Raw genomic sequence first — 112,930 nt, forward strand, 5'->3', positions numbered from 1 at the left:
GTGATTTCTCAAATAAAATGAAAAAGATGGGATAAGGCGGGTTTGGGAGGGAAAAGACGGGTTAAGCCAGGAGTGATGCGGGTTTGGACCGCTTTTATTTTTTTCATTTTGGTGTGAGAAAAATTCAGATGATCGGCCCGGTGTTTGCAATCTTATGGCAATATGGTGATTATTACCTGGAAATTTAGTCGTGGTCTGGTGGGTGCGTTACCGGCTATTTATAATCTGTTACTATATCGTTACCGGGCATAGATTTGCGGAGCACCGGTGTTCAAGAATCCAGGAATGATGGGAGTTACAAGGATCGATACAGGGTAACAATGTCGGTGAACGATTGTTTTGAGGAGAAGGTGTTATACGGTGGCTGGGCTTCCGGAGGGTCATTTTTGTGGTTAATTCAGATGGTAAAACTGGCAATTCGTGGGATTGGATTGCGGAACTTGATTGCGGAACCGGTTTTGATTGCGGAACCACTGCTGAGGCCTTGAAAATCAAGGTTTTAGGGCAATGGGTGTGCAGTTGCGGGCGGGTGATTGCGGAACTGGGGAGGGTCCCAAAATATGCATAATTATGCATTAGAATTGTATAATTATGCATATTCAGCGAAAGGCGGAATGTCCTGTAAATACTGGGGAAATTGAAACTGCCGCAGGCCTGGCGCAGTAAGAATGCAGGAAAATCAATTGCTGGCGGATTCCATAAATACTTTAAGGTAACAAAAGTATCATTAAAGAATTCTGGCCGATGTATCTCCAGGACGAGGAGGGCCGACCGGTAAAGTAAATGTGGGGGCCGTCATCAATTTATGGTAAACTAGATATTTAGATGGCGGCAACTGGTAATAAGTGTAAGGTTAGCCAGCGGAGGCCTGCCCCAGGGATTCTTTTTGTTTTTTTTGGGCTTCCCCGATGACATCATCAGGGAAGGCCCGGCGGAATTGAACTTTAATCCAGCCCTTCATATCGTCGTCGGCAGCGGACCAGAGGTCGTAAAGGTCGTTCAGCATCCGGTCCAGGTCGGGGTCACCGGTGTCGGCGCGGTGGGCAGGCCGGCCGGCGGCCACGGCCAGGCCGCGTTCTTTCATTATACTATTGACGGCTTTCAGAAAGTCCTGCTCTCCAAAGCGGGCAAGCAAGTTTTTAAGGGTTTCTTCCGGGGAGATAAACATCTCCCCTTTTCCTGTTTTTAGCCATTCATCTGAGATGCCATATTCATGTTTAATGAGGCTTAGTAACGTCTGAGATGGTTCTCTTAAGCCAAGCTCAAGCGAAGAGACGTAACCCCTATCAATACCAAGAGGCTTGGCAAATTCAGCTTGCGTAAGTTTTAGGGTTTTCCTGGCTTTTCGCAGCCGTTCAGCAAGACTCATAAAATGCACCACAGATAACTTTTGTTATTGACTACTCACCACAGTTACATTATCATTATGTCCAGAGGGTGTTAAAAATTTTCCAAGGGCATGTCTACGGAAAGGAGGCTTCAGTGTTGGCCACAAAAAAGGGCCTGACCGGCCTGGAAATCAGGATCGAGCTGATGAGACGGGGCATCAAGCTCGTGGACATAGCGGCCCGGGCCGGGGTGAAGCCACCTGCAGTCACCAGAATGCTTAGCGGCAAAGACAATTACAAGGGCCGGCGGCTGCGCCCTGTTATCGCCGAGGCCCTGGGCCTGCCGGAAGACGAGATCTGGCCGCCCGAGGTCGAACGCAGAGCGGCGCGCTAAGGGCCGCCGGTCATTTCCACTGGAAACTTGTTTACACCGATTTAATCTTATCAGAACCAAGAGGGGGTGGCAATGGAAAGGAGGCGGTAATTTTTGGACCGGGCACGGTCAATTTTCCGGCGAAAGGCGGGTGTGGTCATGGAAAATGTGCTGCCGGTGCTGGCAGAGCGGAGCGAGGTCCGGATCGTGGAGGTGGACGGCCAGCCGGTGGTGACGGCGCGGGACCTGGCCAGGGCGCTGGGGTACAGCCAGGAGCGTAACCTTCACAATCTTTACTATCGCAATAAGGCTTCGTTCACTGACAGGGATGCGGGTATCGTCAAATTGACGACCCCTTCTGGAGAGCAACCGGTTCTATACTTCACCAAACGCGGCGCTTTGAAAGTTTGTATGAAATCCAACCAGCCGAGGGCGGTGATGGTGCAGGAGATCCTAATCGACCTGTACGAGGCGGTGGAGCGGGGCAACCTGGTACCGGTGCAGCAGCTTTCCCAGTTGATCGTCCAGCAGGGGCAGGTGGTGGCCCAAAGCCTGCAGCTGATGCAGGCGGTACAGAAGGAGATCCGGGGCCAGGGACAGTTGCTTTCAGCCATGCATGGTCAGATGGAGGTGGTGGTGCAGGCGGTGGTCACCCTCCTGCAGCGGGCGGCGGCCTCGCGGTGCACCATACCGGTGCCGGAGGCCGGACCGGGTGAGGACCTGCGGGTGACTCTACAGGTGAAGCGGCAGAAGAGCGCCAAGAGCGGTCGGCGGTCAGTATCCAAGCTAGAGAGGCTGGGTGTGGCAGACCTGGTGACAAGGCTTTTGGGCAAGGGATATAGCTATCAGGAGATCGGGGAGGTCTTGAAGGCCCAGGGGATCAGCGTGGGCAAAAGCTCCATCGCCAGGTTCGCCAAGAACCGCATCCTGGACGGCTTCGGCCCCGGGGTGATTTAACCGAGAAGCCATAAGGAGGGGTTTGAAATGCCGGAGCGCGAGAAAAAGGGAACCGCTTTTGAGATCCCTTTTGAAGATGCGGCCAAGGTGTGCAAGTTAATCCTGGGGTTCACGCCCACCGGCATCATATACGGGCGGGAACAGGCCGGCGACGGGTGTACCGGTTCGTGGAGTTCGTCGACGGCATTTACGGCAGCGTGAAGATGGATTACTACTGGCTGGAGGACCACCTGTGCGAGGTCAGGCAATAGCGGCGTTAGCCCGAGCGGCCAACAGGCGGGGTATACCGGTGAAAAGATAAGGCCCGCGAGGGGCCGGGCTGAAAGGAGTGAGCGGCATGGAGATGCAGGGCAAGGTCGTTTCACATGATGAGGAGAAGATTGGTGAAGCCAGGAAGTGGATAATAGAACAAGGGTTTGCGTTCGTTGCGCGGTACTCAGAGGTCCCACATGTCATGTTAAATCTATTCTGCAATGGTAGGTTGCCGAAACAGGTTGCGCTTAAAGTTGCCTGCAAGGTGCTAAAGCTTAAGGAAGAGCTAGAAGAACTCCTTAAAGATATCTAATAGTTCCGCGGAAAAATATAGTCATCGCTGTTATACCAAAATTCAATGAAAAACCATTTAAAGAGGGTATCTATACCGGCAGGGACTTTGATGGTGGCACTTTTGATTTCTTCAAGCAGTTCCCTTGCTGCGTCATAACGACCTTTAAGGTTAATCTGTATGTGAAGCGGTAATTTTTTAAAATATTGGGCGGCCTTCTCCTGGAGGGTAAAAATACTGGCCAGCTTTTCAATATGTTCATTTACCTCGCTGTCGTAACGGTTATAAATGTTGATATCTTCTCCGATATCCTTGCAATTGTCGTAGACCAGATCCAATCTGCGGCAAGTGGCGGGTGGAAGAAAGTTTGATACGAAAGCGTCCAGGATCAGGACTAAAAACTTGGGGTCGGAGGCGATCGTTGATATAGTAGCTCATCTCCTTTCCGGATGAATAATCCGGGTGATATTCACCGGGAGAACCTCCGTAATTTGGATGCTGGCAACTCCATTTTACACCGGGGGGTTCTCCCGGTCAACAATATAACCGCCGGTGAGGCAGGGTCTGGATGCGGTACGCGCCCTGCTTCACCGGCTGAAAGGGGGCGGCCGGAGGCAGCCCCCGGATGCTGCCCCAAGTTTAAGGAAGGATTATAAGAATTTTTGTAATCTGTGGAAGCGGGATTATTGAATTGAGGGGGGATTACGCGGTGGCCACAGGCAGAAAGAAGAAAAACGTGGCCGCCTCGCGGGGAGGGTTCGAGCAGCTCACGATCTTCGACGTGATCAGGGAAGACGAGGCGCGGCAGCAGGAGGAGAGACCGGCGCCGGGCAGCTTCAATATTTCCAGCCGGCTGAGAAACGCGATTTCCGAGGGGCTGAAAAGGTCCAGCCTGAGCCGGTACGAGGTGGCGGCCAGGATGTCGGAGCTGGTGGGGGTGGAGATAACCAAGAGCCAGCTTGATTCGTGGACGGCCGAGTCGAAAGAGTATCACCGGTTCCCGGCGGAATACCTCCCGGCGTTCTGCCTTGTGACGGGACACCTGGAGCCCCTGCGGATGATGGCCCGGATGCTGAAGTGTTATGTCCTTGAATCCAAAGAAGCCCTACTGGCGGAGCTGGGCCGGATAGACCAGGTAAAGCGGGACCTGGCCCGGCGGGAAAAAGTGGTAAGAGAGATGATCGAAAAGATGTGGGCTACCGGCTAAAGGAGGTACGGGCGGTGAAAAAAGTGTGCTGCGTGTGCGGCAAACATCCCCGGGTGCGGCGGAAGGACCCCTGGGGCAAATGGGAAAGGATAAGCGACTTAAGGCCGGCGGCGGGAGGAAAGCTGATCTGCAGCGCGTGCCTGGGCGAACTGGTGAGGGATACGGTGGTCATGCTGAAGAGTTAAGCCCGGAACCGGGCTAAACAAGGGGGTCTAAAAATGACGAAATTACTGACCCTGGAGGAGCTGAAGAGCGCATTCAAAGGATATCTCGGAACTTATCAACAGAGCAGGCACGCCGGGGGTTGGAACGAGCCTGGAAAACGCAAAAGATATAAGGACAAATGTCGTGAGAGGTACCGGAAGCGGATTAAGTAAAGTGGCATATTTTTCTGGCATATTTTCTGGCATATTTCCCCTGCATGGGCTAAAGGAGGGAGCTGGGCTGCTGCAGGCGGTATGGCTGTCCACAAGCGAGGCGGCGCGCGCCCTGGGGGTGACCGAGCGGGCCGTGAGAAAAAAGATCATGGCGGGCGAGCTGCAGGCCCGGGTCCAAGCGGGCCGGGGCGGCTTGGGCGGACAGGTATACCTCGTGCCCCTGGATGCCCTCCCCCCGGAAGCCCGGCGGCGTTACCTGGCCGAGGTTGCGGCCGCACCTCCTTCTCCCCCTACCCCGCCGCCGGAACCGGAAAACGACCCGAATGAAGGGGAAAAAATCGGGTCCCTGGCGGAACTGATTGCCAAGTACGGCGAGGAGAAGGCCCGGAAGATCATCAACGATGCCAGGGCAAAGTGGGAGGCGGTTGTCCTGGAGGCATTGGAGGTGATGAACGGCCCCTGGGGAGACAAAGCCAGACGCCTGGAGGCACTGGCCAGGCGGCGAAAAGTAAGCAAGACGACACTGTACCGGATGGCGGACCGGTACCTTAACGAGGGGGTGATCGGGCTGGTACACGACCGGTACCGCAGGACGGGCGAGGGCACAAAAGGCAAGAACCGGCGCTCGGTAACACCGGAGGTGGAGAAGTTCATCCGCGCCATGTACCTGAAGTACCCACCACCGAAGAAGAGCAAGGTATATGAAGAGCTGAAGAAAGCGGCGGCGGCGAAGGGCTGGCCGCTGCCATCCCGGGCGACGGTATACCGGGTGATCGCGGACATCAAGCCGGCGGAGGAAGTGCTGGCCACACGCGGGGACAAGGAATACGAGTCAAAGATGATGCCCAAGGTGCGGCGCACGTACAGCCACCTGATGGCCATGGAGGAAATAGTAGGAGACGGGCACCCGTTCGACATCTTCTTAGAGTTCAACGGCCGGGCGGTGCGCCCCAATCTAAGCGCCTGGATGGACCTGCGCAGCCGGAAGATTGTGGGCTGGTGCGTCACCGCCGGCCCGGCCAACAGCGACACCATCGCCGTGGCCCTGCGGCACGCCATAATCACCCACGGACTGCCCGGGACTTTATACACCGACTGGGGTAAAGAATACATCAACGAATACATAAAAGACGTGTGCCGACGGCTGGACATCGGTATCAGAAACTGCATCCCCAGGACGCCACGGAGCAAGGCCATCGAGCGCCTGTTCCGTACGGTGCACGACCAGTTCACGCTCTACCTGCCCGGCTACTGTGGCAACACTCCGGAAAACCGACCGCCGGGGTACGACGAGAAAAAGCTGCTCAAGCAGGGCAAGCTCTTGAAGTTTGAGGACTTCGTGCGGCGGTGGGCGCAGTACGTAGAAGTTTACAACAACCAGGTGCACAGTCAAATTAAAGACACGCCGGCAAACGCCTTCGCGGCAGCGCAGCACGTGCGGCCGGGCCTGGTCGACGAGCGTGACCTGGACATCCTCATGATGCGCAAGGAGCGCGTAAAGGTCCAGCCCGGCTATATCAGGCTCCTCGGAAGAGATTACTGGTCGCACAACGTGGACCTGGGCATGCTGGTGGGCGAATGGGTCCAGGTCTGGTACGACCCGCACCGGGTGGGCGAAGTGCTGATCTGGTACCGGGGCAAGTGCATCGGCACCGCCAGAAACGAAGAGGCCCTGGCCCACGGCCTGGACCGGGCAGAACTGGCAGAGAGGCTGCGGGCCAACCGGCGGGTAAAAAAGGCCCTCAAACTCAAGATGGCCAGCTACGTGGAGGGAATCGAAGACGTCCTACCTGGTGAAATCGTGCGGAAGGCCAAGCGCATCAGGCGTTCATACGCGGGCACCGACCTGGACGGACCTGTGGAAAAAGCTGTGGATGAAAACGTGCAGCGCCTGACGGGCGGGGAAAGCGCAGCCCGCCAGGTTCGGGAGGTGCTGGAGAGCACCGGGGAAGGTGCAAGCCGGGCTCCCGGCAAGGGCAAAAGCGGCGCGGGCAGCCGGTCGAAAAGGCTGCTGCTGGCCTGGGGCGACCGGGTGCTGGCGAAATGAGAAAAAACGTTACGGAGGTTGATAGAGCATGGCGGAACCGGCCGAGGTAATCGGAATGCAACCCGCAATCGAAGAGGACGCGGAAAAGCTGCGGGCGTGGCTGAATGACCTGATCAAAAACCGGGGGGTGACGGTGACCACCATCGCCCGTGAGATGGGAGTTTCTCACTCCCTAATCAGCCAGTTTCTCAGCGGGACAAAGAAAAGCGCCAACCTCATAGCAAAGCTCCAGCAATTCAGGACCAGGGTGGAGCAGGCCGCCGCCGGCGAGACACAGGAGCGGGCGGCTGAGAGCACAACAATCCTCCCCCACCCTGCTTTCCCGGCGGGGCTGTTCATGACCGAGGATCTGCGGCAGGTGCTCGGCCTGTGTGCCATGTGCCAGGAGGACGGAGAGATCGGGGTAGTGATCGGCCCCGCGGGGAGCGGCAAGACCACGGCCCTGCAGGAATTCTGCCGGCGGGAGCAGCGGGCGGCGTACATCAAGGCCGACGTGACCATGTCGCCGAAGGAGCTTTTATTCGAAATTGGACAGAAGCTGGGTGTGAGCCTGAGCGGTTCCCGGCGGGCCATGGCCCGTCAGATAGTCAACCAGTTGCGCCTGGACCCGGTGCTGATCATCGTGGACGAGGCCGACGTGCTGGTCAGCCGGGACTCGGTCTTAAAACTGGACGTCCTGCGGGGCATATGGGACGAAGCCCACAGCGGACTGGTGCTAGCCGGTCCGCCCGTATTGGCGAAGTACCTGGTCAAGGGACCCGGGGGGCAGAGCAACCTGGCCCAGTTTTACAGCCGGGTGCGCAGGGCCTATTATATGAAAGGCGTGACCAGGGATGAAGCCATGCAAATTCTCTCCGGATACAGAATGACGGAAGGGGCCAGGAATTACCTGGTGGCGGCCGCCGTCAGCAAGGCCCACGGGGGTTTGCGGCGGTTCACCAGGCTGTTGCAGAACGCCCTGGACCTGTGCGAACCGGGCGAGACCATCACCACGGAAATCGTCAGGGAGGCCGACGGCATGCTGGTGTCACCAAAGACATTGGGGCTGGAGTTCTGAGGTGCCGGGTATGAAACAGCAGGACTATTTAAAGAGGGTTATAACGGAAAGGATCCGGATCCTGAAAGACTGCAGGGAGAAGGCGAAACCGCAGTACAGGGAGAGCTACGACATTTCAATCAGGACTCTTGAGTGGGTCCTGACCCAATTTCCCCGGGAGGGAGGTGCAGGCACGGATGGCGATAGTCTGCACAATTAGGGAGTGCATCTAATACAACCCGCTTTGCGACGGGAACTGTTCTTTCGATGGCAAAGCGGGAATCGAGCTGTTATATGAAAATGGCGAATATGTTGGAGCTTGCGTCGCCATGACGCTGTAGGAATAGCCGAAAACCCCGGGTAAAACCGGGGTTCGTGGAGGGGATGGCCTCCCCCACCTGACGACCGCGATGGCGGGCCGGGACCGGTGCCCGGCGGCAGGCCGCGAAAGGAGGGATAATGTTGAACAAGAAAAGCGTGGTAGACCGGTTCACCCGCCCCATATGCCGGGTGGACATACGAACCGGCGAGGGCTTTTGCCGGTTGAAGGAGTTCTGGATGTCGGGTGGATACAGGGAAATAACGCCGGAAGAATTTGAGCGGATGGAGGGGCAGGCCGGAGCCACATCCCCTCCCCGCCCCGCCACCATCCCGCAGGATGTGGAAGCGGCTGACAGCTTGCTCACAGCGGAGGAGATCCGGCGGATTGAGATGATGGCCTGCGACGGGTGGACGATCAAGGACAAACTCCGGGTGCGGGCCTGGCTGGCCGCCGGGATGGACTGCCGCCAGGCGGCCCGGCTGCTGGGCCGGGATGCCCGGAGCGTGGCCGGGCTGTCCAGGCAGCTGGGGACGCTGGAAGAGCATATCAGGGTGCTGGTCCTGGCGGCCCGGGGCATGAACGATGCCGAGATCGCGCGGGAACTGGGTATGAAGCTGAAGCGGGTGGCGGGCATCAGGTTGAAGTACATGCCCGCTAAAGAAGCATGTACAAATTCGGGGGGATCTAGATGCAGGCGGTGGCAGTGACCTGGGATGAGGTCCGGGCGGCGCTGGAAGCCGTGGAGGCCGCCAGGCAGAGGCTGGATTACGCCGACCACCCGGACCTGGTCGATGCGGCGGTGCTGGAGCTGGGGGCGGCGGAGAAGCGGTTGAATTACCTGTTGCGGGTGGCCAGGAAAAACGGGGGGATGAGCCGTGGAAAAGATCTTTACTGTCGGTGACAGGGTGATGGTGGCGGGACGGGCGATGATGGCCGGGCGGGTAATGGCGGCATGCCCGGGGAAAGGCCGTTACCTGCTGATTGAGCTGGAGGATAATGATCCGCCTGAACAGATGACCCTGCGGGAGCTGGAAAAGGCCCGCCGTGGCCGGCGGGAGAACTACCGGTGGGCCGGATTTGAGCTGAGGAGGTGCGGCGCGTGAGGAAGCGGCTGGAGGAAGAGAAGATCAGGAGCTTAAAGGATTGGGTCGAGGTGGACGATGCGCTCAAGGAAATCGGCCGGCTGACCCTGGAAATCGAGGGGCTGGAGGCCAGGTACAACGAAAAGATGATGGCGATGAAGGAGGAACTGGCCGGGCTGGCCAGGCCGCTGATGGAGCGGCGGGAGTACCTGGAACTGCTGGTGAAAGACTTTGCCGAAAGGCACCGGGAGGACATGGACGGGCGGAAGTCCAAGGTGCTCAACTTCGGCCGGCTGGGGTTCAGGCAGTCCACGAAGGTGGTTTTACGAAATGTGAAAGCCATCCTGGCGGCACTGAAAGCGAAGGGAATGACCGATTGCATTATTGTTAAGGAAGAGGTGAGCAAAGATGAGCTGAAGAAATATGACCCCACCGTTATAGAATCCGTCGGTGCCAGGCTGAAGGTGGAGGACGTTTTCTGGTACGAAGTAAACAGAGACAAACTGGCGGAGGTGTCCTGACAATGGATGCCAGGGAAAAAGCTGCGCTGGTCTTCCTGGGGTTCGTGGGGGGCTACCTCCTGGCGGCCCTGGTGGTGGCCAGGCACTGGATGCAAGGGTGATGGAAGGGATGGCGAAACGCGCGGGCCGGTCCTTCTCCCCGGAGGAGAAGGACCTGGCGGAATACCTGAAGGAGAAGCTCAAGTCCCGGGGGGTGCACAAGTTCCCCCGGGACTGGCACCTGCGGCAGATGGCGGTGGCCCGGACGATGCTCGCCGGGGAAAACGCGCCTTCGGTTGAAGATTGGAAGGCCTGCATCGACTGGCTTTTCCGGCACCCGTACTGGGGGGATAAAGTGGACCACCTGGCCCGGGTGCTGGACCTGTGGCCCAGGTACGTGCTGCAAGCAAGAAACCGCCGCCAGGATGACGAGGAGCGGGAGCGAAGGCGGGCGCTTTTGAAATCCCTGTACCTGAGTTAGGAGGGAAAACGTGGAGGTATCAAAGCACGCCCTGAAGCGCTGGCGGGAGAGGGTAAACCCGGATGCGGGCCCCGAGCGGGCACAGAGCGAAATGCTAAAAGGATTGGAACAAGCCATCCGGGTATATGATGAGCTCGACAACGCATATTTCATAAAGGACAATATATTGTTCATCGTCAAGGATGAGGTCGTGGTAACGGTGGTGAACCTGGATTTCGGTTTTTCCGAAGACATTAACCGGGTGATCTGCCGGATGCAGACCGAACGCCTGCTGGAACTGAAAAAAAAGCTGGAAGAGGCGCAGGAGCAGGCACAACAGCACATAAGCGCGATTAACGACAGGCTGGCGGTGCTGGACAGCGAGAAGGCGGAGGTCGAAGCCAGGCTCCAAGAGATCTGCTCTAAAAGAAGGAAGCTGGAGCTGGCCAGGGAGGAAGTGGAAAAGGGATTGGAGGCCCTGCGGAAACAGTATGCGGCCGAATTCAGCAAGCTCAAGTATTCACTAGATTTCCGCCTGGAAACGGTGAGGAAAAACGCTTAATACGTTGCGGCAAGGAGGGTTTCAAATTGGACCGAATAGAGATTGCACCTGATACCGCCAGCCCGGTAAAGAGCGACAATGCTACCAAAACGATGTATAATTACGCTCCCTATGGTTTCGGAGAGCACACAATTAAAATAACCATTCAAAGATGGGACTTTCGTGGCCACATATGGGTAAAGGTCGGCGGTAATTGCAGGGGGATCAGTGTGATGAGCGACATAGCGGATACTATTTGGGAATTGGCACTTTGCGATCCCTCTGAAATTAAATCCGATTGTAATTTCAAAATTGACGACGATTTTTGGTATACAGCAGTGTTAACGAATAAGCAAGGAGATACACTTAATGATTGCGGCGACCAGCATGAATTCGAGGATGCCATTGTGGGGATAGAAATTGTCGACTACAAGCCAAAGAAATAATTGAAAAGCTAGCCGGAAGGAGGAATAAAATGCCCAGGGTTTTAAAGAGCCTGAAGGCGGAACCAGCGCCGCCGGAGGATCATCAGGATCAAAACGATGCCGGCGAGGTGGTCACATACTGGGACCCCGGCGCCTTCACCTGGTACGGTGCGGAAATCCAGCCGCGCGGTTTCAGGGATGAGCTGAGCCTAACCATTACGGATAAAGGAATCAGGCTTTCGCATGCGGCGGGAGGCAAGTTCGCCCCGGAGGCCCGGATAGCCGTGGGTTTGAACAGGGGTTTTTTGGCCCTGCGGGAGGCGGCCGACGGGATAAAGGCGAGGAGAGAGAGAAAGGAAGGGAACACGGCAATTTACCTGAATTCAACAAAGCTGGGGAAACTCTTGCGTGACGAGGGCTGGCCCATACCCTGCCGCCTGCCGGCGGTGTGGGACGAGAGAAACGGGATGCTCGTCTGCAGGAAGCCCCCGGGAGAGGTGGTGTAAAACATGCCCGCGCCCGCCAATGCAAAAGCAACCGCCCCGCAACTGCGGAAGCTGTTCTGCCTGGCCAGGGAGCTGGGCATGGACCACGAAGACCTGCGCGGGCTGGCGCACAACATGGCCGGCGTGGACGGCCTGTCGCAGCTCACCAGGCGGGACGCCATGAGGCTGATCGACTACCTGGTGGACCGCAGCCGCAAGGACTACCGCCCCACCGCCGCATCCAGGCAGCAGATATATCTCATCGAAAAACTGGCGGTGGAGCTGGGCTGGAACGACAATCCCCGCCGGCTGGCCGGCTTTGTCAGGCGTACGGCCGGTGTCGCCCACCTGCGCTGGCTGGACGCGGCCGGTGCGTACCGGGTGATCGAAGGCCTTAAGAAAATGGTGGAACGGCGCAAGAAAACCCTGTACAACAGCCGGTAAGTGAGGTATAATTAAGCAAACAAACCAGATCACAACGATGGAACCGGGGTTGCCGGACGAATGAACGTCCGGCAGCCCCATTCGGCTTTTTTGGGGGACTGTTAATTTTTTAACACCCGGCCGGGGCGATAACATGAGGGGATTTTACAACGACGACGACGGGTTGAGCATTACCGAAACGCTGGCCCTGGTTTTTTCAGGGGTATACGTTTTGGTGGTGATCGTAATGCTTGCGGCACTGATGCGGGGCCGGCTGGCCGACCTGCACGTGGACTTCCTGTCGGTGTGCTCGTGGCCCGTACTCACCATCCTGGCAGGGTATTTCGGCGATCGGGTTGCCTCCCGGTTCGGGGGAGTCCTCCGGAGAAGCGGGGCGCGGCGGCCCGCACCGGTCATGGAGGAAACTGGCGAGCCGGCGGTTGGGGAACTGGAACCCGGACCGCAACGCCCCACAATATAGGAGGTGTAATCATGCAGAAGCGCACCCTCCTGCTCACTTCCGCGAACCGCCCGGGGCGCAAGATCAAGCCCAAGGCGGTGGTCGTGCACTGGACGGCCAACACCAATCGCGGCGCCAACGCCCGGGCCAACCGCGACTATTTCGAGACGCACCCGCAGGATAAAGTGTCCGCCCACTGGATTGTGGACGACCGCGAGGCAATCCTGTGCATCCCCGAAGATGAGATGGCCTACCACGTGGGCGCACGGGTTTACCGCCCGGAAGCTTTGCAAAAATTGTCCCGCTACCCCAACGACTGCACTATCGGCGTTGAGATCTGCGTAAATGCCGATGCGGATTTTGCCGTGACTTACAGGAACGCGGTGGATCTGGTGGCCGACATCCTGCGCCGCTATGGCTGGGGCGTGGACCGCATATGGCGGCATTATGACGTCACCGGCAAAGACTGCCCCCGGTTTTTCGTGAACGACGCCACGGCGCGGCAGTACGGTTTTGCCGGTGCGGAATCCGCCTGGAGCGGCTTTAAAAAGGACGTGCAGGCGGTACTGATCGGAAGGAAGGTGGAAAAAGTGTTCACCGACATCTCGGGACACTGGGCGGAAAGTATAATCAAGGATGCCCTGGGATGCGGCCTGGTTGCCAGGGATGAGAAGTTCCGCCCGAACGACGGCCTCACCCGGGCCGAGGGTGTGGCGCTGTGCATGCGGCTCAAGGACATCATCATGGCCGGGATCAAGGACCTGGTCCGCCAGGTCGTGCAGGAAGAACTGCGAAAGGCGGGATAAAGCTTGTGGGGCGAACTGATTTTGGAAGTTAGCAGGGCGGCCCTGGCGGTCATCATTCCCGTGGGTGTGGCGGCCGGCCTGGAGTGGCTACGGCGCAAGATGGGCGTGGAAAAGCTGCGCAGGGTCCAGGAGGAACTGCAAACAAAGAAAGACATGGCCCTCATCGCAGTGAAGTACGTCGAACAGGCCTGGAAGGGCGCCAGCGGTCCGGAGAAGTACAATGCGGCCGCCGCCTGGCTGGCCTCCCAGGCGGCCCGGGTGGGTATCACCCTTTCCGACGACGAGATCAAGGGCCTGATCGAGTGGGCGTTGCGAACCACCAAGGACGAGCTCGGCAACCAGTGGGCGGACCTGCTTGAGGTGCGCAAGGAGGCGGGCAGCACGTGCTAGACCTGCCGTCCGATTTGTACCGTCCGGTGGCCACGCTGCTCTACACCCTTCTGTGCGTGGCCATGGGAATTATAGCCTATTTCCTGCGCGACATCAGGCAAAGCGTGAAAGAGAAAACAGCAGGAGCAGGATCAGAAGATCGACGGCATCCAGAAGGATCTCAACGTCATCAGGGAAACCCTGCCCCAGCGTTACGTCTTACGTGACGACTTCATCCGGGCGATTGCCGGGCTGGACAACAAGGTGGACAACATCGGCAAGGAAGTGAGCGAAATCAACAAGGCATTAAACCGCCTGATTGGGGGCGTTAAGTGATGGGGCTGGAAAAGTACGAAGCCCGTATTGTGCGGGGACACATAATGCAAATCCTCAAAGTGGCTTATCCGGGGCCGGCCAGCGTGGAGCTGCTGGAGGTCACCCTTAGCGATCGGTCCTGCCCCACCTCCCCTGCCGTTCTGAACGGCTACCTGGCATACCTGGCCGAAAAGGGCTACATCACCCGGTGGGAGGAAAAGGACGATATCCTGGGCGTAACCCGCACCCTGGTCAAATTGACGGCCACCGGTGTCGACCTGCTGGAAGGGAATATCCCGGCTGACCCCGGCGTGGTGTTGTAGTGTGGGCAAGCGGCGCAAGCACTTCAAGGTCGAGACCCTCCCCCCGGAAATAGTGGAAGCCATCAACCGCAAGCTGGTGGAGGGCTATACGTACCAGCAGCTCGCCGACTGGCTCGACCAGATGGGCCACCCGGTGGGGAAAAGTTCCCTGGCGCGGTACGGCAAGGACTTCCTCTCCCGCCTGGAGCGGCTGCGGGTGGTAAAAGAACAGGCCAGGGCGATAGTGGAAGTCAACCCCGACGCCCCCGCCACGGAGATGGCTGAGGCGGCAAACCAACTGGCCACCCAGCTGATCATGGAGTTCCTGATGCAGGTGGATCTGGACGATCTGGCCCAGGCCAAGGTAACGGAAGTTCTCAAGGCCCTGGCCAAGCTGGAGGCTTCCGGTGTGCGCCGTGAGCAATTGAAGTTCAACTTCAACCGGGGCGTGGATGCAGCCGTGTCCAGGATCAAGGAGGCGCTGCGCGCGGAAGTGGCCGCCGACCCGGAACTGGCGGCGAGGCTGGCGGAGATGGTGGACCGGCAGGCGGAGGCGCTGAGGAAGTAGCCATGCTGATCAAGGATCTGATCGGCGAGCGCCAGGCGGGCCTGGACTTCGCCGAGTGGATGCACAAAAACGTGCGCCTGGATGACGGGAGACCCTGGGACATGAGCCGGCGCAGGGCGCTGGTGGAAATCGTCGGCAACATGAAGCACCGCCAGATGACCATTCTAAAGGGCGCCCAGACGGGCTTCTCCACCCTGTTCCTTGGGTTTGCCATATACCTTCTGGACCAGGCCCGCCGGAACGTAATTTACTTCCTCCCCACGCAGAAAATGTCCGACCGGTTTTCTACCACCCGCATGGATGCCTTCGTCAACCGGAGCGAATACCTGCGCAGCCGGCTGCGGGGCACCGACCAGACGGGGCTCAAGGAGATCGACACGCATTTTCTGTATTTCGTGGGGCTGCAGTCGGTCCTGGGGGCCATCTCGATTCCCAGCGATTGCAACCTGTACGACGAGGTGGACCTGATCGACCAGGAAAACTTAGACTGGTCGCTGGACCGGATAGCGGCCTCCGACCTGGCACTGCTCAGGTTTTTCTCGGTGGGGATGTTCCCCGGCATAGGCATCGATGAGCGGTACCAGGACGGCGACCGGCGGCGCTGGCACGTGCGGTGCCGGGGATGCCGCCGCGAGCAGGTGGTGGAGGACGAATTCCCGCAGAACTTCATCCGCCATAAGGGAGAGGTCATGCTGGTGTGCGTGAAGTGCGGCACCCCCCTGGACGTAAACGAGGGGCGCTGGATCCCGGAGAAGCCGGAGCGCACCCGTGACCACGTGAGCTATCGAGTGCCGCAGCTGATCATGCCCGGGCTCAACCTGGCCTTTATCTGGGACAGGTGGCAGAAGGCCCAGAACAAGCCGAGCAAGCTGGCAAAGTTCAGGTGCTCCGTACTGGCCAGGCCCGACGGCGGCGACATGCAGCCCATAACGGACGAGGTCCTGCAAAGGGTCAGGCAGGCCGGCGATTATTACTGGCACGACCGCTGGGGCGACACCATTACCGGTATCGGCATCGATATGGGCGACCGGGCGCATATCGCGGTGGCGGCCCCCTTCGCCGGGGAAGGTATCCGCTTTCTGCACTTCGAGGAGATCGATGTCGAGGACCTGGTGGAGCGGGTCAAACACCTTGAACACGCATTCAACGCCGGTGCACTGGTCATAGACGCATTGCCATACAAGACGACATCCAAGCAGGTGGTCCGGAGCCTCACCCGGGCCGTGGGATACATTCAATACTTCAAAGGTTCCGACCTCAAGGAGAAGTCAGAAGGCGAAGGCGACCGCACGGTGCGCGTGGTGACCGTGGACCGCGACGAATCACTGGATGAGACTACCGACCTGTTCGCCACCGTTCCCCCGCTTGCACTGCTCCCGAAGCCGCGGACACCGGCTGAGGAGCAGGTGCTGCGTACGGTCGAGAGTCACCTGAAAAAGCTGGTCAAGGAAAAAGAGAAAGAGTCCGAGGACAGCCCGGCCCGCTACAAAAAGAACGTGGCCAACCACTACGGGATGGCAATCAATTCGGCCCGGATTGCCCTGTGGCTGGCCACCGGAAAGGGATTGAAGATAGGTCCGGTGGAGTACACTACGGTGGTTCCAAGGCGGGCCAGGTTCGGTAAAGGAGCGTACTGATGGTTATTTACGGTCCGGACGGCAAGCCAATCAAGAAGAGCAAAGGACCCCTCCTGGACGAGATCGCGGTGGTTTCCGTGCGCGACCGCTGGTCATCCTACCCGTCCCAGGGGCTAACGCCAGAAAAGCTGGCCAGTATCTTCAAAGAGGCCGACGCCGGTGACGTCTACCGCCAGATGGAGCTCTTTGAAGAGATGGAGGAGAAGGACTCCCACCTTTTTAGCGAGCTGCAGAAGCGCAAGCAGGCCGTCCTGGGCCTGGACTGGGAAATAGTCCCCTATTCCAGCAGCCGGGCGGACAGGAAGGCCGCGCAACTCGTCCAGGACGCCCTGGAGTTCGAGGGCCTGGAGGACGCACTGCTCGACCTCCTGGACGCCATTGGCAAGGGGTTCTCGGTCTGCGAGATCATGTGGAAAATTGCCGGCGGCATGGCCATGGTGGACCGCTTGAAGTGGGTCCACCCCAAGCGGATCACCTTCGGTGGAAAGGACGAGTTCCGCCTGTTGACCGAGCAGGAGCCGGTACGCGGCATCGAGCTCCCGGAGAACAAGTTCGTCGTCCACCGCTACCGGGCCAGGAGCGGCCACCCGTCGCGGGCCGGCATCGTCCGGGTTTGCGCCTGGATGTACCTGTTCAAGAATTATGCGGTCAAGGACTGGGTTACTTTTGCCGAGGTCTACGGTATGCCGCTCAGGGTCGGCAAGTACGATGCTTCCACCAGCCCGGAGGACAAAGAAAAGCTGATCCAGGCCATCGTCCAGCTGGGTACCGACGCCGCAGGCATCATTTCTAAAAGCACTGAGATCGAGTTCGTGCAGGCGGTCAAGGGGGCGACGGACAACGTCTACGAAACCCTTGCCGAGTTCTGCAACAAGGAGATGAGCAAGGCCATCCTCGGCCAGACCCTGACGGCGGACGTGGGCGACCGTGGTTCCTACGCCGCCAGCCAGACGCACAACGAGGTTCGGCGCGACCTCACCAGGGCGGATGCCAAGGCCCTGGCCGAAACCCTGCGGCGGGATCTCTTCCGCCCGCTGGTCCGGTTCAACCTTGGGGACGGCCCGAACCTACCCTGGTTGAAGTTCGACCTGTCCGAGCCGGAGGACCTGGAAAAAACGGCCCGGGTCTACAGCATATTGATTAAAGACTGCGGCCTGCCCGTGGCCAAAAAGCACGTTTACGAAAAGTTCGGCATCCCGGAGCCGGAGTCGGGAGAAGAGATCCTGACTCCGCCGGGTGCGGCAGTCTCGCCCACGGGGCTGGCGCTGAAGGCGCTGAAAGATGTACCCCCGCCTCCCCAGGAGGAAGCGCAGGCGGCGGTCGACGACCTGGCCGACAGGGCGCGCGAGCGGGCTGCGGCCGCATTGGAAACGCTCCTGGCCCCGCTGCGACAGCTCATTGAGTCCGGGGCGAGCCTGGAGGAGATCCGGGACCGGCTGCCGGAGGTTTACCCGGAAATGGACACGGCGGAGCTGGAAGAACTGGTCGCACGGGCCATGTTCGTAGCGGACCTGTTCGGAAGGTGGGTGGCCGATGGACATCAGGCTTGAGCCCCTTGCTTTCGAGGAGGCGGTGGAGTTCTTCCGGGACAAGGTTGTGCTCCCGCCCGGCGACTTCGAGAAGCTCTGGGGCGAGTACAGGAGTCTGGCCTTCTCGGTGGCCGGTATTGCCGCACTGGACGTGCTCAAGGACATTTACGAGGCCCTGCTCAGGGCCATCGAAGAGGGCCTGACGCAACAGGATTTCGCGCGGCAGGTGAACGAGATACTTGAAAGCCGGGGCTGGCAGGGTCTCACCCCCTACCGTCTGGACAACATCTTCCGTACCAACATCCAGACTGCCTATATGGTCGGCCATTACCGGCGAATGACGGATCCCGATATCGTTGAGCGGCGGCCGTACTGGATGTACAATGCGGTTAACGACAGGCGCACCAGGCCAACACACCGGGCGCTGGACGGGAAGGTGTACCGCTACGACCACCCGTTCTGGGATACCTGGTATCCCCCCAACGGGTACCGGTGTCGCTGCGGGGTGATCAGCCTCAGCGAGGAGCAGGTCCGGCGGCGCGGGTTGACGGTGGAGACGGAAGTGCCCGGGATGATAGAACCGCCCGGCCAGCCGGCCCGCCCCCTGCTCCCCGACCCGGGGTTTGCTCACAACCCGGCGAAAACGAAGTGGGAGCCGGACCTTAGCAAATACCCGCCGGCCTTGCGCCAGGCGTACCAGGCCAGGGCAACGGAATGATTTTAGTTAGCAAGTAACGGGCGGCGGTAACAAACCAACGGGGAAAAAGTGATCAGGTAACGGGCCGGTAACGATCAGGTAAAGCAACAAGTAACGAAAGGTAACGGTAAGGTAACAACACAGTAACGGGCGGTAACGATGGGTAACGAAGGGTAACAGGCGGCGGAAAGGCCGCAAACTCCCGAAAATCAAGGAAAGTGTGGCGGCCAGTAACGTAAGGTAACGGCCCTGAAGGTGGTGGTAACGGGTGGCGGACAAGGAAGCCAGGCGGCGCCAGGAAGAGCGGGCGCGCCGTTACGGAATCGGCATTAAGGAAAGAGGAAACGTAACCATTCCTTCCGAGCACCGGGAACGGTGGCCGGACATAGCCGACGAGGATTATCTGGACCCGGTCAATTACCGTTACCCCTGCCCTGATGCGGAGCAGACACGGGTGGCGGCGCGCTACTGGGCGCAGGAAGACAACCGCAGGCAGTACACGCAGGAAGAGCGGGAGATTATCTCCCGCCGGCTGGAGGCGAAGAAGAAAAAATTCAAGATCGGCGAGTACGCCCAGGAAAACAAGGACCTGCGGCAGATCGTTTTGAGCGTTGATGCTGGTCCGGGCCGGGTGCCGGAGTTTATCCAGGTGCTGCCGTTTGGGGAGGTCCGTTCCGAGAAAGGTGATTTCGTTGTTGATGAGGAAAGCGTCCGGGAGATACTACACAACTGGAAAGCGCGGCAGAACGACATGGTCATTGACTATGAACACCAGACCCTGAGCGGCCAGGAGGCCCCTGCGGCCGGATGGGTCAAGGGCCTGGAGGACCGGGGGGCGGACGGCATCTGGGCCCGGGTGGAGTGGACTCCCCGCGCGGCGGAGTACCTGCGGAACAAAGAATACCGGTACCTCTCGCCAGTGGTCCTGGTGCGGCGGAGCGACCGGCGTGCGGTGCGGCTGCACTCGTTCGCGCTCACAAATACGCCGGCGATTGACGGCATGGTGCCGCTGGTCAATAAATCAGGAAGCGCATGCTTCCAGGTGAACAAGGAGGGTTCGGGTTTGGAAGAACTGCTCAAAGCATTGCGGAGTGCGCTGAACCTACCGGATACGGCGACCCAGGAAGAGGTTCTCTCTCGCGTAAGGGACGTAAATGCGCGCCTTGAGTCCGCCGGGAAAGTCATTGCGGCCAAAGAAGTCCTGGAACTGCTCGAAGTTCCGGAAAACGCCGACCTGAACACAGTCAAAGGCAAAATCCTGGCGCTCAAAAACCCGAGCGGTTACGTGCGCATCGAAGAGTTCAACGCCCTCAAGGAAAAATTGGCCCTGAAAGAGCGGGACGAACTGGTGGAAATGGCCCTGAAGGCCGGCAAGATTGCCCCGGCACAAAAGGAATGGGCCGAGCAGTACGCGCTCAAGGACCCGGCAGGCTTCCGGGCCTTCATCGAGCATGCCCCCCAGGTGGTACCGGTAGGCCGGGACATTTCCGGCGGCGGCAAAGATGACAACAAGACTGCGCTGGACGATGCGGCCGTTCTGGTGTGCAAGCAACTGGGTATTTCCCACGAAACCTACAAAAAATACGGGGGTGATTCCTGATGCCGCTGGGCAGTGACCGCAACACACCGGTACGCACCGGGGAACTGTTGCACCTCCCCGTGGCCGCAAACGCCAAAATCTACGCGGGGGCGCTGGTGGCCCTGAACACAGGCGGCTATGCGGTTCCGGGATCTACGACCACGGGCCTGAAGGCGGCCGGCCGGGCCGAGGAACAGGCGGACAACACGGGTGGGGCCGACGGGGCCAGGTGGGTAACCGTCCGCCGGGGCGTGTTCAAGTTCGCCAACAGCGGTACGGACCCGGTGGGCCAGGCCCATGTGCTGGGGGACTGCTACATCGTGGACGATCAAACGGTGGCCGCCACCGACGGGACCGGAACCCGCTCCCGGGCCGGGAAGGTCCTGGGAGTAGAGGCGGACGGTGTATGGGTTGAAATCAGGTAAAGGAGGAGAACCCGCTTGCTTCTGAACGCTCAAAACCTGAAAGCCGCAGCCAGGGGGTTCCGGGCGCTGTTTTTCGAAAGCCTGGAAGGCGTGAAGACGCCGTACGAGCTCCTGGCCATGGTGGTCAATTCAACCTCCCCGGAAGAGACATACAACTGGCTGGCTTCCCTGCCCCGGATGCGCGAGTGGGTCGGCGACCGGGTGATCCATGCGCTGGCCGCCCACGGGTTCACCATCAAAAATAAGGACTGGGAAGCAACCATCGAGGTCGACCGCAACGAGATCATCTTCGACAAGCTGAACCTGGTGCGGCCGCGGATACAGATGCTTGCCCGGGCGGCTGCGGAGCATTACATGGACCTTATCATCGACCTCCTGGTGAACGGGTTCAACCAGACGTGTTACGACGGCCAGTATTTCTTCGACGAGGATCACATAGGGGGCTCCAACAGGACCAGCGCGCCACTCAGCGCGACGTCTTACAACGCCGCCTACGCGGCCATGATGAGCCTGACGGACGAAAACGGCAAGCCGCTCAACATCACGCCCACGCACCTGGTGTTCGGCCCGGCGCTGCGCGCTACCGCGCTGGAGATCCTGACCGCGGAACGCGACCAGTACGGCGCCACAAACATCAACCGCGGTTCAGCAGAACCCCTGCTACTGCCACAGCTGGCGGCGCACCCCACGATGTGGTTCTTGCTCGACCTGTCCAAGCCGATCAAACCCTTCATACTGCAAATCGTGAAGCAGGTCGACTTTGTAGGCTTTGAAAGCCTTACGGACGAAGTTGTATTCATGAAAAAGAAGTTCCTCTACGGCATCGACAGCATCGACAACGCCGGGTACGGGCTCTGGCAGCTCGCCTACGGTAGTACCGGAACGGCTTGATGGGGGGAGTGATTGCATTGCCGCTTAAAATCATCTCGAAAAAGGACGGTTTCCGGCGGTGCGGCGTGGCGCATCCCGCCGCGCCGGTTATCTACCCCGACGGCACCTTCGCGCCTGAACAGGTTGAAAGGCTGAAATCCGAACCCATGCTTATTGTCGAAGAAATACCCGGGGAAGAGCCAGGGAAGCAGAAAAGCAAGGGCGTGACCGGGCCGGAACCGGGTGACAGTTAATGTACTGCACCATCGAAGACCTGAAACGCCGGCTCCCGGAAAGTGTGCTCATCGAACTAACCGACGACGAGGGCAGCGGACCAGCCGGCCTGGACCAGGCCGGGGAGGAGATCACCGCACGGCTGAACGAGGCCATTGCGGATGCCACCAATGAGATAAACGGTTACTGCCAGGCGCGCTACCCGGTGCCCTTCGACCCCGTTCCCGGATTCATCCGCAAGCTTGCGGTGGACATAGCGGCATACAACCTGTTCTCCCGCCGGGGGTACAGCGAGGATAGCGCGGACAAATCCGTCATCGACCGATACAGGGCGGCCGTGCGTACCCTGGAGAACATCGCCCGCGGCCTCATTTCCCTGGGCGCCCCCGAGCCCCGTTCCTCGTCGGAGGTGGAAGTTCGGGGCCAAACGCGAGTTTTTTCCCGGCAAAAACTGGAGGCCTTTTGATGAGCGGGGTCAGGTTGGAAGGTGACTGGAAAAAACTCGAAGAAAACCTGCACCGCCTGGCACGGGTAAACTGGACCCGGCTGCACAAGGAAATCGGCGAACACCTGGTTTCCAGCACCCAGGAGCGGTTCAAAACTGAAACCGCGCCGGACGGCACGAAGTGGCCGCAGTCGATCCGGGCACGGGAAGAAGGCGGCCAGACCCTCTCCGACACCCGGCGGTTGCGCAACTCGATCAGCTATGCGGCACGGCCGGACAGGGTGGAGGTCGGCACCAACGACAAGCGTGCGCCAGTGCACCAGTTCGGGGCCACTATCCGGCCCAGTCGCGCCAAAGCGCTGAAGTTTCAGGTCGGCGGGCGCTGGGCGGTAAAAAAACTGGTCCGCATTCCCGCCCGACCCTTCCTGGGCTTGAGCGATGATGACCAGGTGGCCATCAGCGAAATCATCCGGGAGCGGCTGGAGGAGTGTTTGAAGTGATCGGGAGCTGCCGCGAATACCTGGAGGAACACCTGAAAAGCCTCGGTATCATGCGGGTGTATACCCGGGCGGAAGACGCTGCAAAACACCAGGCTCTCCCCTACGCCGTGGTGATGATAGACGGGCAGACCGCGCAGCGGGACGGCTCGCTTGTGGCCAGGGCCGACGGCCCGGGTCCCGACGAGCGCACGCTCAGGCGCCGGTTGTACAGGCGCACGGTCAAAGTTCTGGTCACCATTGTCCACCGCGACCGGGCGGCGGCCGACGCCGCGGGCGAAGCGTTCCTTTCCGGCCTGACCCGGCGGATATTCGATACGGGCGGCAACGCGATCCTGGTCGCCGCCCAGGGGGCGGAACCCGAGGAAGAGGCGAGCCTGCTCAAGCCCAGGGAAACGGCGCACATCCTGGTCGTTTTCGAGGGCGGGATATATGCGGACCGGGTGGTGAAGGTCTATGATCTTGAGACATCTTTGCAGGTGGAAGGCGAGATAAGCCAGGAGGTGTAAACCTTGCCGAAGAAGGACGAGACGCAGGCGGTCGAGTTTCCCCAAGGAGAGCTATTGACCATCGAGGAACTGGCAGCGCGCCACAGCGTGCCGGCCTGGACCATGGCCGGTTTGAAAGTGGCGATGGCCTGGGGCCAGGGAAAACGGGTCAGCGAGCAAGAGTTCCTGGAGGCCTTAACCAAGTGGCTTTCCGGTCCGATGTCGAGGAGGTGAGGTAAGTGCCCCTGCCTGATGTAACTGTAAAAATTCTGGATGGCGGTCTAGGTATGTTGCCGCCGGGTACGTCCGGTTTGCACGCCAAGGTCGGCGTAAGTTCGGCCGGCACGGTCGGCGAGATCGTGTCCGTGACCGACCCGGGCAAAATCGCCGATCTATTCGGCACCGGTCCGCTGGCAAACGCTCTGTACGATTCCTTTGCGGCCGGAGCGCGCCTGGTATACGCGGTGCGGGCGAACGGCGACATCCCGGGACAAATCGGGACGGTGACAAAAACCAAGACCGGCCAGGGCGATCTCAACGTTACAGGCTCCCCCCTGGACGCCTACGAACTGGTGGTCGAGATAGTGGACCCGGGTGCCAAGAACGTGGCCACGTTCAGGTACAGCCTGGACGGCGGCGACACGTTCTCCGCCAAGATCACCGTGCCAACCGCGCTGACGTACGAGATTCCGGGAACAGGTCTGACCCTGAATTTCTCAGAGTATGTAACCGACCCGAACAATTCGTTCCTGGCCGGCGACAGGTACACGTGCAGGACCACGGCGCCGCGGCCTTCGGTCAACAGCGTAAACGCGGCCATCGACACGCTTTTAAATTCAAAATACCTGTACGAGTTCATCCACGCAGTGGGGGATTCAGACGCAGCCATGTGGGCGGCCCTGGCTGCAAAGGCAGCGGAGGCGGAAACGAGGTACCGCTACATCCATTTCCTTTCCGAAGCGCGCGGACCGGAAAGCACTGAGACGGTCGACCAGTGGGTGAGCGCCCTGCTTGCCGAGAAAAGCGGTTTCGCCAGCACCCGGGTAAGTATTTGCGCCGGGCGGTTCGAACTGGTGGACATGGGCACCGGCCGGATCGTGGACCGCAACGGCGCGGGCATATACGCGGGCAGGGTGAGTTCGATACCGGTACAGCGGTCGCCCGGCGAGGTCATGGAGGGGCCGCTGCCGGCGGTGGTGCGCCTGAATCCTCCGGGGATCAACGACGGCCACATACTCGCCCTGGACGAGGCGGGTTTCGTAACCTTCCGGCAGTACATCGGCCTGTCCGGCCTCTACGTCACCAACGGCCGGATGGCGGCGGAGCCGACCAGCGATTTCCAGTACGTGGAGCTGCGCAGGGTGATGGATAAGGCATGCGCCCAGGTGCGCGCCGCAGCACTGCGCCTTGAACACGCAGAAATCGATCCCACCAACATGGAAAAGAGCCTCTCGGCTGCGGAGGCGCAGCTCACCGCGCCCCTGGACAATATGGTGGGGGCCAGAGAGATTGCCCGGGGCCGCGTGGTCATCCCGCGGGACCAGGACGTGCTGGCCACGTCCAAGATCCGCGTGAAGGTGCGCATTGTGCCCATGGCCATCATGCGGTGGATCGAGCTGGAAATCGGCTTCGAGAACCCGTTCCGGGCCGCGGCTTAAAGGGGGTGCCGAAGGGTGATTAACGGCAAAAAGTACAGCTGGGAGGATATCAGTGTCATCCTGCCCTACGGGGAGATAATCGGCTTCCAGAACATCGAGTATTCCGACGGGCTCGAAATCGACCCGGTATACGGCAAGGGCTCCAACCCCCAGGGTTACGGGGTGGGAAACTATTCCGCCGAGGGAAAGGTGACCCTGCTCAAGGATGAGCACGACAGGTTCGTGGAGTATGCCAAAAAGCAGGGCAAGTCCCTGTACCGCCTGCCTCCCTTTACGATCACCGTTTCGTATGCGAACGAGGACCAGCCCACCAAAACCGACGTGCTCAAAGCCTGCAAGATCGTCAAGGTCAGCCAGTCCGGGGGGCAGGGGGACAAGGAACTAAAAGTGGAGTACGAGCTGAAGATCCTGGGAGGCATCCACAGGGACGGCCTGGCGCCGAATTAATTAACTGAATTATGGGAGGAATCTTAGGATGGCAAGCGTAAGCGAGCAGCAGTTGCAGGAGTGGAAGGAAAAATACGGCGACGTTTACGAGGTCAGGGTGAGCGACGACGAGGAAAAACTACCGGTCTTTTACTTTAAGAAGCCGGGGCGGGGAGAACTCTCCAGGCTCTCGAAAGAAATGATGAGCAATATGTACAACGCCTTGAACAACATGGTCTTCGCCTGCCTGATCCACCCGTCCGCCGAGGTGGTGGCCGGCCTGGTGAACGATAAGCCCGGGCTGGTCATTTCCCTGGGCGCAGAGCTGCAAAAAATAGCGGGTAGCAACCAAAATTTTACGTCGAAAAGATTATAAGGCGGGTAGAGCAGCTTCGCGAGGACGGACTGCACCAGGCGGAAGCGCTCATATCGCTGCATTTCGGGCTTGCGCCGCAAGAGGTCCAGGCCCTTGACGACGAGACATTCTGCGAGCTGGCGGCGCGGGCCTACTTCCTGGAGGACCGCCAGGTGCTGGCAGTAAAACGCGGGGTCTTAATGGCCGTGGCGGAGATGTTCAAAAAATGAAAAGCCGGCAGCGGTCACTGCCGGCGGGCCTGCCGCGCCTGGCGGGCGGCCTCGATCTGCTTGATTCTTTCGCCGCCTTCGCGCCAACCTTCGCGAATGCCAGCACATATTTGACCGATGCACCAAACGAAAGTAGGAATACCGTACCGAATCAATGCGTAAGCGGCCCCGATAGCGCACCCAAAACCAAAGAGCAAAAGGAAAATTAAAAGCCAGGACATTGCGGGAACCCCCCCCTTTCCTTTCTTGTTAATGGTAACACTGTCTGAAAGCGGGTGTCAAGGTGGATTCGCTGTACAACCTGTCCGTGATCGTGAGCGTGGTGGATAAACTTACCGGGCCGGTCAAAAAGATGGCCGAGACTTTCCAGAACTTCGAGAAAACGGTCCAGAAGGCCAGGGGGATGATCGACTTCGGCCAGCGGATGGCCGTGTCCGGGGCGCTGGTCCAGGGGGCGGCCGACACAATGGTGCGCGCCCTGGGCAACATTCTGACGCCTACCGTGGAAAACCAGCGGGCGCTCGGCGAACTGGCCTCCCTGGGGATAGAAAACCTCGACGCCCTCTCTGAAGCCGCCCGGAGGTTCAGCTCCAGGTGGGCGGGCACGACCACGGCACAATTCATCAGTGCCGCCTACGACATCAAGTCCGGCATCGCTTCCCTGAGCGATGAAGCCGTGGCCCAGTTCACTATCATGGCGGCGCTGACGGCGAAGGCCACCAAGGCCACCACGGCCGAAATGACCAGCCTTTTCGCCACCGGCTACGGCATTTTCAAGGACCTGTACGCCAACCTTTCGGACTTTGAATTCGGCGAGATGTTCAGCGCCGGCATAGCGGCAAGCGTGCAGGCCTTTAAAACGACGGGTTCTCAGATGGCCCAGGCCCTGACCACGCTGGGGGCTTCGGCCTCCATGGCCCGGCGGCCTTTCGAGGAGCAACTGGCCGTTCTGGGCATGCTCCAGGCCACCATGCCCGGGGGCGAAGCGGGGACACGCTACAGGGCGTTCATCAAGGCCGCCGCCCAGGCCGGCAAGAGCCTGGGGTTGAGTTTCGTGGACAGCAACAACCAGCTTTTGGGGATGGCCGACATCCTGGATAAGCTGCGGAGCAAATACGGTGAAACCCTGGATGCAATCGAGAAGCAGGAGATCCAGAAGGCCTTCGGCACCGAGGAGGCCGTGGCCCTGATCGACCTGCTCTACGGAAAAGTGGGCCAGTTGAGGAGCAACATAGACCAGCTGGGGATGAGCATGCGCCAGGGAACGGCCTTCACGGAGAAGATGGCCAGGGCCATGAACCAGGACCTGGGGGCGCAGTTCCAGCTGCTCAGGCAGAACATCGACATTCTCAAGGGTTCCATCGGCGACGAGCTGGCCCCGCTGATCAAGGCCTTCATCCCCACGGTGCAGGGCTGGGTGGAGGGGTTCCAGAGGCTGGCCAGAAGCCATCCCACCCTGGTGAGGACGGCCCTGCTGATAGCCGCCATCGCCACCGCCGCGCTGGTGGTCATCGCCCCCATCCTTACCGTGGGCGCCGGAATAGTTATGATGGCCGGGTATTTTATATGGGGATTGGCGCAGATCAGAAAGGCGTTCATTTCATTGCGAGACGTTGCCTTTAGAAGTATAGCAACAATAAGAACTGGCCTCCATCTTTTACGAATAGCGATCTCAGCGTTATCATCCCGACTCATCCTCCTGGCCGAGCGGGCGGCCCTCACCGCAGCGGGGGCGATCTACCTGACCGCCCGGCACATCGCCGGCCTGGCCAAAAGCGCCATGGTTGCGGCAACGTCCGCCCTGCCCCGGCTGATCGCCACAGTCTGGCGGTTTACTGCCGTGCTCATAGCCAACCCCATCACCTGGGTGGTCCTGGCCGTCGCGGGCCTGGGCGCGGCCCTATACGCCTTATGGCGAAACTGGGACACCGTGACGGCATTCCTCGGGCGCACCTGGGAAGCGCTGAAAAACAAGTTCGCCGGCGCCGGCCAGTGGTTCTCGGGAGTGTTCCAGGGCATCATAGCCGCCGCCCGGCAGTACGGTCCCCTGGTTCTGGCGGCGCTGGCGCCGGTAATCGGCGTACCCCTTCTAATCGCGCAGCACTGGGGAACCATCAAGGACGTGGCGGGCAGGGTTTTCGGGCAACTGGTGCAGCTTCTGCCCCAATGGCTCACCCAGATTATAGCGGCCATCCGCGCCAAGGCGGCGGAGTTCACTGCCTCCGGCCAGGCGCTGATTCAAGCTTTCACCCAGGGCATCCGCAACATGATCAACGCGCCGGCGGAAGTGGTTAAATCGGGCCTGGCCAGGCTGCGCCGGCTGCTCCCCTTCTCCGACGCGAAGGAAGGCCCCCTGTCCACCCTCACCCGCTCCGGCATGGCGCTGGTAGAAACTTTTGCCGGCGGGATCACGGCCCGCTCGGGCCTGCTGAAAACAGCAGCGGCCGCCGTCCTGGCCGGGATAACGCTGGCCGCTCCCGCAAACGCCCTTGCGCTGCCAGTGCAAATCGACCCGGTGCTGGGCGCCGTACCGGAGCTGCCGGCACTGAGCACCCGTTCCCTCATGCCTGACGGCGGTTACCGCGTAAACCTTCGGGAGATCATCCGGGAGAGCGTCAAGGAGCGGGAAACCGTCCGGGAGGCCGGCAGGCCGGTGATCATTGTGGTCGATGGCGGCCGGAGCGGGGCCAGGGACGACTTCAGCGACCTGATCGATCTTGCCTACAGGTACCTTTCCATGAGCGGTGACTGACCATGCTGCTTATAACCACCGACATCGGCCAGGTGAAAGTGGGCGACACCGTTTTGCCCGGGGTTTTTGAAAGCCTGGAGATAACCGGATCGGTAAAGCTGGATATGGTGGAGATACGCGGCAAGCAGGATAAGGTTACCCAGGCCGTGGGTTACGACAACGCTCGGGTCAGGCTGACCATAAACCTGGTGCCCACTGACGAAAGCGGGGACTGTTATCAACAGATAGCCGTGTTCCAGAAAATATTCAGGAAGTCCCCCCAGCAGGCCAAGCCGGGTGTCTACAAGCTTATAAACAAGCATGCGGTCGCAAGGGGTATAAGCGAAGTAGTTTTCTCGGACCTCAAAACATTCGAGGACAATAGAACCAACAAGGTGCTGGTCATAGCGGAGTTTATCGAACACGTGCCGGTACAGGTAAAAGTTGCTCAGAAAACTTCACCGTCCACATCGAAATCAAAGCCAAAACCAAAGCCAAAACCAAAACCGGTGACGCCTGCAGAAAAGGTCGCCAAGACCAGGTTGGGATATGGTGACCTGCGCCAGAAAATGGCTTTACAAAAAACGGAGTCAACTCCGGCAAAGGATACCCGCGAACCGGGACTGGGTAAACGGATCCTTGCCTGGCTGAGAGGTGCTAAGGATGTCTGACCTGTTTTCCCCGTTCGTCAAGCTTGTAGTTGGCGGCAACGAGGTGCGCAACCTTTTCGATCAGTTAGACATCTGGCTATCCCGCAAGGAACCAGCGGACGTGGCGGAGTTTACCTTGAAGCCCGGCATACCGGACCTGGGCCTGGTTAGAGATACCGCCGTGGAAATCTGGATGGGGTACGACGAAAAAAACGCCTGGCGCGTTTTCACAGGATACGTGGTGGAGCCCATGCCGCCGCGCTATTTATGCAAGGACGGGGCGGTAAGGCTGTTCAAAACAAGAATCGTGCAGACCTTTCTCAATGCAACACCACAGGATATAATACGTTTCGGGCTGCGAAAGGCGGGGGTTCAGGAGGGAGTGTTGGCGCCAGGGCCGTTCCCGGCCAAGCCGCGGTTTGTAGCCGCGGGGGAGAACGTATCCGATCTGGTCAAGCGGGTAAATGCTACCTGGGGCCTGGATTACGACCATTACTTCGACGGCGACGGGCGCTTTTACTGGGACCCTCCTGCCCCGAAGCCTGGGCCGGTGTACAGCTACCGCTTTGGTGAAAACATCATCGACCTGGAGTTTTACGCTGACCGCGAGCCGTCCGGTCAGCGCTCAATCGGGAGTACAGTCGGCAGCGGGAAACTCCTGACGGTGGCTTCCCCCTTTGTGGGGCACTCCCGGGAAATCGAAATTATCTGGCCTGAAGTGGCCGGCAGTCGCTACCTGGTGGAAACGGTCCACCATTTCATGAACGACAAAAAATCATTAAGGACGGAAATATTTTTCCGCGAACTGGAGGCCGGCTAGCATGGATGCCAGGATGGACAGGTTGATCGAGGTCGTGAGAAAAATCGTTATCAGGCTTTTCCCTGAGCTAGCCGGCAGGTACCATCTGACCGGCAGAGCCAGGGTGACCGGGTTGACCGGAGGGCTGGTGCTGCAACCTGTCACCAGGGACGGCAGCGACGATCCGGAGACGCCGGCGGTCAAGTGCGAAACATTGCCATACACCCTGAAGGTTGGCAACATCGTGCGGCTGGGGTTCATGTACGGCGACCCCTCAGAACCGTTCGTGGGCGTGCTTTCCACGGCCGCAATCGGGACGTGGGCCGGCGGGAAAATAGAAATCCCGGGGTACGGTACCAGGGACGCGCTGGTGGTCGAATGCCTCCGGGAACACTCCCGGCTGGTCACCATGACGGCGCCGGTGGACGACCAGGGGAACCCGCTGCCGGGGGCCTCCACCTCCCCGCTTACGCGCATCGAATACCGGGCCACCCTTGAGGACGGCGATCAGGTTGTGGCGCTGCCCATCGAAGAAGGGGAACGGTTCATCGTGGTCGGCAAACTGTAGGAGGGTTGCCTTTGGAAGATATATTGCTGGATGCGCAGGGGAATTTCGTCGTGGCCGCCGACGGGGATGTGGAAACTGTGTCGGGCCTCGAATGTTTGCTCCAGGACGTGAAGCACCTGCTACTGACCTTCCCGGGAGATCTGTGGGCGCATCCGGAATACGGGGTAGGCCTGCAGGTATTTATACAGGCTGAAGACAACGAACTGAACCGGCTGGAGTTGGAACAGCTTATCAAGGATAGATTGGGCATGGACGACCGGATCGAGGCCGAATCCGTGCGAGTAAACATCAAGAACTGGGATCTGCGGCGTATAACGCTGGAGCTGGCCTTTCGCCCCTCCCCCGTCTTTTTTGAGGAGGAGGAAGAAGAGCCGCAGGAAGGAGAAGCAGTCGTCCTGCTTCAGATATCCCAGGAGGGCATAGCTTTCGGAGGCACGCCATGAGACCGGAAGAGCTTATACCGCAGAAAACACTTCAAGAGCTGGTTGATTCGGCCATCGCGGAACTGCGCAACCAGTCTTTCAGGGTTACGAACTTCAAGCCCGGCGGCGTGTTTAGAACCTTACTTGAAAAATGTAATCAGGGCGTGGAAGACCTGTATGGGCTTCTGCGGAAAATAGCTCCGCAAATGTTCCTGGCTACCGCTACGGGCGTGTGGCTCGATCTCAAGGCCGCCGAATACGGGGTCTTCAGGAGGCTGGAGCAAAAGACCCAGGGGGTAGTGTTTATGGGAAGATTCGAGCCCGGGGACAGTGTTATTATCCCCCAGGGGACTGTGGTAGCCACCGACATTGACCGGTTCGGGGACCGGTTGAAGTACGTTACGACCGGGCCGGTTGTACTGGAAAACGGCACCCTGGAAGTCGCGGTCCCCGTAGAGGCTGAACTTCCAGGCGCCCGGTACAACGTGGGGGCCGGGCAGATAAAAACCTTTCTCACCCTTGTGCGGGGCATAGATTATGTTCGCAACGACGAGGGGTGGATCACTCGCGAGGGGGCGGATGTCGAGGACGACGAAACCCTGCGGCAGCGGGCGATAGACAGGTGGAACCAACTTTCCCAGGGAGGAAACGATGATGCATATAGATCCTGGGCTCAGGAGATTCCCGGTGTGGTAGTGGTGCACGTCGACAGCCAGCATCCCCGGGGGCAGGGTACTGTAGATATAATTATTACCGGCACGGCGGGTATTCCTACGGATGACCTGGTCTCCGCCGTGCAGGAGCATATACGCAAGAAGAAGTCCCTGGTTGCGGACGTGCTGGTCATGAAGCCGGAGCCGGTATACGTCAATTTCGATTTGACGCTATACCTGCATCCCGACTACGGCGATGAAGAAACGGCCAGGAGTGAGGCGGAAAGTATTATCGACATCATGTTCATGTACGGCGATACAACGCACCCGCAGATCAGAAAGGTATCGCCAGTGTTCGGGTTGCCGGTCGACCAGGTGAAGTACAACCTGCTAAGCAACATTGAGCACATCGTAAAAGTGGATATTCGCGAGCCGGCCGCCGACCTGATGCCCACAATACGACAGGTGCTGGTAAAGGGTTCCGTAAGCATAACGGTTGAGAGGGTGGCCACATGAGCTTTGCCGACTACCTTTATGACCTGGCCCACGTGATTTTCAAGCGTACGGCCAAGCCCGATGACAGCGACCTCTATAAGCTTACCCGTGCTTTGGGTCCGAATTTCGACGACCTCCAGGAAGCCATGTTTTTGCTTCGCGAAATTTCCATGGTGGCTACGGCGACCGGCAAAGCTCTGGACATGTGCGGTAAAGACCGCAAGATGCCCCGCTACCGGGGGGAAACCGACGACGAATACCGGCTGAGGTTGCTCAGCGCCATGGACATATATGCAATGGCCGGCACGGAGCCAGGGATGGAAATGGTCCTGGCAACGCTGGGCTATAGGAACAGTGAAATATATCCCCTCTACAAGGAGAAGTACAAGTGGCGCTTTCTCAACACAACAACGCCGCTTGACGGCAGCATAACCCTCGAACCCACGGAACCCGATGCCAAGCTGGAATACCTGGGTCGCTGGGCGGAGTTCATTGTAAAACTGAACATTGGAGACGCAAGCTTTACGGAAACCCAGTATCAAATTGTCAGGAGTATGATCAACAAGGTAAAGCCCAGCGAAGGGAAGCTTTACGCCCTGCAGCTGATGACAGCTGCGGCGACGTGGTTTGCCCTGGTAAGCAGGGTTTCCCTTGTTGTGTCAGGCCGATTCGGCGGCGAAGTCAGCCCCCACGTCCGGTTCCTCAATGGTCGGCGTACCCTTTCTTCTGACCCCCTGCCTTTGCTGCTGGACGGCACTGGTTGGCTGGACGGCCGGTATGTACTCTGCGGCTATAAGGAACGGCCGCCGGATACGTGGTTCATGGAAGACAGCCGCAACCGCCAGGGAATGCTCCTGGCCCACAGGTTCTTTTCCTGGCCTGTGGTGACGGTGAACATGGACGGCCGGTACTGGCTGAACGGTAAACTGGACTTGAAAGGCGCCCGGAGGCTGACGGGAGCCAGGGTGGCAGTAAGAACGAAAGCAGGCATATCGATCGTTCCGGGCCACTCCGGCCGGGTAGGCCATAAGGTAAAATCAGGAGCGCTTAGAACCGCGGGCAGGCTGAGCGCCTACTACAGAGAACTGGACGGAATCCTGCGCCTGGACGGACGCTGGGTGCTGGCGCCGGACAGGACGCTTGACGGCCGCGAGCAGCTGTTCGATGGCCAGGTGGCCCACCGCGTGGTTACTAGGCTTTCCTTCCCTTATTCATTCGGCCACGGCCCGGATATGGGCACAGGGCTGTGGTGTCTGGACGGCGGGGGCCCGCGATATGTGTTAGACGGCCGGATATGCATGTCCGCAACGGCCATGATGGACGGAAGCGTTACCCTTAATGGCCTAAATCGCATGCAGTGGCTGGCTTTCCTGGGAGACACCGTCTATCTCCTGAGCGGTCGCCGACTAATGGGTGGAGACGGTCTTTTGCTGGACGGGCAACTGCAGATGAGGTCGAGCCCCACGTCACACGAGCTAAGAATAACGGTTTATAAGAACAACCGTTTTGTTGAAAAGGTGGTGGTATAGGTGAACACCGTAACGACAAAGCAGGCACGCATTGACATGGCCAGGGCCAGAGCAGGGGAAATTGTCCTGCCCCAGGTGACGCATATAGCATTCGGAACCGGCGGACATGAGCCTGGCGATGTGACCAAGCCAATTCCCCCATCGGAAAACGACACCGCCCTGGAGCAGGAAGTAATCCGGGTACCGATAGCCAGCAGAACCAGGATAAATGAAACCACAGTTCGGTATAAAGTATCTCTGGCAGGTGACCAGGCCAACGGAATGCCTCTAACAGAGGCGGGGCTGATAGACAGTAACGGCCGCCTGGTGGCCAGGAAAACTTTCGGGGCGAAGGTGAAGGAGCCAGATGTAAGCATGGATTTCGAGTGGGATGAAGAGTTCTAAGAAGGAGGAATAAAGATGGCAGATATTGTAGGGCAGCCCATCTGGAAGGACAGGGTAAGGAAACATGAGGCGAGCGACCCTGTTGCGCCAAGTACGTGGGATCCCATCCATACAGACTTGATCAACAACGACGTTTACTTAAAGGGACAAATCGATGCGCTTAACAACGAGGTAGCGGCCGCCAGGGGTGGTTACGCCAATCTGGACGCGCGACTGGACGCCCTAGAAACCCAAACGCTGCAAGGCGAGAGCACTTTCAATAGTACGGCTGGTCGCACCATTACCCATAACCTGGGACATACGAACTATATCGTTAACATTGTGCCGCTTCAGGACACCGGCGGCGACCTTGGGGACGTGTACATTTCCAAGGCGGCCAACGCCTTCACTGTATACAACACGGGCGGTTTTACCGGGAGTTTCCGGTATCAGCTCATAACGTAAGGAGGTAGGAATAAGATGATAATTCAACACGACCCCAATAAGCCTAATGAAGTTATATCTATTGACCAGGCTTCCCCCCATCGCCTGGTGGTGGCGGCTTTCCGCTTTCCGGGCGGTGAGTGTACCGGCGGGACTATAGACCTAACACCGTTTCAGGGTGGTCCGTTCAGGCTTTATTTAGAAAAGGATGGCAGCCTAAACACCGAGCTTTACGGGGACCATTACTGGCTCCTGGCGGAAGCCGTTTTGCCGGAAAAGCAATTTGATAACCAGCCTACCGGAAGGGCCGACGAAAATGGGCAGCCTATTATGGAGATGGTAGAACGTCCGCTAAACCTGAACGATATCCAGATTATTTTATTCCCTTTACCGGAGGTGGAGTAAATGGCAAACGTAAGCAAGCTATCCTTGGCAGCTCTGCGGGACCGTATAGCTGCCGGCACCCGTGAGGTGGACGTAATCCACAACTCCAAAGCCGACGGGACTGGCACAATGGTGGTATCCAAGATGATTTATATACCTAAGTTCCGCATTCCCGCTGGCCTATGGGACAGCGGAACCTTCCCGCCCCAAGACCTCAAGCTCGGCGGCTTTCTGATAGATAAATATCCCTGTAGCCAGCCCGATGCAACAAACAGCAGCAGAGGCAGTACTTCGCCCAATAACCCCGGCCAGGTAGCGGCCGTATCTCAACAAGGTGTGGTGCCTTGGACAGACATCGATTGGTATAATGCCAAAAAGGCCTGCGAGAACCGCAAAATAAACGGACGTTCTTGTCATTTGGTAACGATGAAAGAATGGGCCACTATATGCTTTTTAATTAAACTTTTAGGGCACGACATCCGGGGCAACAACAACTGGGGCCGCGACATAAGGGACCCGGACTCCTGGGAGTACTATGGAATAGCAGACCCGGTAGTGGCAAGCTATACTCAGCAGCAGGGTAAAAGTTATTCGCGATGCCTCACTGGCACTGGCCCCATTTCCTGGAGCCATAACGGCATGGCCAATGGTGTCTTCGACATCGTGGGCAACCTCTGGGAGTGGGTAGACTTCCTCATTGACTGCGGGAGGTACCAGGCTATAAAGTCCGCGGTCATAAGTGATTCGGATGGAATTACGGCAACTGATACGGCTATAGTAATCGGCAACGTGGAGAGTCCCGAACTCTGGCCGGCAAGCAATGGCCTAATTCTAATCAAGGCAGAGGGCACCAACACCGATGAATACGTAATCTACAGCTCCATGGTAAACAACGGCAACGGCACATATACCCTGACCGGCTGCCAGCGCGGCCAGAAGGGGACGGCCCCCAGTACCCACTCAAACGGCGCCGTAGTACAGCAGATTACTGACTATTGCGTAATCCCCGGCGGTTGGACGGCCAAAATAGCAGATTCCGGCCTCAATAACACCACCAACCCGGCCACCTTTACTATCTCGGACCTCGTCCTAGGGCCCGGAAGTTCCGGCCCGGCGGTCGGAGACGTCCTCCAGTGCGAGAACGAGCAGCTTACGGTCGTCGCCGTGAGCGGAACGAGTATCACCGTAAACCGCGGAGCTAATGGTTCCGCCATAGCAGCCCATGCTCAGGGTACCGGCGTTGCGAGGATTTCTCCACAGATGAGTAACGATAGCCCAGCGGCTACTGGGGATTATGGAGCTTCGCAGTTCGGCAAATTTGTGACCATGAGGGCCGAAGCTGAACTTGCTGCCCTGGCGCTGCCAGCCGCTGTGTCCTCTGGTGGAAGTGAAGAGTGGAAAGACGGCTTCTGGTTGCGCAACTATAAACAACGCGCGGCTCTCCGTGGTGGGTACTGGCCCGATGGCTCGAACGCTCGGTCGGGCTTCGCCCTCAACCTGTACAATCCGCCGTCGTACGCGAACATCGGCATCGGCTTCCGCGCCGCTTTAAGTTTATAATCTGAAATCTGAAATCTGAAATTCTGGTAATCTGGGGGCGGAGCGATAGCGAAGCCCCCAATCCGAAATTAGAGGTAGGAGAAATGCAGGAGTTAAAGATAAGACAAAAGTGCGAAGACATGATTGCTTACGGCTATACCGCTCTTCGCCAGTTCCCTAAAAGTGAGCGTTACACGTTGGCGGCTGACATTAAAAAGTCGATGTATAGGCTCCTCAACCTCATTATCGCTGCCAACAAGAAGTATTACAAAAAGACCACGTTTCAGGAAATGGATGTGGAGCTCGATTACCTGCGCTCGCTTATACGGTTAGCCATGCAGCTCGGCTTTCTACCGTTCAAGAAATACGAAAACTGGGCTGCAATGCTTAACGAGATAGGCAAAATGCTTGGCGGATGGATGAAATCCATGCGCTAGAGCTTTTTGCAGGGGCCGGGTTGTAACGCGCGGCTCTCCGTGGTGGGAACTGGAACAATGGCTCGAACGCTCGGTCGGGCTTCGCCCTCAACCTGAACAATCCGCCGTCGAACGCGAACATCAACATCGGCTTCCGCGCCGCTCTGCCTGGCAAGCCAGAAGTCGAAACCCTACGGGGTTTCGTCCAGTGCGCAGGCAAAGGAACCCGGTTCCTTGTCGCGCCAGCTTGTCTGGCCGGCAAAAAACAAAAAATGCCTGTCCCGGCCAGTAGGAAACGAAAGCCGGAGCCAGGCCAGGTAGGAGGATGAAGATGAGGACTTATAAGAACCTATACCCGCAAGTCTATGATTTTCAAAACCTATATGAGGCCTATATCAAGGCGAGGCGGGGCCACAGGTACCAGCCGGAAGTCCTCATCTTCACCAACAACCTGGAAAGCGAACTGATCCAGTTACAGAATGAACTAATCTGGAAGACTTATAAGACAGGCTCTTATCGGCGGTTCTACGTCAACGACCCTAAAACCAGGCTGGTGGCCGCTCTTCCTTTTCGGGACCGGGTGCTGCAGCACGCCTTATGCAACATCATTGAGCCGCTTTTTGAGCGCAAGTTTATCTATGACAGCTATGCCTGCCGGAAAGGCAAGGGAACTCACGCCGGCGCGGACCGGGTAACGGAATTTCTCAGGCGGGCTACCAGGTTATGGCCAAAGCCTTACTGCCTAAAGTGCGATATAAGCCAATATTTTCCTTCTATCCGGCACAGCACACTGCTGGCGATTATCAGGAGGACTATTACCTGCGAAGATACCATGTGGCTGATCCAGGAAATCCTCTCTAGTTGGGTCGATACCACCGACCCTGACCCAAGGGGGCTGCCTATAGGTAACCTGACAAGCCAGTTGTGGGCCAACATCTACCTGGACCAGCTTGACCACTTTATCAAGGAAGTCCTTCGGGTCAAGTTCTACGTCCGGTACATGGACGACTTCGTAATTATTGGCGGCAACAAGGCCGAGCTGTGGCAGGTAAAAAAGGAGATTGAAACCTTTCTGGCTGATAAGCTGGGTTTGCGCTTGAATGGTAAGTCGGGGATTTTTCCTATATCTCAGGGAGTAGATTTTCTAGGATACCGCATTTGGCCAGACCACAGGTTGTTGAGAAAAAGAAGTACAAAACGGATCAAACGAGCCTTAAAGCATTTCCAAAAGCTGTATAGCCAGGGCAAGATTAGCTTTGAGCGGATTAATGCTACAGTACAGAGCTGGTTAGGCCATGCAAAACACGCGGATACTTACCGCTTTAGGCAGAAGCTCTTTGAAGCCCTTGCCTTTGTGCGGGACAAAATGAAGAACATTGAAAACTTCTAGAAAAAGCCGCCAAGGGCGGCTTTTATTTAGGGTAACCAAAATAGGCTCCAGCGTAATTTCCTACGCTAGGATTGCATAAATATAAAAATTATTTTGTTTCATTTTGCTGTGAGAAATTTTCCCGTTTTGCGAGAGAAGCTACAAGAAGTGTGCAGGGAGCCAGTTTGACCCGCAGTTGGTGGAGATTTTTATGAGGTTGCTGGCGGGAGAGAGGGAAAGCTGCACGGAAAAGAATGTGTAGGATAAAGGGAGAGATGCTTGTGGCCAAGCTGCACCCGGCAGAGGAGAAATTCGCCCTGGCGCCTGCCGACCCGGAGACCAGAAACGCCCTGTTGCTGCTGATTATTCCCCCTGGTGTCCTTTCCCTGGTGGGCGTAGCAGTCGGCGTATCCGACCCGGCGGAACTGCCGGGTTTCTTAGTCGTTCTGTGCGGCATAGTGCTGATGACAGTGTTGCTGATGGCGGTTTTCTTTGCCTTTACGCGCCCAGGGAATAAGGATCACCAGGCGTCTGGTTCGCCCGGTGTTCGTGCCTTACACGCAAGTGAAGAACGTTGCGACGCAGCGTTTTGCCGGGCCGCCTTTCGCCATCGTACGGTTGGGCTCCTACCCGCCGTGGGGGCTCTTCGGCTATTTCGGCCGGTTCAAGGTGGAGTGCCTGGGGTGGATCAGGGTCTACGCCACGTCTTGGCAGAACGAGATGGTTGTGCTGGAGACCGACCGGGAACCGTACTTTCTTTCTCCGGCGGAACCGCAGAGGTTTTGCGGTGCGCTGCGGACCCGGCTTAACGGCACTGCGGCTTAGCGGTACTGCCCGGCGCGTCCGGGGGTACGGGCCGCAGTTGAAGGCTGCCGGAGTGGGGAGGTGCTGAGGCTGTGGGGGAAAAAGGTGGTGCTGGTATTAAGTTTACTGGTGACCGCATCCGGAATCATCCTGGCGACGCTCTTCCTGCCGGTGGCGGCGGGGACGGGGACTGAGGAACTGCGCGCAGTGCGGCTGGGATGGCCTTTCTGGTTCGTGGTGCAGGACCAGAGCCGCTACAGCCCGCCGGGTGACGTGTGGACCACCCGCTTGCTCTCCCCGTGGGAGTGCCCCTTTGCGGTGGTATGGTGGCGTTTTGCGACGGCGGTGGCGGTGGCGGCGGGCGGCCTGGGCCTTTTGCTGGCCGCGGCTGCCCGCCTTACACGGAAGGTGCGTACCGGGAGATGAAAAGAGGGAGACGCGGATGATTAAAACCGAAAGGCTTACCAAGCGTTTTGGCCGTTTTACCGCCGTAGACGGTTTGGATCTGGAGGTGGTACCCGGGGAAATTTTCGGCTTTCTCGGCCCTAACGGGGCGGGCAAAACCACCACCATCCGCATGCTGACCGGACTGCTGCGTCCCACTGCCGGGCGCGCTTTTATTGGTGGCTACGACATTCATGCAGAGCCGCTCCGGGCCAAGGCCATTTTGGGCTATGTCCCCGACGAACCCTTCCTTTACGAAAAGCTCACCGGACGGGAATTCCTATCCTTTATGGCCGACCTCTACAGGGTGGACGAAAAACGGAGAATAGACCGTGTTGCCGAATTATTACATCTGTTCGGTTTGGAAGAGCGGGCTGATGAACTTGTTCAATCCTACTCGCGAGGCATGCGGCAAAAATTGGCGGTAGCAGCAGCGCTGGTTCACGACCCCAGCGTACTTATTCTTGATGAACCCTTGACGGGGCTGGACCCTCGAAGCGCCAGGATTTTAAAGGACACCCTCCGCATGCTGGCCGGGCGCGGGGTGACGATTTTTATGTCCACTCACATTATGGAAATTGCGGAACGTATATGCAACCGGGTAGGGATCATCGACAGGGGCCGCCTTATTGCCTGCGGCACCATCGATGAGCTGAAAGTGCTATCTCAAAAAGATATGGCCTCTCTAGAGGATCTCTTTTTACAGCTTACGGGCGGCACAGCGTATGCCGAAGTGGTTCGTTCCCTGGAAGAAGGGGTTTTGCCGTGAGGCAACTATTGCTCTGGAAAGCCAGGATAGCTTGCTGGAATTACTTGCGCTCTCCCCAGGCACGGGTGGGAACTGCCGTGCTGGTACTGATGGCCGGCGCCCTGGCTGTTATGGTCTTTGGAGCCTGCCGTTTTCTTTTCAAAGCGGTTCAGCCGGTCTTGACGGGAGCCACACCTGTGCCAGTCGCCCCTGAAGGAGAGCTGGTACTGCTCAGTGCTCTTTACGTTATTGGCCTGCTGATCCTCCTGGTAAGCGGGTTCGCCGCAGCCTTTTTTGCCCTCCATGCCTCCTCCGACTTGCCCCTGCTACTTGCCGCCCCTTTTACCGTGCGCCAGATTTTCGCTTTAAAGTTTTGCGAGTTGGCTGCCAGCCAGCTGCCGGTAGTCCTGGTGGTAGTATTACCGGCGGCGTGTGGCTACGGGGCAGGGGTGGGTGCGAGGTGGTCCTTTTACCCGGCAGCTTTGCTCCTGAGTTTGCTCTTTCTTTTTCTGCCCACCGCGCTGGCGGTGCTGGCGGAGGCGCTGGTGGTGCGGGTAATACCGCCCTACCGCGTGCGGGAACTGGGCGCAGCTCTAGGAACGCTACTGGGAATCGTAATGTATGCTTTCTTTTACCTCGGTTCCAGCTACTTTGCTGGTTGGGGGCCACAGGAAGTCATTTCCCTTACGGACCGCCTCTCTTTTGCCAAACCAAAGGTCTCACCGGCACACTGGCTGGCGCAAGCAACAGTGGCAGCTTCCCGGGGGAGTCTTTCCGACTTTCTCTTTTGGGGCGGGCTCACTGCTGTGGTTTCCCTTTTCGCACTGGTCCTTTCTTTTTTGCTCGTGCAGGAAGCGTTTTATACTCATTGGGTTGGGGCAGCCGAAACACACCTGCGGCTTCGACGCCGACCGCTTTCTGCAGTTTTGGTGGCCAACAGGAGAAAAAGCCTTCTATCCCTTAGAGGTCCCCTCTGGGCCCTGGCCGGGAAAGAAATGCGCATGATCTGCCGCGACCTGCGGGAGTGGATGGAAGCCATGTACATGCTGGTGATGATGGTAGTGGTAACCATAGCTCCCGCGCTGAGAAGAGGAGGATCCACTCTTTTGCCTCCAGAACTGCTTCTCTATGTTTGTTTGGGTGTGGCCGGAGCAATTTCCTGGGCTCTGGTGGGACCTTTGGCTCTGGGTTGCGTGGCACGGGAAGGGCGCAGTTGGCCGCTTTTGCGCAGTACACCAATAACCGGGGAACAAATTCTGAAGGGTAAAATTATGGGCGTGGTAGCCCCCGTACTGGCGCCGCTTATGGCGGTAACACTTGCGGCAAGCCTGCTTCTGGGCCTGCGTGACTTCCGGCTAATTATTGTAGCATCCTTTGTATTGCTGGTAACGCCCGGACTGGCCGCTCTGGGTGCCTGGTGTGGTACTCTGTCACCGGACTTTAACGCGCAGAACGTTCGCCAGAGGGTGGGTGGAGCGGCGTACCTTTTCTTCTGGGTTGTTTCTTTGCTTTATGCGGCTTCCCTGGCTGTGGGCGTGTTCTTTGTGGCAGCGGGCGCGTGGACCGGCTGGCGCGTCCTGGTGCGGGCGCTGGGGTTGCTCTGGCTTATGATCATTGGCGCGCTCGCCTTTGTCGTGGGGGTCGTGCTTGGCGGAAGGGAAATCGAGCGGAGGGAGGCCTGCGTGCGCTGACCGTGCAGATGTTTGCAAAGATTATTCGGCCTTTTTTTCCGCGGCGCCGCGTGCTAATCCGGTTGCCGGGGGTTGGTGCTCTGTACTGCCCGCCCCTCGGGCGCGAATATCCCCTCGGCTTGCGCGAGGTGCCGGGAAGCCATACTCTGGTCTATATCAATCGCGGTCTGGGTACTACCGTCCTGCCGCTGCGCCTCTTCTGCCCGCCGGAGGTGACCTTGCTGACGCTGCGCTCCGAAACCGGGAACTGAGGCGGTTGCGATTTTTCCGGCATATCCGGCATCATACCCCGGCGGCAGTGCTCCTCTCAACGTGTCGGGCGGAAGGAGAAGAACCGGTGCCACTTTTTTTAGTGAAAAAGGCGGCAGCAAGATGTGGACTTGCTCTTGTGACGCTGGTGCTGGTTCCCCTGGCGGGGCTGGTCTTCGGGCTGCTTCTTGCGGTGGCGTTTCTTTTCGGTAAGGGCGGTGCAGAATCCGGTTCTGCCGTGGGAGGGAGAGAGGAGCTTCACGATATGATCGAAGCACTGCCAGACGAAAAGGTGGCGGAAGCGAGGGATCTGCTGCGCCGGTTTTTCAACGGGGAACGGGGGTGTTCATTGTGACACGCCACGAGTTCAAGGTCGCCCCTTTCGACAGGACGGGGAAGTTATTATCTAACCCGTTGACCGGATTTCTGTTTCTGTTTGCCGGCCTCCTGTGGTGGGTCTTGCCGTTTCCGTTTGCGCCTCGCGGCTACCGGGTGTCGCCGGAGGGGATAACTATCCGCGCCCTAGTGACGTCATACGTTATACCCAAAAGCAAGATTAAGCGTGTCGAAATAGTCGAAGGTGTAAAACCCGGAGTCGGGTTGACGTGGCTGGCCGGGCTTTTCGGTTATGCCGGTGTCTTTGCCCTGGCCGACGGCAGCACGGCGAAAGTCTTCGCCACCCGCTGGGACCGGATGGTGCGGATCAATGCCTCCTGGGAAATTTACTTTCTTTCACCGGCGGAACCCGAAGCCTTCGTGGAAGCGGTACATAGGACGGTTCTGGCTGAAGCAAAGTTGCGGGAAGGGTGAAGAAGAGGAGGAGATAAGCTGTTGTCAGACCCACATGGGTATGGTCATGCGGCCCCGCGCCGGGATGGCCGGACAGGTGCCCATTTTGGGCGGCTCAGGGGAAATGACCATAGAAATGGTGCTTCCGGCAACCATGCACCAGGTTTCCCGGTGGCAGTTTGAGGCCACCGGAGGTTCCGCCGCAAAGGGCAGGCAGCTGCCGGAGCTGGAAATGGAGCAGTACCTGGTGGGCGGAAAAATGTACATGAAAATGACCGACCCGGCCACCGGCAAAGCCGGATGGATGCGTCTGCCCTGGCACGTTTACTGCCGACCGGAGCCAGCTGTTCTTGAAATACATGGCACCTAACTTTTTTACCCTTCAAACAGGTGGCGGAAAAAACTTGCCCGGTTGTTCAAAAAGTCGCGGGTAAGACGGTAGTGTTCGGTGTCCTCATATTCCACAGATCGCAGCGGGGAATAATCCAGGCTGTAAATCGTTGCCCCGGGGTAGGCCAGCAGGATAGGCGAGTGGGTGGCCATGAGGAACTGGGCGTTACCGGTTTGCTCCATCTGCCATAGGAGCCGCAGGAAGGCTATTTGCCGGGCTGGAGACAGGGCCGCCTCGGGCTCGTCGAGGAGGTAGATTCCACGGCGGTCAAACCGGTGCTGGAAGAGGGCAAAGAAGGCCTCGCCGTGGGACTGCTCATGTAGGGAGCGGCCACCGTAATATTTTAGGATAAGTGGCTCCTCTTTTGCCAGTTCATCTATATAGGAGGCAAAATGGTAAAACGTCTCTGCCCGCAGGAAGAAACCATCAGTAACTTTCGGCCGCCAGGACAGGCGGATGTGTTCTTTTAGCTCCGATTCGGTGGCCTGGTAAGAAAACGAATGGCTCCGGCTGCCACCGCCGGCGTGAAAACCGCAGAGGGCAGCCACTGCCTCCAGAAGGGTGGATTTACCGGTGCCGTTTTCGCCGATGAAAAATGTAACCGGACGGGTGATGGAAATAGTCTTTACATTCCGGAAGGCCGGGATGTTGAAAGGATAACCTTTCCCGGCTGCACCCCGCTTTCCGGTAAACTGAATAGCCCGCAGGAACATTAATGCCCCCCCAAGCACTCAGGCTTTGAATATCTCTGATCGTAGTGCCTTTGGCCCCGTCTGCACCCTTCATTACGGCCGCCAGACCCGGAGATCCGTAACCACTTGAGGTGCACCTGATATTCCGTTGTAAAAACTCATGTTCCCTTTTTCCATTCTATAAGTGATTATCCGGAATGACAAGTGACCGCATTATCTACGCAGTGCACCTCGCACTTGACAGCGAATACCTGCGTGATATGATATGTGTACAGTTATATATATAACCTCTTTGATAAGGAGTTAAGGCCATGTCTTTACCCCACGCCCTTTTGGGTCTCCTCAGCTACCGCCCGGCTACCGGGTACGAACTCAAGGCCGCCTTCGAGCAATCGATCCATTTTTTCTGGAACGCCACCCTGCCCCAGATTTACCGCATCCTGAACCAGATGCGGGAACGCGGCTGGGTTGCGGTGACCGTCGAGCACCAGGAAGGCAGACCGAGCCGCAAGGTGTACCGCGTTACCGAGGCCGGGCGGGAGGAACTCCGGCGCTGGCTGGCTGCGTCGCCGGAGATACCGCAGCTGCGCGATCCCCTGCTGGTCAAGGTCTTTTTCGGCCGCCAGGTGGACCCGGCGGTGCTGGCCGCCCACTTGAGAATGTGGCGCGCGCACTACGCCGGCCTCCTGCGGCGCTATGAAGAAGACATTGCCCCGCTGATCCATCACTACGCGGCCCTTACCGGAGCCTGCGAAGACGCCCGCTACTGGTCCCTTACTCTGGAATTCGGCCGCCGCTTCGCCCAGATGGTCGTCGATTGGTGCGACACCGCGCTGGCCGCGGTTATGCAGGAGGACAAGGCCCATGGCTAAAAAAATACCCGGCACGGTCTGGATTTTCATCGGCTTTGTCCCCTGGATCCTGTACTGGGCGCTCTCGGGATACGGCCTCTGGACGGAGGCGGTGACGGCCGGCCTGGCCGCCGTGCTGGTCTTAAACGCCTACCGCCTCCGGCAGCGGCAGGTCAAGACGATGGAGCTGGTGACGCTTGCTTTCTTTGCCGCCCATTTTGCGGTGACTGTCGTCCTTGGTTCCCCACTTTTTAAGACCTGCAGTGCCGTGCTGGCCGGCGCTGCCCTGGCGCTGATGGCCTGGGGGACGCTCCTGGCCGGCAGTCCCTTCACCTACCAGTACGCCCGCGAGGACTGGCCGCGCGAATACTGGCGCCATCCCCTCTTTTACCGCACCAACGCCCTGATTACGGCGGTCTGGGGCGCGATTTTTACCCTCAATGCCGTGCTGGGGGCGCTGGCGCTTGCCTGGCCGGAGGCCCGCCTCTGGCTCACCGTGGCCGTCCCCAACGCTGCCATCGGGGCTGGCATCGCTTTTTCCCTTTTCTTCCCCAGCTGGTACCCCAGGCGCATTCTGGCGCAGGAGATAGCTGCCCGCGAGCCGTACCGGTGGCCGGACCCGGTCTTCGGCCCTGCGCGGCCGGCCGGTGAAGCCGAACACGACGTCATCGTCGTGGGTGCAGGCATCGGCGGCCTTACGGCGGCGGCCCTTCTGGCGCGGCGGGGCCTGAAAGTGCTGGTGGCGGAGCAGCACCACCGGCCGGGCGGCTTCTGCACCTCATGGGAGCGGCACGTACGGCGGGACGGCGAGCGGCTGCGCTACGTCTTCGATGCGGGGGTACACGACGTCAGCGGGCTGGGTCCGCGCGGCCCGGTGACCAATCTTTTACGCCGGCTGGAAATCGGCGACCGGCTGGAATGGCGGCGGATGGGCCACGAATACGTGCTGCCCGGCTTCCGGCTCAAGGTGCCCGGTACGGCGGAGGAACTGGTCAGGGCTCTGCAGGCGCGCTTTCCCGCGGAGCGGGAGGCTATAGCTGCCTTTTTCGCCGAGATGGAGGGCATCTACCGCGACCTCTACGCCGGCGTGGAGCGCACCGGCGGCGTGCCGTGCCCGCCGCGCACGCCGGAGGAGATGCTAGCCTACCCGCGCACCCACCCGTATGCCTTCCGCTGGATGGACATCCCCTACACGGTCATGCTGGAGCGGTTTTTCCAGGATACATCTCTGAAACGGCTCCTGCTCCTCCTGACGGGCTACCTGAGCGACCGGCCGGAAACGCTCACCGTTGCCCAGATGGCCCCCCTTTTCGGCTACTATTTCGACGGCGGCTACTACCCTGTGGGCGGCTCCCAGGCCCTTGCTGACGCGCTGGCGGAAGTGATCGAGGCGCACGGCGGCCGGGTGCTCCTGCGCGCGCCTGTAGAGCGCATCCTCCTCGAAGGAGGCCGAGCCACGGGAGTAATCCTGGCCGACGGCCGGAACCACCGTGCCGGGGCCGTCATCTCTAATGCCGATGTCCGCAGGACCTTCCTGGAACTGGTGGGGCGGGAACACCTGCCGCCTGACTTTGTGCGACGCATTGAAGGCCTGGAATATTCCACCTCGGCCTTCGCGGTCTTCTTGGGCGTCGACTTCGTGCCGGACCTGGAGCCGGTCACCCTGGTTCACAGCGAAGACGGCCGGGGGCTGGGCATAATGATTCCTTCCAGGGTGGACCCTGGCCTGGCGCCGCCCGGACACGCCGCCATCACCCTGGTGACCCTGGTCTCCCGGGCGGAGGCAACAACCTGGGATCGCCGGACGCCCGACTATGCCCGGCGCAAAAGAGATTTCGGCGACGAGCTGGTCGCCCTGGCCGAACGGGTGCTGCCCAGCCTGCGGGAGCACATCGTCTTCCAAGAGGAGGCCAGCCCGGCCACGTTCGCCCGCTATGCCTGGACGACGGGCGGCGCCATCTACGGCCCCGCCGCCGGTCAGTGGCGGCCGCCGGCCAAAAGCCCCGTGGAGCGGCTCTACCTGGCCGGCGCCGGCGTTTTCCCGGGGGCGGGCATCGAGGCGGTGGTCATCTCCGGCACCCTGACTGCCGGCGCCGTTTATCCGGAAAGGTAAATTAGCAATTTAAACGAGGGGGCAACCCTGGCGGTTCGAGGTGGGGAAAAACACTATTACGGTGGCCGTGGACAACCTGCACGACACCTACAATATTCCCAAGCGCCTGGACTGCGGCATCGCCATGCTGCACCTGGAGCTGGGCGCCCTAGCCGCGGGCGTTACCGGCACCTGGGAGTTCCTGCTGCCGCCCCGGGCAGCCACGGTTTCGCCGCCCTTTTCGGCGTTTCTTTGCGTTGTCGATGCCTTTTACCACGCTCTCAAGAAAGACTCGGATTCCGGCAGGTCAGAGATTCAGGCACCGGAACAGAAGACTCAGTTGGTCAACGGAGAGGCTGGCAGGCTTGCGGAGTGGATCGCAGCTAGCCAGGGAGTGAAGGTCGTGGAGAAGAGGGTTTCGCTTTCCCCATTTATTCTTGTCCTTCTCGGTATCGCTCCTATCGGCAATCGGCAGTTTCTGCGCCAGCGACTTTGTATCCTACCTATCCAATATTGAGATGCGTGCAACCTAGTGGACACTCTGACATACCGTAGCCATAAAGGGCACGAAACTTGCGAATGGGAAACGCTTTGGGGGCAGCGTGGGCCGACCATTGCTCCCTACGGTCGTTACGAGAAGGGTTATTATTGTGGTAGTGTTATTATTTATGAAGCAAGGGGGCGTATAACGTGACTGGACAATGGGAAGTGTTTAGGTACTCTGTAGAACGAGTAAGCGATTTATGGTTTAGATGGTTCAGTGGTATATCGCAAGCAGAGCTATTTCTTGCGGAACTGGAAAAATCCTGCGGCAGGCCTGTGTTGGGAAGAAACCCCGCTGACCCGGTTTACAGTATTGATATCCCCCATAAAGTTACGGTCGGGGAGGCGTTGTTTCGACGCCTGCTGACACTTTTCCCTGAAGGCTTGGCGGTTTTTGTTTATCGCGATAGACCATTGTTAAATGGCGACTGCGACTGCGCTTGGGAGATCAGGGAAAACGCTCTGTATTTATATCGGGAGAAGGTCGTCTCCCTAGGAATCGAAGATGCATATACAGATCACCCTGCCTCAGACTGGATCGGCTTAAACTTAAGTACGAGCAAGTTTTTCACTGCACTACCCGTTTTTTGGGGTTTTGGGCTCTCTATCTACCTGTTCTTCATTTCCAATTATCATCGCCAGGTCGCCGACTGCCTGTTGCGCCAAACTAGTGGCGGTCCTGGAAGTTTTGAAAAAGGATTGTTTTCTGTTGTTTATTTCATAGACCCGGTGGTCATCCGTGGCCCTGATGGGAACTGGGTGGAATTCTGGGTTCGTCCTGACAACCCGCTGCACGGAAAGTTCCTGGAGCTTTTTCCTCTCGACGATCCAGGCCCATAAAAGTAAGATGTGTCCTCTTAGCAACCGCGCCAGGGTCAGGCACTGGGTGCGATCGCGGTTTTTGTCTCCGATGCTGATCCCGGGGATGAGTTTGCCGCTGGCCGCAGCCGGAATCGTGCTGGCGACGCTCTTCCTGCCGGTGGCGGTGGGCACGGGGACTGAGGAGCTACGCGCAGTGCGGCTGGGGCGCCCTTTCTGGTTTGTAGTGCAGGACCGCCGGTTCCATAGTTCCGGCGTGGCGCAGGGACGCCGAGGCGGCGGTGCGCGGGTACTTCAGTGCCCTGGAACGGCGGGACTTCGCCGGCGCGGTCAGGTGGGTTCACCCCGCGTGGCACGACTTCACGGCCATGCGGGAGCGGGAATTGCGCAGCCTGCGCCTGCTTTTGACCGGGTTTTATGGTGTGCGGAGGGCTGGCCGGGTGATCTTCGTCGAGTATGAGGTTGAGGCCTGGGCCCGCTACCGGGGCTTTTCACCCGCCAGCCGTATCCCCGGTCGAGCGGTCGCAATATCTATTTCGTCATGCTGGCACCGCCCGACCCACCGACGCCTGGGGAGTGGCGGATTGTGGCCATTGGTTCGGGGCCGTAGGCCCGGGAGACTTACGCCGGCGTACGAGGATTCTTTGGGAGAGGTGACGATGCGCGAAAACGCTATCCGCCGTCTTTTTCCGCGGCGCGCTCTGAAAATTGTCATTTTCGGCCTGGTTCTGCTCCTGCTTTACGGCCTGGCAGCGAGATCCGGCTGCGTGGTCGTGGAAAGAGTGGAGTTACCGCTGCCGGGGCTCCCGGCGGAGCTCAACGGGCTGACCGTAGTTCATTTCAGCGACCTGCACTATGGCTTCGGCCGGTTCCGCAGCGAGGAGTCCGTGGCACAGATAACGAGGCTCATCTCCTCCCTTCAGCCCGACCTCATCGTTTTTACCGGCGACCTTCTGGACCGTGCGGCGGACCCGGCCCTGGTGGGCACCCTGCCGCTGCAAGGACTTAAGGCGCCCCTGGGCGTGTATGCCGTCATGGGCAACCACGACCACCACTTCGGCAAAGAAAAGATAGCCCGCTCCCTTGCTGACTTTGGGGTGGAAGTGCTGGTTAACCGGAGCGTCCGCGTCGAGAAGGGTGGCCGGCATTTCTGGCTCATCGGCCTGGACGACCCCCTGACCGGCGACCCCGACCTGGGGAGGGCGGTGGCCTCCGTACCGCCCGGGGACTTCAAAATTCTCCTGGTTCATACCCCTGACTTCGCGCCCCATGCAGCCAGTGCAGGCATTCAACTTCAGCTTTCCGGTCACAGCCACGGCGGGCAGGTCCGGCTGCCGGGGGTTGGGGCCATGTACTGCCCACCCCTCGGGCGCGAATACCCCCTCGGCCTGCGCCAGGTACCGGGAAGCCGTACTCTGGTCTATACCAATCGCGGGCTGGGCACAACCGTCCTGCCGCTGCGCCTCTTCTGCCCGCCGGAGGTGACCTTGCTGACGCTGCGCTCAGGAAGTGGGAACTGAGGCGGGTGAGATTTTTCCGGCATATCCGGCATAGTACCCCGGCGGTGGTGTCTCTCCCAACGTGCCGGGCGGAAGGAGGAGAACCGGTGCCGCTTTCTCTGGTGAAAAAGGCGGCAGCAAAATGCGGGCTTGCTCTTGTGACGCTGGTGCTGGCTCCCCTGGCGGGACTGGTCTTCGGGCTACTTCTCGCGGTGGCGTTTCTTATCGGTAAGGGCGGTGAAGAATCCGGTTCCGCCCTGGGAGTGAGAGAGGAGCTTCACAACATGATCGAAGCGTTGCCGGACGAAAAGGTGGCGGAGGCGAGGGATCTGCTATGCCGGCTTTTCAGCGGGGAGCGGAGAGGTTCACTATGACGCGCAAAAAATTCAAGGTCGCGCCTTTCGACAGGACGGGGAAGTTGACTACGACCTTGTACCTGTTTACCGGCGTGTGGTGGGCAGTCCTGTCGTTTCTGTTTGCGCCGCGCGGCTATCTGGTGTCGCCGGAGGGGATAACTATCCGCGCCCTGGTGACGTCATACGTCATACCCAAAAGCAAGATTAAGCGTGTTGAGATAGTCGAAGATGTGAAACCCGGGGTCGGGTTGACGTGGCTGGCCGGGCTTTTCGGTTATGCCGGTGTCTTTGCCCTGGTCGACGGCAGCACGGCGAAAGTCTACGCCACCCGCTGGGACCGGATGGTGCGGGTTCAGACCACCGGAGGAGACCCTTATCTCCTGTCCCCGGCGGAGCCGGAAGCCTTCGTGGAAGCGGTAAACAGGATGATTCTGACCCAACCGGAGTTGCGGGAAGGGTAACGGAGAGGATGAGAAATGGGCCGCCGTCCGGGCCTGCGACCGGCCGGTTGCCCGGGAAGGAGCGTTTTGTAGTTGGGGGAGAGGGAAACTGTGCGCGGTATCTGGAAAAAACCAGGTTTTCTGGCGGTTTTGTTTTTGGTCGTTGCAGCATCGGTGCTCGGCATCCTGGCGGTTCGGTGGAGGATTTCCGACCTCAGTTCAGGCGGCAAGCCGCCCACTGCCGGCAGGGTGGCCTGGGTGGCCGAAGGAAAGCTCTGGGTTAAAGATTTGCCCAACGGAAAGGCGAGACAGCTGGCCGCCGGGGAGAATATTTCCCGCCCTGCCTGGTCGCCGACGGGCAGGTGGCTGCTTTTCCGCCGTGGCGAAGACCTGTGGCTGGTCGGGGTCGGTAGGGGTGAGGCCCGCCGCGTGGCGCAAAGGGTGGACGAGTTCGCCTGGTCCCCGGTGGCGGACGTCTTTGCCTGCACCGCAGGCGGGGAACTTTGCTTGGGCGAGCCGGCGAAGGAGAGGCCCCGCGTCCTAGTGAAGCGGGAGGCCGGTTTTGACCTCGGGCGCATCGCCTGGTCGCCGGACGGCAATTGGGTGGCTTTTGAGCGGTTGAAGGTGGGTCAGAGTGAGGCGGGCCAGGCAGGCATCTGGAAGGTAGACGCCGCTTCGGGCGCCGTGGCACGGGTGTACATCTCCCGCCTGCGCTTCGACCGGGAAAGGGGCGTGGTGGGTGAGGTGCCGCGGCTGGTGGGCTGGTCGCCCGACGGGGAGATGGTCATCTTGTGGCGCGGACCCTGTGCGGCTTCCATCGAGGCCGACGGCCTCCCTCTCGGCCTGGCTCCGGCGGACGGTTGCGAGGAACCCGTCCCCCTCATAGGGAAGGATTGGGACTGGGAGAGCGCCGTCCTCGTGCGGCCCAGCTTTCTGGTCACCGCGCCGGGGAAGCTGGCGATCATTGTCGGCGCGGGGCGAGAGACATGGGTAAACAAGCGTCTCACCGTCTACGATTTCAGGTCCGGCAGGCTTGCCTACCCGACCGGTACCGGCCAGGCGGCGGTTGATCCCGCCTTTTCCCCGGACGGAAAGCTCCTGGTTTACAGCGCGGGGCCGGAAGTCAAGGATGCGGGCGGGTACGAGCAGACGTTGCGTCAAGGTCTGGCGTCGCGCAGGCTCTGGGTGGTGGGCACCGACGGCGGGAAGCCGCGCCGGCTTACGAACGACCCGGCCTACCGCGACGAGCGGCCGTTTTTCTCGGCCGACGGCCGGTACATACTTTTCGTGCGGCTCGACGGTGAAAACAAGGCCAGCCTGTGGCTGGTGCAACCCGACGGTAGCGGCCTTGAGCAGGTGGTGGAGAGTATCGGGCTCCTGACCGGGGACTTTACCTTCGGCTATTACGGTGCCGTGACCTGGAACGAGCTTTTCGCCTACTGGCCGGGCGTTGCCGACACCGCGCTCATCAATGCCGCGAAGAGCACGCCGGAAGCGAAGAAGCTCCTGGCGAAGTACCCCTGGGCAAAGATCATCGTTGACCGGAGCGGGAAGTCGGCGGTGGATTTCCGGGTGGATAAGCTTGAAAGTGATGATAAGCCCGGGTTCTACCTCAGGTTGCGGGTTTTCATCGAACCGGCAACTAACATCCCTGCCGACCGGTTCCTTGACTTAAACGGCAGGGTGATCAGGACGGAGATTTTGCGCCACCTGGACGAGGAAACGGTTTTTGGGACAAAAGTGCCTTATCTGAACCCGGCATACGGAGTGTACCTTGAATTCCCGCGTCACTGGCGGCCGCGCCCGGGTTACGGCGACGTTGCAGGCATCCCGGCAAGCTGCGGCGGCAACGACGGCTTTTTCTCGCTGGGTGCGATGAACGGGGAGGGCTTGACGCCCGAGGAGGTGGCGCGAAACGAGGCTTCCCACAAGCTGAAGCCCTATGGCGAAAGGCCGCGGTTGGAAAAAACCACGGTCAACGGCAGGGAGGGGTATTTCGTCTTCCCGTCGCCGGAGCTGGGCATGGGGGCCGGGGCCTGCTGCGTGGTGCTTTACCCGTGGCCCGTGGCGATCACGGGTGAGAAATACCACTACTTTATCCTGTACGGGGACGCAAAACACATCCGGGATTTCGCCGCTTCGCTGCGGTTTCTGTAACCCGTCTTTTGAGGAATTTGTGGGCAGGGCGCTGACAGAAAAAGATAAATGTGTCCAGGCCTGGCGGCCGGGCGAGGAGCGGTGGCAAAACGGCTTTTTATACCAATGCAGGCTAAGCTACTGGGTAGCACCGTTCGCTTACGTGAGAATTACCGCCGTCCGGCGGGAGCGGCTGGATAGCATTACAAAGGAGGATGCCCACAGGGAGGGCTGCTCATCGATGGGAGCATGCCGGAAGGCGTTCGAGAAGATATACGGCTTCTGGGATCCGGACGCCGGGGTATGGGTGGTGGAGTTCGAGCTGGCTTGACGCACACAGGGAAAAGTTTGACCCTGCCGACACCGTTCGACAGTGTTCCCCTTGACGCTCTTTCCAGGAAGTGGTCCAATTGAATCTGGTGCAAGTTGGCGAAAGGGGGAAGTTTTTGCTGGATCTCGGCAGGGCGATCCTGCGGCTGGAAAAAGCCAGGAGAGAATTGGTGGCCGTCGATCCCGGCGACAAAGAGAAACTCCTGGCGGCCAGCCGGAAGGTGGATAAGCTGATCTTAGAGTACTACCAGGCTAAAGCTCGGCCCATGGGCATCGGAGGCCGCGGCGGGGAATAACCGTCTGTTTCTTCTCTATTCCGGGGCAGGATTTTGTTCCCCGAAAAATAAAAAAACATCCGGAGAAAAGTGTTCAAAAGGAGCGGTGGATTGCGTGAACCCGGGTCGAGGAAAAGACGAACTTTACCGGCTGGTGGACGCTCTGCCAGAGGAAAAAGCCGAAGCGGCGAAGAAGTTTCTTGAACTCCTGCTCGGCGCCAGCAGTAAACTCCTGCCGGAAAAATTGGTGGAAAGGCTGGACCTCTTCGAAAGAATCATTGATTCCCTCCCGGATGCCACCCTTGCCGTTGACCGCGAAAGGAAAGGTGCTCGTGTGGAACCGGGCCATGGAAGAAATGACGGGGGTTAAGAGAGAAGAAATACTGGGCAGGGGAGAATACGCTTACGCAGTCCCGTTTTACGGGGAGAAAAGACCCATCCTCGCCAACATCCTGCTCGGCAATGGTACACAGTGGGGACAGCAGTACGATAAAATCGAATTAAAGGGCCATATTCTTGTCGGCGAAGGTTTCGCTCCTTTCGCCTGCGGCGGCAGGGGGCTTTACTTCTGGACGCTCGTGGCCCCAATTTACGACGACAAGGGGAACCTCTTAGGGGCAGTCCAGTGTATCCGCGATATCGGTGAGCGCAAAAAGATGGAGGATGAACTTAGGCGCTGCAGCACCCGCGATGCCCTCACCGGGCTGTACAACCGTGCTTTCTTCGAGGAAGAGCTGCGCCGGCTGGACAGGGGACGCTCTTTTCCTGTCAGCCTCATTTTATGCGATCTGGACGGCTTGAAAGTGGTCAACGACATGCTGGGGCACGAGCAGGGTGACGAGTTATTGCGCCGTGCGGCCAGAGTAATTGCGAGCTGCGTCCGGGGTTCCGACGTGGTGGCCCGGGTCGGCGGGGACGAGTTTGCTGTAATCCTGCCCCAAACAGACCGGAAGACGGCGGAAGAAGTGGCAAGCGCATAAATGAGGCCGTTGAAAAGGACAACATGCAGCATCCGGATCTCCCTTTGAGCATCTCCGTGGGTGTGGCGACGGCAGAAAATGCTTCGCGCCGGCTGTGGGAAGTCTACAAGGAAGCAGACGACGCGATGTACGTGAACAAGCTTGCCAGCGGGAAAGATCCGCGGGCGGCGGTGATCCGTGCCCTCAAGGCAGCCCTGGCGGAGAAGGATTTCCACAACACGGAGCGCATGAAAGAGATTGCCTGCATGCTGGGGGAAGCAGTAGGGCTCTCGCGTGAAGAAATGGACGGCCTGCGACTCCTGGTGGAGATGCACGACATCGGCAAGCTGGGAGTGCCGGACCACATTCTTTTTAAGCCCGGTCCTCTGACGGAGGAAGAAAGAAAGCAGATCCAGCGCCATTCCGAGGTGGGGTACCGCATTGCTCTCTCCTCCGGCGAGCTGGCCCCGGTGGCCCCTTACATTCTCCAGCATCACGAGCGGTGGGACGGGCGGGGCTATCCCCTGGGACTGAAGGGGGAGCAGATCCACCTCTTGAGCCGTATCCTGGCCGTAGTCGACGCCTACGACGCGATGACATCGGATCGCCCCTACCGCGGTGCAATGTCGCACGAAGAGGCTCTGGAGGAACTGAAGAAGTGTGCAGGGAGCCAGTTTGACCCGCAGCTGGTGGAGATTTTTATGAGGTTGCTGGCGGGAGAGAGGGAAAGCTGCACGGAAAAGAATGTGTAGGATAAAGGGAGAGATGCTTGTGGCCAAGCTGCACCCGGCAGAGGAGAAATTCGCCCTGGCGCCTGCCGACCCGGAGACCAGAAACGCCCTGTTGCTGCTGATTATTCCCCCTGGTGTCCTTTCCCTGGTGGGCGTAGCAGTCGGCGTATCCGACCCGGCGGAACTGCCGGGTTTCTTAGTCGTTCTGTGCGGCATAGTGCTGATGACAGTGTTGCTGATGGCGGTTTTCTTTGCCTTTACGCGCCCAGGGAATAAGGATCACCAGGCGTCTGGTTCGCCCGGTGTTCGTGCCTTACACGCAAGTGAAGAACGTTGCGACGCAGCGTTTTGCCGGGCCGCCTTTCGCCATCGTACGGTTGGGCTCCTACCCGCCGTGGGGGCTCTTCGGCTATTTCGGCCGGTTCAAGGTGGAGTGCCTGGGGTGGATCAGGGTCTACGCCACGTCTTGGCAGAACGAGATGGTTGTGCTGGAGACCGACCGGGAACCGTACTTTCTTTCTCCGGCGGAACCGCAGAGGTTTTGCGGTGCGCTGCGGACCCGGCTTAACGGCACTGCGGGTTAGTGGTGCTGCCTGGCGCGTCCGGGGGTACGGGCCGCAGTTGAAGGCTGCCGGAGTGGGGAGGTGCTGAGGCTGTGATAGGGTGGTTTTACCGCCGGAGGCGGCAAACGCGCCGGAGGTAACGCTGCCGCAAGTGCAGGAAGAAAGCACACCAGAGAGACCTCTCAAGGTTCCAGCCGGGTAACACCTTCCAGTTTGTCGAAGTCTCTGTCATACGAATAAATCTCGCTCTGCTTGCGGGCAAGCATCTGCGCGGCGATAACAGCATCGGTCCAATCGAGGTTCTTTTCTACATAAAGTTGGAGGGCCTTTTGAGCCGTTTTCTTGCTCGAAAAGCGCAAGCTACGCAGGTTGAGAATGGGGATGAGCAGCTCACGGATCTGTTTCTTAGGCTGTTTATAAAATTTTTCCAGGGTCCAGATGATATCTGCCAGGACAAGGTCGGGCAACCAGACTTCTTCGGTACCGGCTTCAATCCGCTTCAATAGCTCAGCGCAACGGTTTGCCTGCTCCGGAACATCATTAGTCAGAAAGCGGAGGATAACGTTAGCGTCGAGTGCGCGCACTTTTCTCACGGCTGCGTTCCTCCATTGCTTTATGGCGGGCGGCTTTGAAATCCTGCGGCGCTGAAACCTTAACGGCGCCTTTGAGTGTCTCGATTCCCCCTTCGGCTGGGAGAATCCGCGCGGCATCCTTCTCGACCACGAACCGGACGCGCGCCCCGGGACGGAGGTTCAAAAGTTTCCTGACCTCGGCAGGCAAGGTAATCTGGCCTTTTTTTGAAATCTTAGCGAACACTAAACTTTACCTCCATGAGACAAAAAGTTTACTTTTTGTGTATTGTAAAGCAAAACCTCTAACTTGTAAAGCATCTTCTAAATGAAGATCTGCCGCCAGAACCACCCCGTATCCCGCCAGCGGTGGCCGAAAAACCGGCCACACTTGCCATTAACACCCTCAAGAGGCCTGCGGGTAAAAATCCCCCTTTTGGGGGATAGGCCCGCAAAAGCTGCCAGGTTATGCTGTGTCTTTACAGCCATCCGTCTACCTGCCGGTCGCCATTTTTACCGGTCATGGAGATCACCCCTGGTCCACGTGGCGTTTCCCTTTGTCGCCAGGTCAAACTCGTCCATCATGGCCAGGTGGTACTCCTTTACCCTTCGGTATTCGTCTTCCCTGCGCGTGAGGTCCTCGAGTAACTGGGTGAGAAGACCGGAGAGCGAGGTCTCCCGCTCAATAGCGATATGTTTCGCCCGGCGCAGCACTTCCTTAGGTAGCGAAAGGGTAACATTCTGGTACTCCACATGCTCCACCTTCACGTGACTGAGTGTATCACTTATTTGCGTGATAAATCAAGTCGTCCGGCATAATTTCCCGGATCAGGCGGGCAGATGAAAAATCCCTTTTGCGGGTATTCCGTTCAGCATTGAAGGAAGTGCAGAGCTGTTACCTTTGTCATGGTATTTTAATATTGACAAAATCAGGTGCTTTGGGAACCCATTCGTATGATTCCATTTCACCCTGGCGCCCCTGGCCGGGAAAGCGGCTTCTGCCGGCACGAAGAGCTTTTTGGTGGTTTCCTGTAAGTTAAGGCCCAGTATTCTCTCCATGTACTTAGCTATATCCGTGTTTTCTATCACACCCGTGGGCCGGTCGCCGGTCGGCGAGTACACGTACAGAACCACATCTTCGCCGGTGTGGCCGTTGGTAGTCCAGCCGATATGAGCCCGCTTGCTAATCATCGGACCAACAACATAATTTAACCTGCCCGGTTTGGCCTCCTTGATTGCTTTTCCCGGCTTTAAAAGAGGGACCATATTCCGGAACCACAGCCTGAAGGACCCCGGCCTGGCCGGAAAGGTTCGGGAAAACCTCCAGAAGTCAAGGCCGGTGGTGCTCCTTTATTTTGACCTGGTGAAATTCCACGAGGTGGAGCAGGTGAGCGGCTTTCAGGCTGCCTCGAAGACCGCGATTGCCTGTACGACCCGAAAAAAATTGCGGAGAAGGCGGCTCAGCTCAAACGCTACGCCAAGTCCCTGCCGGGTAGCGTTTACGTAAAAGACCGCAGGTCCAGGGCTGATTATGAAAAAGTGCCGCCCGCAGCCCTGCAGGCCAGGGAAATGCCGCAGCTTCAGGAGGAATGACCGGCAGGTGAGTTGTATGGGCCTTTTATTGTGTTCATCATTGTCATTAGCGTCATTAGCCAGGGAAAGAAAGTCCGGGACACAGAATGTATTCTGTGTATGGAATGCCGGCTGGTCTGCCCCACCGGGGTCATTGCCTGAGGTTGGCGCGGGCGCGGAGGGAGCGGGGAACATGTCGCGGGCGGAAAACGGCGAACGGGGCGAGTTGCACCTGGAGGTTAAAGGCGTTCTTTATGTTTTGGGAGGTGGAGCCGGGTGATTGACATGGCGGGTGGGCTCAGCCTTGTTTTAGGGGGCGTTTTTTCTTTGTGGGGCTGGTCACTGGACAGGGGTGGCTGAAGGAGTTGGTGGCGAAGCTCGGGTACGAAAATCTTTACTTTCCGGACCGCGACGGGCGAATAAGGATCATCGTCGCGCAGTATCTGGCGCAGCTGTAACAACTGCGGAAAGCAGGAAAGGGACAGCCCCAGTTTTTAGCACTCAAATTTGGATTTGACCTGTGGAGGAGGTACAATAACTATAATTCTTTCAAAGAGAGCCTTATTTTTGGCTGCGTAAACCAAACACTAAGATGTACATTGTGAATTTATATTCGAAAGGAAAACGTGAGGTAGGTCGATCCGAAATCACCGGTCGGTACATTCTTTTTGCACGCCTGGACGGTGAAAACAAGGCCAGCCTGTGGCTGGTGCGGCCTGACGGCAGCGGCCTTGATCAGGTGGTGGAGAGCATTGGGCCCCTGACCGAGGACTTTACCTTCGGTGATCACGGCGCCGTGGCCTGGGACGAGCTTTTCGCCTACTGGCCGGGCTTTACGGACGCCGCGCTCATCAACGCGGCGAATGGCACGCCGGAAGAGGAAAAGCGTACTATTATCTAATTTTTATGGGGGCGACCAGTAAAAAGCTGCAGGCGGAGTATGAAAGCAGCCTGAAAGGCTGATGCCGTCCCGCCGGGCGGCACTGTTACTCCTTCTACGCTTGGCAGATGAGCTACTATTATTAAATTCGGAGTTTGTGAAAAAAATAGTTTTTTACAAATTCTTGTCTTGTTAAATTAAACTTGCTCCTACTAAGGGGAGGCTGAGTTTCACGGTGATTCCTACAATCAACGAGTCCCTCATCGAACAGGCGGCGCTCCAGTGGTTAGCTGAGCTCGGCTACGAGACGGCGTTTAGGCCGGAGATCAGCCCGGGCGGGGAACGGCCGGAGCGGGGTTCGTTCCGGGACGTGGTGCTGGTGGGGCGCTTGCGGGAGGCGCTGGCGCGGCTCAACCCGCACCTGTCGGACGAAGCGATGGAAGATGCGCTGCGGCAGGAGCTGATTCGCCCAATTTGGCCGAGAACAACCGGCGCTTTCACCGGATGCTGTGGGACGGGGTGAAGGTGGGGGTGGTCGGCCCGGAGGGGAGCGGCAGGGCGATTTTGCCCGGCTTTTTGATTTTGCGGACCCGGAGAATAACGACTGGTTGGCAGTAAACCAGTTACGGTGGTGACTGGCGAATACAACCGGCGGGCGGACATCGTAGTTTTCGTAAACGGCCTGCCGCTGGGGGTAATCGAGCTTAAGAACCCGGCGGACGCGACCGCGACCATCAAAGGGGCATTCCGGCAGCTTCAGAACTATAAGCGGACGTCATGGGAAAATTAGAGAGACATCATACCAAATTATTGATGGAGTAAATCTCTTGCGGACTTTCTTGACTTTGCTATCCCGAAGCAGATAACCTGTTCCAATCAGCGATTGGGTGCCAGCCTGATATGCCGGTATCGGCCGCTGCCCACAATGTTAGCCGGTATGTTGATGATGCGTCTCCTGATGGTGGATACCTCGGTCCGGGCCGTGTTTTCCGGCAACAGTGCCTGCCGGAACCAGTTCACCAGGTTGCAGGCCAGGACCTTGATCCACATGAAAACCTTATTCTTTACCATAGCGTGCTGGCTGTTCTGGTCAAGGCCAAGACCGGGGGGCACCCACCGAAGGTGGGTCAGCTCGTCGATCTTGTTCTCCACATTGGCGCGCTTGTTGTACCAACGCCGGACCTCTTCCATTTCTTTCACTAAATCTCGGCTGCAAGGCCCGCCATTACTGGATTCTTTGGTTTTACTTGCCGAATTCCTGTTAAATTGATATCAACCACGGCACAATTCCCAGCCATCCTAAAATAGCAGCGGCCATAGAGAAAATAGTTATAATAAGATAGGTCCAGAAAAGCAGCCGCATTTTCCTGCGAAGAAACCAATATGTTCCAGCCGTCAACAATATAAGTAAAGGTATTATAAGAATATCGAGGAGTTCACCCCGGTTGTCCCAAGGGATTATGCCGGATAGGTGGTATGTAACGGCAAACCCGATAAAGGGCAGTATAGGCAGGGTCAGCTTTCGGGTCAAATTGCCCGAACGAAGGCTGGCCGGAACGACAATCAGCCAGAATAATAGTACAAGCATATCTATCTCTCTACTAAACTCCCTGCCAATAAGGTACATGTCGGCGATTACACCCCACACCATGACGTAGGGGCCGACACTGATCCAGATGCGCTTGCATTTCCCGGAAAAGGACGAAGTTGTCTCTTGCGCAGCGATCTCATTTTCTTCTTCTTCAAACGGCAGGGGGCGTGTCGGGTCCCGCCGGAAAGCGATCCAGGAGACGATGCCGGCCAGCAGTACCAGCACTACCGTCGCCGGCCAGGGCCAGTAAAAAAGGACCGGCTGCCGGCCGGAAAGCATATGGAACCAGATGAAAACTGAAATGGCTGTTATAAAGACCCAAAAGATGCTGATCGCCAGGATTTTCCGCCACTGCTGGGGACTGCGAAACAAAGCGCCGGACAGAAGGCCGGGCTTTAATAACACCCTGGTTCCCAGGATAATGAGACCGATAGCAGCAAGCGTACCCCAGTAAACTGGAAAGGATGTTGTCCGGAATACCAGATGCTGCCACGGCAGGACCACCATGGCGGCGAGCAGGAGGAGGAAACTCCAGTCCAGTATATGTTCCCCCAAGGTTTTTGATGTGCGTACCTCTTTCATCCAGGCGGCAGCAAAGGCGTTTACATCTGCGCCCACCACGACTTCGACTGTTTTTCCGTCGGCAAGCGCCTCCCGCAGATGCTGTTCCAGTTCCAGTTTCATCTCGTTCACGCGCTGGCGGGGTAACCCGCTCAACACCCAGTATGCCTGACAGCTTTCAACGACTTCCTTCACGGTGTCCGGCCGATCATTATATTCATCATTTTTCACAATTCGCTCCCCCTTTCAAGGCCGGTGGCCCGCAGTACTTTCTCGACTCCGCCCGCGAAAGAATGCCATTCGGCGGCCCAAACCCGCAGCTTTTCCTGGCCGGCGGGAAGTATCCGGTAATACTTTCGTTTGGGGCCTTCCCGGGAGGAAACCAGGTAGCCCTCGATGTACCCGGCCTTTTCCAACCGGCTTAACAGGGGATAGATGCTACCCTCGCTGACCAGTTCCAGTCCCCGTTGTTGCATCTTGCGCACCATTTCATAACCATAACAAGATTCTTCGTTTATGAGAGCCAGGAGGCACATATCAAGTACCCCTTTCAGCAGTTGTGAACCTCTTTTTTCCATATATTTACGCCTCTTTGCCTGACCAAAATGTCTTGTTTTGCAAGATAGCCAGGGACATTATAACATTCAAAACCTTGCATTGCAAGACCCCTCATGTCACCCTTGACGGGTGACACCATCAGAGGATGAAAATGGGTTTGTGTTGAATTACTCCAGATGCGGCTGGCGAAGAGAATTCGAACTTTACTTGGTGCTTTGAGCCCGAAGGGTAGACCACTGCATTGATCCGGTGATTGTTCGGGGTCATGATGGAGTCTGGATTGAAGTTTGGATACGTTCCCAAAATCCACTCCGCGCCAAATTCCTGGAGGTTTTCCCTCTTGAGGAGCAAGAAAATAAAGGATCGCCCGCATGATGCTCAGCGAACGGGCGGGCTGACCCCCTAAGATTGGACAATTAGTGCTTCTTTACTCACAGTTTTAGCGACTTATGCGAACGGCACTACAGAAAATCACCGGCTTACTTCGCCGGTAGCACGGCTCCTTTATCCGACGGAGTGGTGAAGATATGTACTCTTGGCGTATCCTAACCCGGAGCCGATATTGGAGGATCAGCAGTCAGCCAGTGGGGAGGCGGTATTTGAGGGCCGGATGTCCTTTTCGGGGAAACCCGGCCTTTTGTTCTTCGTGGAATGCCGGCTCCGTCTACCAGTGCAGGTTAAATCACCGGGTGGTACCGTTCACTTACGTGAGGGTGACCGCCGTCCGGCGGGAGCGGCTGGGCGAGATCACGGAGGATGACGCCTGGAAGGAAAGCTACCCGTCAGTGGAGGGGTACCGGGAGGCGTTCGAACGGATATACGGGTTCTGGAACCCGGATGTTGATGTTTGGATGGTGGAGTTTGAGCTGGTGTAAGGCTTACGGTTAGTATTTCAAACGTCCGTGTCTGGTCAAATTTTTTTGACCCTGTTTGCCGGACAATTCGACAAAAATCCACAAAAAGTACCCGTTGCTTTTTTGCTAGCTCAGCGTTGCCGAAATGGACGTCATTAACACCGGCGGGTTGCTGATTGATTTAATCCGGCCCAGCCTGGGCTGGGAAATTCCTCAGATAGCGATACAGGGGAACTTAAACGTACTGTTTTTCATGTTGAGCGCAAGCGTTCTCCTGGCGGCAGGTACCGCCTTGACGGTTTTTATCCTTTCACCTGCCCTGGTGGGCGGGTTCTCTGGCGGTTCTGGGAGTCATCCTGGCGGTGGAGGCGTTTTTGTGCCGCCTCCTTGTCCGCATGGCTCCGGAACTTTACCGGAAAATCGAGGTGTAGAAAGGCGAAAGATGTGGCTGCCGGTGTTTCTCAACTTTAAAAAATCTATAAATGGAGAGGTTTTTCGGGGTTCCTTGTTGAAGTGCTAACTACTAAATTTATGTAAGTTTCCTGCTGAATATTTAGATAAAACTTTAAAGGGAATGCCTTTGGGGGAGATGTTAATATTGGAATTTTGGCTGAGGCCGTGTAAAATTTAAGCAGGTACCAGAAGGGAGGAGGTGAAGACAGAATGACGATAGAGGAACGTTACAAGAAAAGATATGAAACAGGCGATACTCCTTGGGATATTGGCAAACCCGATTTCAACCTTATTCAGACTGTGACTGCGATGGCCATAAAACCCTGTAAAGCACTGGATATTGGATGCGGAACTGGCGATAACTCCATATGGCTTTCCCAAAAAAACTTCGATGTGATAGGTATTGATACTTCGGAAATTGCAATACAGAAGGCTATAGAGAAAGCTTCAAAAGCTAATGTCAAATGTACCTTTATTGTGATTGACTTCCTTATGAACAAAATTGAAGGGGCGCCATTTGGCTTTGTGTTTGATAGAGGTTGTTTTCATTCATTAAATTCGGATGAAGAGCGGAAGAGCTTTGCTGAAAATGTAGCTGCTCATTTAGAAAAAGATGGTTTATGGTTGAGTATTGTTGGCAACGCCGATGAGCAACGTGATGGCCCAGGTCCACCACAGCGGACTGCCAGAGATATTGTTAACTCTGTAGAGCCCTACTTCGAAATCCTTTCACTCGTTTCAAGTCATTTTGGATCTAACCGCCCAAACCCGCCTAGAGCCTGGGTTTGCCTAATGCGAAAAAGGCGTTTTGCATAAACTGTGCTAAGTTGGATATGGGTTGATACATTGGGATTAACTGGGAAATGAAACAACCATCCGGGCTTGCATCATGTGTTGAGTATCACACTTCCCCCTTCGTGGACGGCAAGGTGTACCACCATATTAAGGCCATCCGGGAGCTGGGAGCGAACAGCGTCATGGTTTTCCATGTTGGGGTAATGGGTGCGGACAGTTGTTACGGCCACGTGGTCCGGGTGGTCTACGCGAGACGGAAATCCGGTGGGTTCCATTCGCCCCGGGTGGTTTCCCGCTAGTCCGTGTCTTGTGCCCAGCCCGCGCAATATTTTTCACATGCCGTATTCTAAATTTAAAAGGAGTCCCCACCAAAGGCAAACCCGGCGAAAGCCGGGGGCGCAAAGCCAGGGGGCCTAAAGTTGGAAGAACAGGTGTGGCAGAAAAAGGGTGTACCGAGTGCTCAATTTTGTAACGAATTTGTAACATTTTAGTCACAAATTCTTAAATCCTGCCAGGTATAATTTCTGGTAAAGCTAACCTGAAAGGGGGACCAATCATGAAAATTAAAAAATGGATAACAATGGTAAGTGCAGCAGGGTTGTTCAGTGGAATGCTTTTGGCGGGGTTACCTGCCGGGAAAGCAATGGCTGCGGGCGGTCCGCCAGCATGGGCAGGTAAGTATAATGTGCAAGCAGCCGGACCAAATACCACCGGTGCAGGCATAATGGCTGGTGCGGCTCTGGGGCGGGCAGCGGGCTCGATGAATACGTCGGTGGCGCAGTTCCTGGGAATGGATGTATCTGCGTTAATTACTGCACGTCACTCCGGCAAGTCGTTGGTTGAGATTGCAGCCGAAAAAGGTATAAGTGAGGAACAGCTGATCAACTTTATAGTCAGCCAGCGAAGCTCTCAAATCGACCAACTGCTTAAGGATGGCAGGATTACACAAGCGCAGGCCGACCAGTGCAAGCAGATCATGGCTGAGCGAATAAGGGCAAATGTCAACCGTACGACGGTAGGGCCAAACCGTTTCGGCGGGGCCGGGCGCAATGCCGGTACTTAAATGAAGACGCGGGCGCGGACGGATAAGCCAGTTTTAAAAACACCTTCTTTCCTTTTCAACCCGGCTTTATGTCGGGCTTCTTTTTTGGGGGTAGCATCGTGTTTTTCTGCCCGAACTTCCGAAGAAGCCTGGGTACAAGCCGCTGAAGCCACCAGAGCCTCGAAATTTGTACCCGGGCAGAAGCTGGAGTCTCCGAAGGAACGGTAATCGTACCGGGGCCGCAGCCTGCTCCGGGGCCGGTACTCAAGCCGGTGCCAAAAGATCCGGTGGTTAAGCCGGTGGGCAGGTATTTTTCCGTGGGCCGGGTGCCCCTTTTCCGGGGCATCCGGCTTTTTCTTTTTGTAACAACTGGCCATTCAAATGCTGGCCTGGCAGGAAACGCTGTACTACCACGCCATCGCCACGGCGGTGTACGCCGAAGCGGTGGGCCGGACGCTGGGTATAAAAGGGAAGAACTGTTTTTTTCATTGTTCCTGGTAAGGGATAATGTTTCAATAGTCCGGGCTTTCTATAGTACGGCAAATTTTCTTTAGCCGGTTCCCGGAGTTTGATGCGAATCATTGCAGAAAATGAGCTTGACAAGAGAAAGAGTTAATATTATAATTTGTAATAAATATAAATTTGAAATCATTACAAGGAGGTTTTGACAGTGGCAAAATTACAGGACAAAGTGGAACGATACTCCCCTCTTATAGGTGAGCCTTTTCCGGAGCTAACAGTTCAGAGCACCCATGGAAAGCGGACGCTGCCGCATGACTACGCAGGGCGCTGGTTTATCCTCTTCAGCCATCCAGCCGATTTCACTCCAGTGTGCACCACAGAGTTTGTGGCCTTCGCCAGGAAACATCAGGAGTTTAAGGAACTCAACTGCGAATTGATTGGCCTTTCCGTAGACCAGGTGTTTTCCCATATCAAGTGGGCAGAGTGGATCAAGGATAATCTGGGCGTGGAAATTCCATTTCCCATAATTGCCGATACCGGGCAGATCGCGGCTGAACTCGGCATGATCCACCCGGCCAAGGGGACTAATACAGTGCGGTCGGTCTTCGTGGTAGACGACAAGGGGATCATCCGGGTCATTCTCTATTATCCACAGGAGGTCGGTCGCAACATTGGCGAAATTTTGCGGATCGTCAGGGCCTTGCAGACCTCTGATGCCAACGGGGCGGCCATGCCGGCGGACTGGCCGCAGAACGAGCTCATCGGGGATGCAGTCATCATACCGCCTCCCACCGACGAGCAGACGGCCAGGGAAAGGCAGAAGACGTACACTTGCTACGATTGGTGGTTCTGCTACCGGAAATTAAGTTAAGCGGGCAGTTGCATCGCTTTTAAAAAGTTTTAACAAGAAGCCCCGGGGTCAAACGCCAGGATATTCCTTACCAATACTTGTACTCGGGAGGGACGAGGGCTGTGGAACGAGGCAGCTCTAAGGAAAAAAAGGAATACATACCAGCCCTGGCCGAAAGGCTCAAGCGCTTCGGCTTGCGTGCTACCCCGCAGCGTCTGGCCATTTTGGCTTTTTTGGAAGGAAATACTTCTCATCCTTCGGCGGAGGAGATTTTCCGGGAGCTTAAGCCGCGCCTGCCCTCTCTCTCCCTGGCTACGGTTTACGGAACTTTAGAAGTGCTTCGACGGGAGGGGGAAATCCAGGAGCTTACTATCGACTCTGAGCGGAAGCGTTTTGATCCGGATCCTAAACCTCACAATCATTTTCTTTGCCGCAGCTGCGGCAGGGTTTACGATTTACCAGTCGAGTTGCCAGCTCTAACGCCCCCCAGAAACATAGAAGGCTTCTGGGTTGAAACCTTTACCGTTGATTTTTACGGCCTCTGCCCTGCATGTCAAAAATAGGTTAAAGCCCTTTACAGGCGAAAGTAAGCAAGCTAAAACATGCTTGAAAGTGAACCAGATAAAGTTTAGAGTTATTAGGGCAATAGAAGGGACTTTACCACTCCTAATAATGGGCTTGTAAAAGGTTGCCCGGACGGTTAAAAAGAACCCCTGCCAACCACGGGCAGCCGACGCCCGCTTCAAGGCGGGCTGTTTACAGGATTAAAACTATACCCGAATGGTACTGATTTTCTGGAACCCTGCTCTTCTTCATCATTCTTGTATCCATAAGAGAAACCATTTACCCATAATATCTACCGTTATAGTATATTTTGCACTCTTTGCACCACCAAAACCCTGCCTGACTGGCTGGCCATCCAGCCTGAAAATAAAAATATTTTTTGGAGGGATTACTACCGTGAAAAAAATCTGCCCTTCTGCCGATGAAGTCCTCTTTCAATTCATCTCCAGCCGGGACGGTGTGGAAACGGCCTTTCACCGCCTGTCCGGGCAGCAATCGAAATGCAGTTTCGGCCTGCAGGGAATATGATATTCTGCTGGGGGAACCACAGCTGTCCTCCCAGCCGGTGGGTTTTGGCGTGGTGGACCCGGATTACATCAACATCATGGTCACCGGTCACCAGCATACCCTGATCGGCCCGGTCCAGGAAGGCCTGACCCGGCCCTGGGCGATGGAACTGGCCCGCCAGGTCGGGGCCAGAGGTTTTAAAATTGTAGGCTGCACCTGTGTGGGTCAGGACATCCAGTCCCGGGGCGGTGAGGTGTTCGCCGGCCATGCGGGCAACAACTTCACCAGTGAGGCGCTGCTGGCCACCGGCGGCATAGACCTGGTGATCAGCGAATTTAACTGCACCCTGCCGGGTATTGAGGAGGTCTGCCGCCAGTATATGGTGGCCCAGATCTGCGGCCCTGGCCGACGGCGCCTTCGGCCTCGCCCTGGGACTGCCCCTGCACCTGGCCCAGCCGCCCTTCATTACCGGCAGCAAGCTGGTCACCCGGGTGCTTACGGAAGAGATGGAAAAGCTCACCGGCGGCAGGGTGATTGTAGAAGGGGAAACCGGGAAAGCGGCGGAGCAGCTGGAACAGGTTATCCAGCAAAGAAGGACGTCCCTGGGGATCTAGACGCCGGGTCCGTAATTTTTGATGAAATGGGGGCTTCTGATATCCCTTCTACTTCCCCCTATCTTATACACCCGCTCTGAAACTGGAGCGGGCTTTTTTGTCTGAGCCAGAGGGAACCTTGATGAGGAAAAACCTTGTCGATCCGACATCGTTCGACAGTGTTCCCCTTGACGCTCTTTCCAGGAAGTGGTCCAATTGAATCTGGTGCAAGTTGGCGAAAGGGGGAAGTTTTTGCTGGATCTCGGCAGGGCGATCCTGCGGCTGGAAAAAGCCAGGAGAGAATTGGTGGCCGTCGATCCCGGCGACAAAGAGAAACTCCTGGCGGCCAGCCGGAAGGTGGATAAGCTGATCTTAGAGTACTACCAGGCTAAAGCTCGGCCCATGGGCATCGGAGGCCGCGGCGGGGAATAACCGTCTGTTTCTTCTCTATTCCGGGGCAGGATTTTGTTCCCCGAAAAATAAAAAAACATCCGGAGAAAAGTGTTCAAAAGGAGCGGTGGATTGCGTGAACCCGGGTCGAGGAAAAGACGAACTTTACCGGCTGGTGGACGCTCTGCCAGAGGAAAAAGCCGAAGCGGCGAAGAAGTTTCTTGAACTCCTGCTCGGCGCCAGCAGTAAACTCCTGCCGGAAAAATTGGTGGAAAGGCTGGACCTCTTCGAAAGAATCATTGATTCCCTCCCGGATGCCACCCTTGCCGTTGACCGCAAAGGAAAGGTGCTCGTGTGGAACCGGGCCATGGAAGAAATGACGGGGGTTAAGAGAGAAGAAATACTGGGCAGGGGAGAATACGCTTACGCAGTCCCGTTTTACGGGGAGAAAAGACCCATCCTCGCCAACATCCTGCTCGGCAATGGTACACAGTGGGGACAGCAGTACGATAAAATCGAATTAAAGGGCCATATTCTTGTCGGCGAAGGTTTCGCTCCTTTCGCCTGCGGCGGCAGGGGGCTTTACTTCTGGACGCTCGTGGCCCCAATTTACGACGACAAGGGGAACCTCTTAGGGGCAGTCCAGTGTATCCGCGATATCGGTGAGCGCAAAAAGATGGAGGATGAACTTAGGCGCTGCAGCACCCGCGATGCCCTCACCGGGCTGTACAACCGTGCTTTCTTCGAGGAAGAGCTGCGCCGGCTGGACAGGGGACGCTCTTTTCCTGTCAGCCTCATTTTATGCGATCTGGACGGCTTGAAAGTGGTCAACGACATGCTGGGGCACGAGCAGGGTGACGAGTTATTGCGCCGTGCGGCCAGAGTAATTGCGAGCTGCGTCCGGGGTTCCGACGTGGTGGCCCGGGTCGGCGGGGACGAGTTTGCTGTAATCCTGCCCCAAACAGACCGGAAGACGGCGGAAGAAGTGGCAGAGCGCATAAATGAGGCCGTTGAAAAGGACAACATGCAGCATCCGGATCTCCCTTTGAGCATCTCCGTGGGTGTGGCGACGGCAGAAAATGCTTCGCGCCGGCTGTGGGAAGTCTACAAGGAAGCAGACGACGCGATGTACGTGAACAAGCTTGCCAGCGGGAAAGATCCGCGGGCGGCGGTGATCCGTGCCCTCAAGGCAGCCCTGGCGGAGAAGGATTTCCACAACACGGAGCGCATGAAAGAGATTGCCTGCATGCTGGGGGAAGCAGTAGGGCTCTCGCGTGAAGAAATGGACGGCCTGCGACTCCTGGTGGAGATGCACGACATCGGCAAGCTGGGAGTGCCGGACCACATTCTTTTTAAGCCCGGTCCTCTGACGGAGGAAGAAAGAAAGCAGATCCAGCGCCATTCCGAGGTGGGGTACCGCATTGCTCTCTCCTCCGGCGAGCTGGCCCCGGTGGCCCCTTACATTCTCCAGCATCACGAGCGGTGGGACGGGCGGGGCTATCCCCTGGGACTGAAGGGGGAGCAGATCCACCTCTTGAGCCGTATCCTGGCCGTAGTCGACGCCTACGACGCGATGACATCGGATCGCCCCTACCGCGGTGCAATGTCGCACGAAGAGGCTCTGGAGGAACTGAAGAAGTATGCAGGGAGCCAGTTTGACCCGCAGCTGGTGGAGATTTTTATGAGGTTGCTGGCGGGAGAGAGGGAAGGCTGCGGTGAAAAATTTTAAAACTTAACCGAGAAATGCCAGGTTACATAATAACTACTACTTTAATATAGAAATAGGGAGAAAGATGAGGACGGTCGTCCGTATGAGACCCAAGTGTGATAAAAGCTCCAACAGCCTGCGTGTCGTAATTCTTGCTGGCGGAGGTGGTGAACGGCTCTGGCCTTTGAGTTCGAGTAAAAGGCCGAAGCAGTTTTTGCGGCTGTTTGGTGAAAAAATAATGTTGCAGGAAACAGTGCATCGTGTAAGTGGGCTGGTAAGCGCTGAAAACGTGTACATTATTACACCCCGCAAGTATGGTAGTATGGTTAAGGAACATTTAACGGGAATACCTGAGGGTAATGTTTTAGAGGAACCGTGCGGGTGCGGCACAGCGGCAGCTGTAGGCTTGGCAGCGCGCTTCTTGGCGACGTTGGAGCCGCAGGCGGTAATGGTAGTTCTCCCGGCGGACCATTACATTGCCGACGTCAAAAAGTTTAAGGAAGCTCTGTTGGCTGCCGGGGAACTTGCAGCCTCCGGGCGGTGGCTTGTGACACTGGGGGTAGCACCAACACGCCCCGAAATCGGGTACGGGTACATTCGGTGCGGCGAGCAGATCGGCGAGGTGAGAGGACGAGCAGTGTATCGAGCAATTTGCTTTATCGAGAAGCCCGGATACGAACAGGCATGCATGTTTTTGGCGCAAGGCGATCACCTCTGGAACAGTGGGATGTACGTATGGCGGGCGGATCTGATTCTGGAGATGATTAAAAGATACCTGCCGGAATTGGCCAGGGGTCTCGATATAATTGGCGAAGCGATTGGTACGGAGCGACAGGACGCCGTTTTGGAGGAAATCTACCCTGTGCTGCCTCAAATCACCATAGAGTATGGACTGATGGCACGGGTAGGGAATGTAGCAGTGGTACCACTAGATGCAGGGTGGGATGACGTGGGGACCTGGCCGGCCTTGGCACGCTACAGGCAGTCAGACGAGAATGGAAATGTGGTGGATGGGCACGGAGTCCTGGTGGACACGGAAGGGTGCGTTGTGTATGCCTCGCGGCATTTGGTGGCAACGCTGGGTGTGAGAGATCTTATAATAGTGGAGGAGAACGGGCGGTTTTTGGTCTGTGCGAAAGAGCGAGCGCAGGAGATAAAGCAGGTAGTGACTGCCCTCAAAGAGGCGGGTTACTACCATGCCATCTAAAATCAGCATGGTTTCCTTTTGCATTTTTAGAAAAACGGGGGAGTGCGAGGGGGCTGTAATCCCCCTTACTTTAGTGGGAAGATACACGGACCCCCTCGCCGGGCGCAAGCCCGAAAGGACGTTTTGTAAACATATGGTCTATTTACTACAATAATACCGGATACCGCTATTTTGTCCGGCCCATGTTGATGCGCCGGCCGGTATCCAGGTATATATACGGGGTCGAAAGATAACGACCCCTTGCCTTTGTGGCCGGGCCATGGTGCAGCTGCAAGGCTGTACTGGTGTGCTGCAAGCAGCGCATCGCGTTGCCTGCAGAAACCTCCGGGGCACCTAATCACGGACTCCGGCATCCCGGACGCTGTTCTCTCCGTGGATGCCCCCCAATTCGTTTGAGGGGAGGAGGTCACAGTGACCTAACTATCGGTTCCAAAACCAGGGAGGATGATATATTTGCGAGCGGTAATTGTTTTGACAGCAGCTGTTATCTTTCTTGTTTTCTGTTTGGTGCCGTTAAATCTTTTGTTCTCATCAGAGGTTACTGCCCAACAACCTGAGAAAAATGTACAGGCTTTTACCCTGACACGGTTGGGTTACCCAAACGATATCCGATTAGAGGGTAGCGACCCCACGTTCGTCTTTTATGTGCCGGTAGTCCCAGGAGTAGACTTTTCAAAAAGTGTTTTCAATCTACACCTTACTTTTTCGCCGGTTTTAAATCCCGGCTCATCAGTTAAGGTGTTTGTCGCTGATAATCCGGTTTATACCGTATTGCTTAGGGATTTGCTTGGCACTGGACAGGAAGTATCTATAAAGGTGCCGCTGGCTGGTGTTACACTTCCCGCAGCATCTGATATGCTCAAGGTTGAAGTTCGTTTTCACCTCTATATAACCAGAAACATCTGTCAGGACCTCGCCACCGGTAACCTTTGGGCAGTATTGCACAACGACAGTCATGTTATCCTTTCAGGTGCCACTTACCAGCCGCAAAGTGTCGCGGATTTTCTGAACGGTTCCTTTAAACGTGTGTATATCATGCTGCCGAAAACGGTTTCACCGGAAACAGCTACCTGTTACTTAAAGACTTATGCTTTTCTGCGACGTCTATTCCGCGACAGAGGCGTGGTTGTCGAAACGCTGCTGCCCGGCCAGCCACCTGCCGATACTGCCAGCCCGCACATTATAATTGAAGATTCAGGTAGCAACTTGATTCTAGACGAAAACCGTAATCTTCGATTGGGTCCAGGAGCGGTGGACGCATTTATCTCATCCCTGAGGGCACTGTTCCTGGGGCGTAGGGTTGAAGTAACCACAGCGCGAACATCTACACCGGATGAGGTACCGGTTAAAATTCTTTTGGAGGATCTAGGTTATAGTCCGGTTACTGTTCGTGGGGTTGGCGATCTTAAGGCCGCCTATACCTTCACCATATCCGATCTGGGTGGCTGGCCTACCAGCATGCGGCTGGTACTTTTCGGGCGGTATACCCCCCTTGTCGAAAAAAATAGTAAGGATATGCTGTATTTAAAAGTTTACCTCAATGGTCTCTTGCTTAAAGCTCTTCCTCTGGACGGGAAGGGCGAGATAAACGGCTTAAGTGTATCCATACCGGACTACTCATTAAGACAGGAAAACACCCTAGAATTGATTTACGCCTACTATCGTGAAGTAGGCGACTGTGTAGAAGGAACCATGCCTTTCGAAGGGCTATTCTGTAATCGCTCTTATTTAGAGCTGAGCGGGCACCGCAAAGACGATTATCTTTCTTTTTCCAGTATTCCAGCCAGTTTTACAGGAGCGGGATACGTGGTGCTGCCGGAGAAAGATACGCTATCTTACCTTCTGGCCGCCGGTGACTTGCTTGCCGCTGTAAGACAAATGGATCGCGCACCTATACAGGTGCAGGTCGTTTTTACTCCGGGCAATGAAAATCAACGCGAACTGTCAGGGAAAGGGTGGTTGCTGCTTATCCTCCCGCCGGAGATGTTAAAGCAGTTTCGCCCCCCTGTGGATATAAGTGGTAATAGGATTATCATTTACAACCCGCTGACCAAGGAACAGTTTTTCGAAGTAACTACTGATGAAGCTCTCGGTATTGCCCAGGTTTATTATGTGTCCGATCAGACACCTGCTATTGCTCTGAGTTTCCATGGTCAGGGTATTTCTGAAATGCAGGCGCTTGCTCATCGGTTGGCTAATCCAGACAACCTGAGGCGCTTGCGCGGGAATATTGCTCTTTTTCGTAATGACCAGCTGGTTGGATTCGATGTGGGAAAGAAAATGCGGGCACGGGTTGAAGGCGAGAAAGATCTGTGGTATTACTACCATCGATACCGGGTTCCTATTTTTGTAGGTCTGCTGGCTATCCTCAGTATTCTGGCCTACATTGTTTACATCCGGCTGGCCCGTTATCCTGCTAACCGCTGAGAGGTGGTCATTATGTCTCATGAACGCCACCTTTTGGGTCAGCTACTTCTTGACCGGGGAATTATCACACCTGAACAGCTTGAACATGCCCTTTCTTTACAGAAGGACTCCGGTGGGCTCCTTGGTCAAATTCTGGTGGCTCAGGGGTATATCAACAACCTGCAGCTATACGAAGTCCTAGCCGACCAGTTAAATATTTCCTACGCCAGCAAAGAATTGGAGGCACTGGCCGTTACGGCTGAATGGACCCTGGCGCGGCACTTCCAGCCAGAGGTGTTGCTTAAGCACCTCTTTTTCCCTATACGACGGGAAGGGGAGAATATAATTGTCCTCACCTGTGACCCGCGTGATCCTCGCGTGGATCGTCTCGTTAGCGAGAAAATAGGAACGACAAGGGTTGAAAAACTTCTGGCCAGCGAGCGGGATATTTCCTGGTTAGTTGAGCAATGTTTCAAAGAAAAAATACTGGGAGAAGCAATAACCGGCTTATTTTACCGAGTTCCCGAGGAGTCGGCGATGAGGGTTTTTGTGCCCTGGCAGGTAATGGGCGGGTATGTTATTATTGCTGCTTACCTTTACTGGTTGACTGTTGATCCCCTCGGAGCGCTTGTCTTCCTGATCGGGAGTTTAAACGTGCTTTTTCTGGCCTCTGTCGTTTTCAAGTTTATATTAAGCCTGGTCGGCGCCAGATACGAATTGAGAGGTACGGTAACCGAAGAGGACGTGCGTGCCCTGGAAAATAAGGGCCTGCCGGTTTACACGGTGATGGTTCCCGTTTTTAGAGAGCCGGAGGTAATGAAAACCTTGGTAGATGCTTTGCGGAACCTCGATTATCCGCAGGACAGGCTGGACGTGATTTTTCTTTTTGAAGAAGAGGACAGGGAAACCCTGCAGGCGGCCAAAGATGCCCGTCCTCCAGCTAACTGGCGTTTTATTGTTGTGCCTAAGAGTTTTCCACAAACCAAGCCCAAGGCATGCAACTTCGGGTTGGCTTTAGCCCGCGGAGAATATCTGACCATCTACGACGCCGAAGATATTCCCGAACCGGACCAACTGAAAAAAGCAGTTGCGGCTTTCCGTAAATATCCGGACAGCTATATTTGCTTTCAAGCGGCTCTAAACTTCTTTAACCGGGATGAAAATTTCCTTACCAGGATGTTTACCCTGGAGTACTCATACTGGTACGATTATATTTTACCGGGACTTGATCGATTGGGTCTACCCATACCGCTCGGCGGCACTTCCAACCACTTCCGTACAGAGAAACTGCGGGAACTTGGTGGTTGGGACCCTTTCAATGTCACGGAGGACGCCGACCTGGGAATCCGGGCTTACGGGAGAGGATACCGGGTGGGGGTACTGAATTCCACCACTTACGAGGAAGCTAACAACCGCGTGCAAAACTGGATCAGGCAGCGCTCGCGCTGGCAGAAAGGATATCTGCAGACTTTTCTCGTCCACAATCGGCGGCCGTTCGCCTTCGTGCGGAAGGTGGGCTTGAAGGGTTGGCTGACGCTACAAGTTTTCATCGGCGGAAGCGTTGCTAGCAACGCCGTGGCTCCTTTTTTCTGGCTGATGTTCTTCTACTGGCTGGTTACCAGAAGTGTGGCAATTGAACCGCTTTTCCCGGGGCCACTTCTCTATATAGGTTTGTTCAATCTACTGGTAGGCAATTTCTTGGCTATCTATTTAAACATGCTGGCCGTCTTCAAACGCCGGTACTATCACCTTACCCCTTACGCCCTGGCCAATCCCGCTTATTGGGTTCTTCACGCTCTCGCAGCGTGGAAGGCGATATGGCAGCTATTCACCAAACCCTTTTATTGGGAAAAAACGGCTCACGGGCTGACCAAACAGGGGGTGTCTTCGGTTGGCGAAAAAGGTTTTCCCGGCAGCGTTTCTGTTTCTGCTGACACTTAGCCTTTATGTCGGAATAGGGCTGCAGGCGGGTCGTGCAGGCTTCTTCTCGCTGGAGAATTTTTTTTACGCAGAAAAGGCCCTTTTAGCCGTCAAAGGCAATCCACCGCGTCTTGAAAATATTGGCCTGGTTTATCCACCTCTTCCTTTTTTCTTGACCCTCATACTTGGAGGCCCTCTTACGGCAGCAGGTGTTTCAGGCGCAACCATGGTTACCCTTTTGGGAACGCGTTTGGCAGGTAAACATGTGGGTTTGGGAACGAAGGTAAGTATCTATGCGTTTTTACTTTTACTTCCCTCCATTATGTTCCTGTTCAGCCAGAAACCAGGTACTGCAGTGTTCTATACCCTGTTTACGACAAGCAATTACTTTTTATTGCGCTATTTAGAAACTGGCCACACATTCAACATTTTTATCTTTGGCCTAATTTACGGCCTTTGCTTCCTGACGGCTTACGAAAGTATCGTGCTTTTGCCTTACTACCTGCTACTGCTGATCTATTTTGTGCGCTTGAAGGAACCTGGCAGGTTTTTCTCCCTGCTTTTGGTATCTTTTTTGCCATTGTTTTTTTCCCTCGGGGCCTGGGTTTACCTGAATTGGCTGTTTACGGGAGACGGGTGGCACTTTCTGCACAGCCCTTATTCCTACTTTCAAGCCTATCGTGAAGTTACTCCTGACCTGATCGCCATTTCCGGGCGACCGGCTGCTTCGCTTGTCCATACAGTGGTGTGGTCATTCCCGCTTGTGGGATTCTATTACTTCATGCTGCCTTTTTTAGAAAAAAGAGCACGGGCGGTTTTTTTTAGTCCTTATTTTCTTGTCTACATTGCCCCGGTTTTGTTGCTTGCAGCTGAAGGATATTTCGGGCTTTTGGCCCCCGCCATATACAAGTATTCTTTGCTCGGTTTTTCGGCTGCGCTCTTTGTCGATAGGGTTCAACACCAGAGAGCGCTGAAATTGCTCCCATGCATTGTCATAGCGGCGCTGATTTGGGGCTGGTTTGTTATCCATAACAGCCCTGCTGCGGAAGAAAGGGCCTTCGGGCAATTTCTCATTGGAAGTAGCTTTGTTTCCTCCAACGAGGAATACCGCGAGGCTGCCGTTGTGCTGAGGGAGACAAAAGGGAAAATTCTCCTGGACGACAGTCAACTGTACCCTCTGGTGGTGTTAGACGGCGATCCTTCTCGCTTTATATTACCTTACAATTATGAGTTTGATGCGGCTGTCGCTAATCCGCATCTCTTTGCTCAATGTGTAGTTGTTTATCGTGACCCATACAAGGACCAGATTGCCGGGGCGTGGCCAGATGTTCTACGGGAAAGGCTGCCGGGGTTTTACCCGCAGTGGAGCGGGAAATACATCACAATTTTCGAGCATTGGTGAGTTTATTTAGAATATCGTTAAGACTGAAATAGTGTTTCGGCGATGGCAAACTGTGCATGCACATCGATGTTATGTGAGGGTGACCGGCGTCCGGCAGGAGCGCTTGGGCGACATTACGGAGGAGGACGCTTGGAAGGAAGGCTACCCGTCAGTGGAGGCGTACCGGGAGGCGTTCGAGAGGATATACGGGTTCTGGGACACGGACGCCGAAGCGTGGTGCTGGAGTTTGAGTTGGGTGTAAGGCTTACGGTTAGTATTTCAAACGTCCGTGTCCGGGCAAATTTTTTGACCCTGTTTGTCGGACAGTTCGACAAAAATCTGCAAAAAGTACCCGTTGCTTTTTTTGCCATATGTTACTTTACAGGAGGAATCGGCGGGTAGCGGAAGAATAAGGAAGACGGGGAGGTGGCACGGGTTAAGACTAGGCGATAAGGGTCACCGAAAAGGGAGCCGGAGCAGGAGCCAGGTGATATTCGGGTGCAGAGCGCTGCCGGGTGCCAGAAATACGATCCCGTCGAGACTTTGAAAGCCACGGTTAAAGTTAGCGTTTACTTTTTCCCTTGGCCCACATGGCCCCTCCTATGATTGGTATAAAGGTCTATTATACGGAGCCTTAAGGCTGAATATGATCGGACGTTGAGAAACGGCAAGGAAGAGGACTGAAAAATGAAGAAATTATTGGCCATCATAATTATTTTTGTGTGTCTTGTCGTGGCAGTCCACCGCGATTTCATAGTGAGTTTTATTATCGGTGATATGGACCGGTTTGAAGGAAGGCAGGAAAGAATAGCCAGAGAGTACCTGGCATATCGGAAGGGCATTGCTGCTGAAGATATACCTATGGGAAGGCCTAATTACGAAGAGGGTCATAGTAGTCTTGCTCTTTATGGAGATTTTGCCTTTGATTTTGATTTAGACGGTCGAATATATACAGTTATTCACGATGGTAACTGGTGGCGCAACGCTTTGAGGATTAGGGGACCAATGAGTATGCGGGTGCGGTTGAATATAATACAACCGCACGACGTTGTTATTGACGAAAGCATACAGCCTCAAACCCGGAATCCGAAATCAATTGATGAAGCCGTAAGCTTTGCAATTAAAACACAGAACCTGGATGCGTATTATAAAGGAGAAATTGCCACAGAGGGACACATCATCCTTGATGTGGAGGAAAATGATGGAATTATTAAGGTGTATACAATAGCAAGTTTTGGATATTTTGGTTTTGAAAATGGTATATTTACTAAGATCAGCGGAAGTGGGGCTATTCCAACGGTTATAACCTTTTCCAAAAACGAAAAAGGTGAGTATTCTTTGCTTGAATATAAGGAGCCGATGGATGGAGCGCTTTATATAGACTCACTAAAGAAGATGTTTCCTAAAAAGCTTTACGATACAGTGCTTTCTGCTGATAAATATTATCCAGACCTTGTAAGGCAGGAGGAAGCAGAAGCAGCAGAGTATTTAAAAAGCATTGGGAGAGCGGCAAAGGTAAGTGGAGCTTATGTAGAAAAGAAGCTTGTAAATATAAATTGTACAGGCGTCCAACAGATTATTTGGCGGAACAGAATTTCCTTTTCTGAATGAATATCCGTTCTGGATTGGAACAAGAGAACGGATTGAAAATGGTGTTAGATATATTTATGAGACTTCCCAAAGTAAAACTAGTGATGGTTACGACCTTGTAATTTTTAGGAAGACAAAGGAAGATGGAACTATAGTTGAAGAATATAAATATAAAATTGTGGAAAGTGAGCCACAGCTTATAGAATAGACAAAGCCCTCTCAAAAAATGGAGGAAAGAGAATGCGTGGCCGAACCTGTCTCATCATTCTTCTTTTTATTGTTCTGGCCGTTCTCTTGGGTGGCTGTCAGAGGGGCCAACCAAGCGTGGCGAAAACAGAGATACCTTTGCTTATATTTCAGCAGGTACCGGAAGGACAGGCAGCTTTTCGAGGAGTATGGAATCCGGAAGCTGGCACCCTCGAAGTAGATGCAAATCCTTCTTTTGCCCTGAAAGGTGCGGAAGGAACGGATATCTCGCCGCTTTACTGGGACGGCGGGCCACAAATTTATCTCTTTGCAGAACACGAAGGGAAAGCGGCGGTCATAAACCACGGCCCTACCCTGCAGGCTTCCGTGGTGCGGCATACTGGGCTTCCGCCCGAGGCAGTGGCGCCGGTTTTTTATGCCAGCGGTGACCGCCGGTATGTCGCCTACGGGCTGAGGAATAACCTGGGCATAGTAGAAACCGGGCCAAACGGCACAAAAAAGTGGCTCTTCTCCGCTCAGGAGGCCTCTCCCAACAAATCCCAGAATCCAAACTCTAAAGCAGGCGTGTTTACCGACCCCAAAACCGGGCTGCTTGTTGACATCGTCACCCCAGACCCGAAGGGTCCACAACCGCCAGATCCAGACTCCCTGCCCGAAAAAGGAATGAAAAATTTGCCGTCTCTGGGCAATGGCGAGCTGGTACCGCTTTTCCTGGCCGAGCGGGAAGGCCGGTTGGTGGTGCTGGCAGTGCTGAACAGGCCTACCGCGTCAGAAGAGCTTTCCTGGTCAGGATTGACGCAGTGGGGCAAGCGGCCTGGGTTCCGGTAGCGAGAAAAGGCGACCCGCAATGTTCTTTTATCGCCGGTGCCGGGGTTAAGGCAGGTCTTTACGGGTCACGCCTTTACCTGGAATCCCCCTGCGGGGAAGAGATTCAGAGCTTATCCCTGGATGAGGAAAAGCCGCGGCTGGTAAGCGAAGAGGGCCTCACACGGGAACTGAAGGCAGTTATGGCGGATAATGCACCGACCGAAGGGCAGGTCCGTCCCAGTTTCGGAGCCTACCAGGGCCTTTTGCTGGTCAGCACCCTGACCGGCGGAGCGCAGGGCCGGGGAGACGAGACCGAATGGCTGCTCGCTTTTAAAGAAGGGCGGCTCTTGGGGAAAATGGCTTTAAGGCTTGGGACCGGAGAAGCAACGGTTTATGCGAACGGCGCTACAAAACATCACCAGCTTCCTTCGCCGGTAGCACGGCTCCTTTACCCGGCGGGGTGGTGAAGGCACGTACTCTTGGCGTGTCCTGACCCGAAGTCGGTGGGGGAGGTATTTGAGGGCCGGATGTCCTTTTCGAGGATACCCGGCCTTTTATTCTTCGTGGAATGCCAACTCCGTCCACCAGTGAGGGTTAAATTACCGGAAGTAACCATTCACTTATGTGAGGTGACTGCTGTCCGGCGGGAGCGGCTACTGTGTCTGGTCAAAAATTTTGACTCTGTTTGCTGGACAGTTCGACAAAAATCTACAAAAAGTACCCGTTGCGTTTTTTTTTGCTATATGTTACTTTACAGGAGGAATTGGCAGGTAGCGGAAGAAAAGGAAGGCGGGGAGGTGGCACGGGCTAAGGCGGGGCGATAGATTTGCGGGTATTTGGTTGACCGGTTGGGTTGAGAAGGGAAAAATGAGGGAAGGGGAAATTTCAAAATTCAGGCGGCATCCGTTTATGGCAAGACTTGGTGAATTAAAGAACTAAAGTGAACGAGGAGGTATTCAGATGAAGTCGGTTAAGAAAAAATTGAGCCTTTTGCTCGTGCTCGTCTTATTAGTAAATATGCTGTTGCCAGGCATGAGTGCGCTTGCTGCTGAAGCAAATAATTCTGTTGTTCCGACTGAACTGAGTAATGCAAGCAACGAACATATACTGTCTCCTGGTTTTTATAACAATATATTAGAAATTAGTGAACAGGATAAAATGGAAATACAAAGGTTTTTAAAAGAACGGGAAAATGTGCATGAGACCTTAAGAAACGAAAGAGGAGCAGGATACGTATGCACAGCAGCTGCACCGGCGGTGGTAGCAGTATATTTTATTCCAGGAATAGGAGAAGTAGCTCTTTTAGCAACGGGAGCAATTGTTGTTGGAGGCATTACGTATTACGCCGGATCGTGGATGTATAACAAAATTATGCCATATATTATTGGGTTTCATATACCAAAAAGGCTGATGAAAAATGGTAATACGGTAGATTTAAGCAAGTTTAATAAGAAGATTAGAGGTAAACAAGCTTACAAAGAGGACGGTGGGTGGTATATCGAAAAAGACACAGCCGGGCATGGAGGAAGTAAATGGAAATTAAAGAAACCCAATGGAGAGAGAGTTGCTTCTCTTGACGAAAAGGGGAAAATTTTAAGGAAATAAGGGGGGTTGTCAGTGAGCATAAATGAGGTGTTTGGAGACGGTAAGAACATAGAAGCCTTTCTGGAACAACTAGAAGAGATAATCCAAGAAGACAGATACTATCTCATAGACATACTGCCCATGACCGTTCAGGATCCAGAAAAGTACAGTCAGTTTGAGTTGGTGTGGGAGTACATAGTAGAAGAGCCCGCGAAACAAAAAGTGTTTCTGGCCGAAGAAGACAAGTTTGTGAGTCTTTTTAAGAAGGTGTGGTTGTACAATAAGACGAAGGCATATGTGTACGAATCTGACCGTTCTGAAGAAGCACTTCTCAATCTGATACATAAGGATGCGGAAACTTTGCGCTGGATAAAGGAAAGCGAAGATAAAACGAGGTTGATAACAGATGTAGGAGAGCTAGAGTTGCTAGTTCGGTTAGGAACAAGAGATATAGTAGACAGCATCTTGGTTTTCGAAGACATGGAAATCGTTTGTTGGTCAGGAGGAGGGTTGGCATGGCCTATCTATGTTAACAAGCCGGATGTAATAGAACTGGTAAAAGAAATGGCCAATGTAGAAGGGCTTTATTTATACAGGAAAGCATAATATGGATGTTTTAGCAAGAGGAATACAAATACAGAGTGAGTCAAGAGGTTCCGGTTGTTTTTCCTTCCCAGAAGTGGGGCTAGATGGCATCCTTATTTTTGTTTGCCAGCATAGCAGTGAGATCAAAGACAGGCCATTGGAGAATTTAATAAATGGCTGGGGCGGTCCGAATACGTGCTACATTAGAGGTGTACACTTCTCCTCGGCTCAATTTCAAAAGTAATTTGAAAGGAGTGATTCTGTGAAAACGAAAGCGGCACTGCTGTTAGTTATATTTACGGCAGTGGCCCTGGCATTAGGATGTGTGAAAAACGCGACCAACGAATCCGGGAAGAACCCGCCGGCAGCGCAAGGTGGGAGCGAGCTTGCGCCAGTAGCAAAAAGCGGGGAGCACGAAAATTTTAAGATTCTCGAGAAGCGCCTGACGGCAGAGGATATCGCTGAGTGCAAGCGAGTCATTGAAAAACATTTCGAGGCTCTGAAGAAGCATGATGTTGAGTTGCTCGATTCTACGATGTACAATCCCACCGGCGTCAAAACGGGACCCGACGACCCTCAAATTTTGCGGATAAAAGAGGCTAAAGTCTACCGGATCAACGAGAATCCCAGGTGGTTTAGCTTAGAAAGCTTGCAGGGAGCAGGAATTTCCCGGCTATCCGGCAAGACCTGGTATAAGGTTGCCATACTAAATGTCGATCGACTGCTGGTCCTGGCCTACGAAAACTCAAAGGAAGTCTGGCGTAACGAAAGCAACGTCGACTACATCCTGGTCAAAGAAAAGCCGGAGTCGCCTTGGGTTATTTTAGACGCTGGTAGGTAGTTGCAGCAGATCGTTGAAATCCGTGGCGGCAGCTTGCTCAGGAGGGGCTTCCCCTCCCTTCGTTCCATTTTCGGGGAGGAATTGTGAGATGAGCTGTTTATTGCCTAGAAGATTGTTGCTCATTTTCTTTGGCCTTGCCTTTCTCTGCTCTGTTGCGGTGGCCGCGGATTTGAGTGGGTGCCGCGGCGCACAGAAAGGGGCGGCGGCCTTATCTCCATCTCTCATGCGTGATCGGTTTACCAGATATGTTACTTATTTCCATCTAATACCTGGGAATTGACTGCTTTTACCCAGGGTGACAACAGGCGTTCTCTGTTGACATTGGGATCAACGCCCTCAGCCATGAAGTAAATTATGAGCAGGAGAGGATCTTCGTCAATTCCGATGAACTTGAGTACACGAGTCATTATAACCGGCGCAATAGAGTAAAACGACTCGGCCCAGCGCAAAGGAGTAAAGCGAGCGCTTTTCTCCGGAGCCAGCAACCGCATGTGGTTAAGCAGCCGGTGGCTTACAACCAGGGTCAGCATGGTCACCAGAACCAGAGATTCTACCACGGCAGGTGCCCCACTGGAGATCACATCCAACTGATAGAGACGCTTTAGTTCCTTGAAAACCAGTTCGATACTCCAGCGCGCCCGGTAAAGGAGCGCTACATCCTCTGCTGAAAGCTGTTCCGGCGTGATGTTGGTGAGGTAGAAATGATACGTCTTGCTTTCCTCATCGAGCACTCCCACCAGGCGGAAGGTTTCTTTAACCTTCGGTGTGCCGCACGTGGGACGATAGATCTCGAACGCCCCGTCTTTCTCGGTTTTCTTGACTTTGCCTTTGATGGAGACCTCCACCTCAACGTCGATTACCTCCCCTTTAAGCCGGGGTAGTACCTCCTTGAGCTTTTTGCCGGCAATGTCGACCGGATTACCCCGGTAGGCACGTAGCACTGAGACGATGGTCGGGTTGGCCGATTGCTTGAGCCTGCTTACGAAATAGCCTTTATTTCTTCTAATCCTGCTGAACAGCTCGTACTTGAAATAGCCGAGATCAAACAGGAGGATGTTATCCTTAACCCAGGAGCCGACGCGCATGGTTTTGATCTCAGCGGTCTTGCCGGGATAGATGGTAATGCTCTTCGTGTTGCCGGTGACCCCGATGACGGTATGTATCTTGAGCTCGGCCTTGCCCCTCGCCCCGGGAAACTGTTCGGCCAATTTATCGTGCAACCTGATAATGGTGCCGTCTGCCACCATCAGGTCCTTGAATCCCTTTAGTTTATCTGAAAGCGTAAGGCTGGCGTGGCTGGCCAGATCCGCTATACCGTACGCGTAGAACCTCCTCGCGAACATTATTTGGAGGAGAATTCCACAAAGGGAGGGGCATACTCCTTCTTTTCAAAGAACAATTCCCGCTATTTATTTTCCAGGGACAAAGCCCTATCTCTGGCTGTTATTGGTATATCCAGGGCTTAACCGAACACAAATGAATTATACGATGTGGATTGGTATGCCGTCACATCGAGTAAAGATGTACAGCGGAAATAGTTTCGGTACAATAAAAAACATGATTTTAGCCTACGATTCCTCCCGAAAAATTTGGGAGACATGGAAAAGCAAGACCTATCTCAACGGAACTATTCCAAACGGTAGCACAACTACTAGGAAAGATTACATTGTACCACGATAATGTAGGAAGGGTGACCTTATGGGATGGAAAACGGGACTCAACGGTAGCACTCTGGGGTTGGTCGCTTGTTGTTACGCGGCGTATGTTTCTTTTCGGTTTCACGGTTTCCGTTGGTTTGACATAGGATATGTTGCTGTATACACCTTCTTTTTTCTTGTAGCGGCTATCGGAGCATTGTACCGATATCCAAGGGTTATAGCAATTTCGGGGATCTTAGCTTCGGTATGTACACTTTTAGGGATTTTCACTTACACCACGATTAGTCTCCTTTTTCTACCTGGATCACCAATAGTCCTAATCGCAGGTTGTAACTATTCAACCAGGTAATGATCAGGGCTACGTTTTCATAGGCCCTGGTGATCAACTGAAAGAGATGGTCGGAAGCCGTCTTGTCCAGGGTCAGGTACCCCACCTCATCCAGGATAATAATGATGGGCAGCGTCAGCTTTACAGCGCTCACACCAGCGACCGAAAAGAAAGGTTTATCTACTAAACGCGAAACAGGAACGGGGATCTCTTCCCGTTCCGATCTCTTTTTAAACCTATAAAGGGACGGTGAGATGGAGATATGAGAAGCCGATTCTGTATTGGCTTGGTACTTTTCTTTCTCTTTCCAACACTTGTTTTGAGCGGCTGTCAAAAGAGTCGCCCGGATGTGGCGAAGGCGGAGGTACCACTCGTCGTGCTGCAAGGAACCCCGGAGGGCCTGTTGGCCTTTCGGGCAACGTGGACGCCGCAAGCTGGCACCCTCGAAGTAGATGCAAATCCTTCTTTTACCCTGAAAGGTGCGGGAGAAACGGATATCCCGCCGCTCTACTGGGACGGTGGGTCACGAATTTATCTCTTTACAGAACACGGAGGGAAAGCGGCGGTCACAAGCCACGGTCCTACCCCGCAGGCTTCCGTGGTGCAGCACACCGGGCTTCCGCCCGAAGCAGTGGCGCCAGTTTTTTATGCCAGCAATGACCGCCAATATGTTGGTTACGGAGTAGGAAATAAGCTGGGCATAGTGGAAATGGAGCCAGGCGGGGTGAAAAAGCAACTCTTTTCCGCTCCGGAAGCAACAGGCGAGGTGGTACCGCTCTTCCTGGCTAAGAGGGAAGACCGGTTGGTGGTGCTGGCGGTGCTGAACAGGCCTACCGCTGCAGAGGAACTCTTCCTGGTTGGGATCGACGCGGCGGGCAAGGCGACCTGGGTTCCGGTAGCGAGAAAAGGCGAACCGCAATGTTCCTTTATCGCCGGTGCCGGGGTTAAGGTGGGCCTTTGCGGTCAGCGCCTTTATCTGGAATCCCCCTGCGGGGAAGAGATTCAGAGCTTATCCCTGGATGAGGAAAAGCCGCGGCTGGTAAGCGAAGAGGGCCTCACACGGGAACTGAAGGCAGTTATGGCGGATAATGCACCGACCGAAGGGCAGGTCCGTCCCAGTTTCGGAGCCTACCAGGGCCTTTTGCTGGTTAGCACTTTCACCGGTGGGGCGCAGGGCCGGGGAGACGAGACCGAATGGCTGCTCGCTTTCAAAGAAGGGCGGCTCCTGGGGAAAATGGCTGTAAGGCTGGAGACCGGAGAAGCAACGATTTATGTGAACGGTGCAACGAAACATCACCAGCTTCCTTCGCCGGTAGCACGGCTCCTTTACCCGGCGGGGTGGTAAGATATATGCTCTTGGCGTATGCTAACCCGAAGCAGGTATTGGAGGATCAGTAGTCAGCCAGTGGGGAAGTAGCATTCGGAAAGCCGGACGTCCTTTTCTAAAGACGCCCGGCCTTTTGTTCTTTGTGAAAGGTTAGATCCGTCTACCAGTGGCGTGCTTGCCGCGGGAAACCGTTCGCCCGAGTGCGGGTTACCGCCGTTCGGCGTGAGCGGTTGGGCGACATTACGAAGGAGGACGTCCGAAGGGAAGGCTACCCGTCAGTGAAGGCGTACCGGGAGGCATTCGAGCGAATATACGGCTATTGGGACCCGGACAGCGAGGTGTGGGTGGTGGGTTCGAGCTGGTTGGGCAATCCTGGCCACCGTTTTGCAATTCTGTCAGGGCTACTTTGCAATTTTACCCCCAATTCTGTAAAGTACAGTTGGCAATTTAGCTACACGGGCAGGTTACGTCGCCAGTCCTCGCCGCCGTAAGACAGCCTTGATGGAACGCAGTGAGAAGACGACTTCAGGTTTTATAGCGTGGCTGCCGCACCAGAGTTCGCAGTGGTGCCGCCCATCTTCCATAAGGTAGATAAGCAACTCCCAGAAGCCCTGATGATATTTCTGCCACGTCTGATGGCCATCGGGGGGTCTGTCGTAGACTATCTCCCACCCGTTTTCCGTGAGAAACTTTTCTGTTTTTTCAGGTACAAAGGATTGTTGTTTTTGCACAATAATCCCTCGCTTTTTTCTTCTACCATAATTAATTGGCTGTAAAGCCGAAAAATTTCATGCTTTATGCGATTTTTATTAATGAGGAAAACCCTGTCGATCCGACACCGTTCGACAGGGTTTTTTCTTGACGCATTTTCCTGGAAGTGGTTTCATTGAATTTGGTGTAATTTGGTGAAAGGGGGAAATTTTTATTGGAACTCGATAGGACGATCCTGCGACTGGAGAAAGCCAGGAGAAAGCTGCTGGCTACCGATCCAGGCGACAAAGAAAAGCTCCTGGCAGCCAGCCGGAAGGTGGATAAGCTGGTGCTGGAGTATTACCGGGTGAAGCATGGCCCCAGGGCAACAAAATTTGCGACAGGAAAGTAACTTTTTCGTTTCAGAGAAGGATTCTACGCCAGGAAGTGGAGGACCTGGCCAGCACTGTGACAAGCGCGCGCCTCCCCTACTCCGTGCCCGAGGTGCGGGCGCTGGTTGTCGTGCCGGTGAAAGCGGGCGGAAAGACCCTGGGCACTTTAAAGATCTATTCTCCCGAGCCGCGGCGCTGGTCAGAAGAGGAAGTCGAATATCTGGTCATCATTGCCTCTCAACTGGGCCTGGCGCTGGAAAATGCCCGCCTGTATTCCTCGCTGCAGAAATATTACCTGAATGTCGTGCAGGCACTGGCGGCTGCCCTGGAGGCCAGGGACGCTTACACCAGGGGTCACTCCTTGAGGGTTGCAAAGCTGGCGCGTTTGTGCGCCCGCTTCCTGGGACTCGGTGCCGGAGAACAGGAGCAGGTGTATATGGCCGGGCTCCTGCACGACATCGGCAAAATTGGCGTCCGCGAGAATATTCTTCTCAAGCCGGGTCCCCTCACTCCGGAAGAAAGGAAAGAAATGCAGGGTCACCCCGAGGTGGGGGCCAGGATTCTGGAACCGGCCGGGTTCCCCGGCGGAGTTACGGCAGCCGTGCGGCACCACCACGAAGACTACGGCGGCGGGGGCTACCCGGACGGGCTTTCAGGAGAAGAAATTCCGCTCCTGGCGCGCATAATCCGCGTGGCCGACGCATACGACGCCATGACCTCCGCCAGGCCCTACAGGAAAGCACTTACCCCGGACCAGGCGTTCAATGAACTGAAGCGGTGCGCGGGCAGTCAGTTTGACCCCCGGGTAGTGGAGGCATTCCTGCGAATCCCCGGGGACGAAATGGTAAATATTGACGTAGCAACTCTTCTGGCTATTTTAGGAGAAATTCTCTTTTTGTTCAAACAGGTGCGGTGACGGCCGCGGCGCGCTCCGGATGAAAAACCTCTGAGGGGAGAATCTCACCGTTTTCTTCCTGCAGCAGTTTAAGGAAAATTTCCACCAGGTGAGGGTCGAACCGGGTTCCTGCCCGCTGCTTGAGTTCTGTCATGGCTTCCTCCCCGGGCATGACTTTTTTGCCGGGCCGGCCGGCAGTCATGGCCTCGTAGGCGTCAGCTATGGCAAGAATGCGGCTTAAGAGGTGGATTTCTTCCCCTTTTAAACCCTGCGGGTACCCCCGCCCGTCCCACCACTCGTGGTGCTGCAGGATTAGCTCAGCCACCGGGGTCAGTTCGGGTGAGCACCTTGCAATCCGGTATCCTACTTCGCAGTGGCGTTTCATTTCTTCCTCTTCTTCTTTTGTGAGTGGTTCATTTTTACGCAGGATGTGATCCGGGAGGCCCACCTTTCCAATGTCGTGCACCTCGGCCAGCAGAAGCAGGTTGTCCATCTCCCCCGTGGAAAGGCCTGCTGCCTTCCCCAGTAGCCACGCCAGTTCCTTAACCCGCCTGGCATGCTTATCAATGTGGGGGTAATTCCTGAAAAGCGCTGCCAGGAGGGAACGGCCTACATCGTACCTCTCTGCAGCACAGCGCTGTAACTTGTCACGGTACATTTCATCGTCTGCCTGCTTGTAAGCGTCGTAAACGGACCTGCGGGGGTTCTCCGTGACACCCACCCCGGCGGAAATGCTGAGCGGGATGACAGTGTGACCCCTGTTGAACTTCTCCCGGGTTTCCACTAAAATCGAGCAGGCTTTCTGTGCAGCTTCCCTATCCCTTGCCGGCAGGATGACGGCAAACTCGTCGCCGCCTACCCGGAAGGCTTCTTCTCCGGGGAACACTTCGCGGATCAGGGCGGCAGCCTTTTGAAGCAACTCGTCCCCCTGCCTGTGACCCAGGCAGTCGTTGACCGGCTTCAACCCGTCTACGTCACACACAATGACGCTTACCGGCCGCACGCCCTCTTCATCCAGCTGGCGGATTTTCTGCTCGAAGTAATTGCGGTTGTAAAGGCCGGTCAGGCTGTCAAAAACGCTCAGGCGCCTGAGTTCTTCCTCCATTTGCTTTCGCCCGGTTATGTCTATGATCATGCAGAAAACCTCTTCCACTTTTTCGTCCTGCTTCACGGGGACCAGGGTTAAAAGCGCCCACCGCAGGTCTCCCTCCGGCGTTTGAATCTGCCATTCCCCGGGTTCGACAACCTGACCGGTTTCCCATGTCCGGGTCAGGAGCTTTTGAAAATCGGCCGCCGGCCTTATCCGGGTGAGCCAGTCCCCGTCCTTTAGCAGCGCATCCTGGCCGAGGATTTTCTGCACTTCCCGGTTGTAGTGTAAAATCCTTCCCTCCCGGTCAAAGGATAGGGCACCCACCATGGGCATGTTTTCGAAAACCAGCCGGAAGCGCTCTCTCAGCTTTCTGGTTTTCCTCTCCCAGATGTGGAGCTGCAGGATATTTGCCAGCCGCCCGGAAAACACGTCCAGCAGGCGGCGTTCGTTCTCCAGGAAGTCTTCGTTTCTTTCAAGGTAAAGATTCCCGAGAGGAGGGCTCCCCAGTTCCTTAAGATAGACCCTCCCTGGACCCCGGTTCTGCCAGGGCTGTTCCTTGAGAACGTTTACTTTGTTCCGCCCGAAGCCCCAGGTATGGCAGGTGGACTGCCCTGTGTCGTCGTGGAGGACGAGGGCTGCCCGCTGGACCCCGAAAAGCCGCACCGCTTTTTCTACTACTTCATCAAAAAGGTCTGCTTCTGAACCGGGCCAGGCAAGCGAGGAAACCTCGTACAGAAAGGCCAGCTCCAGCGCGCCGGGGTTCATCACAAAGACGTCCCTCCCATGGCGATGAGAAAAGTTTTGTTGTAAAAGAGGGGGGGGCCGCTGGCGCAACTGCCAACTTCCCCAAAAGTCAGAAAACCCGCCACCGGCACCCCGCCCAGTGTATTCCGGATCGCTTCCAGTTCCCGGTCTGCATGTTCTCCCATTAACAGAAAGCGGGACACGCAGTCGAAGATCAGGGCGAAGCGGGGAAAGTTCACAGACTTCCTGGCCTGCACGGTTGCCTCAAGGGCCGCCCGGGTAAGGCTTTCGGGACTGGTGTAGCGCATGAGGTGGGCCACGGCACGGTAAGGGACTTCTGTGACAAATTCAATCGAATCGTCTGCACCCAGTTTGAAAGGATCGCGGATAATGAATCTTCCGGTGAGGTCCGGTACCCCCAGCGGGTAGCGGACGGCGCAGTCAGGAAACTCTTCGCTCGTTATCCCCCCGAGCCGGCGCGAATAGACCTGAAAGGCCGGTTGCTCATCAATTTCGAAGACAACCTTGCCCCTTGTCCTGGTGATGAGCAGCGGAGGGCCGAAAGGTTCCCAGCCGTGACCCATCCCGGTGGCAAAGGAACACCCGGCAACCAGGGCCGCAGCTACCGCGCCGCTGGCAACGCCGGTTTCGGTCATCTGGTATGTCCTGAAAAAGTGCATGTTATCTCCGGTTCCCCCGCCTGCATATGTAAACCGGGAGCCCAGCACGTCGTAAATACCGCGCAGCATCCGTGCAATGTTGCCCGCCAGGCCGTCGGGAAACACAAATACAGTACCTTCGCCCGGAGTCTGCCCGCTTAAGAGCTTTTCGGCCAGTTCCCTGCCCGTTTCGTCGGCCCGTTCGCTCAGCATTTCCACCAGGGCCGTCCTGGCCGTAATCCCTTCACCGGCGAGCGTCACCACTTCCACACCGTGCTTTTTGATCCCTTCTGCCGTGATGATTCCCGCTCCGGACGCGCCGACCAGTTTTGGGGTCCCCGTTTCGGCCATCACTGTTTCGAGGATCTCTTCCTGATTGTACCCTTCGGTGGTAAACAGAAATGTGAGGGCGGGCGGTCCCGATCGGGCCGCGGCGAACCGTGCCGCCTTCCTTGCGGCTTCCCGGGAGTCCGGATGTAAACTGTACCCCACACCCACCTTCATGCGCACAGGACTCCTCTCTTCTCCAGTCCGGCAACCAGACAAGGAGATTTTCTGCAAAGGTTTTAAAAACCCTTCCCGGGCCGTAACAAAAAGAGGAGTCCCTTTGCAGGCCGGGCTCCTCTCATCCTTGGGCTTCTCACGGTTCGATCTTTGTTCCCAGAAGCTTGAGGAATTTCGCAAGCCACTCGGGGTGGGCGGGCCAGGCTGGTGCGGTAACCAGGTTGCTTTCAACGTAAGCCCCGCTTACCTCTACATCCACCCATTTACCTCCTGCATTTTCCACCTCGGGTTTTACCGCCGGGTAGGCCGTGCAGGTTTTCCCACGGAGCACACCTGCCGCCGCCAGTACCTGTATGCCGTGGCAAATGGCGGCGATGGGCTTGTTGGCTCCGGCAAAGTGCCGGACTATTTCCAGCACCGCGGGATTCAGTCGGATATACTCCGGCGCACGCCCGCCGGGTATCACCAGGGCGTCGTAATTTTCTGCCTTCACTTCGTCAAAAGAAGCATTCAGGGTGAAGTTGTGACCGGGCTTTTCGCTGTAGGTTTGATCCCCCTCGAAGTCGTGCACGGCTGTGCGTACTTTCTCCCCGGCCTTCTTCCCGGGGCAGGCCGCGTGAACGGTGTGCCCGACCATCTGCAGCGCCTGAAACGGCACCATTGCTTCGTAATCCTCAACGTAATCGCCGACAAGCATCAGAATTTTTTTGGCACCCATGTCTTAATTGACCGCCTCCTTTTATTAGCATTAACTGCCTTTTAAGACCCATTCGTCAGGCAGGTTTATTTTTCCTTCCCCTGACAGTGGTTTAATCTGGGCGGGATAACTTGACGGAATGGGGCTGATTGCGGTGGGTGCCCGTCCAGTTTGGCAAAGTCGGGGCAGGGTCCAGTGGTGAGATACTGCGGAAGCTTCTGTGCTTTTCCGAAGGAAAATACGCTTTCCCGGCAAATCATTCCGGGAGGTCATGATCGCTAAGCCAGCAAGGCAGCCACTACTCCCACCAGGAAGATGCCGTCGAACACCCCTGCTCCTCCAATGCTTAAAACGTGTGCACCCAATTCCCTGAGCCGATACAGGTTCAACAGGTCGGCTCCGATGAGAGTACCCCAAACGCCGGCAATGTAAGCTACCGGAGCGGCGTCCTTGCCGGCCAAAAGAATGGCTGCTGCTGCGGCCACCAGAGGGGGGATAAAGGCGGGCAGGGAAATGCCCACCCCCGGTACAGGGCGGGCCAAAGCCTTGGCCACTATCGTCACGATGGCTACGGCCGTCAATGCAGGCCAGAGAGGCGTGCGTTCCAGAAGGTACAGGCTGAAGAGAACGGGAATTACAGCACCCCCTACGTTGACGGCGATTATTTGCTCACGTACTCTCGGTGGATAGTAAAAGAGAAAGGGGAAGAAGAACCGTTCTTCTTCGATCACAAATCTCCGGCGGGATATAGGTATGTTAATAATCCCGCCTATGATAGACAGGCTGAAGAGCAGAACGGCTCCTTGTGGAGACAGGCCCAGCTTGGCAAAAGAAAAGGTTGCTACCTGGAAAAAAAGAACAAAAATTAAAAAAGGAAACAATAGGATAAGGAATATAAGCCAAATTAACGGCACCATAAACACCTGCTTTCTTTTGAAGTTATGCAATTAAGTTTAGCCGTTAAGATGCCCAAATCCTTCCCAAACGATAGAAATAAGATACTGGCGGCCAGCTGGAAGGTGGATGAGCTGGACTTAGAGTACTACCAGCCTAAGCTCGGCCCAAGGGCGGCGGGGTCGGCAGTAAAAAGGCAACATTCTCCATTTCAGGGCAGGATTCTGCGCCGGGAAGTAGAAAAAATCAGGTAAATATATGGATACGGGAGTGTTTTGGAATGCGAAAAGCAGCCACCTTGCTGGCCTTTCTGATGTTAATCCTGGCTTTCGCTTTCCCCGTTCTGGCCGCACCGGATAATAAAGCCGTTTTCGTTGTCGGTCAGAAGGGGTACACTGCGGACGGCCAGGCGAAACAGATGGACGCCGCCGCATTCGTCGAACAGGGCAGGACCTACGTCCCGGTACGTTACCTTGCCCTGGCTTTGAGAGTACCGGAAGACAAAATCACCTGGAGCCTTCCGCAGGCACGGTCACCCTGATCATGAATAAGGTTGCCGTGGTCCTGGCCGTGGGCGGTAAGGTGAAGCCGCCATGCTTCACGATATAGGCATTTTTTTGACTTATCTTCCCCAGATTGGTTGTCGGGGCGAAAAACCGTATGTCTGCCACGGTTACCTTGGACGCGAACTTTTAGAAAAAGAGGGTTTACCGATGCATGCCCTCGTTTGCGAACGGCACGTGGGAGCAGGAATTACGAAAGATGAAATTAAAGAGCGTTGCCTCCCCTTGCCGCCTAGAGACATGGTGCCGATTACCCTCGATGAGCAGATCATTTGCTATGCCGATAAGTTTTTCTCCAAAAACAGAAATGCCATTGTCCGGGAAAAAACAGTGGCTGAAATCGAGCGGGAACTTTCCCTCCACGGTTCCGAACAAGTAATGCGGTTTTTTCAGTGGCACAGGCTTTTTTCGTAATCCTTCCCCCGGGCGAAGTAAACGGCTCTCTCTGGAGGATGTCTGCACACTTTTATCCCCGAGGTTCTCCCAGGGGTAGGGATGAATTTAGCGGATCATTATCGAAAAATGGGTATTAATTGGTAACCGTGGTAGAGAAGGGAGGCAGAATATGTGGCGGGACTTGGCCCGCTTTGGCGGCAGGACGCTTTATAAGGCCGTTAAGGCTACGACGATCACAGCTGGGAAGATGGCGATGATTGGATATGGGATGTACAATGTCGCCAAAGGCATAGCAACAGACAACCAGGCGGATGTTGACTATGGCAAGTTTGTGGTTAAGGACAAGCTAAAAGAGATAGGCCGGGGTGCGGTCAACTCCTACAAATATCTTGGCAACCAGGTGGCTGAAGCAGTAGACAGTTTGACCAAGATGGCGGAGTGTAAGCGTAAAGGTGATTACGAGGGTTATGCATACTATCTAGGGAAGGCAAAACGTACCGGGGTTAACCTGGTTGAGGCGGCAGCAATTGCCGCGATAGCCATTACTCCGTTAGAGACGATGGGCGTGGTGGATATTATACCGGGAGAGGCTGAGGCGGCGGAGTCGCCGGAAGCAGGTCCGGTTCACGGTGGTATGCCTGGAGAAGTGATAGCTCCTGACGATGCGCACGGAGATGTACATACCCAGGTGTTAACTGAAGGGCAGGGGACGCTTTACCCTGACCTGCCAAGCACGGAATATGACACTGACGGCGATGGTTTTGCCGATCCGGGGACTGTTGATGAGTTAGTTGAGGCCGGTTTGGTGGACGATGCTTACCCCGTGGATGACCCGCCGCGCAACCCGGCGGCGGTGGAGGAGTTTTTACATCAACATGGATTGGACAAGGTGCCGGAAGGATACGAGGTGCACCATATTGTACCCCTATATGCTGGTGGAGCAGATAGCCCGGACAACATGATACTGGTAAAAGTAGAGGATCATGATGCTATCCATCAACAGTTGGACGCTGTATACCGCCAGAGAGGTATCTTGTAATAACCCGACGATAGTTGGCTCTACCTCTGGGGAGATAAACAAAAGCCCCGTAACAATGTGGGGCTTTTGTATTTCATTCCCAGGCCATCTTTTCCACGGCGCCTACAGGTCGCTTGGCCGACGGCAGTGTGTACCTGGCGGTATGTATATGTCGGTTTGGTCATGGGAGGATTAAGACGTAGAGTTAGACGGCCCCTATATCAAGACAAAAAACTCCACTGGTGCATTGATTACTTGTTGGAATTTGGTAAACCGAAAGGAAGTTATTATAAGCAGTTCGCTTTGGCGGTAGAATGACCTAAATTAACTTGCAATCCTAAACCGGTCCTTCCGGCACCCTCGTAATCAGTACTCAACCGGCGCTGGCGGGTGCATGAATGGGCAGCTGCGAATCCCATCGCCAGACAGCCGGGGTACATCCAGCGGTTAGAAAAGGACGGCGGACCAGGGGTTGTCCGGTGGTTCTACTACTATGATACGAGGAGTAAAGACAATGAAATTAAAGGTAATCCCCGGGGATTTCGTGGTCAGGGAATTGGCCCGCCTGCCTCTCCGGGAAAAAGGACCCTACCGGCTGTACCTTTTAGAAAAGAGGGGATGGAATACCATCGATCTTTTGCTCCAGCTTGCAAAGGCGCATGGCCTTCCCTACCGCCTTTTTGCTTACGGGGGATTAAAGGACAGGCATGCTCATACCTTCCAATACGTCACGGTTAAGCATCCCGCTAATTTAACCACCGGGGACAAAAACTTTCACTTCCAGAGCATTGGCTATATGGACAGGCCCATGGGGCCCGATCTTCTGGAAGGAAACGAGTTTGCCATCACCATCCGCGCCCTCAGTGCAGAAGAGGTATCCCGCATCACCCGCCGGGTTGATGAGGTCAGGGGTTTCGGCTACCCTAATTACTATGATGACCAGCGTTTTGGCAGCATGGACCGCCAGATGGGCTTCATGGCCGAGAGATTGCTGAAAAAGCACTATAACGGCAGCCTGCAGATCTACCTTACCGGTATTTACCCGGAAGAAAAAAAAGAGGCCAAGGAACGAAAGCGCTTTTTCCGCGAACACTGGGGGGATTGGGCGATCTGCCTTTCCCGTGCCAAAACTACCATGGAAAGTAGAATATTTTCCCTGCTCGCAGAGAAACCAAAGGCTTACATAGAGGCGTTACAGATGATCCCCAGGGAAGAGCTTTCGCTTCTTTTTTCGGCCTACCAGAGTTTTCTCTTTAACGAGCTTTTAAGAAGGATTTTGCAGGATCTCGGGCTTGATCTTGCGGCTGTTCCGGGAGTGGCCGGACCCTATCTTTTTTACCGGCGCCTGGAAAGAAAAGAACTTGCCTATTTGAAGTCTCTTGCCCTGCCGCTGGCTGCCAGCCGCATGGAGTTTCCCGATGCCCGCACCGAACAACTCTTTGCGGCCATCCTGGAGGAAAGAGGCATCAAGCGCAGCAGTTTCAACCTCCGCAAGGTGCGGCAGGCCTTTTTTAAGTCCACTCCCAGGAGTGCCGTAGTTTTTCCCGGCGATTTTCGTTTGGAGCCGGCGGAACCCGATGACCTTTACCCCGGCAGGCAGAAAATCCGCCTTTTCTTTAAGCTGCCGCGGGGGAGCTACGGGACAATGCTCATCAAGAGGCTGACCATGCCTTGAACAATGATAATTACCCCTGTAATAGCCGGGATGATATGCCCGGCTGGCAGAGGTAAAGAACAGCGGTGAGGTGAGAAAAATGGTGGAAAAAGGGCGGCAGCGCCTGGATAAAGTGCTGGCACACATGGGGTTTGGTACCCGTAAAGAGATTAAAAAGCTGGTCAAAGAAAAAAGAATTAGGGTTAACGGGGAATTGGCCAATGACCCGGGATTACACGTTTTGCCCGGCCGTGATCAAATTGAGGTGGACGGCGAACCTGTAGAATATAGGCAGCACATCTATTTAATGCTGAATAAGCCGCAAGGCTTTCTATCCGCCACCGAAGATAGATTTGCGCAAGTAGTAGTTGACCTGCTTCCTCCTGAGTATCGTGCATTTCATCCGTTCCCTGTAGGGCGGCTGGACAAAGATGCAGAGGGATTGCTTTTACTTACCAATGACGGCAAACTGGCCCATCAACTCCTGTCACCAAAAAAACGTGTGCCAAAAACGTATTTTGCCGTGGTATGCGGAATGGTTACAGAAACAGATGTGGAAGCATTTCGTCATGGGGTAATCTTAAAAGATGGCTGCCGTACCATGCCCGGCGAGTTGAAGATTCTTCGCTCCGGACCGGAATCGGAGGTTGAACTTACCATTTATGAAGGAAAATATCATCAGGTAAAGCGCATGTTTCAATCTGTGGGCAAGAAAGTAACCTATCTGAAACGGATTGCCATGGGACCCTTAATCCTCGATGAACGGTTGAAGCCCGGAGAGTATCGTGAATTATCGGAAGAAGAAATAAAAAATCTGCGGGAATTAAACCCGGCAGGACAGCAGCCGTTTGACGCCCAATTTCCGCGCTGCGAAATGTGCTTTTCGGAGTAAATTCCGGGAATGCACCCTCCCGGAGCAAACACCCCGCTTGTCCAGGGAAGAACTGGTAAAACAGCCCGGGTGGTGGCCTCGTACAAACCCCGGGCATAAAAGTCTTCTTGACATGTTCTTTCCTGGCGTGATAGTATTTTGCCAGACAGGGAGCCGTAGGGTGCCTCGAGGTTTAATAAGCTAATAGAATAGAGTTGAGCTGAGGTGAGCTGAGATGAGTGGGTTGGGTTGATGAAACCAACACTCATCATGTGAGTGTTGGTTTTTAATTTTCCCGAGGGGTAATTGGGGTGACGGTTAGTTTATAAGGCGGGGAAGTACCTGTGGTAGTAAAAGGCCAAATAAAAAGAGCTTAGCTGAGGAGGTTTAGATGTTGAGGAAGAGTTTGTTAGGCGTGATCGCGGTTTTATTGCTGGCTGGCCTGGCAGTTACGGGCTGCAGCGGGGGTGCTGCAAAAGAGGGTAAAAAGGAAGAAGAATCCGGGGCTGCAAAACCTATCGTCTTGAAATATGCTTTCTTTGCTCCTGCCAATACTTTTCCCGCCAGGCAAATGGAGAAGTGGAAGGAAGAACTGGAGAAGCGGACCAATAACAAGGTCAAGGTCGAGTTGTTCCCCGGGGGAACCCTGCTGACTGCTCAGAACATGTATGACGGGGTAAAAAACGGGGTGGCGGACATTGGCTTGTCCTGTCCGACCTACGAACCTGGCCGCTTCCCGTTGCTGGCCATTTCAGATTTGCCTTCCGGTTTCCCCAACTCCAGGGTAGCCAGCCGGGTGGTCTTCGATTTGATTAAGGAGTTTCCGCCCGACGCCTTTAAGGATTTTAAGATTATCACTGCTTTTGCCACTGAACCTGCCCACCTGATGGTCACGGAGCCGGTCACCAGCCTGCAGGACCTGAAAGGGAAACAAATTAGAATATCCGGGGCTCTTACCCCGGTCTTAAAGGAATTGGGCGCTTCCCCCGTGGGGATGCCCATGTCGGAGGTCCCGGAAGCCCTCCAAACAGGTATTATTAAGGGGCTGGTGACTTCGCGGGAAATCCTGATGGATTTGAAACTGGCGGAGAAACTCAAGTACACGACCGATTACCCCCTGACCATCACCAGCTTTGTGGCGGTGATGAATAAAGATGTCTGGAACTCCCTTCCCCCTGACGTGCAAAAAGTGATTGATGACTTGAGCCTCGAAATGGCCATTTGGACCGGCGAGTACATGGATAACCACGTCAAGGAAGCCCTGGAGTGGAGTAAAAAGGAACACGGCCTGCAAATAATCACCCTTTCTCCGGAGGAGAAGGCGGCCTGGGACAAAATCCTCAAACCCATCCAGGATAAATACGTTGAGGAATTGAAGGCAAAGGGCCTGCCTGCCGAGGAATACAGAAAGAGGCTTTATGAATTGAAGGAGAAGTACAGCAAGCAGTAATTCGTGTTCAGCAAAACCGCAGTGACGTGGATGTGGTATTGTCGGCGCGAAGCACTGGAGTGAGCGAAGCCCCAGCACTCACCGGGATACCGGCTCTTCCCAAAACCGGATTTGTCCGGGAGCAAAGTAATATTTGGGTGAGTGCTGGGCCGCATCCAATCGGGTTCGCTGAACATTTACATGCGGGCTTGGTGAGGTGAACGCTTTGGGGTTGCTGGAAAAACAGGTGATGCAGAAAAGGGCGGTAGCCGGCCTGCCCCGTAAGGTGGAGGCCCTTGACCGTTTAAACAGTCTAAGCCTCGTGCTCAATCAAGGGCTGGCCTGGGTGGCCGGCGGCAGTTTACTGTTGATGGTGCTGGTGGTCGTCGGTAATGCCATCCTGCGCGTGGTTTATGCGCCGTTTCCCGGTACCACGGAAATTGTCGGCTGGCTGGCGGCCGTTACTGGGGCTTTCGGGCTGGGTTATACCCAGGTTAACCGGGGCTACGTCGAGCTGGATGCCCTGGTTGAGCGGTTTTCTCCTGGTTTGCAGAAGGCCATCAAGCGTCTCATGCTTTTCATCAGCATGATCTTTTTTGCCCTGGTTGCATGGCAGATCACCGTTTACGGCTTGAATGTGGCTGAAAACGGCAACCTGTCGGAAACCATGGGGATACCCTATTACCCCCTGATATTCCTGGTTTCGCTGGGTTTTGTGGGATTGACCCTGGCCATATTAGTTGATTTTCTCAAGGAGTTCAACGGGGGTGCCACCAGGTGAGTCCTGTCACTCTGGCCCTCATCGGTCTGGCTGTATTGTTTTTATTGATGTTCCTCCGGATGCCGATCAGTTTCTCCATGTTAATAGTGGGATTCCTGGGGTTGCTGGTGGTGGCGTCACCCAAGGCAGCCTTCAACGTTTTAACGGCGGATCTTTGGAATCAATTCTCCAGCTATACCATGAGCGTGATCCCTTTGTACATCCTGATGGGGGAAATTGTTTTCCGTACCGGGGTGAACGAGAGCCTTTTTAATGCCGCTTACAAATGGCTGGGACGGCTCAAAGGCGGCATGGCGGCCACCGTTGTCCTGGCCAGCACCGGATTTGCGGCCATCTGTGGTTCCAATTCGGCCACCGCCGCCGCCATGGGGACCATGGCTTTGCCTGAACTGAAAAAATACAGGTACGATCAGACCTTCAGCGCAGCCACGGTGGCGGCCGGAGGAACCCTAGGCGTAATTATTCCTCCCAGTACGGTGCTGATTGTCATTGCTTTGCAAACCGAACAGTCCGTACGGCAGTTGTTCGTGGCCAGCGTGATTCCCGGTCTGCTTTTGACGCTCTTGTTTCTGGGAACGGTATTCTTCCTTTGCCAGAGAAATCCCGAACTTGGCCCGGACGGGCCCCGGGTGAGCCTGAAAGAAAAATTGTCCTCTTTACCCGGGTTTGTTCCTTCGCTTCTCCTGTTTGCCTTTGTGATTGGCGGGCTTTTTCTCGGCTGGTTCACCCCTACGGAATCCGGGGCCTTCGGGGCTTTTGGCGCCATGCTGATTTCCCTCGCCATGCGTAAGCTGAATGCGGATAACCTGAAAGCAGCACTTTTCGGCACCTTGAAATCGTCCACCATGGTGATCACGCTGGTAATCGGGGCGATGGTTTTCGGCCGTTTTCTGGCCATCACCCGGCTCCCCTACGAGGTAGCCGATTGGGCCAGTTCCCTGCAGGTGCCGCCGGTATTGATTCTCGTGGCGATCCTGCTGGTGTATCTCGCCGGTGGGGCCTTAATGGATGCGCTGGGGTTTTTGATCATATCCATCCCCATTTTTTACCCGACGGTAATTTCTTTAGGCTACGATCCCATCTGGTTTGCGGTGGTGCTCTGCATTGTGACCAGCGCCGGGGCCATTACGCCGCCGGTAGGCGTAACGGTATTTGTGGTGAAAGGATTGTCACCGGAAGTATCACTGATGTCAATTTTTCAACGGGCATCTGTTTTCCTCATCAGTTACGCCGTCCTGCTCTCTTTGTTGGTGGCTTTCCCACAGATTATTACCTCCGTGGTTAGATAAAAAATTGCTCAATCAGTTACGCTACTGAAGGAGGCCTGTTCATGGCAGTCGCTGAAAAAATGCTCCTGATGGGTAATGAGGCTATTGCCAGGGGAGCGGTGGAAGCGGGGGTGCAGGTGGTTACCGGTTACCCCGGCACCCCTTCCTCGGAGGTTTTTGGGACGCTGGCTCATTTCGCCAAAGAATACGGTTATTACGCCGAGTGGTCCGTCAACGAAAAGGTGGCCCTGGAAGTGGCGGCCGGGGCGGCCTATGCCGGGGCCCGGGCTCTGGTAACCATGAAACAGGTTGGCCTCAATGTGGCGGCGGACCCCCTGATGACGCTGGCCTATATCGGTGTCAAAGGCGGCCTGGTCCTGGTAGTGGCGGATGACCCGGGGCCCCACAGCTCCCAGAACGAGCAGGATACCAGAAAATTTGCCCAGTTCGCCAAACTGCCCGTCCTTGATCCGTCCACTCCCCAGGAAGCCAAGGATATGACGGTGGCGGCCTTTGAACTCTCCGAACAACTGGGCCTGCCTGTGATCCTCCGGCCCACCACCAGGACCTGCCACGTCTGCCAGGATGTCACCCTCGGCCCTCTGCCGGCAACCAGGAATGAATGCAGGTTTGACAAGAACCCGGGATGGGTAATCCTTCCCGGCCTCGCCTACAAAAAGCATATCTGGCTCAACCAGAAGCAAAAGGAGATAAGCCGGCTGTTCAGCAGCATGCCTTTTAACAGGGCCGAAATTAAAGGCAAAGCCGGGATTATTACTTCCGGCGTGAGCTACAACTACGTGGTGGAAGCACTGGAAATGCAGGGCTGGGAGGCATCCCTCCTTAAAATAGGGACTCCCTATCCCCTCCCTGAAGACCTGGTTTTAGAATTCCTGTCCCGGGTGGAACGGGTGCTGGTGGTTGAAGAACAGGAACCCGTGGTGGAAGACCAGGTGATCCACCTGGCCTGGCGGCACAGCCTGCCGGTCGGTGTGGCGGGCAAACACAACGGGCTGGTGCCCCGGGAAGGGGAACTGGATGTTGACAAGGTAACTGCCATCCTCTATAAGTATTTCGGTTTTGTGGGGATGGAGCAGGCTGCTGCAGGTAATACGGTGCGCCGCGCTCCTGATTTGCCTTTGAGGACCCCCGTCCTTTGTGCGGGATGTCCCCACCGGGCGGTTTTCTATGGTTTTAAGGAGGCCTTAAAGGATTACGACCCGGTTTTTACCGGAGATATTGGGTGTTATACCCTGGGGGTTATTCCGCCCCTCAACGCCCTCGATACCTGCCTTTGCATGGGGGCGAGCGTCACCATCGCTTCCGGCCTTTCCCGCGTGGAACAGGGGCGCAAGCACGTGGCCTTTTTGGGAGACTCCACCTTTTTCCACACAGGGGTGGCGGGCCTGATTAACGCGGTTTACAACCGCGCCGGCATCACCCTGGTGATCCTGGACAACGGCACCACCGCCATGACAGGTCACCAGCCCCACCCGGGAATTGGGAGGAATGCCACCGGCGACCCGGCCCGGAGAATAGACATTGCCGGGCTGGTCAAGGGGTGCGGCGTGGATTACATCCGCGAGGTTGACGCTTACAACCTCCAGGAGGTTATGCAGGCCGCCAGGGAAGCCGTGGAGTACGAAGGCCCTTCCGTGGTTATCGCCAGGCGGGAATGTGTAGCCCTGGTCAGGCCCGGGGTGCGCTACCGGGTAAATACCGGCGCCTGCATCGAGTGCATGTTGTGCGTGGAAAACCTTGGCTGCCCGGCTTTATGCAGGGAAGAAAAGGTGGTCATCTCCGAAAAGTGCACCGGATGCGGCGTTTGCGCTCAGGTTTGCCCGGCCGGTGCCATCGAGGAGGTGAGCCGGCATGAAGTTTGACCTGGTTATTACCGGAGTAGGTGGGCAGGGAACAGTCCTGGCCTCCCGGATCGTTGCCAGGGCTGCCATGGACGCCGGGTGGCAGGTCAGGACTTCCGAAACCATTGGGATGGCCCAGCGGGAAGGCTGCGTGGTGAGCCATGTCCGGGTAGGGGAAAATCTCGCAGGCGCCCTGATCCCGGACGGCAGGGCCGATGTCTTACTGGGTTTTGAACTGGCGGAGGCGGCCAGGGCTCTGGCCAAGCTCAAGGCCGGTGGTAAGGCCATTGTTAATGAAGACGTCATTGTGCCAACGTCGGTATCAGCGGGTTTGTCCCGGTACCGGGTTCAAGATATCCGGGAGTACCTGGAGAAGGAACTCCCGGGAGTGTGCTTTCTCAGGGCTTCGGAGGTGGCCAGGGAGGCGGGAAATAGTAAAACCGCCAATGTGGTGATGCTGGGGGCGCTCTCGACTCTCCCCGGCCTTCCCTTCAGCCCGGAGGGGTTGCTGGAAGCGGTACTGAAGACTGTGCCGTCACAGTTCAGAGAGATTAACCGGAAGGCTTTTGAAATGGGCCGCCGGGCCATGGGGGTGTGTTGAATGGCTTTAGAAGCTGCAGATCTTGCCAGGGGTCAGTTCGATTTCGAAAGCTTGTATGAGATGCAGGGATCAATGCTCCGGGAAATAGTCCAGCGGGTCTACCAGAACTCCCCTTTCTATCGCAAAAAGCTGGACGAAGCAGGGGTGGACCCCGGGTCCGTCAAAACTGTTGCCGATCTTGCGCGGGTACCTTTCACCGGCAAGCACGAACTGCGCGACGCCTATCCCCTGGGACTGATGGCCGTCCCTGAGAAACAGGTGGTCCGCATTCATTCCTCCTCCGGCACCACAGGCAAGCCGGTTATTGTGCCTTACACCAAAAAAGACGTGGATATCTGGGCCGAAATGATGGCCCGCTCCCTGGCCATGACAGGGGTCAACAACCGGGACAGGGTGCAGATCACTCCGGGCTACGGTCTGTGGACGGCGGGCATCGGTTTTCAGGCCGGCGTTGAACGGCTGGGTGCCATGGCCATACCCACCGGTCCCGGGAATACGGAAAAGCAAATGGAAATGATGATCGACCTGAAGACCACTGTTTTGATCGGCACCTCCTCTTACGGCCTCCTGCTGGCTGAAGAGGCGAAAAAAAGGGGAATCCTGGATCAAATCAAACTCCGCCTGGGCATCTTCGGTTCGGAACGCTGGGGCGATAAAATGCGCCGCCGCATCGAAGAAATCTTCAATATTGAGACCTTTGACATCTATGGACTGACCGAGATCTACGGCCCGGGGATTGCCATTGATTGTCCCTGCCACAGCGGTCTCCATTACTGGTCCGACCACCTCCTTTTTGAAATCATTGACCCCGTATCGGGCAGGCAGCTTCCCCCCGGGGAAGAGGGAGAACTGGTCATCACCACCTTGACCAAGGAAGGTATGCCCCTGCTCAGGTACCGCACCCATGACATCACCCGGCTACTGCCCCACAGGTGTCCTTGTGGAAGCGAGTATCCCATGATCGACCGGATTCTCGGCCGGACTGACGACATGATCAAGATTAAGGGGGTGAATATCTACCCGGGCCAGGTTGACCATGTCCTCAAGGTGACGGAAGGGGCCGGCAGTGAGTATCAAATAATCCTGACCAGGATCGAAGGCAAGGATCACATGCTGATCAAAATAGAAGGAGAAGAAGGAAAAGACCCCCAGAGAATCGCCGGGGAGTTCAAGCGTAACATGAAATCCTGGATTGGCATCACTGCCGACGTGGAAGTGGTCGCGCCGGGCACCTTACCCAGAAGCGAGAAGAAAAGCAAAAGGGTTTTTGACTACCGGGACATGTAAAGATTAACTCAGAAAACGGGCTGGTCCGTAGTACCAGCCCAAATTTTTCAAACCGGCCGGTAACTGTTTCAGTAAAACCGCTGCCACGGGCAGGTACCGGGTTGCCGGCCGCGGTGCTGTCAGCGCGTGACAACGCGGAACCATAGCCGGATCACCCAACATTTACACACACCGCCGGTAAATCTTCAGGTAGCTCTGTTTAGCAGGGCTACCGGGAAGTGACCAAACACTTCCGCCAGGGGCAGGGTGCTTTCTTCAGGCACCCGCATCCTCTCCCCGGTGAAAACATTAATCCACCGGGCTGGAGCCTGACCGGGCAGGACCAGGGCGGTTTCCCCCCACACTTTTTCTCCCAGCGGCGGTTCAAGTTGGGCCCGCCGGCGGTTCAGGCTGGCCATCAGGCGGGGCACGGCCACCAGGACCCAGGCATCTCCCGCGCGGCGGGCAAATGCGCATACGTGCCGGCACAACGGGCCCGTGGCCTCTAAAGGAATGTACTCACCAGCTTGAAAAAGCTCCCGGTGAGCCCGGCGAAAGTGCAGGGCCTTGTAAGTGAGGTAGAGCTTTATGCGGCCATCCGGCCAGGTAGATAAAAGTTCTCCGGCCAGGGCCAGCGGGCCGTGTTGTTTTTCCTTTTCCTGCAGTTCAGCCAGGAGACGCATCCTGCGGGTAAAATCCACCGGTCGGCGGTTATCGGGGTCCACCAGATTGAAATTCCAGAGTTCTGTGCCCTGGTAAAAGTCCGGGACACCCGGTGAGGTTATCTTCAGCAGCACCTGGGCCAGGGAGGAAAGGGCCCCGTAAAAGGCAATGATTTTCTGAAACTCCAGAAAGTCCTGCAGGAAGCGGTTTTCTTTTTTCGGCTCCAGAATGGTCTCTACAAATTTTAGCAAGGCCTCTTCATAGGCAGGGTTTGGGTTAAGCCAGCTGCTCCTGGTCTTGGCCTCCCGGGCCGCTTTAATCAGGTAGCCCCGCAGCCGTTTCTTAAAAGTGGTTACTTCCCCTTCCTCCAAGGGCCAGGCACCCAGCAGGGTCTGGTAGATGAGCAGTTCCATGTTTCCCCCGGGTACTGGTTGGCCCTTCACTGTTGGCTTTTTATTCTGGTTTATCTTCTGCCAGCGCTCCAGGTGTTCTGCAAAAAGGTGGGGAATTTCCGAAAGGACATTCACCCGTGCCCGCACATCCTCGCTGCGCTTGGTGTCGTGAGTGGAGGTGGCGTTAAGAGTATGGGGCTGGCGTTCCTGCCTCTTTTGATTGCGGCGGTGAAACTCCTCCACAGATATTCCCGAACTTTCGGGGTTTCCGCCCACCTCGTTTAACGAAATCAGGCGGTTATAGATGTAAAGGGCCGTATCCTCAAAGCCTTTGGCCATGGCAGGTCCGGTAAATTGCTGCCAGCGCATGGCAAAGCTTAAGGCAGCTGAACGGTCCTGCACTTCGAGCAAAAGCACTCGCCGTAAAAAATCTAAAGCTCTCTCCAGCTCCGGGTGTAGCTTGCGGGCCTGCTCCACTGCCTGCACAATGAGATTCCTGTCCCTGGTTGAAACAACCTGTTCCCGGATGTAGGTCCGGTAAACCGGCAGGCAGGTCGTAAGAATCACCAGGGCCGCCTCCAGTTCCCTTAGGGAGAGGTCCTTACCATAGCGATCAGAGGCTGCCAGAGGGTCCAGCTGGTAGACCAACACCCGCATCTCCCCGGCAAACAGCTCCCGCAACACCTTCTTTTTACATGCATAGACCTCTGCCTTAAAATCAGGCTCTTTTCCGCTTGCCCGGTGGTAAATCTCGTCCAGGGCTGCCAGACCTTCCCCATTTACGAAAAGGGTGTTTAGAACGTTTAAGAAATCGTATCCCGTGGTGCCGTACACCGGCCAATCCGGGGGCAGTTCCTCGTCCCCGGTGAGGATCTTTTCCACCACCACGTAAAAGATATTTGCGGCTGGCGGGCTGGCGTTAGCGATCCCGCTGCCATCACTGTTAAGGGGCAGGAGGCGCCGCTGTAGCCGCTCAAGATAGGCCTGGGGGTCGCGCAGGCCGTCCACGTGGTCGATGCGGAAGCCTGTTATCAGCCCCTGGTGGGCCAGACTTAGAACCAGGGAATGGGTGGCTTCAAACACCTTTTCGTCCTCCATGCGCAGGGAAACCAGCTCGGCTACGTCAAAAAAGCGCCGGTAGTTAATCTCTTCTTTAGCCAGGCGCCAGAAGGCCAGCCGGTAATGCTGCCGGCTGAGGAGCTCATCTAAAAAGGCAAAGCTTTGGGGCTTTCCTTTTTGACCGTTGGTGACCCGCAGGCTTTCGTCTAAAAAGGTCCTTGCTTCGGGGCTTTGGGCGTACAGCCGCCATAGTTCCTTCACCGCCTTTAAAAACTCTTCCCGGCCAGGGGGGCGCGCAAAAATGCCCGCGAGCCTTTTTAGCTCGCCCGCCGCCCCCACGTACTCCAGGATCTGCCCGTGGGATGCTGGTTTTAGGGGGAGCCACCATTGGTAGTAGGCCACCCCAAACCCCTTTTCGGTCAAGGTGAGGGTGAGTTCCCCGTTTTCCAGGGCCTCGCTATAAGGGGAACCTAAGATGGGGAGGAGCACTTTTCCGGCCAAAGAGGGCCTTGCCGGTTGCCATTCCAGGTCAAAGTATCCGGCGAAGGGTGAGTCCGGCCCCAAGCGCAGGAGGTCAAACCACCAGGGGTTTTCGGGGCTGGCAGCCATGTGGTTTGGCACCACGTCCAACAAAAGGCCCATCCCGTGTTCCTGCAGGGAAGTTGCCAGGGAGTACATTCCTTCCTCCCCTCCCAGTTCCGGGTTGATGCGGGTGGGGTCAACCACATCGTAGCCGTGGGGGCTGCCCCGCCGGGCAGCCAGCAGGGGAGAAGCGTAAATATCCGTGATACCCAGGGCGTGCAGGTAGGGTACCAGCTCCCGGGCCTTTTCAAAGCCAAACTCTCTGTTGAATTGCAGGCGATAGGTGGAGACGGGGATGCGGGCAAGCGGCATTTCACTCTTTCCCCCTCACTTGTTCCTCCTTATCCTCAAGCAATCTCCCAGGGAGCCAAAGCGTTCCACCCAGGCCGGGGCCTTTTCATCTCCCTGGTCGGCCCGCTTGTGCAGGTCCTGGTAAATGGATTGCAGAAGGCCGTAATAAATGTTTTGTACCTTCCACATATCCACCTCAAAGGGCAGGGAGCGGACCAGGTTGCAGATTGCCTCCAGGTGCTCGAGCAGGGAGAGGTCCGTGGGGTGCTTGCGGAGTTCCTCACCCATCCTTTCCAATGTTTTCTTAAGGGCGTAGCCCAGGGAGGCTCCATCTAAAGAAACGCTGGCCATCCGGGCCTCATCCAGGAGGGCTTTAATATGCTCTAAATCCAGAACTTTTTCCGAGAAAGCCTGGCGCAAACTGGTGTTTAGCACAAATTCGGCGGCGGCGCGTAAAACCTTGGGCTGGGGAATGTTTAGCTCCTGTAAAAGCCGCATCAAAGGAGCGTGACGCTCGTATATGCGCCGGTAGTCGCCGGCCACCTCTTCCAGGGTGGAATCCAGGATGATATCCAAAATCTCCCGCTGTTTGTCCCGGAAGAGATGTTTTAAAGAGAAAGTGGTTCCATCAAAGTACTGATCCAGAAGGCGAATGACCTCCGGGAAATCCACCCGGTCAAAAGCTCCGGTCACTTCCTCCACCATCTTGCGGTAGCTTTCCTCGTCCCGGTACACCTGCACCCCGCCGTTGATGCTGGGGTAGCCAAAGTTAACCACGCCGTAGACAATGGTTACCCCTTCCCGGGTAATTTCCGAAGTGACCCGGGCTTTGCCCAGGGTCAACTTGGCCGCACCGGCCAGCCGGTTGACGCTGTCCTCCCGCAAAACGGTGTAGGAGAAGATGCGGGACTGCTCGTCGTAAGATTCGAACAGCGAGGAAATGGCGTAGTGGGCACCCACCTTCACCAAATCCACCATGGCCGGCTTAGCAAACTTCTCGTAAATGTGGGCGCCGTCCTTATGTTCGGGAATATTGCTCTTTGCCTGGGAGAGTATCTCTAAAAAGGAGTGCTCCAGGGAATTGCCGAATAATTCCTGGGCCAGCTGGATGACCCGCCCGGCGTACTGCAGTACCTGCACCGTCTCAATACCGGAGATCTCATCAAAGAACCAGCCGCAGCTGGTAAACATGAGCATGGCGTGGCGCTGCATTTCCAGAAGCTTGAGAACCCGCACCTGCTCATCCCCTTCCAAGGGACGGACGGCGTGCTTGTCCAGGAAGCGGTTTAGATTTTCGGTTGAGCGGTCCAGGATCACTTCAATGTAATCATTGCGGGCCGCCCAGGGATCTTTTAAGAACCGGCGGGCTTCCTCCTCATACATGGGGGCCACGGTGTTGCGCAACCAGTTGAGGGCGTTGCGCAGGGGCGCCCGCCAGGCCTGGCTCCAGCCCGGGTGCAGGCCGGAATTGCACCCGCAGTTGTTGCGCCAGCGCTCCACTCCGTGGGCACAGCTCCAGGCGGTGTTTTCTTTGATTTCCACCTCAAAGGTAGGCGGATGTTTTTCCAAAAACTCGCCGTAATTGGTGATGCGGGCCGCCTTGCTGGATTCGATGTAGTGAATGGCATAAGCCAGGGCCATGTCTCCGTGCGGGTGGTGGTGGCCGTAAGTTTCCCCGTCGGTGGCAATGTGGACCAGTTGGGCCGTGGGACGGCCCGCGTCAAAGGCGCTGATCAATCTCTTGGCAAAGTGCTCCCCGTTTAAAAGCAAACCCTCAAAGGCCACCGCCCGGGAAATGTCGGCGTTGTAAAAGAAAACGCTGATGGTGCGGCCGGATCCGGGCAGGTTTATCAGGTAGGGCACGGAGGGGTCGATACCCCCCGGTCCCACATCCTGCCAGGTGCCGGTGCCGGTCCTGCGGAACCGCCGGGCCTGGTAGGGTGCCAGGATGGTAAAACAGATGCCCTGCTCAGCCATTATTTCCAGCGTTTCCAGGTCTACCGCCGTTTCCGGCAGCCACATGCCCTCCGGGCGGCGCCCGAAGCGGTGCTCGAAGTCCTTAATACCCCAGAACACCTGGGTGTATTTATCCCGCCGGTTGGCCAAGGGCATGATCATGTGGTTGTAGGCCTGGGCCAGGGCGGAGCCGTGCCCGGAAAATCTTTCCCGGCTTATACGGTCGGCCTCAATGATGGCCCGGTGGACTTCCGGTTCGTGATTTTCCATCCAGGAAAGCAGGGTGGGGCCAAAATTAAAGCTGATCTTGCTGTAGTTGTTAACGATTTTTCTGATCCAGCCGTCGGCGTCTAAAATGCGCGAGGCGGTGTTCGGTTCGTAGCACTCGGCGGTAATCCTCTCGTTCCAGTCGTGGTAGGGGTAGGCCGAGTCCTGAAGTTCCACGTCTTCCAGCCAGGGGTTTTCCCGGGGCGGCTGGTAGAAGTGGCCGTGAATACAGATGTAACGTTCCACCGGTATCAGCCCTCCTCCAAATGCTCCAGTAAGATACACGTCTTAGGCGGCAGGGCAAGCTCTATTCTTCCCAAAGACGACAGTACCGGCGGTACAGTGCTGCCATTGCCCAGCCAGCGCTCTTCCGCGGTATCCAAAAGCTTTTGCCAGCGTCCCGGCTCCAGGGGCAGGTTCAAGAAAACCGGGATATCTTTGAAAGAGAGAATAAGGCAAGCCCTGGCCCCGTTGTTCCATCGCTGTACCACAAGGACCAGCTCTTCGGGATAAGAATTAACCTCCATGTTTTCCCACTTGGGGTCTTGAAGGGCCGGTACCTGCCGGCGCAGCCACAGCAACTCCCGGTAAAACCCGTAGAGCACCCGGTGGTGGCCCTGCCGGCGGAGGTCCCGGTTAAGGCGGGAACGCAGGAAGGTCTGCTCGTCCTGCGGGTCCGGTACCTCCTGCCAGGCAAAGGCGGAAAATTCCTCCTGGCGCCCCTTTTGCACCGCCTCGGCCAGGTTGGGGTCAGTGTGGCTGGTGAAGTAGAGAAAAGGGGCTGTTTCGCCGTACTCCTCTCCCATGAAGAGCAGGGGTATGTATGGGGAGAGGATAGCTGCTGCCGCCGCCAGCTTAAGATCCTCAAAGGAGGCCAGGCTGCTGAGCCTTTCGCCCCCGGCCCGGTTGCCTACCTGATCGTGGTTTTGGGTAAAAACCACAAAGCGGTATGGTTGACATAAATCCGTGGGGCCGCCATGCCTGCGCTGCCGGTATTCCGAGTACTGGCCCGTATACACGTAGCCCTTCCGAAAGGCTTTGGTCAAGTGAAAAAGCTCTCCGAAATCCCGGTAGTACCCCAGCCTTTCGCCCGTCAGGAGGGCGTGCAGGGCGTGATGGAAGTCGTCGCACCACTGGGCGTCCAGGCCGTAACCGCCCACCGCCCGGGGCCGGATGAGGCGGGCGTCATTGAGATCGCTTTCCGCCACCACGTACACCCGTCGGCCCAGGCGTTCCGCCTCCCGGTGCACCTCTTCCGCCAGTTCCTCCAGAAAGTGGATGGCCGACATGTCCATAATGGCGTGCACTGCGTCCAGGCGCAAGCCGTCCAGGTGGAAGTCCCGCACCCAGTACAGGGCGTTTTCAATAAAGTAGCGGCGCACCTCATCGCTACCCGGCCCGTCAAAGTTAACTGCCGGTCCCCACGGGGTGCGATAACGTTCTGTAAAATAGGGGGCGTAGTCACCCAGGTAATTGCCCTCCGGGCCCAGGTGGTTGTAGACCACGTCAAGAAATACGGCCAGCCCCTTTTGGTGACAGGCGTCCACCAGGCGCTGCAGCCCGTTGGGCCCGCCGTAGGAATTTTGCACGGCAAAGGGGTAGACCCCATCGTAGCCCCAGTTGCGGCTTCCCGGGAACTGGGCCACGGGCATGAGCTGGATAGCGGTGATACCCAGTTCCTTTAACTCCTCCAGGTGAGGTATGATGGCCTCAAAGGTTCCCTCCCGGGTGAAGGTTCCTATGTGAAGCTCGTAAAAAACCAGGTTTTCCCTGGCCGGGCCAAACCAGCACTGGTCGCTCCAGGCAAAGGATTTCAGGTCCACCACCTGGGAGGGCCCGTGCACTCCTTCCGGTTGGTGGCGCGAGGCCGGGTCGGGCCGTTCTATTTCCCCATCCAGGAGGTAGCAGTAGAGGCTTCCGGGTTCCACTTCTTCCACCGTGCCGCAAAAATAGTCACGTCTCCCTTTAGGTAAAGGGACGAGCCTTTCCCGGGGTCCCAATATGTGCACGGCCAGGCTCTTTACCCGGGGGGCCCACACCCTGAAATAGCAACGGCCACCCCCCAGGTAAGTGGCCCCCAGGGGTTGAGAAGAGCTGGCGTTTGGTTCCATCCGGTTCACCGTTCCTTCACGTTCAACGATCCCGCGGTTCAGCCGCAAGGGGCACCTATAAGCCAGGTACGCAAGGCGGCCTCGAGGGCCCTCAGTACGCCAATATTATCCCCCGCCTGCAGAAGCTTACTCTCGGAGAATGGCACTTTTAGTTGATACATGGATTTTCTCCTTTATTTACGTCTTTTAGTGGGAAGTTTTTCACTTCCAAAAGTGGATTATCCGGTATTACAATTAAGTTAAAACCCATTCCCGTTATTAGAGGTGGGATCATTGCACAGATTTTTTTACGGCAACCGTATATTGTTTCTGGTAACCCTGCTGCTGGTACTGCCCGTTTTTCTTACCGTCTACATGATGCATATTATCAAAAACAGCGAGCTCTCCCTTCTGGAACACCAGAAGGCGAAGCTGAACCAGGCGGCTTATTTGCTTGACCAGAACTTGACTGTCAGCCTGGATGATTATCTGGTCAACAAGGGTCTGGTAGATAAGTCTCGACAGGAAAAAATAATAGCCCTGGGTAATTTTGTTAATGAAAAGATTAACAGTGTTAGGCGTGAGTATCCTGAAGTGCATATCGGATTGTATTATGCACCACTTCATGTTTTTTTTGATGGTACCAGTCGTTTCGATGAAAATTTTTCCCTGCGGCGTAAAAAGGCCTTTGAGGATACCATGGCCCACAGGAAAAGCATGGTGCAAAATTTAGGTCCTGAAGAAGGTGGGATTATTGAAATTTACCGTCCATTCACCCGCAACGGGAAAGTGGAAGGTGTGATCCGTTCGGCCGAATACCTTTCGGAAGTGGGTTACTACGGCAAACGGCGCCATATCGAAATGATTGCCTATTCGGCAATTGCCGTTGTGGTGCTTACGGGTTTTGGAGGGGCCATATATATATTCCGTGACCTGGTAATGCAGGTGCGGTTCATCAGGCAGGGATTGAAAACCCTGGAAGAAGATCTTACCAAAACAATGCCTGAAGCCCACGGTGAGCTTGGCGAGATTGTAGAGGGGATTAACGGTTTTGCCCGTCGCATTGCCGAGTTGAACCTGTACACCGAGACCATGCTGGCCGTGATTGACGAAGCCATCGTGGTAGTCAATGCCGGGGGTAAGGTGGTACTGGCCAATAACCTGGCCCGGGAACTTTTCGCCCTGCCGGAAGGGATTAAAGGCCGTATGATTAACGAGCTTTTTCCCAAGAACTCACCCCTGATGGATTACCTGCAACGGACATTAAAAGAAGAAAAAGCGTTTCGCGATTTGATGCTGAACTGGAGCAACGGTCAAAAAAATTCCCGTCAATTGCTGTTGAGCATTTTGCCTTTAAAAACTGCTTCCGGTCAGCTCCTGGGGGCCGTGATCAATTGTCGGGACCTGACCGAACGTATGCGCCTGGAGGAGAAAGTGCGGCGCCAGGAACGTCTTGCCGCCTTAGGGAAGCTGGTTACCGGTGTTGCCCATGAGATCCGCAACCCGTTGACTTCCATTAGTTGCTATATCCAGCACTGGCTGCAAAATAATCAGCCAAATGCTCAGGCGCTGGCTACCATTCAGCGTGAAATTGCCCGCCTGGACTACATTGTGGAGCAGCTGTTGTACTTTACCAAACCTGCAGAGGCCCGGCTGGTACAGCGCGATCTAAATGTCCTGATTCGCGAATTGACTGAATTCTTCCGGGAGATGCATCACGGCAAATATAACCTTCTGCTCGATCTGAGTACCGACCTGCCGCCGGTCTGGATGGACGCAGAACAAATGGAAAGGGTAGTGGTCAA

Annotated in this window: 137 protein-coding genes, 4 pseudogenes and 1 riboswitch (1 of these 142 cut by a window edge); of the genes and pseudogenes, 118 read left to right on the forward strand and 23 right to left on the reverse strand. The window is 56.1% G+C overall.

The features are described from left to right. Positions 1-853: 853 nt before the first annotated feature. Both G7K71_RS19360 and G7K71_RS19365 read right to left on the reverse strand, forming a co-directional pair. On the reverse strand, positions 854-1,168 hold the full coding sequence (locus tag G7K71_RS19360) for a hypothetical protein (protein WP_243174783.1): 315 nt from the start codon (positions 1,166-1,168) through the stop codon (positions 854-856). A 12-nt stretch (positions 1,169-1,180) separates the two neighbouring features. Beyond that, positions 1,181-1,369: pseudogene (locus G7K71_RS19365) on the reverse strand (helix-turn-helix domain-containing protein); the annotation flags it as partial. Positions 1,370-1,485: 116 nt separating this feature from the next. Here G7K71_RS19365 and G7K71_RS08440 point away from each other — a divergent pair. From G7K71_RS08440 to G7K71_RS08455, 4 genes are all read left to right on the forward strand, one after another. Beyond that, a complete protein-coding gene (locus tag G7K71_RS08440) occupies positions 1,486-1,722 on the forward strand; it encodes a helix-turn-helix domain-containing protein (protein WP_166342630.1) in 237 nt (78 codons plus the stop codon). A gap of 93 nt (positions 1,723-1,815) precedes the next feature. Then, positions 1,816-2,658 carry a Bro-N domain-containing protein gene (locus G7K71_RS08445; RefSeq protein ID WP_166342632.1) on the forward strand — a complete coding sequence of 281 codons (843 nt, stop codon included), beginning with the start codon at positions 1,816-1,818 and terminating at the stop codon, positions 2,656-2,658. Between the two features lie 27 nt (positions 2,659-2,685). Then, positions 2,686-2,859 carry a hypothetical protein gene (locus tag G7K71_RS08450; RefSeq protein WP_166342634.1) on the forward strand — a complete coding sequence of 58 codons (174 nt, stop codon included), beginning with the start codon at positions 2,686-2,688 and terminating at the stop codon, positions 2,857-2,859. A gap of 136 nt (positions 2,860-2,995) precedes the next feature. Continuing rightward, entirely contained in the window at positions 2,996-3,223 is a 228-nt protein-coding gene (locus G7K71_RS08455) for a hypothetical protein (protein WP_166342636.1), read from the forward strand. Here the strand turns inward: G7K71_RS08455 and G7K71_RS08460 are convergent. Further along, on the reverse strand, positions 3,220-3,540 hold the full coding sequence (locus G7K71_RS08460; RefSeq protein WP_166342638.1) for a hypothetical protein: 321 nt from the start codon (positions 3,538-3,540) through the stop codon (positions 3,220-3,222). The genes G7K71_RS08455 and G7K71_RS08460 overlap by 4 nt on opposite strands. 371 nt (positions 3,541-3,911) lie before the next feature. On the opposite strand from G7K71_RS08460, the gene G7K71_RS08465 reads away from it, so the two are divergent. The 35 genes from G7K71_RS08465 to G7K71_RS08635 all read left to right on the forward strand — a co-directional run bounded on the left by G7K71_RS08465 (position 3,912) and on the right by G7K71_RS08635 (position 25,788). Next, positions 3,912-4,409: a hypothetical protein gene (locus G7K71_RS08465; RefSeq protein ID WP_166342640.1), complete on the forward strand. Its 498-nt coding sequence runs from the start codon at positions 3,912-3,914 to the stop codon at positions 4,407-4,409. A gap of 14 nt (positions 4,410-4,423) precedes the next feature. Next, positions 4,424-4,594: a hypothetical protein gene (locus tag G7K71_RS08470; protein ID WP_165613268.1), complete on the forward strand. Its 171-nt coding sequence runs from the start codon at positions 4,424-4,426 to the stop codon at positions 4,592-4,594. A 33-nt stretch (positions 4,595-4,627) separates the two neighbouring features. Then, entirely contained in the window at positions 4,628-4,786 is a 159-nt protein-coding gene (locus G7K71_RS08475; protein ID WP_166342642.1) for a hypothetical protein, read from the forward strand. A gap of 1 nt (position 4,787) precedes the next feature. Beyond that, positions 4,788-6,833 carry a Mu transposase C-terminal domain-containing protein gene (locus G7K71_RS08480; RefSeq protein WP_166342644.1) on the forward strand — a complete coding sequence of 682 codons (2,046 nt, stop codon included), beginning with the start codon at positions 4,788-4,790 and terminating at the stop codon, positions 6,831-6,833. 28 nt (positions 6,834-6,861) lie between these two features. After that, positions 6,862-7,890, forward strand: coding sequence for an AAA family ATPase (locus tag G7K71_RS08485; RefSeq protein ID WP_166342646.1), 1,029 nt, complete (start codon positions 6,862-6,864; stop codon positions 7,888-7,890). A gap of 10 nt (positions 7,891-7,900) precedes the next feature. After that, on the forward strand, positions 7,901-8,089 hold the full coding sequence (locus tag G7K71_RS08490) for a hypothetical protein (RefSeq protein WP_166342648.1): 189 nt from the start codon (positions 7,901-7,903) through the stop codon (positions 8,087-8,089). A gap of 239 nt (positions 8,090-8,328) precedes the next feature. Then, positions 8,329-8,898: a hypothetical protein gene (locus G7K71_RS08495; RefSeq protein ID WP_166342650.1), complete on the forward strand. Its 570-nt coding sequence runs from the start codon at positions 8,329-8,331 to the stop codon at positions 8,896-8,898. Then, complete coding sequence (locus tag G7K71_RS08500; RefSeq protein WP_166342652.1) at positions 8,880-9,092, forward strand: hypothetical protein; 213 nt, start codon at positions 8,880-8,882, stop codon at positions 9,090-9,092. Before G7K71_RS08495 ends, G7K71_RS08500 begins: the two co-directional genes overlap by 19 nt. Then, positions 9,067-9,294: a hypothetical protein gene (locus tag G7K71_RS08505; protein WP_166342654.1), complete on the forward strand. Its 228-nt coding sequence runs from the start codon at positions 9,067-9,069 to the stop codon at positions 9,292-9,294. The genes G7K71_RS08500 and G7K71_RS08505 overlap by 26 nt, the downstream gene beginning before the upstream one ends. After that, positions 9,291-9,794 (forward strand): host-nuclease inhibitor Gam family protein, encoded by a 504-nt coding sequence (locus G7K71_RS08510; RefSeq protein ID WP_207712553.1) that lies wholly within the window; start codon positions 9,291-9,293, stop codon positions 9,792-9,794. Before G7K71_RS08505 ends, G7K71_RS08510 begins: the two co-directional genes overlap by 4 nt. A 109-nt stretch (positions 9,795-9,903) precedes the next feature. Further along, a complete protein-coding gene (locus G7K71_RS08515) occupies positions 9,904-10,254 on the forward strand; it encodes a hypothetical protein (RefSeq protein ID WP_166342656.1) in 351 nt (116 codons plus the stop codon). Positions 10,255-10,264: 10 nt separating this feature from the next. Next, a complete protein-coding gene (locus G7K71_RS08520) occupies positions 10,265-10,795 on the forward strand; it encodes a hypothetical protein (protein ID WP_072870698.1) in 531 nt (176 codons plus the stop codon). 26 nt (positions 10,796-10,821) lie between these two features. Further along, the gene (locus G7K71_RS08525; protein ID WP_166342658.1) at positions 10,822-11,220 is read left to right on the forward strand and encodes a DUF5406 family protein; all 399 of its coding nucleotides are present in this window, start codon (positions 10,822-10,824) and stop codon (positions 11,218-11,220) included. Positions 11,221-11,249: 29 nt separating this feature from the next. Beyond that, entirely contained in the window at positions 11,250-11,705 is a 456-nt protein-coding gene (locus G7K71_RS08530) for a hypothetical protein (protein ID WP_166342660.1), read from the forward strand. 3 nt (positions 11,706-11,708) lie between these two features. Then, on the forward strand, positions 11,709-12,128 hold the full coding sequence (locus tag G7K71_RS08535) for a phage protein GemA/Gp16 family protein (protein WP_166342662.1): 420 nt from the start codon (positions 11,709-11,711) through the stop codon (positions 12,126-12,128). A 133-nt stretch (positions 12,129-12,261) separates the two neighbouring features. Then, complete coding sequence (locus G7K71_RS08540; protein WP_166342664.1) at positions 12,262-12,588, forward strand: hypothetical protein; 327 nt, start codon at positions 12,262-12,264, stop codon at positions 12,586-12,588. Between the two features lie 11 nt (positions 12,589-12,599). Beyond that, complete coding sequence (locus tag G7K71_RS08545) at positions 12,600-13,373, forward strand: N-acetylmuramoyl-L-alanine amidase (RefSeq protein ID WP_166342666.1); 774 nt, start codon at positions 12,600-12,602, stop codon at positions 13,371-13,373. A gap of 3 nt (positions 13,374-13,376) precedes the next feature. Then, positions 13,377-13,763, forward strand: coding sequence for a phage holin, LLH family (locus tag G7K71_RS08550; protein ID WP_166342668.1), 387 nt, complete (start codon positions 13,377-13,379; stop codon positions 13,761-13,763). Next, entirely contained in the window at positions 13,757-13,969 is a 213-nt protein-coding gene (locus tag G7K71_RS08555) for a hypothetical protein (RefSeq protein ID WP_166345235.1), read from the forward strand. Before G7K71_RS08550 ends, G7K71_RS08555 begins: the two co-directional genes overlap by 7 nt. 108 nt (positions 13,970-14,077) lie before the next feature. Continuing rightward, complete coding sequence (locus tag G7K71_RS08560; protein ID WP_166342672.1) at positions 14,078-14,380, forward strand: hypothetical protein; 303 nt, start codon at positions 14,078-14,080, stop codon at positions 14,378-14,380. Between the two features lies 1 nt (position 14,381). Next, positions 14,382-14,927 carry a phage protein Gp27 family protein gene (locus tag G7K71_RS08565; RefSeq protein ID WP_166342674.1) on the forward strand — a complete coding sequence of 182 codons (546 nt, stop codon included), beginning with the start codon at positions 14,382-14,384 and terminating at the stop codon, positions 14,925-14,927. A 2-nt stretch (positions 14,928-14,929) separates the two neighbouring features. Further along, the gene (locus G7K71_RS08570) at positions 14,930-16,564 is read left to right on the forward strand and encodes a phage terminase large subunit family protein (protein ID WP_166345238.1); all 1,635 of its coding nucleotides are present in this window, start codon (positions 14,930-14,932) and stop codon (positions 16,562-16,564) included. Continuing rightward, positions 16,564-18,114 carry a DUF935 domain-containing protein gene (locus tag G7K71_RS08575; RefSeq protein WP_166342680.1) on the forward strand — a complete coding sequence of 517 codons (1,551 nt, stop codon included), beginning with the start codon at positions 16,564-16,566 and terminating at the stop codon, positions 18,112-18,114. The genes G7K71_RS08570 and G7K71_RS08575 overlap by 1 nt, the downstream gene beginning before the upstream one ends. Then, positions 18,098-18,811 (forward strand): phage minor head protein, encoded by a 714-nt coding sequence (locus G7K71_RS08580; RefSeq protein ID WP_166342682.1) that lies wholly within the window; start codon positions 18,098-18,100, stop codon positions 18,809-18,811. Before G7K71_RS08575 ends, G7K71_RS08580 begins: the two co-directional genes overlap by 17 nt. 247 nt (positions 18,812-19,058) lie before the next feature. Further along, positions 19,059-20,390 carry a phage protease gene (locus tag G7K71_RS08585; protein WP_313884846.1) on the forward strand — a complete coding sequence of 444 codons (1,332 nt, stop codon included), beginning with the start codon at positions 19,059-19,061 and terminating at the stop codon, positions 20,388-20,390. Further along, positions 20,390-20,794 (forward strand): hypothetical protein, encoded by a 405-nt coding sequence (locus G7K71_RS08590; RefSeq protein WP_166342684.1) that lies wholly within the window; start codon positions 20,390-20,392, stop codon positions 20,792-20,794. The genes G7K71_RS08585 and G7K71_RS08590 overlap by 1 nt, the downstream gene beginning before the upstream one ends. A gap of 15 nt (positions 20,795-20,809) precedes the next feature. Beyond that, positions 20,810-21,685: a Mu-like prophage major head subunit gpT family protein gene (locus G7K71_RS08595; protein ID WP_166342686.1), complete on the forward strand. Its 876-nt coding sequence runs from the start codon at positions 20,810-20,812 to the stop codon at positions 21,683-21,685. A 17-nt stretch (positions 21,686-21,702) separates the two neighbouring features. Beyond that, positions 21,703-21,918: an HI1506-related protein gene (locus G7K71_RS08600; protein ID WP_166342688.1), complete on the forward strand. Its 216-nt coding sequence runs from the start codon at positions 21,703-21,705 to the stop codon at positions 21,916-21,918. Beyond that, complete coding sequence (locus tag G7K71_RS08605) at positions 21,918-22,364, forward strand: gp436 family protein (protein ID WP_166342690.1); 447 nt, start codon at positions 21,918-21,920, stop codon at positions 22,362-22,364. The genes G7K71_RS08600 and G7K71_RS08605 overlap by 1 nt, the downstream gene beginning before the upstream one ends. Continuing rightward, positions 22,364-22,843: a phage virion morphogenesis protein gene (locus G7K71_RS08610; protein WP_166342692.1), complete on the forward strand. Its 480-nt coding sequence runs from the start codon at positions 22,364-22,366 to the stop codon at positions 22,841-22,843. The genes G7K71_RS08605 and G7K71_RS08610 overlap by 1 nt, the downstream gene beginning before the upstream one ends. Then, complete coding sequence (locus G7K71_RS08615; protein ID WP_166342694.1) at positions 22,831-23,349, forward strand: hypothetical protein; 519 nt, start codon at positions 22,831-22,833, stop codon at positions 23,347-23,349. The genes G7K71_RS08610 and G7K71_RS08615 overlap by 13 nt, the downstream gene beginning before the upstream one ends. A 3-nt stretch (positions 23,350-23,352) precedes the next feature. Then, on the forward strand, positions 23,353-23,562 hold the full coding sequence (locus G7K71_RS08620) for a hypothetical protein (protein ID WP_166342696.1): 210 nt from the start codon (positions 23,353-23,355) through the stop codon (positions 23,560-23,562). Between the two features lie 5 nt (positions 23,563-23,567). Then, positions 23,568-24,986 carry a DUF2586 domain-containing protein gene (locus G7K71_RS08625; RefSeq protein ID WP_166342697.1) on the forward strand — a complete coding sequence of 473 codons (1,419 nt, stop codon included), beginning with the start codon at positions 23,568-23,570 and terminating at the stop codon, positions 24,984-24,986. Between the two features lie 15 nt (positions 24,987-25,001). After that, positions 25,002-25,433 carry a hypothetical protein gene (locus G7K71_RS08630; RefSeq protein WP_166342699.1) on the forward strand — a complete coding sequence of 144 codons (432 nt, stop codon included), beginning with the start codon at positions 25,002-25,004 and terminating at the stop codon, positions 25,431-25,433. A gap of 28 nt (positions 25,434-25,461) precedes the next feature. Continuing rightward, a complete protein-coding gene (locus G7K71_RS08635) occupies positions 25,462-25,788 on the forward strand; it encodes a hypothetical protein (RefSeq protein WP_166342700.1) in 327 nt (108 codons plus the stop codon). A 223-nt stretch (positions 25,789-26,011) separates the two neighbouring features. Here G7K71_RS08635 and G7K71_RS08640 read toward each other — a convergent pair whose 3' ends face one another. Next, positions 26,012-26,218 (reverse strand): hypothetical protein, encoded by a 207-nt coding sequence (locus G7K71_RS08640; RefSeq protein WP_166342702.1) that lies wholly within the window; start codon positions 26,216-26,218, stop codon positions 26,012-26,014. A gap of 62 nt (positions 26,219-26,280) precedes the next feature. On the opposite strand from G7K71_RS08640, the gene G7K71_RS08645 reads away from it, so the two are divergent. From G7K71_RS08645 to G7K71_RS08745, 21 genes are all read left to right on the forward strand, one after another. After that, positions 26,281-28,749 carry a phage tail tape measure protein gene (locus G7K71_RS08645; protein ID WP_166342704.1) on the forward strand — a complete coding sequence of 823 codons (2,469 nt, stop codon included), beginning with the start codon at positions 26,281-26,283 and terminating at the stop codon, positions 28,747-28,749. Positions 28,750-28,751: 2 nt separating this feature from the next. Further along, positions 28,752-29,399, forward strand: coding sequence for a hypothetical protein (locus G7K71_RS08650; protein WP_166342706.1), 648 nt, complete (start codon positions 28,752-28,754; stop codon positions 29,397-29,399). Further along, positions 29,392-30,198: a hypothetical protein gene (locus tag G7K71_RS08655; protein WP_166342708.1), complete on the forward strand. Its 807-nt coding sequence runs from the start codon at positions 29,392-29,394 to the stop codon at positions 30,196-30,198. Before G7K71_RS08650 ends, G7K71_RS08655 begins: the two co-directional genes overlap by 8 nt. Before the next feature lies 1 nt (position 30,199). Further along, positions 30,200-30,745 carry a hypothetical protein gene (locus G7K71_RS08660; protein WP_166342710.1) on the forward strand — a complete coding sequence of 182 codons (546 nt, stop codon included), beginning with the start codon at positions 30,200-30,202 and terminating at the stop codon, positions 30,743-30,745. Between the two features lie 11 nt (positions 30,746-30,756). Further along, positions 30,757-31,188: a GPW/gp25 family protein gene (locus G7K71_RS08665; protein ID WP_166342712.1), complete on the forward strand. Its 432-nt coding sequence runs from the start codon at positions 30,757-30,759 to the stop codon at positions 31,186-31,188. Then, a complete protein-coding gene (locus tag G7K71_RS08670; protein ID WP_166342714.1) occupies positions 31,185-32,336 on the forward strand; it encodes a baseplate J/gp47 family protein in 1,152 nt (383 codons plus the stop codon). The genes G7K71_RS08665 and G7K71_RS08670 overlap by 4 nt, the downstream gene beginning before the upstream one ends. Beyond that, on the forward strand, positions 32,333-33,844 hold the full coding sequence (locus G7K71_RS08675; RefSeq protein ID WP_166342716.1) for a phage tail protein: 1,512 nt from the start codon (positions 32,333-32,335) through the stop codon (positions 33,842-33,844). The genes G7K71_RS08670 and G7K71_RS08675 overlap by 4 nt, the downstream gene beginning before the upstream one ends. Continuing rightward, positions 33,845-34,228, forward strand: a complete 384-nt coding sequence (locus G7K71_RS08680) for a phage tail protein (protein WP_166342718.1) — start codon at positions 33,845-33,847, stop codon at positions 34,226-34,228. Positions 34,229-34,243: 15 nt separating this feature from the next. Continuing rightward, a complete protein-coding gene (locus tag G7K71_RS08685; RefSeq protein ID WP_166342720.1) occupies positions 34,244-34,672 on the forward strand; it encodes a hypothetical protein in 429 nt (142 codons plus the stop codon). 15 nt (positions 34,673-34,687) lie between these two features. Next, positions 34,688-35,056 carry a hypothetical protein gene (locus tag G7K71_RS08690; protein WP_166342722.1) on the forward strand — a complete coding sequence of 123 codons (369 nt, stop codon included), beginning with the start codon at positions 34,688-34,690 and terminating at the stop codon, positions 35,054-35,056. Beyond that, on the forward strand, positions 35,057-36,595 hold the full coding sequence (locus G7K71_RS08695) for a hypothetical protein (protein WP_166345241.1): 1,539 nt from the start codon (positions 35,057-35,059) through the stop codon (positions 36,593-36,595). Between the two features lie 83 nt (positions 36,596-36,678). Beyond that, on the forward strand, positions 36,679-37,011 hold the full coding sequence (gene avd / locus G7K71_RS08700; protein ID WP_072871395.1) for a diversity-generating retroelement protein Avd: 333 nt from the start codon (positions 36,679-36,681) through the stop codon (positions 37,009-37,011). 310 nt (positions 37,012-37,321) lie between these two features. Next, a complete protein-coding gene (locus G7K71_RS08705) occupies positions 37,322-38,380 on the forward strand; it encodes a reverse transcriptase domain-containing protein (protein ID WP_166342726.1) in 1,059 nt (352 codons plus the stop codon). Positions 38,381-38,851: 471 nt separating this feature from the next. Then, entirely contained in the window at positions 38,852-39,184 is a 333-nt protein-coding gene (locus G7K71_RS08710) for a PH domain-containing protein (RefSeq protein ID WP_166345244.1), read from the forward strand. Between the two features lie 60 nt (positions 39,185-39,244). Further along, on the forward strand, positions 39,245-39,589 hold the full coding sequence (locus G7K71_RS08715) for a hypothetical protein (protein ID WP_166345247.1): 345 nt from the start codon (positions 39,245-39,247) through the stop codon (positions 39,587-39,589). Between the two features lie 16 nt (positions 39,590-39,605). Then, positions 39,606-40,376, forward strand: coding sequence for an ABC transporter ATP-binding protein (locus tag G7K71_RS08720; protein WP_166345249.1), 771 nt, complete (start codon positions 39,606-39,608; stop codon positions 40,374-40,376). Continuing rightward, positions 40,373-42,046, forward strand: a complete 1,674-nt coding sequence (locus G7K71_RS08725) for a putative ABC transporter permease subunit (protein WP_166345252.1) — start codon at positions 40,373-40,375, stop codon at positions 42,044-42,046. Before G7K71_RS08720 ends, G7K71_RS08725 begins: the two co-directional genes overlap by 4 nt. Positions 42,047-42,096: 50 nt before the next feature. After that, positions 42,097-42,297: a hypothetical protein gene (locus G7K71_RS08730; RefSeq protein WP_166345255.1), complete on the forward strand. Its 201-nt coding sequence runs from the start codon at positions 42,097-42,099 to the stop codon at positions 42,295-42,297. An 86-nt stretch (positions 42,298-42,383) separates the two neighbouring features. Further along, entirely contained in the window at positions 42,384-42,650 is a 267-nt protein-coding gene (locus G7K71_RS08735; protein ID WP_166345258.1) for a hypothetical protein, read from the forward strand. Further along, positions 42,638-43,105: a PH domain-containing protein gene (locus tag G7K71_RS08740; protein ID WP_166345261.1), complete on the forward strand. Its 468-nt coding sequence runs from the start codon at positions 42,638-42,640 to the stop codon at positions 43,103-43,105. Before G7K71_RS08735 ends, G7K71_RS08740 begins: the two co-directional genes overlap by 13 nt. A gap of 34 nt (positions 43,106-43,139) precedes the next feature. Continuing rightward, positions 43,140-43,454 (forward strand): hypothetical protein, encoded by a 315-nt coding sequence (locus G7K71_RS08745; RefSeq protein WP_166345264.1) that lies wholly within the window; start codon positions 43,140-43,142, stop codon positions 43,452-43,454. Between the two features lie 5 nt (positions 43,455-43,459). Here G7K71_RS08745 and G7K71_RS08750 read toward each other — a convergent pair whose 3' ends face one another. Continuing rightward, positions 43,460-44,188, reverse strand: a complete 729-nt coding sequence (locus G7K71_RS08750) for an AAA family ATPase (RefSeq protein WP_166345267.1) — start codon at positions 44,186-44,188, stop codon at positions 43,460-43,462. A 290-nt stretch (positions 44,189-44,478) separates the two neighbouring features. Between G7K71_RS08750 and G7K71_RS08755 the strand changes: the two genes are divergently transcribed. The 14 genes from G7K71_RS08755 to G7K71_RS08810 all read left to right on the forward strand — a co-directional run bounded on the left by G7K71_RS08755 (position 44,479) and on the right by G7K71_RS08810 (position 55,782). Further along, positions 44,479-45,039, forward strand: a complete 561-nt coding sequence (locus G7K71_RS08755; RefSeq protein ID WP_166345270.1) for a PadR family transcriptional regulator — start codon at positions 44,479-44,481, stop codon at positions 45,037-45,039. After that, positions 45,032-47,131, forward strand: coding sequence for an NAD(P)/FAD-dependent oxidoreductase (locus tag G7K71_RS08760; RefSeq protein ID WP_166345273.1), 2,100 nt, complete (start codon positions 45,032-45,034; stop codon positions 47,129-47,131). The genes G7K71_RS08755 and G7K71_RS08760 overlap by 8 nt, the downstream gene beginning before the upstream one ends. 67 nt (positions 47,132-47,198) lie before the next feature. Continuing rightward, positions 47,199-47,627: a hypothetical protein gene (locus tag G7K71_RS08765; RefSeq protein ID WP_166345277.1), complete on the forward strand. Its 429-nt coding sequence runs from the start codon at positions 47,199-47,201 to the stop codon at positions 47,625-47,627. Positions 47,628-47,800: 173 nt separating this feature from the next. Next, positions 47,801-48,493, forward strand: coding sequence for a hypothetical protein (locus tag G7K71_RS08770; RefSeq protein WP_166345280.1), 693 nt, complete (start codon positions 47,801-47,803; stop codon positions 48,491-48,493). Between the two features lie 260 nt (positions 48,494-48,753). After that, positions 48,754-49,992: a metallophosphoesterase gene (locus tag G7K71_RS08775; RefSeq protein ID WP_166345283.1), complete on the forward strand. Its 1,239-nt coding sequence runs from the start codon at positions 48,754-48,756 to the stop codon at positions 49,990-49,992. Positions 49,993-50,078: 86 nt separating this feature from the next. Then, positions 50,079-50,345 carry a hypothetical protein gene (locus tag G7K71_RS08780; protein ID WP_166345286.1) on the forward strand — a complete coding sequence of 89 codons (267 nt, stop codon included), beginning with the start codon at positions 50,079-50,081 and terminating at the stop codon, positions 50,343-50,345. Continuing rightward, entirely contained in the window at positions 50,342-50,788 is a 447-nt protein-coding gene (locus G7K71_RS08785; protein ID WP_166345289.1) for a PH domain-containing protein, read from the forward strand. The genes G7K71_RS08780 and G7K71_RS08785 overlap by 4 nt, the downstream gene beginning before the upstream one ends. Before the next feature lie 90 nt (positions 50,789-50,878). After that, positions 50,879-52,924 carry a TolB family protein gene (locus G7K71_RS08790; RefSeq protein WP_166345292.1) on the forward strand — a complete coding sequence of 682 codons (2,046 nt, stop codon included), beginning with the start codon at positions 50,879-50,881 and terminating at the stop codon, positions 52,922-52,924. Between the two features lie 19 nt (positions 52,925-52,943). Next, the gene (locus G7K71_RS19840; RefSeq protein ID WP_166345295.1) at positions 52,944-53,234 is read left to right on the forward strand and encodes an ASCH domain-containing protein; all 291 of its coding nucleotides are present in this window, start codon (positions 52,944-52,946) and stop codon (positions 53,232-53,234) included. 88 nt (positions 53,235-53,322) lie between these two features. After that, complete coding sequence (locus tag G7K71_RS08800; protein WP_313884961.1) at positions 53,323-53,529, forward strand: aspartyl-phosphate phosphatase Spo0E family protein; 207 nt, start codon at positions 53,323-53,325, stop codon at positions 53,527-53,529. A gap of 94 nt (positions 53,530-53,623) precedes the next feature. Then, entirely contained in the window at positions 53,624-53,878 is a 255-nt protein-coding gene (locus G7K71_RS19070; protein ID WP_207712822.1) for a hypothetical protein, read from the forward strand. Beyond that, entirely contained in the window at positions 53,856-54,488 is a 633-nt protein-coding gene (locus tag G7K71_RS19375; protein ID WP_243174790.1) for a diguanylate cyclase, read from the forward strand. The genes G7K71_RS19070 and G7K71_RS19375 overlap by 23 nt, the downstream gene beginning before the upstream one ends. Positions 54,489-54,511: 23 nt before the next feature. Continuing rightward, complete coding sequence (locus G7K71_RS19380; RefSeq protein ID WP_243174791.1) at positions 54,512-55,219, forward strand: HD domain-containing phosphohydrolase; 708 nt, start codon at positions 54,512-54,514, stop codon at positions 55,217-55,219. Positions 55,220-55,449: 230 nt separating this feature from the next. Next, positions 55,450-55,782 (forward strand): PH domain-containing protein, encoded by a 333-nt coding sequence (locus tag G7K71_RS08810; protein WP_166345298.1) that lies wholly within the window; start codon positions 55,450-55,452, stop codon positions 55,780-55,782. A gap of 161 nt (positions 55,783-55,943) precedes the next feature. Here G7K71_RS08810 and G7K71_RS08815 read toward each other — a convergent pair whose 3' ends face one another. From G7K71_RS08815 to G7K71_RS08835, 5 genes are all read right to left on the reverse strand, one after another. Continuing rightward, on the reverse strand, positions 55,944-56,354 hold the full coding sequence (locus tag G7K71_RS08815; RefSeq protein ID WP_166345301.1) for a PIN domain-containing protein: 411 nt from the start codon (positions 56,352-56,354) through the stop codon (positions 55,944-55,946). Then, entirely contained in the window at positions 56,326-56,577 is a 252-nt protein-coding gene (locus G7K71_RS08820) for an AbrB/MazE/SpoVT family DNA-binding domain-containing protein (RefSeq protein ID WP_166345336.1), read from the reverse strand. Before G7K71_RS08820 ends, G7K71_RS08815 begins: the two co-directional genes overlap by 29 nt. A gap of 77 nt (positions 56,578-56,654) precedes the next feature. Further along, on the reverse strand, positions 56,655-56,819 hold the full coding sequence (locus G7K71_RS08825; protein ID WP_166345339.1) for a hypothetical protein: 165 nt from the start codon (positions 56,817-56,819) through the stop codon (positions 56,655-56,657). A gap of 24 nt (positions 56,820-56,843) precedes the next feature. Then, positions 56,844-57,083: a DUF6364 family protein gene (locus tag G7K71_RS08830; protein WP_166345342.1), complete on the reverse strand. Its 240-nt coding sequence runs from the start codon at positions 57,081-57,083 to the stop codon at positions 56,844-56,846. Positions 57,084-57,158: 75 nt separating this feature from the next. Then, positions 57,159-57,596, reverse strand: a complete 438-nt coding sequence (locus tag G7K71_RS08835) for an alkaline phosphatase (protein ID WP_166345344.1) — start codon at positions 57,594-57,596, stop codon at positions 57,159-57,161. A 357-nt stretch (positions 57,597-57,953) separates the two neighbouring features. Here G7K71_RS08835 and G7K71_RS20210 point away from each other — a divergent pair, with 357 nt between their 5' ends. The 5 genes from G7K71_RS20210 to G7K71_RS19850 all read left to right on the forward strand — a co-directional run bounded on the left by G7K71_RS20210 (position 57,954) and on the right by G7K71_RS19850 (position 59,572). Beyond that, positions 57,954-58,064: a 4Fe-4S binding protein gene (locus G7K71_RS20210; protein ID WP_166345347.1), complete on the forward strand. Its 111-nt coding sequence runs from the start codon at positions 57,954-57,956 to the stop codon at positions 58,062-58,064. A gap of 167 nt (positions 58,065-58,231) precedes the next feature. Beyond that, complete coding sequence (locus G7K71_RS19845) at positions 58,232-58,360, forward strand: hypothetical protein (protein ID WP_279286313.1); 129 nt, start codon at positions 58,232-58,234, stop codon at positions 58,358-58,360. Positions 58,361-58,503: 143 nt separating this feature from the next. Then, entirely contained in the window at positions 58,504-58,803 is a 300-nt protein-coding gene (locus tag G7K71_RS08845; RefSeq protein ID WP_166345350.1) for a hypothetical protein, read from the forward strand. A 214-nt stretch (positions 58,804-59,017) separates the two neighbouring features. Beyond that, on the forward strand, positions 59,018-59,305 hold the full coding sequence (locus G7K71_RS08850) for a type I restriction endonuclease (protein ID WP_166345353.1): 288 nt from the start codon (positions 59,018-59,020) through the stop codon (positions 59,303-59,305). A gap of 105 nt (positions 59,306-59,410) precedes the next feature. Further along, complete coding sequence (locus G7K71_RS19850) at positions 59,411-59,572, forward strand: type I restriction endonuclease (RefSeq protein WP_166345356.1); 162 nt, start codon at positions 59,411-59,413, stop codon at positions 59,570-59,572. 92 nt (positions 59,573-59,664) lie between these two features. Here G7K71_RS19850 and G7K71_RS08860 read toward each other — a convergent pair. The 3 genes and pseudogenes from G7K71_RS08860 to G7K71_RS08870 all read right to left on the reverse strand — a co-directional run. Further along, positions 59,665-59,970 (reverse strand): annotated as a pseudogene (locus G7K71_RS08860) (transposase); the annotation flags it as partial. 73 nt (positions 59,971-60,043) lie between these two features. After that, positions 60,044-61,165 carry a hypothetical protein gene (locus G7K71_RS08865; protein ID WP_166345361.1) on the reverse strand — a complete coding sequence of 374 codons (1,122 nt, stop codon included), beginning with the start codon at positions 61,163-61,165 and terminating at the stop codon, positions 60,044-60,046. Continuing rightward, positions 61,162-61,512, reverse strand: coding sequence for a PadR family transcriptional regulator (locus tag G7K71_RS08870; protein WP_166345364.1), 351 nt, complete (start codon positions 61,510-61,512; stop codon positions 61,162-61,164). The genes G7K71_RS08865 and G7K71_RS08870 overlap by 4 nt, the downstream gene beginning before the upstream one ends. Positions 61,513-62,091: 579 nt before the next feature. On the opposite strand from G7K71_RS08870, the gene G7K71_RS08875 reads away from it, so the two are divergent. The 22 genes and pseudogenes from G7K71_RS08875 (at position 62,092) to G7K71_RS19395 (ending at position 82,238) form a co-directional block, all read left to right on the forward strand. Continuing rightward, positions 62,092-62,367, forward strand: coding sequence for an ASCH domain-containing protein (locus G7K71_RS08875; protein ID WP_166345367.1), 276 nt, complete (start codon positions 62,092-62,094; stop codon positions 62,365-62,367). Between the two features lie 642 nt (positions 62,368-63,009). Further along, positions 63,010-63,615, forward strand: coding sequence for a class I SAM-dependent methyltransferase (locus G7K71_RS08880; RefSeq protein WP_166345370.1), 606 nt, complete (start codon positions 63,010-63,012; stop codon positions 63,613-63,615). A gap of 47 nt (positions 63,616-63,662) precedes the next feature. Beyond that, positions 63,663-63,893, forward strand: coding sequence for a hypothetical protein (locus G7K71_RS08885; protein WP_166345373.1), 231 nt, complete (start codon positions 63,663-63,665; stop codon positions 63,891-63,893). A 64-nt stretch (positions 63,894-63,957) separates the two neighbouring features. Then, positions 63,958-64,021, forward strand: a riboswitch (cyclic di-GMP riboswitch). A gap of 129 nt (positions 64,022-64,150) precedes the next feature. Beyond that, positions 64,151-64,657 carry a hypothetical protein gene (locus G7K71_RS08890; protein ID WP_166345376.1) on the forward strand — a complete coding sequence of 169 codons (507 nt, stop codon included), beginning with the start codon at positions 64,151-64,153 and terminating at the stop codon, positions 64,655-64,657. A 649-nt stretch (positions 64,658-65,306) separates the two neighbouring features. Then, the gene (locus tag G7K71_RS08900) at positions 65,307-65,969 is read left to right on the forward strand and encodes a peroxiredoxin (protein ID WP_313884936.1); all 663 of its coding nucleotides are present in this window, start codon (positions 65,307-65,309) and stop codon (positions 65,967-65,969) included. A 101-nt stretch (positions 65,970-66,070) separates the two neighbouring features. After that, positions 66,071-66,511 carry a transcriptional repressor gene (locus G7K71_RS08905; RefSeq protein WP_313884937.1) on the forward strand — a complete coding sequence of 147 codons (441 nt, stop codon included), beginning with the start codon at positions 66,071-66,073 and terminating at the stop codon, positions 66,509-66,511. Positions 66,512-66,908: 397 nt separating this feature from the next. After that, entirely contained in the window at positions 66,909-67,040 is a 132-nt protein-coding gene (locus tag G7K71_RS19855; RefSeq protein ID WP_279286339.1) for a hypothetical protein, read from the forward strand. Further along, a pseudogene (locus G7K71_RS20215) lies at positions 67,039-67,416 on the forward strand (carbon monoxide dehydrogenase); the annotation flags it as partial. The gene G7K71_RS19855 and the pseudogene G7K71_RS20215, both read left to right, overlap by 2 nt. Next, positions 67,376-67,633: a hypothetical protein gene (locus G7K71_RS20220; protein WP_313885030.1), complete on the forward strand. Its 258-nt coding sequence runs from the start codon at positions 67,376-67,378 to the stop codon at positions 67,631-67,633. The pseudogene G7K71_RS20215 and the gene G7K71_RS20220, both read left to right, overlap by 41 nt. A gap of 204 nt (positions 67,634-67,837) precedes the next feature. Next, entirely contained in the window at positions 67,838-68,044 is a 207-nt protein-coding gene (locus G7K71_RS08915) for an aspartyl-phosphate phosphatase Spo0E family protein (protein ID WP_313884961.1), read from the forward strand. 94 nt (positions 68,045-68,138) lie between these two features. Then, positions 68,139-69,731 carry a diguanylate cyclase gene (locus tag G7K71_RS08920; RefSeq protein ID WP_313884939.1) on the forward strand — a complete coding sequence of 531 codons (1,593 nt, stop codon included), beginning with the start codon at positions 68,139-68,141 and terminating at the stop codon, positions 69,729-69,731. Between the two features lie 82 nt (positions 69,732-69,813). Next, positions 69,814-70,917 carry a mannose-1-phosphate guanylyltransferase gene (locus tag G7K71_RS08925; RefSeq protein ID WP_166345379.1) on the forward strand — a complete coding sequence of 368 codons (1,104 nt, stop codon included), beginning with the start codon at positions 69,814-69,816 and terminating at the stop codon, positions 70,915-70,917. A gap of 453 nt (positions 70,918-71,370) precedes the next feature. After that, positions 71,371-73,344, forward strand: coding sequence for a cellulose biosynthesis cyclic di-GMP-binding regulatory protein BcsB (locus G7K71_RS08930; RefSeq protein ID WP_166345382.1), 1,974 nt, complete (start codon positions 71,371-71,373; stop codon positions 73,342-73,344). Between the two features lie 12 nt (positions 73,345-73,356). Beyond that, positions 73,357-75,264, forward strand: a complete 1,908-nt coding sequence (locus tag G7K71_RS08935; RefSeq protein WP_166345385.1) for a glycosyltransferase — start codon at positions 73,357-73,359, stop codon at positions 75,262-75,264. Then, positions 75,215-76,645: a hypothetical protein gene (locus tag G7K71_RS08940; RefSeq protein WP_166345388.1), complete on the forward strand. Its 1,431-nt coding sequence runs from the start codon at positions 75,215-75,217 to the stop codon at positions 76,643-76,645. The genes G7K71_RS08935 and G7K71_RS08940 overlap by 50 nt, the downstream gene beginning before the upstream one ends. 73 nt (positions 76,646-76,718) lie before the next feature. Next, positions 76,719-76,886, forward strand: coding sequence for an ASCH domain-containing protein (locus G7K71_RS08945; protein WP_313884940.1), 168 nt, complete (start codon positions 76,719-76,721; stop codon positions 76,884-76,886). 425 nt (positions 76,887-77,311) lie between these two features. Beyond that, positions 77,312-78,235: a hypothetical protein gene (locus tag G7K71_RS19390; protein ID WP_243174792.1), complete on the forward strand. Its 924-nt coding sequence runs from the start codon at positions 77,312-77,314 to the stop codon at positions 78,233-78,235. A gap of 219 nt (positions 78,236-78,454) precedes the next feature. Beyond that, positions 78,455-79,249: a hypothetical protein gene (locus tag G7K71_RS08955; protein WP_166345394.1), complete on the forward strand. Its 795-nt coding sequence runs from the start codon at positions 78,455-78,457 to the stop codon at positions 79,247-79,249. Next, positions 79,222-79,695: a hypothetical protein gene (locus G7K71_RS08960; protein ID WP_166345397.1), complete on the forward strand. Its 474-nt coding sequence runs from the start codon at positions 79,222-79,224 to the stop codon at positions 79,693-79,695. Before G7K71_RS08955 ends, G7K71_RS08960 begins: the two co-directional genes overlap by 28 nt. A 493-nt stretch (positions 79,696-80,188) precedes the next feature. Continuing rightward, positions 80,189-80,833, forward strand: a complete 645-nt coding sequence (locus G7K71_RS08965; protein WP_166345400.1) for a hypothetical protein — start codon at positions 80,189-80,191, stop codon at positions 80,831-80,833. 12 nt (positions 80,834-80,845) lie between these two features. Further along, positions 80,846-81,418, forward strand: coding sequence for a hypothetical protein (locus G7K71_RS08970; RefSeq protein WP_166345403.1), 573 nt, complete (start codon positions 80,846-80,848; stop codon positions 81,416-81,418). 241 nt (positions 81,419-81,659) lie between these two features. Beyond that, entirely contained in the window at positions 81,660-82,238 is a 579-nt protein-coding gene (locus tag G7K71_RS19395) for a DUF4829 domain-containing protein (protein ID WP_166345406.1), read from the forward strand. A 248-nt stretch (positions 82,239-82,486) separates the two neighbouring features. Here G7K71_RS19395 and G7K71_RS08980 read toward each other — a convergent pair whose 3' ends face one another. Together G7K71_RS08980 and G7K71_RS20040 are read right to left on the reverse strand one after the other, a co-directional pair. Next, positions 82,487-83,581, reverse strand: coding sequence for an IS4 family transposase (locus tag G7K71_RS08980; RefSeq protein ID WP_166345409.1), 1,095 nt, complete (start codon positions 83,579-83,581; stop codon positions 82,487-82,489). 596 nt (positions 83,582-84,177) lie between these two features. Further along, a complete protein-coding gene (locus G7K71_RS20040; RefSeq protein ID WP_166345412.1) occupies positions 84,178-84,378 on the reverse strand; it encodes an ATP-binding protein in 201 nt (66 codons plus the stop codon). A gap of 222 nt (positions 84,379-84,600) precedes the next feature. On the opposite strand from G7K71_RS20040, the gene G7K71_RS08990 reads away from it, so the two are divergent. Together G7K71_RS08990 and G7K71_RS20225 are read left to right on the forward strand one after the other, a co-directional pair. Then, on the forward strand, positions 84,601-85,569 hold the full coding sequence (locus G7K71_RS08990; RefSeq protein ID WP_166345415.1) for a hypothetical protein: 969 nt from the start codon (positions 84,601-84,603) through the stop codon (positions 85,567-85,569). Between the two features lie 170 nt (positions 85,570-85,739). Then, positions 85,740-86,042 (forward strand): annotated as a pseudogene (locus G7K71_RS20225) (hypothetical protein); the annotation flags it as partial. On the opposite strand, the gene G7K71_RS09000 reads toward G7K71_RS20225, so the two are convergent. After that, positions 86,016-86,282: a hypothetical protein gene (locus G7K71_RS09000; protein ID WP_166345421.1), complete on the reverse strand. Its 267-nt coding sequence runs from the start codon at positions 86,280-86,282 to the stop codon at positions 86,016-86,018. The pseudogene G7K71_RS20225 and the gene G7K71_RS09000 sit on opposite strands and share 27 nt — an antisense overlap. A 194-nt stretch (positions 86,283-86,476) precedes the next feature. Between G7K71_RS09000 and G7K71_RS09005 the strand changes: the two genes are divergently transcribed. Further along, complete coding sequence (locus tag G7K71_RS09005) at positions 86,477-86,653, forward strand: aspartyl-phosphate phosphatase Spo0E family protein (protein ID WP_166345424.1); 177 nt, start codon at positions 86,477-86,479, stop codon at positions 86,651-86,653. A gap of 56 nt (positions 86,654-86,709) precedes the next feature. Then, positions 86,710-87,549, forward strand: a complete 840-nt coding sequence (locus tag G7K71_RS09010; protein WP_313884941.1) for an HD domain-containing phosphohydrolase — start codon at positions 86,710-86,712, stop codon at positions 87,547-87,549. On the opposite strand, the gene G7K71_RS09015 is transcribed toward G7K71_RS09010, so the two are convergent. The 4 genes from G7K71_RS09015 to G7K71_RS09030 form a co-directional block, all read right to left on the reverse strand. Then, positions 87,533-89,383 carry an HD domain-containing phosphohydrolase gene (locus G7K71_RS09015; RefSeq protein ID WP_243174848.1) on the reverse strand — a complete coding sequence of 617 codons (1,851 nt, stop codon included), beginning with the start codon at positions 89,381-89,383 and terminating at the stop codon, positions 87,533-87,535. The two genes, G7K71_RS09010 and G7K71_RS09015, sit on opposite strands and share 17 nt — an antisense overlap. Beyond that, positions 89,383-90,525 carry an FIST signal transduction protein gene (locus G7K71_RS09020; RefSeq protein WP_166343591.1) on the reverse strand — a complete coding sequence of 381 codons (1,143 nt, stop codon included), beginning with the start codon at positions 90,523-90,525 and terminating at the stop codon, positions 89,383-89,385. The genes G7K71_RS09015 and G7K71_RS09020 overlap by 1 nt, the downstream gene beginning before the upstream one ends. A 136-nt stretch (positions 90,526-90,661) precedes the next feature. Beyond that, positions 90,662-91,243, reverse strand: a complete 582-nt coding sequence (locus tag G7K71_RS09025; protein WP_166345447.1) for a DJ-1/PfpI family protein — start codon at positions 91,241-91,243, stop codon at positions 90,662-90,664. Between the two features lie 257 nt (positions 91,244-91,500). Beyond that, complete coding sequence (locus G7K71_RS09030; RefSeq protein ID WP_207712824.1) at positions 91,501-92,139, reverse strand: DUF1614 domain-containing protein; 639 nt, start codon at positions 92,137-92,139, stop codon at positions 91,501-91,503. Positions 92,140-92,396: 257 nt separating this feature from the next. On the opposite strand from G7K71_RS09030, the gene G7K71_RS09035 reads away from it, so the two are divergent. The 12 genes from G7K71_RS09035 (at position 92,397) to G7K71_RS09085 (ending at position 103,846) form a co-directional block, all read left to right on the forward strand. Next, on the forward strand, positions 92,397-92,657 hold the full coding sequence (locus G7K71_RS09035; RefSeq protein WP_166345450.1) for a stalk domain-containing protein: 261 nt from the start codon (positions 92,397-92,399) through the stop codon (positions 92,655-92,657). A 52-nt stretch (positions 92,658-92,709) separates the two neighbouring features. Then, a complete protein-coding gene (locus G7K71_RS09040) occupies positions 92,710-93,093 on the forward strand; it encodes a hypothetical protein (RefSeq protein ID WP_395858271.1) in 384 nt (127 codons plus the stop codon). A gap of 151 nt (positions 93,094-93,244) precedes the next feature. Next, entirely contained in the window at positions 93,245-94,114 is an 870-nt protein-coding gene (locus tag G7K71_RS09045; protein ID WP_166345453.1) for an HNH endonuclease signature motif containing protein, read from the forward strand. 126 nt (positions 94,115-94,240) lie between these two features. Next, entirely contained in the window at positions 94,241-94,411 is a 171-nt protein-coding gene (locus G7K71_RS20230; RefSeq protein WP_395858272.1) for a DUF123 domain-containing protein, read from the forward strand. Positions 94,412-94,607: 196 nt separating this feature from the next. Continuing rightward, positions 94,608-95,768 carry a tRNA pseudouridine(13) synthase TruD gene (truD, locus tag G7K71_RS09050; RefSeq protein WP_166345456.1) on the forward strand — a complete coding sequence of 387 codons (1,161 nt, stop codon included), beginning with the start codon at positions 94,608-94,610 and terminating at the stop codon, positions 95,766-95,768. Between the two features lie 79 nt (positions 95,769-95,847). Then, a complete protein-coding gene (locus tag G7K71_RS09055; RefSeq protein WP_166345459.1) occupies positions 95,848-96,639 on the forward strand; it encodes a pseudouridine synthase in 792 nt (263 codons plus the stop codon). 370 nt (positions 96,640-97,009) lie between these two features. Next, complete coding sequence (locus G7K71_RS09060; protein WP_166345462.1) at positions 97,010-98,068, forward strand: TRAP transporter substrate-binding protein; 1,059 nt, start codon at positions 97,010-97,012, stop codon at positions 98,066-98,068. A 196-nt stretch (positions 98,069-98,264) separates the two neighbouring features. Further along, complete coding sequence (locus tag G7K71_RS09065; RefSeq protein ID WP_313884942.1) at positions 98,265-98,828, forward strand: TRAP transporter small permease; 564 nt, start codon at positions 98,265-98,267, stop codon at positions 98,826-98,828. Next, complete coding sequence (locus G7K71_RS09070; protein ID WP_166345464.1) at positions 98,825-100,117, forward strand: TRAP transporter large permease; 1,293 nt, start codon at positions 98,825-98,827, stop codon at positions 100,115-100,117. The genes G7K71_RS09065 and G7K71_RS09070 overlap by 4 nt, the downstream gene beginning before the upstream one ends. A 41-nt stretch (positions 100,118-100,158) precedes the next feature. After that, complete coding sequence (iorA, locus tag G7K71_RS09075; RefSeq protein WP_166345467.1) at positions 100,159-101,979, forward strand: indolepyruvate ferredoxin oxidoreductase subunit alpha; 1,821 nt, start codon at positions 100,159-100,161, stop codon at positions 101,977-101,979. Then, the gene (locus tag G7K71_RS09080) at positions 101,969-102,559 is read left to right on the forward strand and encodes an indolepyruvate oxidoreductase subunit beta (protein WP_072866914.1); all 591 of its coding nucleotides are present in this window, start codon (positions 101,969-101,971) and stop codon (positions 102,557-102,559) included. The genes iorA and G7K71_RS09080 overlap by 11 nt, the downstream gene beginning before the upstream one ends. A 60-nt stretch (positions 102,560-102,619) precedes the next feature. Beyond that, positions 102,620-103,846 carry a phenylacetate--CoA ligase family protein gene (locus tag G7K71_RS09085; protein ID WP_395858274.1) on the forward strand — a complete coding sequence of 409 codons (1,227 nt, stop codon included), beginning with the start codon at positions 102,620-102,622 and terminating at the stop codon, positions 103,844-103,846. 185 nt (positions 103,847-104,031) lie between these two features. Here the strand turns inward: G7K71_RS09085 and treY are convergent, their stop codons facing one another. From treY to treZ, 3 genes are read right to left on the reverse strand one after another with little or no spacing between them, the layout of a single operon-like run. Next, positions 104,032-106,833 (reverse strand): malto-oligosyltrehalose synthase, encoded by a 2,802-nt coding sequence (treY, locus tag G7K71_RS09090; RefSeq protein WP_166345473.1) that lies wholly within the window; start codon positions 106,831-106,833, stop codon positions 104,032-104,034. A gap of 15 nt (positions 106,834-106,848) precedes the next feature. Then, positions 106,849-109,281, reverse strand: coding sequence for a DUF3536 domain-containing protein (locus G7K71_RS09095; RefSeq protein WP_166345476.1), 2,433 nt, complete (start codon positions 109,279-109,281; stop codon positions 106,849-106,851). 5 nt (positions 109,282-109,286) lie between these two features. Next, positions 109,287-111,194, reverse strand: a complete 1,908-nt coding sequence (gene treZ, locus G7K71_RS09100; protein WP_243174793.1) for a malto-oligosyltrehalose trehalohydrolase — start codon at positions 111,192-111,194, stop codon at positions 109,287-109,289. Between the two features lie 216 nt (positions 111,195-111,410). Between treZ and atoS the strand changes: the two genes are divergently transcribed. Next, a protein-coding gene (atoS, locus tag G7K71_RS09105; protein WP_313884943.1) for a two-component system sensor histidine kinase AtoS crosses the window boundary here: on the forward strand, positions 111,411-112,930 show its 5' portion. 289 nt of this gene lie beyond the right edge of the window; only the first 1,520 of its 1,809 coding nucleotides appear in the window; it begins with the start codon at positions 111,411-111,413; its stop codon lies off the right edge, out of view.

It is taken from the genome of Desulfofundulus sp. TPOSR (assembly GCF_011393055.1).
GTDB classification, from domain to species: Bacteria; Bacillota; Desulfotomaculia; order Desulfotomaculales; family Desulfovirgulaceae; genus Desulfofundulus; species Desulfofundulus kuznetsovii.

Coding starts and splice junctions, on each gene's coding strand:
- G7K71_RS09035 (WP_166345450.1), top strand. CDS start 92,397: ATGCGAAAAGCAGCCACCTTGCTGGCCTTTCTGATGTTAATCCTGGCT.
- G7K71_RS09060 (WP_166345462.1), top strand. CDS start 97,010: ATGTTGAGGAAGAGTTTGTTAGGCGTGATCGCGGTTTTATTGCTGGCT.
- avd (WP_072871395.1), top strand. CDS start 36,679: ATGCAGGAGTTAAAGATAAGACAAAAGTGCGAAGACATGATTGCTTAC.
- iorA (WP_166345467.1), top strand. CDS start 100,159: ATGGCAGTCGCTGAAAAAATGCTCCTGATGGGTAATGAGGCTATTGCC.
- G7K71_RS08490 (WP_166342648.1), top strand. CDS start 7,901: ATGAAACAGCAGGACTATTTAAAGAGGGTTATAACGGAAAGGATCCGG.
- G7K71_RS08545 (WP_166342666.1), top strand. CDS start 12,600: ATGCAGAAGCGCACCCTCCTGCTCACTTCCGCGAACCGCCCGGGGCGC.
- G7K71_RS08515 (WP_166342656.1), top strand. CDS start 9,904: ATGGCGAAACGCGCGGGCCGGTCCTTCTCCCCGGAGGAGAAGGACCTG.
- G7K71_RS09020 (WP_166343591.1), bottom strand. CDS start 90,525: ATGAAGGTGGGTGTGGGGTACAGTTTACATCCGGACTCCCGGGAAGCC.
- G7K71_RS08690 (WP_166342722.1), top strand. CDS start 34,688: ATGATAATTCAACACGACCCCAATAAGCCTAATGAAGTTATATCTATT.
- G7K71_RS09030 (WP_207712824.1), bottom strand. CDS start 92,139: ATGGTGCCGTTAATTTGGCTTATATTCCTTATCCTATTGTTTCCTTTT.
- G7K71_RS08785 (WP_166345289.1), top strand. CDS start 50,342: ATGACGCGCAAAAAATTCAAGGTCGCGCCTTTCGACAGGACGGGGAAG.
- G7K71_RS08500 (WP_166342652.1), top strand. CDS start 8,880: ATGCAGGCGGTGGCAGTGACCTGGGATGAGGTCCGGGCGGCGCTGGAA.
- G7K71_RS08825 (WP_166345339.1), bottom strand. CDS start 56,819: ATGGCTGTAAAGACACAGCATAACCTGGCAGCTTTTGCGGGCCTATCC.
- G7K71_RS08670 (WP_166342714.1), top strand. CDS start 31,185: ATGAGACCGGAAGAGCTTATACCGCAGAAAACACTTCAAGAGCTGGTT.
- G7K71_RS08880 (WP_166345370.1), top strand. CDS start 63,010: ATGACGATAGAGGAACGTTACAAGAAAAGATATGAAACAGGCGATACT.
- G7K71_RS08870 (WP_166345364.1), bottom strand. CDS start 61,512: ATGGAAAAAAGAGGTTCACAACTGCTGAAAGGGGTACTTGATATGTGC.
- G7K71_RS08935 (WP_166345385.1), top strand. CDS start 73,357: ATGTCTCATGAACGCCACCTTTTGGGTCAGCTACTTCTTGACCGGGGA.
- truD (WP_166345456.1), top strand. CDS start 94,608: ATGAAATTAAAGGTAATCCCCGGGGATTTCGTGGTCAGGGAATTGGCC.
- G7K71_RS08675 (WP_166342716.1), top strand. CDS start 32,333: ATGAGCTTTGCCGACTACCTTTATGACCTGGCCCACGTGATTTTCAAG.
- G7K71_RS08605 (WP_166342690.1), top strand. CDS start 21,918: ATGTACTGCACCATCGAAGACCTGAAACGCCGGCTCCCGGAAAGTGTG.
- G7K71_RS08980 (WP_166345409.1), bottom strand. CDS start 83,581: ATGTTCGCGAGGAGGTTCTACGCGTACGGTATAGCGGATCTGGCCAGC.
- G7K71_RS09040 (WP_395858271.1), top strand. CDS start 92,710: ATGCTTCACGATATAGGCATTTTTTTGACTTATCTTCCCCAGATTGGT.
- G7K71_RS09080 (WP_072866914.1), top strand. CDS start 101,969: ATGAAGTTTGACCTGGTTATTACCGGAGTAGGTGGGCAGGGAACAGTC.
- G7K71_RS08655 (WP_166342708.1), top strand. CDS start 29,392: ATGTCTGACCTGTTTTCCCCGTTCGTCAAGCTTGTAGTTGGCGGCAAC.
- G7K71_RS08590 (WP_166342684.1), top strand. CDS start 20,390: ATGCCGCTGGGCAGTGACCGCAACACACCGGTACGCACCGGGGAACTG.
- G7K71_RS08540 (WP_166342664.1), top strand. CDS start 12,262: ATGAGGGGATTTTACAACGACGACGACGGGTTGAGCATTACCGAAACG.
- G7K71_RS08760 (WP_166345273.1), top strand. CDS start 45,032: ATGGCTAAAAAAATACCCGGCACGGTCTGGATTTTCATCGGCTTTGTC.
- G7K71_RS08575 (WP_166342680.1), top strand. CDS start 16,564: ATGGTTATTTACGGTCCGGACGGCAAGCCAATCAAGAAGAGCAAAGGA.
- G7K71_RS08560 (WP_166342672.1), top strand. CDS start 14,078: ATGGGGCTGGAAAAGTACGAAGCCCGTATTGTGCGGGGACACATAATG.
- G7K71_RS19375 (WP_243174790.1), top strand. CDS start 53,856: ATGGAAGAAATGACGGGGGTTAAGAGAGAAGAAATACTGGGCAGGGGA.
- G7K71_RS08535 (WP_166342662.1), top strand. CDS start 11,709: ATGCCCGCGCCCGCCAATGCAAAAGCAACCGCCCCGCAACTGCGGAAG.
- G7K71_RS09015 (WP_243174848.1), bottom strand. CDS start 89,383: ATGAACCCCGGCGCGCTGGAGCTGGCCTTTCTGTACGAGGTTTCCTCG.
- G7K71_RS08705 (WP_166342726.1), top strand. CDS start 37,322: ATGAGGACTTATAAGAACCTATACCCGCAAGTCTATGATTTTCAAAAC.
- G7K71_RS09085 (WP_395858274.1), top strand. CDS start 102,620: ATGCAGGGATCAATGCTCCGGGAAATAGTCCAGCGGGTCTACCAGAAC.
- G7K71_RS08965 (WP_166345400.1), top strand. CDS start 80,189: ATGAAGTCGGTTAAGAAAAAATTGAGCCTTTTGCTCGTGCTCGTCTTA.
- G7K71_RS19390 (WP_243174792.1), top strand. CDS start 77,312: ATGAAGAAATTATTGGCCATCATAATTATTTTTGTGTGTCTTGTCGTG.
- G7K71_RS08475 (WP_166342642.1), top strand. CDS start 4,628: ATGACGAAATTACTGACCCTGGAGGAGCTGAAGAGCGCATTCAAAGGA.
- G7K71_RS08720 (WP_166345249.1), top strand. CDS start 39,606: ATGATTAAAACCGAAAGGCTTACCAAGCGTTTTGGCCGTTTTACCGCC.
- G7K71_RS09025 (WP_166345447.1), bottom strand. CDS start 91,243: ATGGGTGCCAAAAAAATTCTGATGCTTGTCGGCGATTACGTTGAGGAT.
- G7K71_RS08580 (WP_166342682.1), top strand. CDS start 18,098: ATGGACATCAGGCTTGAGCCCCTTGCTTTCGAGGAGGCGGTGGAGTTC.
- G7K71_RS08650 (WP_166342706.1), top strand. CDS start 28,752: ATGCTGCTTATAACCACCGACATCGGCCAGGTGAAAGTGGGCGACACC.
- G7K71_RS08925 (WP_166345379.1), top strand. CDS start 69,814: ATGAGACCCAAGTGTGATAAAAGCTCCAACAGCCTGCGTGTCGTAATT.
- G7K71_RS08835 (WP_166345344.1), bottom strand. CDS start 57,596: ATGGTCCCTCTTTTAAAGCCGGGAAAAGCAATCAAGGAGGCCAAACCG.
- G7K71_RS08885 (WP_166345373.1), top strand. CDS start 63,663: ATGAAACAACCATCCGGGCTTGCATCATGTGTTGAGTATCACACTTCC.
- G7K71_RS09045 (WP_166345453.1), top strand. CDS start 93,245: ATGTGGCGGGACTTGGCCCGCTTTGGCGGCAGGACGCTTTATAAGGCC.
- G7K71_RS08610 (WP_166342692.1), top strand. CDS start 22,364: ATGAGCGGGGTCAGGTTGGAAGGTGACTGGAAAAAACTCGAAGAAAAC.
- G7K71_RS19360 (WP_243174783.1), bottom strand. CDS start 1,168: ATGTTTATCTCCCCGGAAGAAACCCTTAAAAACTTGCTTGCCCGCTTT.
- G7K71_RS08685 (WP_166342720.1), top strand. CDS start 34,244: ATGGCAGATATTGTAGGGCAGCCCATCTGGAAGGACAGGGTAAGGAAA.
- G7K71_RS08890 (WP_166345376.1), top strand. CDS start 64,151: ATGAAAATTAAAAAATGGATAACAATGGTAAGTGCAGCAGGGTTGTTC.
- G7K71_RS08695 (WP_166345241.1), top strand. CDS start 35,057: ATGGCAAACGTAAGCAAGCTATCCTTGGCAGCTCTGCGGGACCGTATA.
- G7K71_RS08955 (WP_166345394.1), top strand. CDS start 78,455: ATGCGTGGCCGAACCTGTCTCATCATTCTTCTTTTTATTGTTCTGGCC.
- G7K71_RS08570 (WP_166345238.1), top strand. CDS start 14,930: ATGCTGATCAAGGATCTGATCGGCGAGCGCCAGGCGGGCCTGGACTTC.
- G7K71_RS09055 (WP_166345459.1), top strand. CDS start 95,848: ATGGTGGAAAAAGGGCGGCAGCGCCTGGATAAAGTGCTGGCACACATG.
- G7K71_RS08485 (WP_166342646.1), top strand. CDS start 6,862: ATGGCGGAACCGGCCGAGGTAATCGGAATGCAACCCGCAATCGAAGAG.
- G7K71_RS08755 (WP_166345270.1), top strand. CDS start 44,479: ATGTCTTTACCCCACGCCCTTTTGGGTCTCCTCAGCTACCGCCCGGCT.
- G7K71_RS08750 (WP_166345267.1), bottom strand. CDS start 44,188: ATGTTCCTGCGGGCTATTCAGTTTACCGGAAAGCGGGGTGCAGCCGGG.
- G7K71_RS08660 (WP_166342710.1), top strand. CDS start 30,200: ATGGATGCCAGGATGGACAGGTTGATCGAGGTCGTGAGAAAAATCGTT.
- treY (WP_166345473.1), bottom strand. CDS start 106,833: ATGCCGCTTGCCCGCATCCCCGTCTCCACCTATCGCCTGCAATTCAAC.
- G7K71_RS19380 (WP_243174791.1), top strand. CDS start 54,512: ATGCAGCATCCGGATCTCCCTTTGAGCATCTCCGTGGGTGTGGCGACG.
- G7K71_RS08495 (WP_166342650.1), top strand. CDS start 8,329: ATGTTGAACAAGAAAAGCGTGGTAGACCGGTTCACCCGCCCCATATGC.
- G7K71_RS08640 (WP_166342702.1), bottom strand. CDS start 26,218: ATGTCCTGGCTTTTAATTTTCCTTTTGCTCTTTGGTTTTGGGTGCGCT.
- G7K71_RS08745 (WP_166345264.1), top strand. CDS start 43,140: ATGGGTATGGTCATGCGGCCCCGCGCCGGGATGGCCGGACAGGTGCCC.
- G7K71_RS08530 (WP_166342660.1), top strand. CDS start 11,250: ATGCCCAGGGTTTTAAAGAGCCTGAAGGCGGAACCAGCGCCGCCGGAG.
- G7K71_RS08455 (WP_166342636.1), top strand. CDS start 2,996: ATGGAGATGCAGGGCAAGGTCGTTTCACATGATGAGGAGAAGATTGGT.
- G7K71_RS08450 (WP_166342634.1), top strand. CDS start 2,686: ATGCCGGAGCGCGAGAAAAAGGGAACCGCTTTTGAGATCCCTTTTGAA.
- G7K71_RS08635 (WP_166342700.1), top strand. CDS start 25,462: ATGGCAAGCGTAAGCGAGCAGCAGTTGCAGGAGTGGAAGGAAAAATAC.